Below are 115,343 nucleotides of genomic sequence, written 5' to 3'. Positions count from 1 at the left end.
ATTTGTTTTACGTTTCTTTTTACCATCATAATTACAAACAACAGTACCTGCACCTATGTTACTCCCCTGCCCTACCTGAGTATTTCCTATATAACTTAAATGCTTTATCTTAGTATTTATACCTATATCACTTGCTTTTGTTTCAACAAAATTACCTATGATTGCACGATCACCTATTGTTGTATTTTCACATTTGGCAAATGGACCAACCCTAACACCAGATCCTATTTTTACTCCAGGACCAAAAAAAACGTATGGGTAAACAATCGAATCCATACCAATTTGCGTATCAAGAGAGAAGAAAACAGTTTCTGGAGCAACAAGCGTTACTCCAGAGTTAGTGAAAAACTTTCTTTTTTCTTCTTGAAAGTAAAACTCGGCCGTTGCAAGGTCATTCCTATTATTTATGCCAGTTGCCTCCTCCTCATCAGCAATAACATAGCCGACATTTAAATTACTCTTTACTGCAATGGCAACGATATCGGTCAAGTAATATTCATGAGCTTGGTTATTACACTCTATTTTCTCCACCAATTCACGTAGATTCTTTTCACGTGCAACCATTATTCCGGCATTAGCAAGAAATTCCTCATCATTATTTCTACCATTTTGTGCTTCTACGATTTCTCTTAGGGAACCGTTCTCAATAATTAGTCTACCGTATCCTTTATTATTAGTTTTAAACCCAAGACAAACTAAAGCATTGCTCTCTCCTAAGCAGCTTATCATTTTAGTTATTGTGCTGCTTTTTATTAGTGGAGTATCCCCATACTGCACAACAACTATATCTGACAATTCTTTCAGGTTCCTCATTGCAATTTTGACTGCATCTCCCGTGCCGAGCGTTGACTCTTGTGTAATTAGTTTTATACCCTCAAAGCATTTCAGCCTTTGAGTTAAAGGCAAATCGACTACAATAACTATTTTTTCAGGATTCAGCTGCTTTGCATTGTAAATGACATGCTCAAGCATGGAGAAATTACCTATTTTGTGCAGAACCTTAGGCAAGCTTGAATTCATTCGTTCACTATGCCCAGCAGCAAGTACAACAAATGTATAAGATTTATTTGTCACTTATCTTAAAGACGAAAAATGAAAACCATAATGGTTGAGCCAACTAACTCTATTGTCGTAAAAGCTCCTTAGATCACTAATTTGATATTTCAGCATTGCTAGCCTTTCTATACCAATCCCAAATGCAAAGCCACTGTATTTAGTATGGTCTATTCCAACATTTTTAAAGACATTTGGATGCACCATACCACATCCAAGTACTTCAATCCATTTACTATCTTTATAGCTTATGTCCACTTCCGCAGAAGGTTCAGTAAAAGGGAAAAAACTATTACGAAAGCGTATTCTTAGACCCTTATCTCCGAAAAATTTACTAAGGAAGCAATGAATAGTAAATTTTAATTGGCCCATATTGACATTTTCATTAACATAAAGTCCTTCTATCTGATGAAACATAGGAGTGTGAGTTGCATCAAAGTCATTTCTGTATACCCTGCCTGCAGCCACTATTTTAATTGGAAAAGTTTTTGTCTTTTCCATAGTTCTAATCTGCACAGATGAGGTATGAGTGCGCAGCACCATTCTTTTATCATTTATTTTATTCCTTAAATAGAAGGTATCTTGCTCCTCTCGTGCAGGGTGGTGACTTGGAGTATTTAATGCATCAAATACGTGAAATTCATCTTCAATATCAGGACCATCAACTGCTTTAAAGCCCATATGCGCAAAAATGAGCTTCACTTCACTTATAACTTTACTGAGTGGATGAATCTTGCCAATTCTTTCTGGTCTGACAGGCAGTGTGATATCAACTGCTTCATTTTGCAGTTTTAACTTAACTTCTTTATCTTTCAGTTCATTTTCTTTGCTTGTTATAAGCTGGTCTATCTTATTGCGTAAAACATTAATCACTGCACCTAGGTCGCGTTTCTCTCCTGCATCATCTATATTCTTTAAGTCATCGAAATAAGCTTTTACTACACCCTTTCTCCCCAAGTATGACAACCTAACTTTTTCTAAATCCTTCAAAGAAGCAGCATTTTCAATCTCAGAAACTGCCTTATCTTCAAGTAAAGGTATTTCACTTATTAGCTCTTTATTCACCTTAAAAACGCTAGCTTAAACTTTCATTATAGTGCAATCTTTAATATCATCAATAAAACTATTTGGATAAAAAGTTGTCATCAGAGTAGCTGATCTCTATGATGGTATCATTAAAATTGCCCCTATCCGAGTGTTTCCTTCTTCTGTCATTCCAGTGCTCCGACACTGGAATCCAGCCTTTACTTAACAATAAAAACTTAGCATAACTTTCGTGCTCAAAAAATTCCTGAATTCCAGCATCAAGTGCTATCTCTATAGGACTCCTAACTAATCCAGAATATTAAAAAATTCACCAAGCAAAAAAAAAGGCAAAAGAATCCCCCAGTAGTGAGTTTTATAATGTAAATCGGCATTGTAATAATGTGCTAACGCTTATTTAAAGCGCGTTTTGGCTGAATGTAGAAAAAATAAAAAAGACATGCAGCCGCTATAATTTTATGTAATCTGCCAATATATACCTGAGTTTTTTACTGAATTTTGTTGTTAAATCTGCAGAGATTAAAAACAAGGATAAACACTCTTATTGTTATGATAAGAAGATTGATGAGATTTGTAAAGTAACTTTTTCTGCTCTTATTGAATCCAACACGCCGCTGTTATGCAAGGGTGCTATAATTATTAATTTATTGACTAATTATGTTTTTTATTTCACTCTACATTAAAAAATTTACTCATGCATAGTAGTAACATAGAAACTAAGAAAAAATATGAAATTGAGGGTTTACTTAAGTTTTTTAAGGATAGATCTAAAAAAATAAGTAAGGCATTTTCTAATGAAGTACTGGAGATTAACACCATTCGCTCAACAAGTGTTGTAAGTGATACACAAGAGTTTTCATTTAAGCTCAAGCTGCTAACAGAGGTAAACCCTAATACAATATTACCTCAAATAAAACATTTAATTGACTTTTTTAAAATCTGCCTTTCTCAGGAGAAAAACTTCACAGCCAATATAAAAGTACCAAAAGAAAGTGAAGAATTACACAACAACTACCATAAAGCTAATAAAACTGTAGAAGAATTCATAAGTAATGCTCCAATTCAAATCCTCCTGCAGGGCATAACGATAACGCTACAAACAAACGTTAAAAACATCAACCTCGATGGCTTACAACAAATCGAGATATTCTTGAATGAGCAGCTAAAACATGCAGAAAAAGCTAAAAATGAGGATACTACAAGAAATTTAGTGTCTCAAGAAATAGAGCGGGATATAGGTCAAACTAGGTCACACACGGATTATTTTAAGGCTAATAGAAAAAAGAAATCCAAAAAGCAGGCTAAAGAATTATTGCAAGAAGAAAAACAATCAATCATAAAACAAGCTCAACTTGATGCTAGAGTAGCTATGATAGATAATGTAGCTGAGCACAAGAGAAAAAAACTCGATGAAATATTCGTAGAAGTAGTAAGTGAATATAAAAATCAAGATTCAGAAATATTTCACAATATTTTCAACTCAATATTTAATATTGTTTACTTTCAAGATAAACAATTATATGAGATATTAGGACCAGATGAGATATCAGAAGTGCTAGAGGTACTCAAAAGGCCACAACCCCCTAATAATTCACTTTTAGGTAAAGAATATTTACAAAAGCAAGTATATAGAAAAAAAGAGCAGTTGATTAAATTAGTTTCAGGCCAACCTTCTCCACAGCCTAAAAATGTTTCTCATGAAATTTTACCAAGCAAAGCTGTAGACCCTTTACTGGAAATAAATAAACCCACCGATATTACTTTAAAATCATCATTAAAAACTGTATTTTCCTCGAAAGAAACTTATTTTTGTCTATTTTTAGTAGCAGCTTCTATATCAGCACTTTGCCTATGGCACTTGCCGCTGGGAAAAGTGTCAATTTTAAAGGAATTGGTGCCAACAGAAAAAAGGGAAAGTATCGGTCTAACATTAAACATAGGGTTACCAATATTAATTACACTGTGCGTTTTGAACCTGGCTTACTTTCTATATTCTGAATATTCTGTAGAATCTATTGAGCAGATAAGTAAAAAAGTTTGCGCACCTAACAAATAAGATCTTCCGTGATATAATTATTTATTTTATTGCATGTTTAAAGGAATTATCAAAGATATTGGCACTATAACTGATATCACTATCCACCCTAACTCTGATCAAATCTTCCATATTGAGACACAAAATTTATCCTCTATAAACAAAGGAGATTCAATATCCTGCTCCGGAGTGTGTTTAACTGTTGTCAACATAATGAGCAATGTATTCACAGTTCAAGTATCTCAAGAAACCATGAAGGTTTCTAACTTAAATACGTGGAAAACAGGAAAAAAAATAAACCTAGAACAAGCAATGAAACTGAGTGACAGAATTGACGGCCACTTGGTTCAGGGTCATGTGGATGACACGGCAGAAATTTTAACAATCAATCAAAATTTAGAATCTCATGAAATCAGGCTATCATGCCCACAAGAATTAATTAAATTTGTTGCAAAAAAAGGTTCTGTAACGCTAGATGGAGTTTCCCTTACAGTAAATTCAGTTGTCGATCAAGAATTCACTGTGAACATTATTCCCTACACATGGAAAAATACAACTTTTCAATATAACAAAACAGGTAATTACCTAAATTTAGAAGTTGATATGATTGCTCGGTACTTAGACCAGCTGATAAAATATCAACACAATTAATTTTACAACTTTGTTATTTACAACTATTATATCTTGAAAATCATATAGATACAAAATATGTTTTTCGATAGCCTAATTATCTTTATTATTGTCTTGTGTGTAATAATATCGATAACTAGAGGTTTTATAAAAGAGCTATGTGCATTAATGTTCTTGCTCTTATCAGTCTTTTTGACAGCTAGTTACTATGATTTTTTTATTATAAATTATAGTAAGTATTTTGACTCTAAAGTTACACAAAACATACTTTCTACAATCTCTGTATTTATCATACTTAATCTTACATTCATGACAATGAATAACTGGCTAATGTACATATTATCACCTATAAGGTTGGGATTAATGGATAGAGTTACTGGAATCTTTGTCGGAGCACTTAGAGGAATATTGCTTTCTTATGTACTATTTTTTGCTGTGCACTTATATTGCCACACAGTATACGGTAAACAAGAGGGAGAGTCTAAAGTAGAAGCAGAAGACATATTGCCCAATTGGATAATAAATTCACACTCTTATCAGGCTTTATTTGTGACAACAGAAGAAGTAATTAACATGTATATACCAGAGTCATTGATACTAAAAATAAAAGAGATTGGTGAGGAAATGGTTGATCAAGAAAAATCTCAAAACAATAAAGAAAAGTGAGTGTTCATTTTCTATAGCTAAATTAGCTTAGACAGCTGTTATCCACAGCAGTGCGCCATAGGTTACCAATTCCTATTACTAATCAAACAAAACTGCAAACATTGACGAATAAGTAAATCATCAAAAAAATTTAAATGTATAATTTTAGTTCATCAATGTAATACAACAAAACTTTTTTAGTGAATTCAAAATCTTCTAAGGTATTTCCTTCACATCTTGCTGTTATGCAGTTTTGCGTATTTGATACTCTAAGAAGCCACCAACCTTTATCATCAGTTACCTTAATTCCATCAAGCTCTGAAAATACAATGTTTTGCTGCTTTAGTGTCTCCTTTATTGATTCAATTATTTGAAATTTTTTCTCATCCTTCACTACAATTTTCACTTCATGAGTGATATATAACTTTGGTAAATCTTTAATCATCTCAGATAGGCTTTGGTTTTTCTTAAGTAAAATGTCAATGGCTTTAATAGCAGAATATAGTCCATCATCAAAACCTAGCTCAGAAAAGAAAAAATGTCCACTCAGTTCACCGGCAAACTTGGCCCCTTCTTCTACCATCTTTTTCTTAACTAGTGAGTGTCCAGTGGCACAGGTAATTATTTGCCCTCCTAATTTGCTAACGAAATCATGCACTTTCATACTCATTTTCACATTGGCAATAACTTTACTTTTTGGGTGTTCTGCCAATACTTCACGTGCAAAAATCATAAATAAGTGATCATTGGAAACAACACTACCTTCATTATCAATCAAGCGTACCCTATCACCATCACCATCAAGTGCAATACCAAGATCACATTTATCTTTCTTGACAATATCTATTAACTGAGCAAGATTTTTTTCTTCTATGGGATCTGGGTCATGCAGTGGAAACGTTCCATCGATAGAATTATTGGTTATGATGTGTATATGACTTGGTAAAACTTTTTCAATATACCTTACAATTGTTGGACTATTGCCAAAATCCCAGGCTATTTTTAGTTTTTGTGTAGTGTTATTCTTGAGCACATCTTTTAATATGTTAACGTACTCACTATATATATTCGTGTTAATTAAGCTTCCAATTTTCGTGCTGTTTTTAATTGTACTGCCTATAATTTCCTTCATTTCTTGATCTGAGTAAACTTTTTTACTACTGAAAAATTTAAAGCCGTTATATTCTCTGGGATTATGAGAAGCAGTGATCATAATCCCAAGATCTGCCTGCATTGTTGCAGCGTAGAGCATAGGTGAAGAACAGAGCCCAACTCGTATAACATTTGCGCCGGATAAAATTAAGCCTCTGATTAATTCTTTTTCTATGCTTGGTGAATCTATCCTGCTGTCATAGCCTACACAAACATTAGCTGCAATTTGACCGAATTTTCTACCTATTTCATACCCATCACTGATCTGCAGATCTCTGCCTACCACACCTCTAATATCGTATTTTCTTATAATAGTATGATCCATACTGCACTTCTTGGAGTGGTTAATATATAACATTCCCGTCAAATACTCAAGTTTATTTAACTGTAAAATTAGTTGATTTTTTAAGAAAATATGTTAATATTGTAATATAAGCCTCTAAAAATAGAAACTATGCCAAAAGAAAATTTATTTATAGCTGAAAATCAAGATTTAGATGTAGATGAGCAAAAGAAAAACGATATTTTAAGTTTCATTGAATCTTGCAACAATTTTCAGGATTTGATAAAAAAACTAGAGGAAGAAAATTTAATCTGGTATTTTATTGGCCCTTTACGCAAAGATGAGGACATTAAAGAACAGATAAATTTAAAGTGGAAAGAGGAGTTTCATAAGTTTGAGCAATTAATAAATGAAACACATAAAAAATTTGAAGAATCTCTACCAGGTGAAAATTTCTTAGTATATACAACAAAAGATAATGACTTTAAAATTAGGTTTGAAAATAAAGAAAAACCAATAGAGATTAGCGCCCTTTTAAGAGCCAGCGACGAAGATAAGGTTTATAACCTATCTTTAGGGAAAGATAGTCACATAACTGCAACCAAAAAAGGCAGCGAAAGGCACTATGATTTTACTGGTTCAAGCTCATGTGAGATGACCATTAATTGGCAAGCTAAGGATTCTAAAGGCAATAACATAAACTGTAGTATGACTGTGAAAATAGACTCTAGTGGCATAAAAAATGTAGTTGATGAATCAAAATTTGGAGGAATAACCGACCCAGAAGAGGTATTAAAATTAATTGAGCAGAATAAAGAAGTTTTTATCAACGGCAAAACTCTACATCAAGCTTTCACTGACATGGGCAAAAGTATGAACGAGCAGCAAACACCAGCAGAGGAAGCATTTACAAAAGATTCATCACAGTCACCTATACTAAGTAGTAGTGGATATTCTTCTCTTAGTACACCTTCTTCACACAGAAGTTCTTTGTCTACTAGTAGTGAATTTGATGGTGAAGATGAAGTATTTGAGAGTGACACGTTTAGCGATGTAGAAGAGAGCAAACAAGAAGGAGAGGAATTAAAAGATAGAGTAGCGGCATTAGAGAAAGAAAACACACATCTCAAGAGAAAAAATGCAGAGTTAAAAAGCCTTAATACAGGAATAACAGAAGAAGGTGATGAGGAACTAAGTAAATTAACCGAAGGAAAGCAAGATTTGGCAAAAGAAGTCACAAGACTTAAAGTTGAACTGGAAAAAAAGGTAAAGGAGTTAGCTGAAAAGGATAAAGACATAGAGCGATTAGCACAAAAAGTAACCGTACTAGAACAAAGTCAAAAAGATAAAAATGCTAGAATAACAGATTTAATTAATCAATTGAAAGACAAAGAAGATGAAGTTCAATCAGTAAATGGGATAAACAAAGAACTACAGAAAAAATTGGATCAAGTTGAGAGTGAACTAAGTAAGTTGAAAGAAGAAAACACAGAGCTGAGAAATGATATAAAGAAAACATTGGAAGAAGGTTCAAAAGATAATCATGAAAAGCAGTTGGTAGAACAATTGACGGAAGAAAAAGAGAAAAACAATACATTGGCTAAAGAGATGAACCAATTGTCTAAAGAATTAAATGAATTACAGAGAGAAAAGGAAGATTTAGAAAGGAAAATTCGACAACTTGAACCTGAAAGATCACTTGCAGATGAGATGAGTGAAGTAAATGCAAAAGTAGCTATCTCAACTCAAACTGAAGTTGAATATGAAAATAGAAGAATCCAGGCAAGTGATCACGAAACTACAGTTCCTAAAACACAAGACCAAGGTACACAAGCTAAAAATGCAGGAGTTGATGCATCATCTTCAACAGATCAAAAAGAGACCAAAGAAATGGAAATTCAAACTGACGTAAAAATGAGTGATTTCCGTAATGTATATGATGAAGAAGGCAAATATATTAGAACAGAATTATCAGATCCAAGCGCAGCCTCTGCTCAGGCTTCAGAAAAATCTACTCCTTCAAAAAGATGAGTTTTGCTTCAACTATAGCTAACCCAAACGAGACGTCATACCGCAATAATCACTAATTTTCTGTGCTTTCAAAAAAACACATCAAGTAAAATCATTTGAGAGTAAGTGGACATTGTTAGATGAATTAACCCTAACTTAAGAATCAGATATATACAATATTAGTATGTTTAATTAATAGTGAGGTTTAAAATGTCACCTAGTGAAAAAAACTCTTCAAACTTTGTTGAAACTAAGCAAGATGATCTTAAAATGATGCAAGATTCTTCATTAAATTCAGATATCATTCATGATCCCAAGAAGCTAAAGGACAGAATTATGGATCTGTTAAAAAGAGATATAGCATTCTCTAAAATGAAACAAGGAGATCAAGCTCTTGTAGTAGGTACAACAAGTGGATTATTTGCAGCAGTGTTACCACTTTTGGCAGTTGGTGCAACACTTGCTATACCAGGTGTTATAGTTGGTCTTACTCTATTTTTCGCTGCGAAAGTTGCTGTAAAAGCAGTTCAATCTGGATATAAAGGGCTCAAATGGTCAGCAGAAAAAACAGTTGAAGGAGCGAAGCATATTGGCGGAAAAATTAAGGATGGCTATGAGTATTCAGTAGATTCACTGAAGAGAGGTACTCATCTTATCAATGAAAAAACGAAAGAAAAAGCAAGTGATATACTCACTGCAACAGCAAATAAGTTATATCGTGCGGCTGGTAATGAAAATTATTCAGACAGAATAGATAATGAGCTTATCCCTGACTCGCCACAAAAGGAGAAGATTCAAGAAATAAAAGGAGATCTTAGAGCAATTTGCACTGACGGACAAAGTAATTCTATGCTAAGAAAGAGCATAATTTCTGAAATATCATTGAAAATAGGGGGAAAAATAGAAGCGAGAGAGAAGGAGGAACTCAGTTGCTTTGCGAGTGATGTTATGGAAAGTTCTGATTTGATTACGAGATGGAAAGAACAGAAAAAGTTTATTGATAACTTGGGTGCAGATGGTTTGCGTAACTTAGTTACAAAAAGACTATCGGATAAAGATAAATACTTTAGAGACAGTATTTTCTCTGAACATCACGATGAGATTAAGGAGGTTATTACGGAATGCAAACTTGATCAATTTGCAAAGATGCGCTGTAACAATATAAAGAATGTAGCAGGAGGAAAAGTAAGCGCTGACAGCAGCAAAGAGGAGTTGTTAAATTCTAGTAAGCATGAGGAAGAATTTACTCCATTTTGGCAAGGACATCATTTTGATGACAATTTTGTTGATGTTGCTTCACCTAAGCCACCAAGGAGCAGTTCAATGGGTTCTTTAAGCACTGACAGTACTGCTACAACTTCTAGCTTTGCCAGTTACCGTCATAATTCTGATAGTGGGTTCAATTCACCAAGTTCTTCTACTCCACAAAGACACAGTCCTTCTCAAGAAACAAGATTTGGTCTAGGAGTTACGGAAGAGCTCACTGAGAAGTTGGCAAAACGACGTGCGATTGTAGATCAACCAAACGTAGAATCTGTTCAACAAAAAGCTGAGCCTAGTAAAGGATAAACAAAATCGCTTATCATTCTAAAAGGATGTTACTCAATGAGTAACATCCTTTTTCCATTTGATCAAAACGTTCGCTTATTTAATATGAATTTTTCATTACTAGGCCAACTATTGAGTTTCTTTTGCCCTTTTTCTAGATTATGCAAGAAACTTAAAAAATAAAAGTTTTTATTCAATAATTTGTGTATAAGGGATATTATTTTACTGCTAGTGAAATAAACCAGAATGAAGTCTATTTTATTGACAAGGCCTTTATTAGATTCGTTGAGCACAAGAAGCACGCTAAAAAAATATGGATACAAAGTTTTTATAGAACCAGTATTCACAATAAAGTACTTAAATCCTGATATATCTACGTATGAATTTGACGTTGTGATATCTACAAGTAAAAACAGTGTAAAGGCTTTCAGTCAAATATGTAAAGAGTATGGCTTTCCAATTATTACGGTTGGTAATTCAACTATGCAGGCTGCAAAAAATTTGGGATTTTCCGATATAATCTCAGCAGACAGCAACGTTGATGGTCTGATATCATTCATAAAATCTCATTATTCAAATGCAATAAAGTTCTTATATATAAGGGGACAAGAAGTATCATGTGACCTAAAAAAAAGATTATCTGAAGAAGGTTTTAACGTAAGAGAAGTTGTACTCTATAAAACAATTACTAAAAGGAGTCTAACTAATAGGTGTAAAAATTTACTATTGGACGGTAAAATTGATAGCGTTGCTTTTTTTTCCTCACAAACTGCAAGGGTATTTTGTTCATTAGTTCTAAAAAGTGGGCTATCTCCTGTGATGAATAATACAGTTGCATATACCATGAGTAAAAACATTGCTGATAGTTTAAAGTTAATCAAGTGGAAAAAAATTATAACATCGAGGTTGCCTACAGGGGAGAGTTTAATTGATATAATTAATAAGGATTGTTGATGCTAAAGATTGCAACTTGGAATGTAAACTCCATACGTAAAAGAATTAACCAACTTTGTAGTTTTATAGTTGATAGTCAGATAGATATAGTTTTGCTGCAAGAGATAAAATGTACAGAAGAGCAATTTCCTTATGCAGAGATAGAAGAATTAGGATATGAATATGCTGTCTATGGACAGGTTGCAAGAAATGGTGTTTGTGTTTTATCTAAATATCCAATACTGGAGAAGTTTAAAATTGATATTGTAGAGAGTCATCAAGAAGCACGTTATATAGAGTGTGTGATAAAACACACCAATAATAAGGTAAGGGTAGGAAGTGTATACGTTCCAAACGGTCAAAGCCCAGACTCTCATACTTTTGAGTATAAACTCAAGTTTTTTGATAACCTATATGAAAGGATGGGCACTTTGTTGAAAAATGAAGAGTTAACTATTATAGCTGGCGATTATAATGTTGCACTGGATGAAATTGATGTTTTTGATTCAAATTTATTAAATGGCCAAGTGTGCTTTCATATAAAAGAGCGTGAGAAATTAAGAGCGATCTTGAATCTTGGTTTTAAAGATGCATTTAGAATATCTCACCTCAACTTACAACAATTCACTTGGTGGCATTATCAAGGTAATTCACTCAGAAACAATCAAGGAATGCGAATAGATCATATGCTGCTATCGCCACAAGCTGCAGATAAATTGGAAACATGTTACATAGATGATAGGTTGCGTAAACTAGAAAACCCATCTGATCATACTCCTGTTGTATGTGTTATAAAACAATAAAAGACCTCTTACATATTTGGTAAATCTGTTTGCTGTCCTGTACTTTTAGCTGGCTGATCTAAAGTAGGTTGTTTAAGGGTAGCAGGTGTTTCTTTTCGTGGACTGCAAACTCGCTCAGAAGTAAAATGCTGTTTATTCTCTCCGTCTCCCTGAGAAATTTGTTCAGGAATTTTTTTGATTTCGGTTTTTAAAATATCATCAATGCCATTGCGAATTTTTTCATTCAGTTTTTCTCTCTTTTCTGTATCATCTTTATCTTGTGAACTAGGATCATATAAAGTACCTTTTTTGTTATTTGAAAAAAGAACCTCAACTTCTCCCTTTACAGCAAATATTGTACCAATAACAGCAGCAACTATTGCAAGTGTAGTAGGACCAAAAATTAATATTGAAGCAATGGAAAAAAGAATAGAAAGAAAAACTTTACGTAAGAACTTTGTTACCATCTCTTCATCACTAAGTAGTGGTTCATCCTCTTCTTTTTTATCCCCACCTAAAAATGGTATTTTTTCTTTCACTCCATCCATAAAGGAGCCAGAAATATTTTTCGGGTCTATTTTTATTCCCAATGGTAACCCAACAAGTTTTATTAGTGAATCTTTAGCTTCTGTACCACGTATATCATCTAAGCATGCCTCTACTACTTGCTTTACTTTACTATCTTCCTCTCTAGCCAATTTTTTCTCTCTAACTTCTTTAAATATAGAAAGTAAAAACTGACAAAAATTCTCTTCACTGAGTGGTCTTATTTTTTCCGGATTGACATTATTAAGTAGTATGTCCTTATAAACTGATATGAAAGCATTAGTTATTCCTTGATTCTCTTTGGCCTTACCTTGTAGCACTTTCACAAAGTCATCATAAATTACCCTATGTTCCTCCTTGAGGACCATCTCATTTTTCTCCACCGCCTGAACAGGTGGCTTCGAAGGTTCCTGATTCTTTGATTGTGAAATTGGTATTCCTGTCATAACTGATCTATCCGTACTAACCTATGCTTTAATTATAGCATATTTTTCGCATTAATTCAAATTTCTTAGAACCTGTCTTGAAAGGGAAAAAAGAAAAGAATAAAGCAAGAAATAGAAAAGTAACAAATGATAAGGGAATGTAAAAAAATTGCTTCCATATATTTTAAATCTGATTATAATTACAGTTAGAGATATTTTAAGAGCTCAAAATCTATCTTTGTCTGCAGACTTTTTCTATTAAACAATCAAATTCATTAAAAATGTAGTGTGTCTTCTTCAGTGTATACACGTATACTTAATCTCTGTCGTATGTGCGCTGCACTTTTTTCTAATCTTTTTTTTACACAGGGGGATTTTATGTCCATAATTCCAGATATTTGACCTTTACTTTAGCTAAAAACCAATAGGCGCCTATTGCTAGCTAAAATAAAATTTATATAGAAAAATCACTATTTACTGAAAACGGGGCAAGAAAGCTGCTAATGTCACAGAATTTTAGGTAAACGTTGTTTGCTTAACGTGCTCTCCTTACTTCAAGAACTCTTTAATATGACTACTATTATACTTACGAAATTAACCACTCAAGGCATCCGTTCAGGGGTGTGGCAAAATAAGGTAAAAGTGAATTTACAACAATAAGGCAGTGCCCAGACACTGGAATCCAGCCTTTTGTAGTCTCATTGAAAGCGTTGCTTTTAATATCTATGATTAGGTTGCTTGTGAGCACCAGTGTCAAGCACTGGGATGACATTACTTTTGTTTCAATATTTACACATTAGCCATGCATCTGAACAGATACTACTTAAGTCCTTTCAAGACAGGTTCTTAGGGTCTACGGTATAATTAAGAAAAGCCCCAGTTGTCGCTAATTTTTATTTCTACTTCAAGTGGTATAGAAATTTCTACTGCATTTTCCATTATATCTTTCATAAGTTTTGCTGTTTCTTGCACTCTGCTCTCTTCCACTTCTACAAGTAATTCATCATGAACCTGGAGGATTATTTTACCTGACTTTAACTGATCAAAAAGCCGAATCATCGCGCGTTTTATTATATCAGCGGCAGTTCCCTGCAGTGGTGCATTTATTGCTGCCCTTTCTGCAAATTGTCTTAGATAAGGAATTTTATTGTTGATGTCTCTTACAAAACATCTTCTACCAAACAAAGTCTCTACATAACCATGATTTCTCGCGATAGATACTGCTTTTTCCATATAGACCTTTATTTCTGGGTAACAAGAAAAATAGTAATTAATGTATTCAGCAGCCTCTTGAAAGGTAATGCCAAGTCGCTTTGCAAGGCCAAATGGACTAATGCCATATATAATGCCAAAATTAATGGTTTTTGCTTTGCGTCTTAATTGCTCATCTATTTCTTGCACTCCAAAAACTTGTCTTGCAGTAATATCATGAATATCTTGCCTGTTTGCAAAAGCTTCTTTAAATGCAGTAACATTTGCAACGTGTGCCAGGATTTTTAATTCTATTTGTGAATAGTCAGCAGAAATTATCTTGCAACCTTTTGGCACAATAAACGCTTGCCTGATAAGACTACCTTCTTCGCTTCTGATAGGAATATTTTGTAAATTAGGATTGCTAGAGCTCAGCCTTCCAGTTGCAGTCACAGTGATTGAAAAGCTTGTATGTATCCTACCATCAAGCGGATCAACCTGTTTTATTAACGCGTCAGTATAGGTACCCTTTAATTTACTTAGATGTCGCCAACTTAAAATTTTACCTGCGATTTCTGTCCCCTCCTCTTCAAGTGCCTCTAGAACTTCAGAGTTGGTGCTATAAGACCCAGATTTTGACTTTTTCTTTTTACTTAGCTCCATTTTATTAAACAAAACATCACTTAATTGTTTTGGCGATGCAATGTTGAATTTTTCTCCTGCTAAATTATGTATATCGTTTTCAAGTACAGCAATTAGCTGCTCAAACTTATCAGACAATTCCTGTAGTTTTTGAATATTGAGTAGTATTCCATTTTTCTCCATATCAAATATTACTTTCATGAGAGGCTTGTCAAAGCGCTCGTAAATCGTAAAAAGTTTTTCCTGAAATAATCTTTGTGTCAGTTTCTCATGGATCGCTATTAAAGTTTTTGCCGAGAAAGTTTCTACATTTTCACTTAAATTGTGTGCAACTATATTTGGAATGCTGTGATCATGCTTCCCTGTATCAAGACTGTATGACATGATCATTAAGTCATCAATTGAATCTAGCACTTTCTCTATTGCAGGAAATGTCTCTCTGATCTTTCTAATATCATGTATTATTTTAAGCACCCCATTTGAAAATAAAGTTGAATTTATTATAGTGAGTGCATCTTGTAGACAGTTTTGATCTATGTAGAAAATATTATCTTCACTGCAAGATAAGGAGATTTTGTTTAACGCGTTGTTTTCAAAGTGGCAATGAATTGCAATTTTGCCTTCATATCTGCAATGCTCCAAAAATTTTTCTAATTCTTCACCGCTATATTCTGTTTTCTCTTTTGTGCTAGATCCACTATAAGAAAAAAGCTTTTCTACTTTTCCTATCAATGAATTAAATTCATATTTCTTCAAAAAGGATAACAATTTTTCCATATTTGGAGGATGGACTTCATATTTTACAACATCATGTTGAAGATCTACTTTTTTGCATAGTGACAAAAGTTCTCTTGAAATTAGTGCTTTTTCCTTATGCTCAGTAAGAATATTACGAACTCTTGTTTGCTCAATGTTATTGATGTTTTCTATAATGTTATCCAATGAATCAAATTCATCTAGTAATTTAGCTGCAGTCTTTGGCCCTATTCCTGGGACGCCTGGAATGTTATCAGACGCATCTCCAGTTAGAGAAAATAAATCAAGAAGCTTGTGTGAATTTACACCAAATTTTTCTATCACTTGTTTTTCATCTATGTATATATTTTTGATAGGATCAAATATTAAAATGTTGTAATTCAAAAGTTGAAATAAGTCTTTATCTGATGAGACTACTACTACTTTAAAGTCTTCGTGGTTGGCATATTTTGCAGCTAGTGTTGCAATTATGTCATCTGCTTCATAGCCTTCAATCTCTTCATAGCTGAAGTTAAAAGCTTCCACCGCTTCTCTCAGTATTGTAAATTGTGGAATTAGATCCTCAGGAGGCGTTACTCTGTTTGCTTTATACTCAGAATATAAATCGTGCCTAAAATTTTTTTTTCCAGAGTCAAGTGCTATAGTTAAGTAGTCCGAGTGGACAATGTATTTAAGAACCATATTCAGAAAACCATATACAGCACCTATTGGAATACCAGTTGTGGTAGTTAAATGATGCAAAACATAATAAGCTCTGAAAAGAAAACCGTAACCATCAATGATCGTGAAAGTCTTTTCTTTCATTTTAGATATTTGAGTGTGCCTTTGATAATCTATTATTTAGCTACAAAAATCAAGTTCTTGCTTCCTATAGCTAAAATGCTATAGTTACTATAAGAAGGCATATTACATAAGATAGTTAATTATTCTGCCACAATTTTGCTCTATCACACTTGCCATATTTAATATTCCAGCTTCATCGTAATAATTTCCAATTACTTGTAAAGCAAGTGGTAAGCCTTCATTGGAAAGTCCAACAGGAACAGAAATAGCAGGTAACCCTGCTAAGCTTGCCGGCACGGTAAACACATCATTGATGCACATAATTAGCGGGTCTGGCTTTTCATTTAAGCCAAAAGCCTCTGTTGGAGCAGATGGCACAAGTATGTAATCTATTTTTTCAAACGCTTTTATAAAATCATTTCTGATTAATGCCCTAATGCACTGTGCTTTTTCATAATACTCATTGTAATGACCTGAAGAAAGAGCATAAGAACCAATTAAAATTCTCCTTTTCACTTCTTTACCAAAACCTTCTGCTCTTGTTAGCGAATACATTTCTTCAAGGGTATCAGCATCAACCCTGAATCCGTAACGTACACCATCATAGCGAGCAAGGTTAGATGAAGTTTCAGCAGAACAAATTAGATAGTAAACCGGTATCGCATATTTAGTATGAGGCAGAGTAATGTCAACAACTTCAGCACCATTTTCTTTTAAATTGGAAGAAACTTTTTCCCAATGATGAACGATTTCTTCTGAAATTCCATCCATCTTATACTCTTTTGGTATACCAATGCGCTTACCCTTAATATCACCATTTATAAAACTGGAAAATTTAGGCACTGTCCTTTTGCTCGATGTTGAATCTTTTTCATCATAGCCACAAATTATTTCAAGCATTAATGCTGAATCAGAAACGGAACGAGTAATTACTCCTGCTTGATCGAGAGAACTTGCAAACGCAATCATACCAAAACGCGAACACCTTCCATAAGTTGGCTTTATTCCAACAACTCCACAATAAGCTGCTGGTTGGCGTACAGAACCACCAGTATCACTTCCTAGTGCTCCAGCACATAAAAACCCAGCAACTGATGCTGCAGATCCACCAGATGATCCACCAGGAACAACTTTTTCTCCGTCACTTTTTCTAATCCATACATTTTTAACAGGACCAAAATAGCTGTTTGTGTTCGCAGAACCCATAGCAAACTCATCCATGTTAAGTTTACCAAGCATGGCTGCTCCATTTTTTAAAAGCAAGTTAGATACCGTAGATTCATAAGTAGGGATGAAATTTTCCAGCATTTTTGAGCATGCTGTTGTTTTTATTCCTTTTGTACAGAATAAATCTTTAACACCAACTGGTATGCCCATAAGTGGTGAAATATTATCTTTTTGTTTCAAGAAGTATTCATCTGCTATTTTAGCAGCTTTTATCGCGATTTCTGGGGTTTTTGTTACAAATGCATTTAGTTGCTCATTTTCAACTGCATTAACATGCGTCTCTACAAGCTCAACAGCAGAAAAATCCCCCCGCCTTAGTCCATCATGCATCTCTGTAATAGTGAGCCTTCTCAATTCATTCATTAATATTCAATTTAGCAAGGTGTTAATTATAACAACAATAGGGCAGAAAATCTATATATTTATGATCGAAAACGGAAATACAACCGAGATCAATTCAGATTTCTGAAATGGATTGGTTAGTAGTACGTTTTAAATAGCCGGTTTGGCACACAATGCTAAGCCATAAGGGTTTAGCGTTTCTAAAATCAAATATCAACATCATGCACGTTAAGTGCATTGTTATTTATAAAGTCACGACGTGGTTCAACTATATCACCCATTAACACCGAAAATATACTATCTGCTTCTTCACAATCTTTTATTTCAACTTTTAACAGAGTTCTAGTTTCTGGATTGAGTGTAGTTTCCCAAAGCTGATCAGCATTCATTTCACCAAGGCCTTTAAATCTCTGCAGAGTTAAACCTTTTTTACCATAATCCATCACTATTTTTGCGAGTGCACTTGGAGACTTTATTTTTATTTCAGTTTCTTGCGACTGTAAAAATGAATCACCATTAAATAAGTCAATTATGTTATCAAGAGAACTCAATATATTCCGTATTTCTTTACTTTCAAGCATACTAAGCGAGAATACATATTTGTCTGCTAACCCTTGAAACAATTTAGCAATGTGAATTTCCTCATCTTTTACTTCTACTTCCCAATTATATTCACTATACATCAATTTTAAATATTTTAATATCTCATCAGCAGACAATAGAGCATTCTTTTTGCTTAAAATTAGCAATGATTCTAAGAGATCTTTTGGTATTTCCCTATCATAATTTTTGCTAATGTTTGAAATACTGAGGCACTTATTCAAAACGAAACGCAAATCTTTGCCTACACCATTTAATGTTAATCTTTTAATCGCTGAATTTACTATATACTCTTCAAAAGTTTCATCATCTTTGATATAAGTATCTTTAGCATTTTTTGTAACTTTATAGAGCGGTGGCTGCGCTATGTATAAATACCCTTTCTCAATTACTTCACGCATATGTCTAAAAAAGAAAGTTAGAATCAAAGTTCTTATATGCGAGCCATCAACGTCTGCGTCTGTCATAATGATAATTTTATGATACCTAGTTTTTTCAATATCGAAGTGCTCACTCCCTATTCCAGCCCCAATTGCCGTGATCAGAGAGCCAATTTCTGCAGATGAAAAAATACGATCCAGCCCTGCACGTTCTACGTTTAGAATTTTCCCTCTTAAAGCAAGTACCGCCTGTGTTTTACGATTACGTCCCTGCTTTGCAGTACCACCTGCGGAATTACCCTCTACTATAAACAATTCCGATAACTCAGGAACTTTTTCCTGACAATCGGCAAGCTTTCCCGGTAGAGTTGCAATATTAATATTGTTTTTATTTTTAACTAACTCTCGTGCTTTTCTTGCGGCTTCTCTTCCTTTTGCTGACCTAATCGCTCTTTCTACTATACTTGCTGCTAACTTGGGGTCAGTTTCAAGTATTGTACTCAACTTGTCAAAAACTATGCTCTCTACAACTGCCCGCGCTTCAGAACTGACCAATTTATCTTTTGTCTGTGAAGAAAATTTAGGATCAGGCATCTTGAGAGATAAAACACAAGTTAAGCCTTCTCTAACATCTTCTCCAGTCAAATTCACTTTTGCCTTCTTCAAAAAACCTTCATTGTTTGCATAGTTATTGATACATCTGGTTAGTGCAGATCTAAACCCTGCCAAATGCGTACCACCATCCCGTTGTCTTATATTATTTGTGAAGCATAGCATATTCTCATAGTAGGAATCATTCCACTCCATTGATATTTCTACACTGGTACCTAGATCTTTTACATTATCTCTAATGCTGGCAATTTTAGTAACATGTGTCTTATTCTTGTCTAAGTACCGTACAAAATTAGCTGTACCAAAATTATCTTCAGACTCTTTACTATCGTTAAAATGAGACTCTACATGTGGTTTATTACGGAGATCACGCAAAATTATCTCAATATTTGAGTTTAAAAATGCCAATTCTCTGATGCGACTCTCAAGAGTGGAGTAACTAAAATCAATACTACTAAAAGTCCCCGTTGATGGCATAAACGTTACTCTAGTTCCTCTTTTATTTGTGTTTTCATTAATTATCTTTAAAGATTCAATAGACTCACCATCTTCAAAGCGCATAAAATGTTCTTTTTTATTGCGCCAGATGGTTAATTCCAGCCAACTTGATAATGCATTCACAACTGAAATTCCAACACCATGTAATCCTCCGGAAACCTTATAGGTATTGCTGTCAAATTTACCTCCTGCATGCAATTGGGTCATTATTACTTCTGCTGCCGATATTCCTTCCTCTGGATGAATGTCTGTTGGAATGCCACGACCGTTGTCGGTTACAGAAACTGAACCATCTTCATTTATGCTAACTTCAATCTTACTACAATAACCAGCTAAAGACTCATCTATCGCATTATCAACAACCTCATACACCATATGGTGCAAGCCTGATCCATCATCAGTGTCACCAATATACATACCTGGACGCTTTCTTACAGCATCAAGACCTCTTAGGATTTTTATTGCGTCGGCGTTGTAGTTACTTTCCATGGAATTGCTTTATTTATAAATATTAATTAATATTACATTTGTATGTGCTGATTAGCAACATCTTTAAGTTGAGAGAAGGATCCTTGACATGTAGATAAAACATAACATATCACCTACACGAAGTGGTTTTACATGTTATTTCAATACATAAACTTAAGTTCAAATAATCATACAAAACTCTGCTTCATATTTTAAAATAAATGGCGACAATCAAATACAATTTACCTTCTCCTTTCAATTGGACTTTCTAGCTCAACACAGGATAAGTTGCTCATACACTCTTCTAATATTTCATTCTTTTTATCATTGTTTAATCTATTGCTGAACTCTTGACACCTTCTCTCAAGAGCTGAATGCGTAGTCATAATATACCTTACTGTTTCAGATGATAACTCTGGTAACTCGCTACGGATCCTTTCTTGTTCTGTTCCAGAGAAATTGGTGAAATTGGCTCTGGCCATTTCAGGGAATTTTTGTGTGATCGTTTCTTTTATCATTTCTCTAGCCTCTTCTCCATCGAGTGTAATAACCACTGATGGATGTAAGCCAGATAAAGACTCAAATAATTTATTGTATGTTCCACCTGCACAACTTTGACCTTGATTACCATAAGTTGTTGCAGCGTCTACAAGACCTTTTACAAACATATCCTTTCTATTTTTTATGCCTGCATCACTCAAAGGAATTCTTTGATTCTCTGTTCCTGTATTTCTATCATTGCAGGCTTTCCAACATAAAATAGCTGCTTGCTTTAATGTTAACTTACTATGATTGTCTTTAAAATTATCTCCTGTTCTATTGATAAATCTTAAGCATTCAAGTGCATGAGATTTATCGCCTTCTGTAAATTCATTTGATTGTTTGATGTACTCTTCAATGTCGGTTGTGTTGCCTCTATTTAGCTGTACATAGAATTCATCTTTGCTTAAATTCTCTTTATACTTTTCTATGAGTCTATCAACACTCAAGTTTATACTAGCAACTGCACTTGGGTCATGAGTAGTTTGTGCCATAAAAGGAATGGCTGCTAAATCTTGAAAGAAAATAGGCCTTTCTTCCTCTGGAATTTGTTGTATTAAATCGTTAAACTGCTGTATTTCTTCAATGAGTGATTTGTTTAGCAAACATAAGCACAATATAGGCAGTACCAAAAGCACACAGGAATTAATAATGTGTATAATTAAAAAAATGCTTAATGTTATTCTAATAACATTTTTTGGCCACGCTGATAATCTTTTTTCATTTTCCCTTGGTTTGAAAAAATAATTTACTAATGATAAATACAAAGAGAGCTGTACAAGAAGAAAAAATGAAGGAATCATACTTACTAATAAAACTATATTAATGAATCTTTTAATTTTATTAGTGTTGTTGTAAGCATTTTGCACTCTTTCTATTAAAGCCTGTGCTCTATTTCTATTTTGCTGTTGATTATTATTTTGACCTGCAAACATACCCTATTCTAACATTAACATATCATACTATAGAAAGAATGTAAATAAAGCAAGGAATTTAGAGCTGCTTTTATTTTTGTTTGATTGGGGATACCACTTCTATACTTTCCGCTCCATCTAAGGTACTATTTGGTTTTTCTACAGTAATCTTGGGAGTTACTTTATTCTCGATATCTGCTCCATATGAGCTAAGTACTTCAATGGCCTTTTCATTCCCACTATTGAGTGCAATATCCAAGGCATCCATTCCAGCTTTATTTTTGTGATTGATAAAATTCTTCAACCGATCTCTACCAAAGCTTTCTATATATTGTTTAATGATGAGTTCCACTACTTTTCCAGGACAATTATTAGCAGCAGGAAAAAGTATTGTGTTGTTATTATTATCTTTTTTCGTTATGTCTGCTTTGAGTTTATTTATCAAATACTCGATAACTTCTACTCTGCTATCATCCTTTGCTTCAGTGCATTGCCTAATAGCTAAAAATAAAGCTGTACGCCCATTATTATCAATATCTTCAATATTCTGTCCCTTGTCAACTAAGGCTTGTATTACACTTTTATTTCCATATAAAGTAGCAAGGTGAAAAGGTGTATGTCCTTCAGTGCTTTCTCTTTCATCAATTGACGCACCATTGCTAGCTAGCAATTCTATAAACTCTGGCGTGTTTGCAAAAATTGCAAGGTGCATTGGTGTTAAGTCATCTTTGCCATGATTTCCAGTTTTTGCGTTAACGTTTGCTCCGTTATTTATCAGCAATTTCGCTATTTCAAACTGCTTATACCCGATAGCAATATGTAGTGGTGTACGATTACGTTCATAATTATCATTGACATTTGCACCAAACTTTATTAGCAGCTCTGTAGCTTCAATATCACCCATCCGAATTGCAGAGTATAAGGAAGGAGATTCATCTTTTTCTATTTCCCCTGTCATACGAAATTAAGAACACAACAATTCATATATTATTAAGAATTATTATTAAGTTTTTATTAAAATAATATTAACAATAGCTAAGAAATTAAATTTTCATTAAAAATTAATCTCTATCAATGGTTATATAAGCAAATGTTTATATAACCATTCCAAAAGTGAAGAAGTGAAAAAAAGCTTTTCATGAGAAATTATAAATGATAAATTGTTAATAATGAATTATCGAGAATAAATTATGTGCTTTGGTTTACCTAACATAAACAGAGAAGGTTATTTATTTATAGTTGTTTCCTTTATCGTAACATGTATAGCATTCTCTATATCTTGGGGAGCTGGAATTACTTGCTTATTTCCAACGTTATTATGTACCTATTTTTTTCGTGATCCAGCAAGAGCTGTACCAAACAATAAGGACTTTATATTAAGTCCTGCTGATGGTGTAATTTCAAAGATAGAAGAAGTTAGTTACTCTTTATCAGAAGAGAATGAAGAAGAAAAGAAGTTTACGCTTGTTAGCATATTTCTAAGTGTTTTGAATGTCCACGTTAATCGTATACCAATATCTGGTACAATAAAGGAAATGAGTTATAAAAAAGGCAAGTTTGTTTCCGCAATAAGCAATAGGTCTAGTAATGAGAATGAAAAGCAGGTTATTGCGATTGAATATGAGAAGGGAAAAGAAATCATTGTAGAGCAAATAGCTGGATTTATTGCACGCCGTATTGTTTGTAATTTGAGGACATCTCAGAGTGTAAAAGCAGGTGAACGATTTGGAATTATAAGATTTGGTAGCAGAGTAAATATTTATATTCCCATTGGCATAGAAGTAAGAGTTTCAGAAGGGCAAACTGTTATTGGCGGTGAGACAGTTATAGCAGATTTTAATAAACAAGAGAAGCTTACTTTTGATGTTATATGAATAACGATGAAAGTAACAGTAAATTTTTACCTATTACCAAGTTATTCCCAAACTTTATAACTTTATTAGGTTTATGTGCTGGCCTTACTTCACTTAAATTCACATTTAATGAACAATGGGAATTTTCAGCAATTTTTATTATCATTGCAGCAATAATAGATGGAATGGACGGCAGGATAGCCAGAATTTTAAAATCAACCAGCGATTTTGGAGCACAACTCGATTCTTTTGCAGATTTTCTAAATTTTGGTTCAGCACCTGCTTTTCTTTTATACTTTTGGAAGTTAAATGAAATTAAAGTTGTAGGCTGGATCTTAGTAATGATATATGTAATCTGCATATCAATAAGACTTGCAAGATTCAATGTTTCGTTACATTCAGAACAATTATACTGGAAAAAATTTTTCTTTTCCGGTGTTCCAGCTCCTGTATGTGCTTTACTTGCTCTGTTACCAATAATTATTACCTTTCAATCTCATGAGAGTGAATACTTACTTCTTATAGAGCAATTTTTTAACGTAAAGAATACAGCTTGTTACTTTTTGGCCATTTCATTTTTTTCGATAAGTCATATTCCAACTTTCTCTGCAAAGTACATTTATGTTCCTAGAAGCCTATCCTATATATTTGTGTCGTTTTTTGGAGTATTGATCATACTGTTTATAAGCAAGCCCTGGATAACACTACCAATTTCAGGCGCATTGTATATACTTACTATTCCAATAAGCACTGGACTTTATATATACTACACATATAAAACTCATTAGCTATATAAAAGTAGTGAGCAGCATGATTGTAAAAGCAACTGATCTATTAAACTCTTTTTTATATATAAAGATATTCAACATACCATTTATAATTATTTGGGTAATTGCAACTGGGGTTTTTTGTACGATTCGATTCAAATTCATTAACTTTAGGTTGTTCAAATATGGGATACAAACATTATTCAACCTAGAGAGCCATAATAATAACGGCATAATCACCCACATTCAGGCATTTGCAACGGTAATTTCAGGAACAGTTGGTCTTGGAACAATATCAGGAGTTGCAATAGCTATTACAATAGGGGGGCCAAGTGCAGTTTTTTGGATGATAATTACCGGAGTACTTGGCATGTCAATAAAATTTGCTGAAGTAGTGCTTGCATTTACTCATCGCTCTGAAAACACAACTGGTGGGGCTTTTTATTATATGGAACATGGACTTGCAAAGATTGGATTTATGAAGACTGGCAAATTCCTTGCATTTATCTACGCAGTTATGCTGCTTGTTGCAATGATTCTAGGCGGCATACCATTTCAGGCAAATCAAATTGCAGCGTTGTCAAGTAACTTATTTGAATACAACACATCTGTTATTATCTCGCTATTTGTATTAATTGTAATACTGGGAGGAATAAAGCGAATTGCTTTAGTTGCAACAGGTTTAGGGCCGATCATGATAATGTTATATATAGGCATGTGTATATATTTAATCTGTGTAAACGGAAATAATCTACTGAATGCTCTATCTATAATATTTCAAGATATCTTTAACAAATCAGCTATAGGAGGTGGAGTATTGAGTGGATTAATAGCAGGGGTAAGAAGGTCAGTGTTTGCTAATGAAGCAGGTACTGGAACAGCAGCTATAGCACATTCGATTGTAAAAGAGAAAGACCCAGTTAAAGTTGGAAGTGTTGCAATGATTGCACCATTTGTAGACACAATATTAGTCTCATTTTTGACTGGTATTGTGATAATTATCACCGATATGCATATCACTAATACCGTAGGTGATATTACGTTAGTTAGCTCAGCATTTTCAACAGCCTTACCTTTATTTAGCAAGCTAGCTCTTCCGCTGATAATGTTTTCCTTTGCATTTTCCACAATCATAGCTTACTATTACTACTGTGAAGTTGCCCTAGTGTACTTATTTGGTAACAAAAAAGTACTGATATTGTTTCAGTTTTTTATAGTGGGTTCAGTGTATATAAGCTGTATATCAAAAAATATAGAATTTATATCTTATTTAGGTGATAGCCTGTTTATGTGCCTTATGATTCCAAATGCTGTTGCGATATATCTACTGAGAAGGGAAGTCTTAAATACAATAGATTCTTATTACAAAAGGTATTAAACATGATTTATAGAATGCTTTATATAGTGTTATTTTGCCTACCATTTAATGATGTATACGCTGCTTCAGTTTTTCATAAAAGTTATGACACTGCATTAAATGGAGTAAGCAACTTCATGAATGAAGTGTTGTTTTTCAAGATCTTTCACGTACCATTTATAATTCTTTTATTGGCCTTTGGTTATATATTTCTAACACTACGTTTTAGATTTCTCAACATAAGGATGTTTAAGCATGCGTTCGCTATTTTATGTGGAAAATATGACACAGATCATCATGATGGTCACATTACGCATTTTCAGGCATTTGTAACCGCGCTATCAAGCACAGTAGGTCTTGGAACTGTTGCTGGTGTTGCAATTGCAATTTCAATGGGAGGGCCAGGAGCGGTACCTTGGATGATGATCACAGGCTTTTTTGGTATGTCTGCAAAGTTTGCTGAAGTAACTTTAGCATTCAGACACAGAACAGAAGGCCAGGAGCAGTTATTCAGTGGTCCCTTTCAATATATAAGAAATGGACTAGAGGAATTTGGATTTAAGAAGCTTGGTATTGTAATAGCTGCAATATATGCAGTGTTTTTTGTATTGTCAGGTCTTGGTGGAAGTGTAGCATTTCAAACTAACCAAATGGTTTCAATATTATCTGGTTATTCAAATTGGATAGATGGTCATCCTTGGTTTCTCTCTTCCATAATTTCTACGTTACTTGCTCTGGTGATTATCGGTGGAATCAGGAGAATAGCTAAAGTCTCTTCTGCGCTGGTGCCTATTATGTCACTCATATATATTTTGAGTTGTTTCACGATTATTGCATTCAATATTCACAATTTTAGCAATACATTAAAAATATTGTTTTCCAGTATGATAGACTTCAATGCTGTTGGTGGTGGAGTAGTAGGAGCATTTGTCGCTGGGATTCAAAGGGCAATTTTTGCCAGTGAAGCAGGTGTTGGTTCTGCTGCAATTACTCACGCTGTAGCTAAAGATGAGGAGCCGGTTAGGACTGGTCTAGTTGCTATGATAGAACCATGCTTCGATACAATGTTAATTTGTTGTTTGACAGGAATAACAATAGTAATAACAGGCGCATACCAGACTGGCATTGGCGAGGGAATATTGATCACCCAAAAAGCATTTGAAACAGTTTCTTCTTGGTTTCCTATACTTTTAACCATCGCTGCGCCTTTGTTTGCGTTTTCCTCAGTAATTTCATTTGTATATTGTTGTGAAATGGGATGGCTGTATTTGTTTGGTGTAAAAAGTGTAGTAATATATCGTATAGCGGTGGTGGTAGTTGCATTTTTGTCAGGTTTGTCTAAAGATATAATGGCTATTGCTAATATTGGTGGGGCTTTATTCTCTTGTTTAGCACTCATCAATATGACAGCACTTATACTGTTTAGCAATCAGATTAATGATGAAGTTCAATGCTATCTAAAAAGACTGAGGAATAACAAGATCAACTAGATTTTTAGTATAATGGAGAAATATATAATTCTTATATTATCTTACGTAATCGGTTCAATACCGTTTAGCTTAATTATTGCAAAAATAAATGGTATAAATTTAAGAGAAGTAGGTTCAGGAAACATTGGTGCTACAAATGTTGCAAGAACAGGAAATAAGAGACTTGCTGTCCTCGCATTATTTTTAGACTCTTTGAAAGGATTTGTCGCGGTTTATACAGCACAACAATTTTGTGATAATAACGATTTTTATATATATGTATCTGCAATTTTAGCAGTTCTAGGGCATATGTTTCCTATTTGGCTAAGGTTCAATGGAGGAAAGGGAGTTGCAACAACTTTGGGAGTTTTGATAGCACTTAACATTTCTATAGCATTAGCATTTGTATTTGTCTGGCTAATAGTATTTTTTATCTTTCGGTACTCCTCTCTTGCTTCCTTGGCTGCTACTGCAGCAGCTGTTATAGCATCTTTCTTTTTTCAAAAGGAGTTATTCCTTATACTACTCACTGTAGCGATATTAATTTTCTTGAAGCATTACAAAAATATTGCAAATCTTCTGCAAGGCAGAGAACGTAAGTTTTTATGAGCTATGTCTCATTCCTTCTGCTACATTACTAGCGGATACTCCATGTGAGAGACGACTTGAGACCACTTCTTCTACTTCTTTTATTATTTCTTCCATGTTTTTTCCACTTTTTTTACATGCATCATCAAGTGCTAATTTTAGCTTACGTACATCATACTCTTCTAGCATCTTATTCATTTCTTCTTTCGTTATCTCTAATTTTTTCAATAAGATGTTCTCCATTACTCCCCTTTCATCACCTTTATACTGGCTACTCAGTCTGCTATACGCAATGCAACACTTCTTTTCTCGTGGCAAGGCTGACAGATTTTGCAATGTAGCATCTATTTGAGCTTCTATAGGGTTAACTTTCCTAGCCTTTTCAGCAGTTTCTGACCTAAATTTCTCGACTTCTTCTATTATTATTTCGTCAGCTATTCTCTTAGCTTCATTCAAAAATGAATCCTTAAGAGAAAAATCTATTCTAAGTAAATTTTGGTTTAAAAGCTTCAAAAAGACTTTTCCTTTGATGTTTTCGAGTTGATCGTCTAAACCATCCCCCTGTAGTTTATTTGTTATGTGCTGAGACAGCGCAAAGTGCTCTAATTTATTTAACTTTACAGAGCTGATATTTTTCATTAATGTCAGCACAATTTGTTCACTATACTGAGAAGTAAAACTTAGCAACCTTCTCATTAAAGGAACGCTTACTTCTGCAATAAAATCATCAACTATTTTTTGACTTTTATCATCTTCATAACTATTTTGGGCGTTACACCAAGCCTTAAGAATTTCTTTACTGTTTTTCTTATTTTTTAGCCTGTCTAACATAAACTTACGTGCTTCATTTTCTGCTTCTGTAAGGAGCATTTGTCTAGGTGGTGTAAATTTAATCTCTGGATCGGAATGAATACCCTCTAATGTACTTAACATTCTGTAGATAACACCAGTAAAACATGTGTTAGGAATTCGTTCTTTTCTAGAGAAAGTTTGACTATCCAGTAAATTTGCAATTAACGCGTCTTTTTTATTTTTTACAGCTTCTCTATCTCCATCATTGCAGGCTCTAAGAACTAACAGAAGAATTTGTCCACCAGTGAAGCCAGAGCTATGTTTCTCATTACCTTTGCAAAAATCTTGCAAAAACATTACTAATTTTCCCTTATTCTCATTACTAAATGGTTGACCATCAAGCATATGTAAGTAATTTATATATTCAATAAATTCTTCAAATTCCCTACTATTAATAGCGTCTTCTGTTACTGCATTATACTTGCGTATTAACTTACCAATATTATTACTAATATCGTCATTCAATTGATGGGGCAGTAAATGCTCATAAGTACCATCAAACTTATTTGTCATACTGCGAGTATTTTCTTTTATGCCTTCTAAAAAGAAACTTATAGCAGCTTTGAGTAACGTAAATGGATTAAAATCCTTTGGCCTTAATTCACTTTGTAATAGAATTAAAACCATTGCAAGTGGTATTGTTGCAAGTAACGAAACGAGTAGAAAAGTAATTGTAAAAGTTAGATATGTTACAGAAGCAAAAAATAAAAGGAAAGATGCTATCTTAATTTTATTTTTCTCAAAAAATATTTCCCAATATTCCTTTTTACTTATTTTTTCCTGCTTTGCAGCTTTTATGTCTTTATAAACGTAAAAAGTTTTTATTTCAGATCTAAAAAACAATGTGGCAAAAGATAAAAAGACATTGGCAGGATTAACTAAAATGCTTAAAGAAACAAAAGCTGCGAAGTAACTTGCTGTCTTTAATCTGTAAGAATCCTTTCCAGGAAATTGTATTTGGGAAACACCTATCATAGCCTACTCTCTATAATATTATGATATTGTAGTAATAACAAATAGCCTATAGATGTCAATGCTTAAGTATTTTACTGTCTACGCACTCATCGTATTCAATTTCAACTGTAGAGTGCGCAATTTCGAACCTATTTAATAGTATTTTTTTTATCTCATACAAAATATTAGTGTGTTGTCCATTTTGCTTTATCTTGGCATGCATAGTAAGTATAAAATAATTATCAGATAGTGACCATGCATGTATATGATGCACATCTATCACTTCAGGTAACTTAGATACAATCTCACTTTTTATCTCCTCAGCAGATACACTCTCAGGTGTACCTTCAAGGAGTATATGGCAAGAATTCTTGAGAATTTTATAGCCACTGTTTAAGATTATTACACTGACAAATACTGACAAAATAGGGTCCACTATTTGCCATCCGGTAAACATGATAATTATGGATGCAAGTATAGCAGCTACAGAACCTAAAATGTCTCCGATAACATGCAATACAGCACTTTTTATGTTTATATTACTTTCGCATTTACTATGTAATATAAAAAAGACTATAATGTTAGAGATCAGGCCAAGTGTGGCAATTATTAGCATTACTTTCCATTCAACATTGACCGGACAAATGAATCTCTTTATTGATTCAATTATAATGACCGCTGCAATGAAAAATAGAGTTAAACCATTAACAAATGCTGCAATTATCTGCAATCTGTGATACCCATATGACCTCTGTAAATCAGATTTCTTAGCTGAAAATTTGTGTGCTATCCAGCTTAAAACCAAGGCAAAAAGATCAGTGAGCATATGTCCTGCATCTGATAGTAGAGCAAGCGAATGTGAAATTACTCCACCTGCTATCTCCATAAGCATTGTTATTGCGACTATTATTATGGAATAAATTAAGCGCTTGGACTCTGCTATTGAGTGTTTGCCATTGTGCACTGCTGTCATATAAAATCTTTTTATGAGCAAAAAAACGTGGGTAACACTGGGCTCGAACCAGCGACCCCTTGCACGTCAAGCAAGTGCTCTACCAACTGAGCTAATTACCCATCGTAGCTTTAGTATAGTGCTTCAGTGAAATGGAAGTCAATTTGCTTTTAGACTTCTTGTTGAATGAAATTCCTTGACAAACCTTCCCACTTTCCTTATCATACCAATAAGAGTATTTATCCTTGTTTTTGGGCTCAACGACAAAATTCAGGTGTTTATTGGCAAATTACATAAAATTATAGTGGCTTTTTTTATTTTTCTACATTCAGCCAAATCGCGTTTGTTAGCACATTATCAATTTACATTATTAAAACTCGCTATATAGGGATTTTTTTGCCTTTTTTAAAATTGATAAATTTCTTAATATTTATAATTCCGCTACTTATTAACAGCTATGGAATTTTAGCTATATTCTCGATTTTTCATATTGAGTTAACTATCTATACTTTTTTATTAAGATATAAACTATACTAATATGAGAATTTACGTTTTCTTCAGATGAGTCACTTTATGCTTGATATTGTAAAGACTAATAAATTAGAGGTTAGAATTATGACAATCAATCAACAAATAAATAAAAATATAACTAAAGAAGAATACTTTAACAATAAGCATATCATAGAAGTTAAAGATTTAAATATTAAAGTAGAAGTTTATTCTCATAATTTAAGAGCAAGTAAAGTTGCTCACATTGAAAGTGAGATAAGAGAAACAGCTACTAATTTTAAAGATGCATTTAAGCTGGAGCCTGGTAGCTCAGAACAAACATTCAAAATTTATGTGTTTGATGATAAGGCTGATTACACTCACCTTGGTGGAACCGAACGTTTTGGTTCTTACCTTGGAGATGAAGGTGGTAAATGTTACTACAAAGGAGAAGCTGATGTTTTTGCTGAGATGTATGTCTATCAGCAAGGCGGCGTTCATAACCTTCAGCATGAATTTGCGCATGGTTTGACTTACTTGGCTACAGGAGGAAAATCTCTACCTACAGTATTAATGGAGGGAATTGCAGATTACTTTGAACATCATTCAGATCACAAGTTCAATGCTCAAGGGTCAAGTATCGATAAAACCGAAGCTGCAAATCTAGATTTAGATAAAATTTTAAGTTTAAAATATTCAAATAACAGCGAAGAAAATAGTTTGGTTTATAAGACAGGCCATGCGTTGATAATGTACTTACAGGAAAAAGATCCTAGTTTATTAAGAGACTACCTAGATGCTTTACGTCAAGGTAACTCAGATGAATCAAAAAGTTTCTTGAAAGACATAAAAGGACATGATGCTGACTTCAAAAGTTGGCTTGCTGAGAATGATACAGAAACTGCAATGGAACATCTCAACGCTTTGCAAGTTACAAAAGGAGATTTTATAGCAACTGGTCAAGAAATAGTGGGTGGAGAAATTAAAGATGTATCGTATTATAAAGCAAATATAGAAAAAATAGATGGAGAAAACGTTGGAAGTTTTTCTCCTGTAGAACATGTTGCATTTCATAATGTTGCTCGCGCTGTTAATAGGGCAACAAATGATAACCTCGATATATCAGAGGAATATCATTTCTTAAAGGTAATCAAAACTTCTGATGGACAGGTTAAGCTGACTTACTCTGATCAACAAGGTAATGAATATCAAAACAGTTTAGAGTATAAAAATCAGGCTTTAAGGACATTGTCAAATTACGATGAGAATCTAAAAAAAGTTTATGATAATGCATTAAAAGACCTGGATGAGCAGATTCGCAAGGAATCCGCTGAAGTACGTGAAAAATACCATAAGCAAGAGATTTCCTATGAAGAACTTTTGGAAAAATATAACTTCATTACTTCTTCCTCTCGATATGAAGAATTGAAAAAATCCTTACTTGATGAGATGATAGACACTGGTTCAAAACAATTAAAGGCAACTCAGAACATTGACGTAGAAAAGATGTTAGAAGAGATGGTTAATATCGATCCAAACCTAATCAGAGGTGCTCATATTAATCTACAAGAAGGTAAAGTTTTCTCTATCAAAGCTCTTGGTCACGGAGATATGGGTGCACTATCTATATATGATGGGAATACAAAGCTTGGAGAGTTGTCGAGCGAATCGGGCTTTTTTAAGCAAGTTGAAGGTCAAACTAAAGAAACTTTTGTTTTTGAGGACATATTGCACAACTTGAATACTCAATATGACGGTGGTGCTTATATGGCTATTACAAAAGAAAATGGTCATTATAAAGCTTCTCTGATAGATGGCAGAACAGTTGAACGTGATGAATACTTTGATGAAGCACATTTACATGAAAATGAATTGTTGCATCCTAGCACTGGACACATTCAAAAAGATTTAGATTCTCTGCTTCTTAGAGGGACCAAAATTCTAAATCATCAGGATTCAAAGCATGCTCAATATTCTGATGAGCAAAGAGAAAGCGGCGTAATCGTAGAAAAAGGAACATTATTGGATGATAAAGGGACTGATAGAACAGACGACGATGTATACGAAGCGGTTGTAAAGCAAGGAGGCGAAAATCTACATGCATTCAAAAATATGGGCTTCTATATCACTGAAGAGATGAAAAATGAAAGAGGTGAAGTTGTAAATGGGAGTAACTTATTCATTCATGATCACGGAAAAAATGTGCGCTATCAGTTACCTGAAGAAGTTACTCATCTAAAGTTAGTGCAAAAGGATGACGGATACAAATTGGTGCCAGCTGATGAACGTGGTAATGAATATAGGTATGATGCTCAAGGTAATACTATACCAGACGAATACAAATATATTGACCCAGTATTTGCACATGAATATGAAAAGAGAGATTATTCTCATAAACATATAAATGTGGGCCTTATAAACTTAGAAAAATATGCCCCTGGTAAACTTTTTACCATTAAACATGATCCAAATGATTACCATATACAAAGAAATTCCGGCGGTGAAATAGTTAGAATAAAAGATCAAACATATTTCACTAAAGTAAAACTATTTGATGGTGATGAAGAAATTGGAATGTTATCTAATAACTTCCATAACTTCAAAGGAAAAATATTCTTTTCTGCTGATTATAACTACAGTTATAACGATTTCCTATCATCTGTTTCTCCTCAAGTTGAAATTGAGGATATGGGAAATGGAAGTAAAAAAATAACTTTTGATCAAGGTGATGGCGATATCGGTGACACTAATAGAGGCTACACTGACTATCAGAGAATATTCACAAAAGAGAAACAAACCGAAAGTCCAAAAGGGCAAGTAAGTGAAACTAAGACAGAAGTTCATAGTACTACTAATGTTGTTGCTGAAGAGAGAAACGACAATAGTGAAATACAGTCTGATCAACCACAAATTCCAACAAGGGCAAAAAGGTCAGCTTCAGTGGAGGAGAAAGAGCAGGTAGTGTTGAAAGACACAATCTTGAAAATAGAAAAGAGCTATGATAGAGATGTAGAAGGAAAGCATAAGGCAAATGTAATCATAGATTATAATGATGTGAAAGCCTTGTATAATAGAGCAGAAGGAGCAGATAAGCAATCTGTGTTAGATTTTTGGAACAAACTGCATACATCGGATTATAAGATTGGTGCTTTGCCGGAAGACAAGTATTACTTTAAAGATGGCAAATTTCTAATTCACGATAGTGACACGAAAAAGCTTATAGTGTTACCTGAGGATAAGGTATCTATCAAAATAATGAAGGATGGTGATAGTTATAGTTTGGCTATATCAAATGGTAATGGCAAAGTAATAAGCAGCATTAGTAAAATAGATAATCCAAATTACGAATTGCTATCAGATTCAAGTCACTTCAGCTTAGAAACACAAGATAACTTTGAGTTATTAGATCAACATCATGAATATAATCTCTATCTAGAGAATGGTTTTGTGAAAATGTTCGACTGCGCAAGCGATCACGTTTATCACGATCATAACTCAGCCTATATATAATATACAAGGAGGGCCCTGCCCTCTTCTTGTCATTCAATTCGATGTTACCCCAGTTCTCTCTTCTGTCATCCCAGTGCTTGACACTGGGATCTAGTAAATTTACTTACTAGATATGAAAAGTTATTATACTTACAAGCAAGCACAATAAGGCTCTGTATATAGGTATAACGTCAAATCTAACTAAACGAATTTGGGAACATAAAAATAAAGTTATTTCTGGCTTTACATCAAAGTACAATGTGCAGAAATTAGTTTACTTTGAGATATTTCAAGATGTAGGTTCAGCTCTGAACAGAGAAAAACTTTTGAAAAGCTGGAAAAGAGAGTGGAAAATTGATTTAGTTGAAAGGGAAAAACCAAATTGGGCTGATTTATATGATGAAATTATAAAATAAAATGAGATCCCAGTGTCAAGCACTGGGATGACATCATCTGCTACATACTTGAATCACAAGAGAAGAATTCTGAAGCAAAAAGCTTCAAGGAAATCTTATGCAAAATCTAGTATTTACGGAATTTATATTATTTTCATGCACATTATGGTTTTTATAATTAACGGAGAGTGTGATATGGCGTTGAGTGATAATTTGAATGGTAAAACAGAACAACAGCTCATAGACGATGGTGACTTTATAAATGCTCTAGTAGGAAAGCTTAAAGCAGGAGCTGGTGATAATGGTGTTTACACTAAAACAACAGCAGAGAATACGTTTCTTAAAACTGCAGATCTTGCAACAAAAGTTGCAGCAAAACCTGTTGTTGAAGCTATATTCGATGCTAAAGATGGAAATGATAAAATCTCTGAAACAAAGGTAGGTGCTACTTTTGCTAAGAAAACTGATCTAGATAATAAAGCTAATATTGATGGTTCTAATGCAACTGAAGCTGGTGTGAATGCTATGTTAGGTAAACTAACAGACAAAGTTTTGAAAAATTCAGAACTTTCAGCAAAAGTTTCAGATAAAGCTGTTGTTGAAGCTATATTCGATGCTAAAGATGGAAATGATAAAATCTCTGAAACAAAGGTAGGTGCTACTTTTGCTAAGAAAACTGATCTAGATAATAAAGCTGATGCTAATGGTACAAATTTAGATGATGCTAAAGTTACTGCTATTTTAGAAAAGCTTACAGATAAAGTTGTGAAAACTTCAGAACTTTCAGCAAAAGCTGCAGACAAAGCCGTTGTTGAAGCTATATTCAATGCTCAAGACCTTACAGATCCTGCTAATCCTATAAATGTTGCTGAAACTAAAATAGGTGCTACTTTTGCTAAGAAAACTGATCTAGATAATAAAGCTGATGCTAATGGTACAAATTTAGATGATGCTAAAGTTACTGCTATTTTAGAAAAGCTTACAGATAAAGTTGTGAAAACTTCAGAACTTTCAGCAAAAGCTGCAGACAAAGCCGTTGTTGAAGCTATATTCAATGCTCAAGACCTTACAGATCCTGCTAATCCTATAAATGTTGCTGAAACTAAAATAGGTGCTACTTTTGCTAAGAAAACTGATCTAGATAATAAAGCTGATGCTAATGGTACAAATTTAGATGATGCTAAAGTTACTGCTATTTTAGAAAAGCTTACAGATAAAGTTGTGAAAACTTCAGAACTTTCAGCAAAAGCTGCAGACAAAGCCGTTGTTGAAGCTATATTCAATGCTCAAGACCTTACAGATCCTGCTAATCCTATAAATGTTGCTGAAACTAAAATAGGTGCTACTTTTGCTAAGAAAACTGATCTAGATAATAAAGCTGATGCTAATGGTACAAATTTAGATGATGCTAAAGTTACTGCTATTTTAGAAAAGCTTACAGATAAAGTTGTGAAAACTTCAGAACTTTCAGCAAAAGCTGCAGACAAAGCCGTTGTTGAAGCTATATTCAATGCTCAAGACCTTACAGATCCTGCTAATCCTATAAATGTTGCTGAAACTAAAATAGGTGCTACTTTTGCTAAGAAAACTGATCTAGATAATAAAGCTGATGCTAATGGTACAAATTTAGATGATGCTAAAGTTACTGCTATTTTAGAAAAGCTTACAGATAAAGTTGTGAAAACTTCAGAACTTTCAGCAAAAGCTGCAGACAAAGCCGTTGTTGAAGCTATATTCAATGCTCAAGACCTTACAGATCCTGCTAATCCTATAAATGTTGCTGAAACTAAAATAGGTGCTACTTTTGCTAAAATTGACGCTTCCAACCTTACAGATGCAAAAAATCAAAAAGCTTTTGCAGAAGCTATCCTTCCTGCTAAAGATGGCAAACAATCAATCTTAGTAAATAAACTTGGGAAAGCTTTAGACAGGGTTCAACATAATGCTGACGACAAAGTATATGGTGCTCAAGGTAGTGAAAAGATAGCAAAAGATTTCTTAGCTGATAAAGGATTAAAACCAACGCCTGAAGATGTAGCCACCGAGCTAGTAAAAAACCCAAGTTTTCAAGCTAGTGCCAAAATTGCAGTCAATGCTCAAGATGCAGGATTTCAAGAAGCTGTAAAGGCAGTAATGTCACAGCCATCTTTTGAAATTCCACAAGATACAAGTTCAGCACTTTCTTGGGATTGGTAATGTAAGTGCTAGTGAATGACATTTTGCGATGTCATTCACTGTTGTCATTCCAGTATCACATGCTGGAATGACATCCTTGTTTTATTGCAACTAATTTGCAGTGATTTTTGTTTTAATGTAAATGGAATATAGTCCTATTGCTGCTGCGTTTGAAACATTTAGACTATCAATTACGTTTGACATTGGAATTTTTAAAAGATAATCACAACTTTCTTTCACTAATCTCCGCATTCCTTTCTCTTCAGAACCAAAAATAATTACTCTTTTTTGCCCAAAATTCTTTATTTCATCTATATTTTCCTTTGCATTGCAATCAAACCCATAACACCAGTAGCCTATCTTTTTTAAAGACTCCATCGTTTTTACTATGTTTGTAACGTATATTAGAGGAACAATATCCAGTGCTCCACTTGCTGCTTTTGCGATAGATGCATTTTCGCTAGGTGAATGGTGATGTGGTAAAATCAGTGCATCAATGTTGAAACAAGCTGAGGTTCTTAAAATCGATCCTATATTGTGTGTATCAGTAATTTGATCTAAAATGACTATAGTAGAGCTGTTTTCAGCTATTTCTTCAATATTTAAGCTATGAAAAATAGGAGTAACTTTTAAAGCAATTCCTTGGTGATTTACACCTTTGGGTAAAACATCATTGAACATTTTGTTCTCTACCAGTCGAGGTTTAATGCCCTTACTATCTGCACATTGTTTAATTTCTTTCTCAAATTCTCTGTAGAAATTTTCTGTTACTAACAGTTCTATACACCGCCTATTTTTGTTTCTTAATGCTGAAATACAAGTGTGCTTTCCATATATCCAACAGTTTTCATTAGCTTTTGATGATTTCATCTCATTATTGAAAATCAGTTTTTTATAGAATAAGCAATATTTTACTGTGTTTATATATTGTTGTAAAATTATGCAGTTCAATTAATGAATTTATGTCAGATGATGAGTTAGATTGGCAAAAAAATGTTAAGCCAATAGAATGTGGAAAAGTTACTTTGAAAGTTGATCACAAAGTAAATATAATAAAATCTATGATTGATAAAGGTGCCTCTAGTTTACAAGAAAATTTTCTTAATACTGATAATGGTGATTCATCATTTTGTCTTGACTACAATACAAAATTAAAGATCGATAGGGGCAAATATTTTATAAGCGATAAACTCGATTTGCATGGCTATAGTATAGATAATGCTTATTGTCAATTGATAGATTTTATTATCAAAAATTATCAAGCAGGGAATAGGTGCTTATTGGTAATTACGGGGCATGGTAATAGTACAGATAAAATAGACACTATAAAGAATAGCTTAAATAAGTGGTTGAATGACACAAAAGTTCGAAATATGATCTTATACTATCAGCAAGCCATAAAAAAACATGGTGGCAAAGGAGCTTTTTATGTCTTATTAAGAAGAAATAAAGGTTAATTTTAGAGTACCTATTTAGGAGTACCTTTCTTAGAATTCACGTGTTGAAGAATGATTTCTGCTAAACCTTTACTAATTCCAGGTACGTTTTGAATTTCAGCTAGAGAAGCTTTGCTTATATTTTCTACCGAACCAAAATGAGACATGAGTGCCTTCTTTCTTTTACTGCCAACACCGGATATTTCACTTAATTGTGAAGCAAAAAACTGTTTATCGCGTTTTTTTCTGTGCGAAGTTATTGCAAAACGGTGAGCTTCATTACGCAGCAATTGTAAATAAAGCATGACCTTACTGTCACTTGCTAGAGTAAATTCTTCTCTGCTCGGCACATAAAATCTTTCATTTCCTGCATTACGATCATGACCTTTTGCCATACAAGCAAAAGGAACTTTTATATTCAATATTTCCAACACATTCTGCACTATGGAAACATGTCCTGGACCGCCATCAATCAGTAAAAAATCAGGGATTATATCTTTTATATTGCCAGAGAAACGTCTAGTCAGCACTTCTCTCATCATTTTATAATCATCACCTGAAATTTCTTCTTTTATAGTAAATTTTTTGTATTCACTTTTTAAAAAACCTTCCTGCCCTGCAACAATCATCACACCAACTTGTTGATTTCCAGATATATGGCTATTATCATAAACCTCGATACGCTTTGGAATATTTGGTAACGAGAAGATCTTGCTAAGCTCTTCGAGCTTTTCTAGGTTATTTCTATAATCAGTAAGCTTCTGCTCTAAGCTATGCTGAGAATTATTGTAAATAAAATTCAACAAATCACGTTCTTTACTATTTTTCGCATGCAAAACTTTTATTGATTTTTGAGTAAGAGCATACAGTGCTTGTTCTATAATTTCCTTATCCACAATAGAATATGGAACGTAAATTTGCGCTGGTGGTGTGTTAACTGGATTATACAAATTGACCAAAAAGGTGGATAAAATTTCATCATTTGAATGATCACTACAATTCTCAATGAAGTAAGGAATGCTTCCATAGTTACCTTTATCTCTGAAAGATAGTACACCAATGCATGCTAAGTCTGCCTCACGTACAACGCTAAAGAAATCTGCATCTTCTTCAAAAGAAAAATCCATTGGCTGCATTTGAATTTGCTGAAGAAATTTCAATCGATCTCTATAGACAGCAGCAAGCTCGTAGTTCATCTCCCTACTGCACTTTTCCATTGTAGAAAATAGCTGTCTTTGCACTTCTTTATTCCTTCCTAGCAGAGTATCTTGTGCTTGTTTTACTGATTTGCAGTAATCATCTTTTGTAATTTTATCTACGCATGGTGCTGAACAGCGCTTAACTTGATACTCAAGACATGGTCTTTTTGTTGAAGAGAAATATTGATCTGAACATACTCTTAAGAGAAAAGCTTTTTGCAATGATAATATAGTGTTCTTAAGAGCAGCAGCAGATGGAAAAGGGCCGTAGTAATGAAACTCATTCTTCTTAAACTTACCTCTATATTTCGCTATTCTTGGATAATCATGCTTAGAAATTATTATATAAGGATAAGATTTTCCATCCCTAAGCAAAATATTATAAGATGGTTTTAACGATTTTATTAACTGTGCTTCAAGAAGCAATGCTTCGATTTCATTCTCAGTGATGAATATTTCAACCTTAATAACCTGTGAGATCATTACTCTGATTCGTTCAGAAAGGTTTTCGAATTGAAGGTAGTCGGATAATCTCGACTTCAAGTTTTTTGCTTTACCAATGTATAAAACCTTATTCTTATCTCCAACCATCTTATAAACGCCACAGGATTGTGGAGATGATTTGATTTGTTCCTTATATTGCCTGAGTATTTATCAATTGTTTAACCTGTATAAGGTTAAACTCTGCTACTAAATGAAAGGTAGAAACAACATTTGCAAGCAAAGATAACCTGTTTATTCTAAGCTCATTAGAATCACAGTTAATCTTTACACTGTCCATAAATTGATTGATAAATGGAGCAAAACGAGCAAGTGCATCAAGCGCTGTATTAAAGTAGTTATTTTCTATCGCTTGTTTTATGTTTTTACAAGCAGCTATAGCACAATTTGATAGCGCAATCTCCTCATCTTCAATCAAAAACTTCTTACTGTAAGATGCATTATAAGTAGTGCCATCACTTTTTCTCACTTTGCTCATCATGTTACTGGCTCTTTTATAAGTGCTTAGAACCTGTTCACCTTCTTTTGTACTAAGATAACGATCCAATATCACAGTTTGCTTTTCCGCTTTCAGCAGATCATTAATATCGACTTTATATAGTATTGAATCTACAACATCTTGCCTCATATTTCTATTTTTTAAAATAACCTTGAACCTTTCTAAGCAGAATTTAAATACTAGTTCTGAAATTTGTTTTTCACTTGGCTTATCAACTGGAGTTATATTTTTATTCAATAGAAGTCTTGAACATAAAGATACTGACTTATCTATCAGCAATCTAATTGGAATATGCAAATTATTTTCAAGTATTGTTCTAATTATACCAATTGTCATTCTCCGCAAACCAAACTGATCATACGAACCAGAGATTTTCTCACCTGCTGCAATTAAACCAACCAAACTATCCATCTTGTCTGCAATAGCTACAGCAATCGCAGTAGGAGATTTAGGACATTCTTGCTCCGATCCAATTGGCTTATAGTGCTCAGTTATAGCTTCTACTACTTCTTTATCTTCTTGAAAATAAGAAGCGTAGTATCCACTCATTACTCCTTGCAATCCCGGAAATTCTTTCACTATCAACGTTGCAAGATCTGCCTTTGCTAAATATGCAGCACGTTCAACTTTAATTAATGAAGCATGTGGAATAAATATCGCTATATACTTTGAAAGAGCGATAATACGCTTCACTTTTTCTTCTACGCTACCGAGCGAAGCATGAAATGAAATAGAGCTCAATTTTTTGACATAGTAATCTAGGTTTTCCTTCTTGTCTTGAGATATCAAAAACTGGGCATCAGCAAGACGTGCTTCTAATATTCTTTCATGGCCTTTGACAACTTCATTATTGTTAACATTTACAACAGTAACAAAATGTGAAATTTTCTGTCCATCACTTAAAGCAAGATACTTTTGCTGCGCATTAATTATACTAAGTATTACTTCCTTCGGTAATTCTGATGATTTTACTTTACCAAATAATACTATTGGCCACTCTATAAGCCCTGCCAATTCATTAAGTAAATAATCATTTTTTTCAAGTTGTAAGTTCTGCTCTTTTGTAAACTTATTAATCTGATCTAGTATAAATTGCTTTCTTTTGTCCAACTGGAGAATGACATTATTTTTTTCTAACAATTCAAAATAGTCTTTGGGTGTTTTAACAGTAAGTGCTGCATCACCCGAAAGAAACCTATGACCATACGTTACGTTGCATGCTGCAACCCCTGCAAAAGATACAGGTATTATTTCGTCATTAAAAATACATAGAATATTTTTAATTGGCCTAACCCATCTCTCTTTTCTTTCACCCCATCTCATGCTCTTTGGCCAAGAAAAGTTTTTTAGCATTTCCTCTAGTTGATTTTTGAGAAACCCGTTGATGTTAAATAAGCAGCTTTCTCTCTTAATGAAGTAAAAATCTTCATCGTTTACTTTGCGAATGAGTAAATCTTCTTCAACTTTGCGATTTTTTCTCAAAAAACCTTCGATAGCACTTTTCGGTGCATTAACTCTTGGTCCTTTAATCTCATTGTTAGAATCTTTTAGCTCCAAAGCACTTATGCCATCAATAAAAAGAGCAATGCGACGTGCAGTCACATAAACTTCTATAGATGCAAATTTCACATTATTTTTACTAAAAGCATTAGTGATATAGCTCTTAACCTGAGCTGCAGATGAATTCTGCATTCTTGATGGAATTTCTTCTGAAAGACATTCAAACAATAATTGTGACAACATATTCTACTTTGCTCTATATAATTCACAGCATTTTTTTGTTAACTCTCTCACTCTACCAATATAGGCTGTACGTTCATTCACACCAAGCACACCTCTTGCATCAAGTAGATTAAGTAGATGGCTCGTTTTAATACATTGGTCATAAGCTGCTATCGGCAATTCTTTTTCAACAAGGAATTTACACAGTTTTTCTGTATCCTCAAACTGCTGTTGTACTACTTTAGTATCATAATAATCAAGTGCCAGGTAAGAAAACTCTCGCTCTCTTTGTTTAAAAATATCTCCATAAGTTGCACCGCCACCGTTCCACATTATGTCGTAAACATTATCTACACCCTGTATGCACATTGCTAAACGCTCTAACCCATATGCTACTTCACCAGGAATTATTCTGCAGTCAATACCTCCCACTTGCTGTATATAAGTAAGTTGTGTTACTTCCATTCCGTTGCATGTAACCTCCCAACCAAGACCGGATGCACCAACACTTGGGTTTTCCCAATCATCTTCAATAAACTTAATATCATATTCTTTTGTCGATACACCAAGAGCTTTTAAGCTATTTAAGTAAACATCTTGCAAATTGCTGCCAGATGGTTTTATTATAACTTGGTATTGATGATGCTGATATAAGCGATTAGGGTTGTCGCCATAGCGTCCGTCTGCAGGTCTGATTACTGGTTGTAGATACGCAATTTTTGTTGATTTTTCGTCGATCGCTGACATGATTGTTGCGGGATGTAGTGTTCCAGCTCCAACTTCAGACGTATATGGATGAAGTATAGTACATCCTTCATCTGCCCAAAAATCTTGTAATCCCTTTATTATATCCTGTAGATTCACGCAGACTGTATATCTTTTAAACTGAATACATAAGCAAATAAGTACTATTCTATACTTATTTTTTTAATAGTGCCATGAAAATAGTCACTCAAGGCTATTGAACTTTCTTTTACATACTCAAATATGCTTTTGTTTAAAACAATCGCATCATGCATAGTCAGATCGCAGAATATAAATGCAGTCAAGTACAATAAAATCACTGCATAAAACACATGAAAAATCCCTTCAAATGTGATTGATATTGCATTGTTATAACTAAGCTGTATCGTACTTATCGGCCATGGTTTTATTACTTCTACAATATTAAAAAATAAATAAGGTATTATAAAGAAAAAGAACAAATGCATAAGATCATTAAACCAAAATGGACATTGAAGTATTGCTTTACATATACTTAGATAGAATTTACTTACAGTATAATAAATTGATATTATTGCCGGCATCGAAAGCGCAACAGTCAGCACCTGTCCTGATGCTATTTGTATTACTATATTCTCATCACTGCTGGCTGAAGGATCTTGAATGTGAAAAATGGATATTGCAACTAATTGCAACACTAACATAACTATTGCTAGCTTGGTAAAAATGGCAGCTACAACTATGCCTGTATTCGGCATTTTATATAGTATAAAATCACCTCCGTATGTAAGCATTAATATAATGTCGGTAATAAATAATATTAGAAAAGAAGACCAATAATGCTGCCAACCCGGTAAATACCCTACTCCTAAAAAAGAGCTTACTATTTTGGCAGGAAAAACCTTGCCTAGCACCTTACCCAAAAATTGAAAAAAAATCCCCATGTCCTAACTAACACTTGACTTATATTTTTCACAATACTGAATTGTAATGGACTTATCAATACACTTCTTGCATAGAAAAAAGGCAAATAGTTAAAAACGATCTAAACCGTTGCCCCTTTATATTAGTAGCCTCCTTTTTTGTCATCCCAGTGCTCCGACACTGGGATCCAGCCTTTCTTACCAATAAAAACTTAGAATAAGTCTCCTTTGTGCTCAAAAAATTCCTGGATTCCAGTGTCAGCTACTTGAATGACATCTTCAATCTCCGTATAGCTATGCGTCACGCGCTGGCCTGAAGCTTTAACTATAAGTATTAAAAAATTTACCAGGCAAAAAAAAGGCAAAAGAATCCCCCAGTAGTGAGTTTTATAATGTAAATTGGCATTGTAATAATGTGCTAACGCTTAAAATAAGCGTGTTTTGGCTGAATGTAGAAAAAATAAAAAAGACATGCAGCCGCTATAATTTTATGTAATCTGCCAATATATACCTGAGTTTTTTACTGAATTTTTGTTGTTAAATCTGCAGAGATTAAAAACAAGGATAAATACTCTTATTGATATGATAAGGAAAGTGGGAAGGTTTGTCAAGTCACTTCGGCCAGCTACCTATTTAGATGTTCCACACTGCTAAGACTTTTTGCAACATCAAGTGCAGCATAGGTAAATATTGCACTTGCACCTGCACGTTTAAAACCAATTAAAGACTCATAAATCACTCTGTCATAATCCAGCCATCCATTATTTGCTGCAGCTTTTATCATTGCATATTCGCCGCTTACTTGGTAAGCAAAAATCGGAAAATTAAACTTTTCACTTGCTGTTTTTATTACATCCAAGTATGGCATACCTGGCTTTATCATTATAAAATCTGCGCCTTCATCTATATCCATTTCGATTTCGCAGATTGCTTCTCGTGCATTTCTATAATCCATTTGATAACCACTTTTGTCGATGAAATTTGATGACGCACACGAACCGACAACTTGCCTGAATGGCGCATAGAAGCTAGAACAATACTTTACTGCATAGGACAATATTGACACATTCTGAAAGTCATTATCATCCAACGCTTTCCTTATTTTTCCTATCCTACCATCCATCATATCAGAAGGAGCAACTATATCGCATCCTGCTTTTGCTAAAACAAGCGCTTGCTTACATAATGCTGACACAGTCTCGTCATTTTCTACATCTATCCTACTGCTTTTTAAAATGCCATCATGACCGTGAGTAGTGTATGGATCTAGTGCAATGTCTGCAATAACGCCAATATCAAGTATCTTCGATTTTACAGCACGAATCGCTTTGCAGATTAAATTATCAGGATTATACGCTTCCTCGGCGTTTTCAGATTTTAGTTTACTATCAACTACAGGAAAAATTGCAACAGCATTAATCCCCGAGTCCTTAGCTTTCTGAATTATAGAAATTAATCCATCTATTGAATAACATTTGATATCAGGTAAGCCAGAAATTGGCTCAATTGTTTCTTCCCCGTCATGAACAAATAAGGGAAAAATCAAATCATTTACTGATAAAGTGCTTTCACTTGTTAAATTGCGCACCCACTTGCCTGAGCGCCTACGCCTTAACCTTGTATTTGGAAAATTAAACATTGGATCCAGGCAAATTCCCAGTAAAAAGCAACACTCCTGAAATGAGTATTACCCAAAGTACCGATATTGGCAAAAATACTTTCCAACCAAGACGCATTAATTGATCATAACGATAACGAGGTATTGTAGCTCTAATCCAAACAAATATAAACAAAAGTACAACTATCTTCAAAACAAACCAGATTAAACTAGGAATTTTATACAGCAAACTAAGCTCTAATGGAGGATACCACCCTCCTAGAAAGAATATTGTCATCATAGCACTTGCTAAAATCATATTTGCATATTCTCCCAAGAAAAAGAGAGCAAAAGGCATTGATGAATACTCGACGTTATACCCAGAGACGAGCTCTGCTTCAGCTTCTGGTAAGTCAAATGGGTGACGATTAGTTTCGGCAAGCAAAGAAATAAAAAATATTATTCCTATAGGCATTAGTAATAAATCAATCCAAAATGGCATATTATGTTTCGCTACCACCATCTCTCCAAGATTTAATGTGCCAGTTGTAATAACAACTATAGCAACTATTAGACCTATTGAAACTTCATATGAAATCATTTGAGCAGCTGACCTTATAGCGCCAAGAAATGCATAATTAGAATTACTAGACCAGCCTGCAATAATAATGCCATATATTCCCAAAGAGGATATAGCTAGCACATAAAGCACTCCAACATTAATATTTGCTATTACCTTAGGGATTATTACCTGCTGTCCATTTTCTGTAATTATTTCAGCTCCAAATGGTATAACTGCCCAGGAAATTAATGCTAAAATAAAGGTGAGCATTGGAGCCATAATGAACAGTATGGTGCTCGCTCTAAATGGTATTATCGGCTCCTTAATCAGGAGCTTAATAGCATCTGCAAATGGCTGCAATAGCCCAAAAGGTCCAACTACACTCGGGCCGTGCCTTAGTTGAATTGCACCAATAACTTTACGCTCAAAGTACACTAAATATGCTACTGAAAGCAAAAGTGGAATAAGAAGAAAAAGAATATCAAATATCAAGTACATGCAACCCTAAATCAAAAAAATAGTTCATAATTGTGGCAATAAAAAATACAGCAAATGCTCTAGACACAAAAGACAATGTCCCTATTGAAATCAATAGGACAACACTTTTCTGTACAGCATTTAGCTTAATAGAATAGTAAAATGATATGCATATGAATGACACTAGTGACATCATAATTAAGATCATTGTGAGAGGCAAATAATTCCCTCTTCCCTCGGTAACTATAATAAATGTTATTGCCATCCATACATATCCTTCCGTAAATAGTACAATAATATCATTGATAAAATCAACTAGCTTATAAACGAACTGTTTTTCTAATCTATTTTGTTCTTTACACAAAAATATAGAGTTTAATTTTCGTTGAAAATATACCAGAGTTATTAGTAATAATGGTGTTAGAATAAATAAAATATTAAGTAGAGTGTTCATAAAAATCCTTAGTACAATCTGCCATTATTTTTGAAGCACGACCTATTGAGTCTGTCATATAAAAATTACACTCCTTTAAAGTAAAAGGCGTATTACTTAAATTTATTTTACCATTGCTGATTGGTACCCATGTATTTTTTACCACTTGATCAACACTTCTAAACTGTGGACCGATAGTATCTAATTTTTTTCTCACATCAAATAAACTATCATATAACAAGGAAAGGCTCAAATATTGGGATAAATTTTTAATAATCAACCAATCTTCCTTTGCTTCACCAGGAGGAAAAACAGCTAAATTTGTTCTCTGTACTCGCCCTTCAGTATTTACATAAGTTGCATATTTTTCTGTGTATGCAGCTCCAGGTAGAATGACATCTGCTATATGTGCTCCCCTATCACCATGGTGGCCTTGATAAATTACAAATGTATTTTCTAATTTTGATGTATCAATTTCATCTGCACCAAGAAGATAAACAACTTCCACCTCGCCACTTTCTGCTTGCTTTAGTATTTGACTAATATCTTTTCCATCTTTTTTAGGAACAAATCCAATATCGAGTCCACCAACTCTTGCTGCAGCTTTATGCAGCATATTAAAGCCATTCCAGTTGTCTCTGACCATGTTAAATTTTTCTGCAATTTTGCCAGCTAGAATTAGAATTGATTCAGAATCATCTCTTATTAATGCATCTTGACCAATGATCAGCATAGGGTTTTGGGCGGCTACCAGCAGCTCACAGAATTTATGACTTCCATTTGCTATTTCACTCAAAATATCAGGATTATCGCCCAATTTCTCAACATGATACAAATATTCAATGTTAGGACCAATGCTTGCAATAGGAAAATTGCCTTGTAAATATCTCTTTCTCAATCTTGCATTAATGATTGGTGCTTCTATCCTTGGATTCGTATTGATTAGCAAGCATAAATCTGCACTTTCTATACCCTGAATAGTGGTATTGAACACATAAGATCCACGATTACTTGATATAAGATTTACACCATCTTGCCTGCAGTCTATATTCCCCGAACCAAGCTTCTGCATCACTTCTTTGAGTAGAAGCATAGACTCACAATCTGCTAAATCACCTGCAATTGCAGCTATTTTATTTGATTTTGTATTCTTTAATTTCTTTGCAGCAATAGTTAATGCTTCATTCCAATCAACTGGGGCTAATTTACCATCTTTTTTTACATAAGGTTGATCAAGACGCTGAACTTTTAGTCCATCATAGGCAAAGCGGGTTTTATCTGATATCCATTCTTCATTTACCTCTTCGCTCAGTCTTGGTAATATTCGCATAACTTCCAGGCCACGATAATCAACTCTAATGCTACTTCCTACAGCATCTAGCACATCTATAGTCTCACAATGTGATAGCTCCCATGGACGCGCTGTAAAGGAGTAAGGTTTTGAAGTTAAAGCTCCCACCGGGCAAAGATCTATAATATTCCCAGATAATTCAGAGCTAATATGCCTTTTTATGTAAGTACTAATCTCTATATTTTCTCCCCTTCCAATTCCTCCAAGTTCATTTGTACCTGCAACATCAGACAAAAATCTAACACACCGAGTGCAATGAATACACCTGTTCATTGCAGTTTCAATCAGCGGACCAAAATGTTTTTTTGGCACAGCCCTCTTATATTCATCAAGTCTGCTGATCCCTTTACCATAAGCCATCGTGATATCTTGCAAATCGCATTCACCACCTTGATCACAAATTGGGCAATCAAGCGGGTGGTTTATTAGCAAAAACTCAAGTACACCTTCACGCGCCTTTTTTACCTTGGGAGTATCCGTGTGAATAACCATACCCTCTGCAACTGGCATTGCACAAGAAGCTACTGGTTTTGGAGGGCCACCCTCAACTTCAACCAAACACATTCTGCAGTTACCAGCAATTGCTAAACGCTCATGATAACAAAACCGCGGAACTTCAACGCCCACAACTTCACAAGCTTGAATTATAGTGAGCCCATGCTCTACTTCACATTCCTTAAAATTAATAGTAACTTTAACCACAACTACTATACAGCTTCCCACTTTATAGGATTGCCGCTTACCTCATCTTCAACTAGATTGCCGTTATCGTATTGAGCAGACATATAGTTCATACGTGAATCACGGTCTATATATCTAACCGGCTTTACCGGTTTATCCTTATACATTTTTTGTTCTGCTTTCTTACGCTGAGTAGGGTTATTTTTACTAGCTGTTTTCGCTTTTCCGCCTGCTGCCATATAAACTCCTAAAAACTTCCTATTTTATTCTAACATTTAAGTATATACCGTCAATACCAAATAGCTTTAAAGTTTTAATAGTCCATCATTACAATCATCATTTGAACAAAATACTTTCTCTTGATGCTGCTCAAGTGTGTAACTTTAGAATCCCCAAAAAAGAAAATGTAAGTTACTTTGATGATATCATTTTCTACGTCTTATAAATAGACATTCATGTAGCCGTAAATTAAGCTATAAACTCAATACAAAGATCCTTAATTATTAATCTCATAGTACTTCTCAACCAACTTATTTAGCAACCTTACACCAAAACCTACTGCCCCTCTTGGAGAAATATCAGTGCCTTTTTCGTGCCAAGCAGTGCCTGCAATGTCTAAATGTGCCCAACAAGTGTCGTTTACAAAACGCTGTAGAAACTGTGCAGCCATTATACTATCTCCACCAGAACCTGCAGGAGCTATATTTTGCACATCAGCAATCGGCGAATCAATAATTTTGTTATAAGTTTCATTCATAGGAAAGCGCCATAATTTCTCATTTACTTCATTTCCTGAATCAATCAGATGATTCGCTAATTCATCGTTATTTGAAAAAAGACCAGCATATTCATTATTTCCCAGTGCAACCACTATAGCACCAGTTAAAGTTGCGAGGTCGATCATAAATTTCGGTGCAAATCTATCTTGTGTATACCATAAAGCATCCGCAAGTATTAGTCTTCCCTCTGCATCGGTATTTAATATTTCTATTGTTTGTCCAGACATTGAAGTGACTACATCGCTCGGTCTTTGAGCATTACCATCCACTGCATTTTCTGCAAGTGCAACCACACCAATTGCATTTACTTTTGCTTTTCGCCCAGCTAGAGTACGCATCACTCCAACTACAGTAGCAGAACCTGCCATGTCATATTTCATTGATTCCATACCGCGTGAGGGTTTAAGTGACACTCCACCAGTGTCAAACGTTATACCCTTGCCTATAAAAGCTATTGGTTTTTGTTCTTGAGAAGCCCCATTCCATTTTATCACCACTAACTTTGGCTCTTTACTACTTCCTTGTGCTACTCCAAGCAGGGCTCCCATTTTTTTCTCTTCCATTTGCTTTTTATCAAGCACTTCAACCTCAAGACCAAGTTTAGTAAGTTCAGCTTTTATACGATTAGCGTAAGACTCTGGATATAAAATATTAGGTGGCTCAGTAGTAAAAGCACGTGCAAGAAAAATACCTTCACCTTCGTGTTTTAAACGCTCAAATGATTTTTCAATGCTACTTAACTGTTCATCTTTTACTAATAATGTAATTTCCTCTACTTCTGTAATTTTTTCATCCTTTTTAGTTTTGTACTTATTAAACTTGAAACTGCGCAGAAATGCTCCATATGCAACATTTGCTGTACTGCCCTCGATTGAAATAGCTGCTCGCTTGATTCTTAATCTGCTTAGCTCACAATATATTTTACCACCAATATTTAATCCTTTGCTTTCATCCCATTCATCCCTCATTCCAAGACCAGCAACTATAATATTTTTTCCCTCTGATGAAGTAACGGAGAAAAATTCACCAAAACCTCCATTAAAACCACTAAATTTCTTGATGTTATCTATAGCTTGCTTATCTTGTAGAACATTAGTTATGAGCTTATCACCCTCAAACAAACCTACCACTAGCGTCTCAAAATCGGGTAAAGCTTTAGAAATTGTTATCTTCATCGTTGACATCTCCGTTGCAAATAATTGTAAGCTGCACATAAAACATAGTAAAAACATTAGTAAGATATTTTTCATATACATTTTAAGTACAATAGCGCTTAAGACTACTATGAACTCCCCTGATATGCAAGGGCTTTATCTTTTATCAGAAAATTTGTTATGCCCACCTAGGGTTATATTAAATGTGTAGGTCTTCATGGCCTGATTGTTATAAGTAAATGGTGCTATCAGAAGGCTTGCAAATCCACTCTCAATAAGATTACCAAGAAGAAGATCATCACAGTTATCGCAATTATGATCAGCAAAAAACATTTGTGTTGTGAATTCTGGAAAATCTGGATGTTGGACCAAAAAGTTGATGTGTGGAGCCCTATCACCAATTTTACCTGGTACTATTGTAATAAAATTATAATAGCCAAGGTTATTTACTACAAATCTTCCTGATCCAGCAAAATTTGGATCAAGCTCCACATTTTCATCATAATAGCCCATGCCAAGTGAGTCTGCGTGCCATATAGAAACCACAGCATTTTGTATCGGTAAGCAATTTACATCAGTAACTCTACCCACTACATTTATTAATTCTCCTGCTGCATTATTTGGAGAGCCAGGTTTTCTTCTTAAATTATTTGAAGAGTTAAAGCTTTTTGGCCTTGTTTCAAGATCATAAATCCCTGGAGTTTCAATACAATTAAGCAAAATAGGATCAGCCGCAAATAATGACAAATCGAATATAAATTGTACTAAAAACGCTAATAAGATATTTTTTACATTCATTTTGTTTATAGTGCTTTTGTTAGAATTATAGCAACCTTTTTCTTTTATTAAAGACAAGACTTTCTTTGAATCCTCCTTAGAATCACAACTATCCTTTCAGTGTATGAGTTTTAGGTTTTAGTACTGCATACACAACTGCACGGACTTCCAATTTAGAAATTGCAAATCAATCCAAACACGCAAGTGTAATGTTACCGCCACATGCTGTAGTGTTGACACTTACAACCTTTTCTGTAGAAAAACGTTGCAGATAATTAGGACCACCAGCTTTTGGTCCGGTACCCGATAGTCCTCTGCCACCAAATGGTTGTATTCCAACTGCTGCACCTATTTGATTGCGATTGATGTATACATTTCCAACTGATATTTTCTTGCTTATTAAATCGATCTGACTTTGTACACGGCTTTGCAAAGAAAACGTAAGTCCATATCCTGTATTGTTTATATCACTTATAACTTCATTTAACTGCAACTTATTAAAACGTATGATATGTAAAATAGGTCCAAACACTTCTTGCTTTAATTGCGAAATTTTTTGTATCTCATAAACATATGGAGGAAAGAAATAACCGTTATGAGAATTTGTACCCATAGGGACCTTGGAAAGAAGGTTTGAATCTTTGTCCCTTGACATTTTCTCCGTATGTTTAGTCAGCATATCAATAGATACTTTGTCAATTATTGGCCCAATATCCGTGCTCAGTTGTATTGGATCACCAATCTTTAATTCTTGAGTCGCATCGCATATCATTTTTATCTGTTTTTCTGCTATATCTTCTTGAATAAATAGCACTCTAAGCGCGGAGCAGCGTTGACCGCTACTCCGAAATGCAGAAAGCAAAACATCCGTAGTCACTTGCTCTAAAAGAGCAGAGCTATCAACAATCATAGCATTTAATCCACCAGTTTCAGCGATAAGTGGCACAATAGGACCATCTCTGCTAGCAAGCATTCGATTGATTATTTGAGCAGTTTGTGTTGAACCAGTAAAAGCTACACCGGAAATTCTATTATCTGGCACTAATATTTTACCTAAATATCGACCATCTCCTGGAACAAGATGCAATACATTCTTTGGTATCCCAGCTTCATGTAGTATCTTAATGGCTTCATAGGCAATAATTGGTGTTTGCTCTGCCGGTTTTGCCAGCACTGCATTACCTGCTGCAAGTGCAGCTGAAACCTGTCCAATGAAGATAGCGAGTGGAAAATTCCACGGTGATATGCATAAGAAAACTCCTCTGCCTTCAAAAAAGATGTAGTTATCTTCACCTGTTGGACCTGGCAATTTTTTCCAGTCATTCAGTTCATTTTTTGCTATCATTGCATAATAGCGCAAAAAGTCGATTGCCTCTCTTACTTCTGCTATTGCATCGGATAAAATTTTTCCTGCTTCTACAATCAGAATATAAATTAACTCTTTCATCCTTTCCTCAAGCAAATCTGCAGCTTTTTCAAGGCATTTAGCGCGCTCTCCTGCTGAAACATTCTGCCACTTAGTAAAAGCACTATGTGCTATTTCAAGAGCATTTAAAGCCTGAGCACTTGTTGCACTTGACACTTCTCCAATTACATTTTCCAAATGTGCAGGATTCACTACTTCGGTAAATTCCGCACTGTCAAGAAACGACTCTCCATCAATTATTGGGCCAACTTGCCATTTCTTTTCACTAAATTCCCTTACATCATTTGCAAATTGTGAAACTGCAATTGAATCGCTAATATCCATTCCCAAGGAGTTTTTTCTTTCCTCTCCAAAAATATCTCGTGGCAACGGAATGCTTGGATGAGGCTCATATTCTAAGCTTTTTACTTTCTCTAATGGATCTGAGACTAATTCTTCAATTTTAATGTCAGAATCATTTACTTGATTGACAAACGAGCTATTAGCTCCATTTTCAAGAAGGCGCCTAATAAGGTATGGCAATAAATCACTATGTTTACCAACTGGTGCATATATACGACAATTGATGCTTGTTGCAAGTTCTGAATTTGCATAATCATACAAACTTTTACCCATTCCATGTAAGCACTGAAACTCAAATCCAGGATGATTTTTATCGGCAAGCTCTATTATAGTAGCAAAAGTATAAGCATTATGAGTTCCAAAACATGGATAAAAGTGATTCTCTTTGCTTAAAAGTTTCTGCGCACAGGCAAGGTAGCATACATCTGTGTGGCTTTTTCTAGTAAACACCGGATAACCAATTAACCCTAATTCTTGTGTGCGCTTGATTTCTGAGTCCCAATATGCTCCTTTTACAAGCCTCACCATAATTTTATGCTTTGATCGAATGGCAACATCTTCAACAAAATCAAGAACAGATAAAGCACGTTTTTGATACGCTTGCACAGCCAAGCCAAGCCCCTCCCACTTAGAAAGTGAATCATCAAGACGCAATTGCTCAAATAAAACTAATGACATCTCAAGTCTTTCTGATTCTTCTGCATCTATACAAAGTGAAATGTTATATTTCTTCGCTTCATGACACAGTTCCAGCAACTTAGCTCTCAGCTCTTCAGCTATATTACCAAATTGGCTAAATTCATAACGTGAGTGCAGTGAAGACAATTTGATTGAAACCCCCTGAGATTTAAAGCAATCATTTATGTCAGCAGATTCACCTATGGCTTTTATTGCATGCATGTATAAATTAAAATACTCTTCCGCATCCTCAACTGTGCAAGCAGATTCACCAAGCATATCAAAAGAGCATAAATACTTACTGTAGTCATCTGATTTCACACTTTCCAATGCTTTTTCTATAGTTTCTCCAACAATAAAATGCTTGCCAAGAATGGATATTGCTTGTTTCACCGCTTTGCGGATTATTGGCTCTCCTAAATTTTTCAATAACCTGGAAATTATGTGATAGAATTTTGAATCCTCTTCATTGTTTCTTAATATACTGCTTCCTATAATTAAACTCCATGTAGAAGCATTAACAAACAATGAAGAGGAACGCCTCAAGTGTTTATTCCATTCTTGGTTGGCAATTTTATCTTTTATCAATTCATCTATTGTGTAATCGTCTGGTATTCTAAGTAATGATTCAGCAAGACACATTAGCGCTACTCCTTCGTCGTTAGAAAGTGAGTACTGTTGTATAAAAGAATCTATAATGCCTAATTTACTACCTCTAATCTTTTCGACAATTTGTTTTGCAATATTGTAAACTATGTTTTTTGAATCAGCCGAAAGTTCTGATTTTTCTACAAGATAACGTACGTGACTTTTTTCATCAGCACGATAAAATGCCTGCAATCGTTTTCGCAATGCGTTAGGTTCTTGTATAGAACTGATCATAATTATCTACAAAACACCCTTTATCATATGTAAGGTAAGATTATATCATAACTTTGCATCGAATAAATTATTATTTAAATAAAGAGCCAGAATCGATTCAAAAAACCTAGTCAATGACTGTGATAGCTCAAAAGGACTGCGCAAGTATATAGCTCAACACTCCACCACTCATCAAGTACTTAACCTCAGTTGCAGTTTGTACACAGCACTTGAGTTGAATGGATTGCTCTGAATCATCCTTTCTTTTAATGATACATTCTAGATTTCCATTTGGTACTACTTCACCTTTCATGCTCACTATCTCACTACCATCAAATATCTTTCTCGTTACTCCATCCTGAAATGCAAGTGGAAGAACACCCATACCGACCAAATTGGACCTATGTATGCGTTCAAAACTTTCTGCAATCACAGCTTTAATTCCCAGTAATGCAGTACCCTTTGCTGCCCAATCCCTACTTGAACCTGTACCATATTCTTTTCCTGCAATGACAACTAATGGAACAGCTTCTCTTTTATATTGCATTGCTGCATCAAAAATTGACATAGTTTCTTGAGAAGGAATATGTTTTGTATAGCCACCCTCAGCGCTCACCATTTTATTTCTTATTCTGATATTAGCAAAGGTTCCACGCATCATTACGTTGTGGTTACCGCGGCGAGATCCATATGAATTGAAATCTTGCGGTTCAATTCCAAGACCTTTTAAATATATGCCTGCAGGACTATTTGAGGCAATATTTCCAGCAGGAGAAATATGGTCGGTAGTGACGCTATCGCCAAACATCGCTAGTATTTGCGCATTCTTTATATCAATTATGTTGCTTTTATTGTTCTTAGTCGATAAATTATCAAAATAGGGAGGGTTTTGTATATAAGTGCTTTTCGCGTCCCAATCATAGATTTCACTTTTCTCACACTTTATCTTTTGCCAATGCTCATCACCAGAAAAAACATCCTTATACTTTTGTATGAACATTTCACGCGTCACAACACTTTTAACACAACTCTCAACTTCACTATCTGTTGGCCATATATCTTTGAGATAAACATCACTTCCATTCTTATCTTTGCATATAGGATCTTTTGTCAGGTCAATTTGTACAGTACCTGCAAGTGCATACACAACAACAAGTGGCGGAGATGCCAAGTAATTCGCTTTGACTAAAGGATGGATTCTTCCTTCAAAGTTACGATTACCGGATAAAACTGCTGCAACAGTCAAGTTTTTATCCTTAATATCACTTTCTATATCTTCATTAAGCGGACCGGAGTTTCCAATACAAGTTGTACAGCCATACCCAACCAAATTAAAACCCAAAGCATTTAGATCTTCCTGTAACTCTGACTTTTCTAAATATTCTGTTACAACTTGTGACCCTGGAGCAAGAGAAGTTTTAACCCAAGGCTTTGATTTTAAGCCAAGGGTTACTGCATTACGCGCTACAAGTCCAGCAGCAATCATTACACTTGGGTTTGAAGTATTAGTGCAGCTTGTTATTGCTGCAATAACTACACTCCCATCTTGGAGTTTATCGCTTTCCTCTGACTCATTAACTGGAAATGATTTAGAAAAAGATTCTGCCACTTGCGAAAGACAAACCTTATCTTGCGGTCTTTTTGGACCGGCTATTACTGGCTCTACGCTGGATAAATCAAGCTCCAGTGTGTCAAAGAACGCCAATTCGTCATTACTACGCCACAGCCCTTGTTCTTTTGCATAAACTTCAACCAATTTAACCAACTCTTTTGGCCTTCCGGTTAAGTTTAAATAATCTAGTGTCTTCTGATCAATTGGAAAGAATCCACAAGTTGCACCATACTCTGGAGCCATATTAGCTATGGTTGCTCTATCTGCCAAAGATAAACAATCTAAGCCATCACCATGAAATTCCACAAATCTGCCAACAACGCCCTTTGTTCTCAGGATATTAGTAATCGTTAGCACTAGATCAGTTGCTGTTACTCCCTCTGAAAGTCTTCCTATTAATTTAAATCCTACTACTTCTGGAATTACCATACTAATTGGTTGACCAAGCATCACAGACTCAGCTTCTATTCCACCAACACCCCAACCAAGAACCGATAAACCATTTACCATAGTAGTGTGACTATCTGTACCGACCAAGGTATCTGGATATAGAACTCCACTATCATTACATACAACTTGCACTAAATATTCAAGATTCACTTGGTGGCAAATTCCAGTACCTGGTGGCACTACTCTAAAATTTATGAAGGATGACTCTCCCCATTTTAAGAATTGATATCTCTCCAAATTTCTTTTTACTTCCAGTGCAACGTTTTTACCAAATGCAGAAGTGCTTCCGTAACTATCTACTTGAACAGAGTGATCGATCACAAGATCAACAGGTACAGATGGATTTATTTTGCTTGGGTTACCTCCATTTTTCTTCACATAATTACGCATTGAAGCTAAGTCAACGACAGCAGGAACTCCTGTGAAATCCTGCATCAAAACCCTTGCTGGCTTGTAGCTAATTTCGTGATTAATGTGTTTCTTGACACAATTTGCTAATATCTTTATGTCATCTAATTTAACGCTTACTCCATCTTCGTTGCGCAATAAATTTTCAAGCAATACCTTGAGTGAACAAGGCAATTTGGTTAAATTTACTCCTAAGAATTTACCAGCGTTACTTAGGTTAAAGTAGTTATATAACCTTCCATCAATATTTAAAGTCGTCTTTGCATTTAAAGAATTGTTCATCCTGTATTAGTTAAGATTGGAATTACTAGCGCTACTTTTTTGTTGTTGACTTTGCTGCTGATACATAGTTTCAAAATCTATAGGATCTAGCATAAGTGGAGGAAACCCACCACTACTTGTAGTTCTTGCAATTATTTCTCTTGCAAAAGGGAAAAGAAAAGTAGGTCCACCAATAAATAAAGCTTGTCTCACCTCTTCTTCTCTTAGCTCTGTAAAGTTTTCTATTGAAAAAATACCGCAATACTTTACCTCGCAAATGAAAGCTATATCATCTTTTACATCTTCATCTTTTACCGTTGCTTTGGCTTCTATATGCAAAGTAATTTCATGAAAAGGTTTTTCTTCACTTATTCCTTTTTTATTTTCTGTTCCTTCTAATTTTGCTGAATTAATATTAACCATTACATTAATATCGGGAGCTTTACTAGAAGAAAGGAATGGCGAATTTGGATTCTCAAACGAAAAATCTTTGACATATTGACCATGAATTTTCATTTTATGTTGTAACATTTCTTAAGTCTCCTTTAATTAAGTTGAGATGTTTAATACTTTCTTATATAATATATCTATTTACAAACGAATAGTAAACCTAACTATAGGTTAATATGAAAAACATATTTTTATCAATAATTAATAATATTTAGATACTTTATATATCAAAAGGAGCAAGTTACCATGATAGAGCTTGTAATATATGCTTTACTAGCGGCGTTTATTTTTTCACGCTTATATAACTCTTTAGGAAGATCAGCCAGTCTCAATCTAAAAAAGCTAACAGGTGTATTGGATGTAAGTCAAAGTAAAGAGGATGTGGCAGAAAATATCGAAGATTATACTTATAGCAATGACAAAAGTTCAATAGAAGCTACTTATGAACAAATATTACAAAAAAACAGAGAGTTCTCTATTTCCAATTTTATAGAAGGTTCAAGCATAGCTTTTGAATTAATAATAAAATATTTTAACCAAGGAAATTTACCTCAATTAAAACCCCTTCTGGACAAAGACTTGTATAACAGTTTTGTGGATAAGATTAAACATCGTAAAGAGATACATGAGTCTATAATTGTTTCTATCGTTTCACAAAAAATCTTAGAAATAAAGTTAGTGAAAAATGTAGCATTTATTGCAGTATATTTCCTTTCAGAGCAAATTAACTTTGTTAAGAATAATGAAGGGGACGTCATATCAGGTAGTATGTCTACTATTAACAAAGTTGAGGATGTATGGCAATTCAAAAAAAATATTAATTCATCAGACCCAACTTGGATGCTTGTTTCTATTAACTATAAGAAGGCAAGTACTGATAAAAATTTAACAACAAATGACAAATAAGATTAATTACACTGATGGAAAGTAGGTTGCGAGAAATAGTACTTGATACTGAAACTACTGGTCTTGATACTGGATCTGGCCATCGAATTATCGAGATAGGATGTGTAGAACTAATTAATCGTGTTCCAACAGGTAAAACATTTCATCGATATCTTAATCCAGAAAGAGATGTACCTTACCACTCATTTAAGATTCATGGTATTAGTGAGGAGTTTTTAGAGGATAAACCACTATTTTCAGATGTTGCATTTGAATTTCTCGACTTCATATCTAATGACATTTTGGTGATTCATAATGCTGAATTCGATGTTAAGTTCCTTAATATGGAGTTAGGCAAGTTAAATGCTGGGTTAATTTCCTCAGATAGAGTGCTAGATACATTGCCGCTTGCAAGAAAAAAGTTTGTAGGATCACCTGCTTCTTTAAATGCATTATGTAAACGTTTTGACATATCGCTGGAAGGTAGAGAGTTGCACGGAGCATTAGTTGATGCTCAATTGCTTGCAAAGGTCTACGTTGAGCTTACAGGAGGATTGCAAACCTTTTTGTTTAATAGTAAATGTGATCAGGACAATAGCTCTACGTTTATTCAGCATAAAGTGCGAAATTTAGCTCGCAGAGAACATTCACCAAGCAGCGAAGAAATTGATGAGCATAAGAAATTGTTAGATAAAATTAACAATCCACTTTGGAAGGAATATGTTGAATCAATCAGCTAATCAAGATATGATTTAATTTTATTGGAAACGCTTTAATGGTAAAATTCATAAGGTTATTGTCTGGTTTATTAATAATAGTAGCAGCTGTCTTCTTAGGTTATTGTTATTTTACCAAGCAAGGCATATTTGTTTCACAAAATACAGAAATTAAAATAGGTGGGGATTTTTCTTTGATTAATCAAGACGGACAAACAGTACGCAGTAGTGATTTTAAAAATAAGTATATGATGATTTTTTTCGGATTTTCCTCATGCAAAAGAATTTGCCCTATGAACCTCGGAATAATTTCAGAAACACTTGCAAAGTTAGATAAGAAAACTGACAATAAGATACAAACATTTTTTATCACAGTTGATCCTGAGCGCGATAACATAGAAAGGCTTAAAGAATTTCAGCAGCAATTTGACCATAGAATACAAATGCTAACTGGTGAAAGACAAAAAATAGATGAAGTAGTTGCAAAGTATAAAGTATATGCAAACAAAGTAGGTGGAGAAGAGGAAATTAACCATTCTTCAATAATATACCTTATCGGCCCTGAAGGAAAATATGTCACACACTTTGTAGCTGATTTAAATTCAGATGAAAGTCAACCTGATAAGATTCTGGCTGAGATAAAAAAATATGTAAGCTGAACTAAAGAGCTTAGCTTACTTTAAATTTATGCTAACAGCTATTTTGATTAAACTAAGTCGTTTTTTTAATTTTTTCTAGGATCAACTCAGCAGCTTTTTGTTCAGCAATTTTCTTACTAGAAGCGCATGCAGAAACTTTGCCATAATTCTCTATGCAAACTGATATAGTAAACTCAGGATTGTGTGCTGGTCCAGTTTGTTTTACAAGTTCATACTCTGGTAAAGGTAATTTGTTTTTCTGAGTCCACTCTTGCAGTGAAGTTTTAGGATCTTGAGGAGGATCGAGGATGTCTTTAGCTAGCTTTTCCCAATGTCGGATAATAAATTTTTCAACACTCTCAAGTCCACCGTCAATATAAATTGCACCTATTAGTGCCTCAAGCGAATTTTCTAAATTTTTTAAGTTACATTTCCCTCCGTTGCAACGTTCACTATTATTCATGATAATAAAGTTACCTAACTCTATTTCTTTAGCAACATTAGCAATGGTACTACCACAAACTAAATCCGTTTTTCTTTTTGCCAATGCTCCTTCTTTTTCTTCAGGAAACATTTTAAACAGCATAGCAGATACAACCATGTTCAAAATACTATCGCCCAAAAACTCTAGCCTTTCGTAGCTTACGATCTGGTCTTCGCTATTCCTTTTATTTACGCTTGGATGGGTTAATGCCTCTTCTAATATTGCATGATCTGTAAATTGATAATTAATAACTTTAGATATTATATCGTTCAAAACTTTCATGTTCATCATTCAAAAGAAAAACGCTTTCTACCACCTTTATACCAGAGAATTAGTTTTATTTTATTAAAATAATACCACCACTTCCAAAATTAATGTATACAACCCACCGCTTCAGTAACGTTACTAAATCCATCCCTTCTTACTAGTTCCGCAAGTTCCAGGTTGATTTTGTTCACAACTTGATGCCCCTGGTATACAAGAGCAGTGTACAGTTGTACTAAAGAGGCTCCTGCCTTTATTTTTTCATATGCGTCAACACCACTTGAAATTCCTCCACATCCTATCAATAGAATTCTGCTTTTGGTAAGCTTGTACATGTCACTCAATAACTCGGTTGAAAGTTGAAATAATGGCCTGCCGCTCAACCCACCACTCTCATTATAGTAAGAATCTCGACTTATCGTAGTGTTGCTCACTATTAAGCCGTCAATTTTATATTTTAGTACAAGCTCAGCAACATTTTCTTTTGTTTGCTGATCTATATCTGGAGAAATTTTTAATATTATCGGTATGGATTCAGAGCTATCGATTGACCTTCGGGTTAGAGTGATAGATTCCAACAACTTGGATAATTCTTGTTTGTTGTGTAAATCACGCAAGTTAGGTGTATTTGGGGATGAGATGTTCAGTACTATATAATTGCTCTTTCCATATACTATCTTTATTAAGTCAACATAATCGCTGATTTGGTCCTTTGATGTACTGTTTCTTCCTATATTTATACCAAAAATACAATCACCAAGTTTAGTTTTACTTATCTGTTTAAGAAAATAGTCTACTCCTTTATTATTAAATCCCAATCTATTAATTATTCCTTCATCTTTAATTAATCGAAAAATTCTCGGTTTTTTGTTTCCATATTGGGGATGTTTAGTTACAGTACCAGCCTCAATAAATCCAAAACCAAATGAGAGCATCGGCTTTACAACTTCCGCATTTTTATCAAAACCTGCAGCAAGACCTACAGGACTCCTAATTTTATTACCAAAAAAGTTTACATTTAAAGACTTAGGTAGTTCTATAGGTTTCCTACAGGGCATCTTTTTTAACGCCGTTATTACCAAGGAGTGAGCGATTTCAGGTGGTAGCAAAAACAGTAAATTACGTAATATCATTTTGTAAAACACTTTGCTCATTTTTAGTTTATTTTTTACCATACAACAAGAATAACTTAGAAAGCTTGAGGTTTATCAAAATAGTAAGTATATAGTTTCTATGAGTAGTAAAAACTAATTTTTCTGAAGGGAAACCAGAACTTGATCAGTATTTTTATCTACTAATTCGAGGTAGCCAAATTTGTTAATTTGAGATTTTATTAGTATAGGAATCTTATTTCGATTTAAATAAAATCCCTGTTTTGATTGTTTATTAATCCGCAACCTTACATCCCCATTTTTCCAAGCAAGCATCTTATTTATTCCAGATTTTTCTTTACAATTATCTTCATTTACAAATCCTAAGTATTCATCTTCTGAAGAAGATATTGCAATCTTGCATATTCTATATCCTAACCAATTCCCTAGATATGGATCAGTATCGTCTTTTTCGTGAAGCTTGAACTCTCCTTTGACATATTCCCATGGAGCTTTTGCATCACCTACCTTTTTTAGAAAGAGTACATCCTGATCAAAGTTTATAATGGTTCTTGTATGAAATGTTGTTAAGCTTGCGTCCCATAATAGTTGTTCTGTGATGCTAAAATGCTCTTTATCCTTTCGCATATTTTGAAATGATACGATTATCACATCTGCTCCAACTTCTTTTCCATAGTTAATATATTGACTAGCACGACCATGTTTGGCTGTGAATGATGACTTACCTATTAATAGGAAGTCATTAAACAGTGCATTATATATACTCTGCGCACTGTAAGCTGTATCAACGTAAACCGGCTGTTTATTAGATGAAGGGTACTTTTTTGGTGAAAGATGAGTATAAGAGCTCTTTAATAAAGAGTGGAAAGTGCAACTGGTAAGCAAGAAGGGCAAACCAATGAATAATAAAACTTTCGTTAGTCTCTTCAGCATTTTACTGATTATATTTTGAATATGTTATCTTATTTTTTTAAATATTTTATTAAAAGCCATACATCTTGCTAAAACCTGAGAAGAAAAAACGATCTAATTGAAGTAAGAGGCCGGGACCGGAATTGAACCGGTATAAAAGGATTTGCAGTCCTCCGCATAAGCCATTCTGCCACCCAGCCGTTTTTTATGCGTAGATATTCATTATATCTTTTAGCATAGATAAAGCTTCTTCTCTTTTGCGTTGAAAAGTATTACGCCCAATTATTGAACCATTACCACCACCTTGCTTAATTTCTTTTGCCTCATTACATATATCATTCACTGACTTTGACTCACCACCAGAAAAAACTACTATTCTTTTCCCTGCAAAGCAAGACTTTTTAATATATTCAATTCTTTTGAATAATGATTCAACATTTTCTATTTTTTCTTTTTCCAAGTGGTTAGTTGGAAGTTTTACTTTTATTATGTTTGCACCAAGCAAAGCCGCTATATGCGCAGCATAAGCAATGACATCAACTGCTGTTTCACCTTCTTTTGAAATCCCTTCACCACGTGGATAAGACCATAGCACTACGGCAAGGCCGCAAGACTTAGCCTCAGCTATAATTTCGCAAGCTTCTTCCATCATATCGAAGCACTTAGCAGAACCAGGATATATAGTAAACCCAACAGCTACGCAACCCAAACGCAGCGCATCTTTTATAGAAGCAGTTATTGCTTGATCAGAAGTTAAGTTTTTCGAGTGCAAGGAGTTAGCACTATTAAGCTTCAAAATAAGTGGTAGCATTCCAGCATAAGTTGAAGCACCAGCTTCGATCATACCAAGCGGAGCAGCATATGCGCTTACTCCCGAATCAACTGCAAGCTGAAAATGATAATGCGGATCGTAAGCATCAGGATTAACTTCAAAACTTTTTATTGGCCCATGCTCAAATCCTTGATCTACAGGAAGAATTACTAACTTGCCAGTTCCACTAAGTTTTCCATGCATAAGAATACGAGCAAGATTTGCTTTTACCCCAGGATTTTCACTTTCGTAATAACTTAGGATTTGTTTTACTTCTTCACTCATTAACATCTTCAAATTTACTCAAAGTGTAGCAAAAACTATAGTTGAAGCAAAGACCTTTTTATGCTCTTGTTCCTACGCCTATATTTAAAGGTGTAACTTTAGGATCAGTAGTATGCTGTTGTGGTTTTTCTTGAACTAAATCTTCAAAATACATTTTAACAATAGGAAGAACGAGCGGCATAAGTACTAATTTGTAGTCATACCATGCAAATTTTTCTTTATAACTAAATTCCGCATCTTCTTCATATAAACACTGGATACAGTATTCACCATATAGTTCAAAAGCTTTTATAAAAGTTCTAAGTAAAGCAATAAGTAATAAATCTAATACTAAATTAGCCATAAGCACCATTCCATATTGAACAGGCCAGCCATTTTGTGCAATTTCCGATACTAAACTGCACACAGCAAACGCTGCTGCTATACATAGCACATAATTATCAGCAGCAATAAGTAGATTGTATCTTCTATTTAACCTATCTAGATTTTCTTCTTGTGAGCCTCTTTGTTTACTTGCTGCATAGATAATACTACAAAAGGATATAATAAATAACCATGGCCAAATTCCGATGCTGAATGCATAAAATTTATAAGCAATATTTTGCACTTTGCCACTGTTAGCAAGTTGTGATAAGCAATATTTGACTTGAGGCGACGGACCAAGTACCACATTTGCTAATATAAAAAATAAACATGCTCTATTCACAGCTTTCTCTCTACGCAATAGAATCTCATTGATTCTCCTTTGTTTTTCCTGCACTTCTCGCTGTAATGTTATAGATATGCCAGCTGCTTTTAAGTCGTTAAGATATTTCTCTAGCTTATCTTTATCTGCACTAAGTTTTTTAAACTTTTCTTCAGCTATTTTTTTCTCTTTCTCTCCTACTACTTTATCAGGGTGACATTTTAATGAAGCTCTTCTAAAGCGCCGCTCAACTAACTTAAGTACATCATCAAACTCCTGGCTTATTACTTCTTCTGCTTTTATTCCCAGCCTTAAAAATAAGTTCTGTAAATCTTGATTACTGTAATATTGATTTCTGGTTAAACTTGCCACTATAGCCTCATTAAAAAATAATGACTATACTACAAATTTAATACTCAAGCAAGAATTTAAACTATATCAAAAGCAATTCCGTGTTTACCAATATAAATCCTTAATTTCTTTCCTTTGATTAATCGACGATTCAGTATTTCTTCAGCCAAATGACTTTTTATCTCTTTTTCAATCAGCCTCTCTATTGGGCGTGCTCCCATTTCTTTGCTATAACCTGTTTGCGCAAGATAAGACTTTACTTCTTCTTCCACTGAGCAGCTTATACCCTTTTGCACAAGTTGTTTTTTCAATTCCTGAATAAATTTATCTACAATGTGCAAAATGACATCCGTATCCAAATCAGAAAAGGAAATGACTGCATCAAGACGATTACGAAATTCAGGGCTAAAAACCCGTTCCATTGCTTTTTCGCTGTCACTAATGTTAAAGTTTTTATACCCAAAGCCAATAGAACTTTTGTTACGTTCAAATGCCCCTGCATTGGTTGTCATAATTAAAATCGTATTGGAAAAATTAACCTTACGTCCGTAAGTGTCTGTAACACATCCATAATCCATGATTTGTAGTAATATATTATAAATATCACTATGAGCTTTCTCAATTTCATCAAGAAGTACTACGCTATATTGATTATTAGATACGGATTCTGTAAGCAATCCACCTTGGTCGTAACCCACATATCCAGGAGGGGAACCAATCATTCTAGATATTGTGTGAGGTTCCATATACTCAGACATATCAAACCTAATAAGGTTCATACCCATATTTTGTGCTAGTTGCTTCGCAAGCTCAGTCTTACCTACACCAGTTGGCCCTGCAAAAAGATACTTTGCCAAGGGTTTATTGCAACTTCTCAGACCAGATTTAGCAATTTTAATAGAATTAACGAGAAACTCTATCGCTTGCTCTTGACCAAAAATGGCCCTATTGAGATTTTCTTTCAAAGATTTTACTCTTTGCATATCATCAAGACCGCAAGGTAAGTTTGTAATCCTAGCGATAGTACTCTTAATGTCTCCACTGTTTATAATTTTTCGCCTGTTTTTTTGTAACTTACAATATGCCCCTGCTTCATCTATAACATCAACTGCTTTATCAGGTAATATTCGCCCAGTAATATACTTGTGTGAAAGCTCAGCTGCAGATTTAATGGCATGTTTCGTGTAATATACTCCATGATACCTTTCATAGTAATGCTTTATACCATCTAGTATCTTTACTGTATCATTAATAGAAGACTCTTTTACATTAATTTTTTGAAACCTCCTTGCTAATGCTTTATCCTTTTCAAAGCTATTGCTATATTCTCTATATGTAGTTGCACCTATACAACGCAACGTACCTCTTGCAAGTGCAGGTTTGAGCAGATTGCCAGCATCAAGAAAGCTGCCACTTGTTGAACCCGCTCCAATAATAGTGTGTATTTCATCAATGAAAAGAATAGCGCCAGGTTTTGCCTCAATTACTTTTATTATAGATTTTATTCTCTCTTCGAAGTCACCTCTATAGCGTGTTCCTGCAAGAAGTGATCCTAAATCCAAAGCATAAATTATGCTGGATCTCAGTGCACTCGGAACACTACCTTCAATAATTTTCAATACCAAGCCTTCAACTATTGTTGTTTTACCAACACCTGGTTCTCCGACATATAAAGGGTTATTTTTTCTGCGTCTTAGTAAGATTTCTATAGTGCGATTTAATTCACAATCACGACCAATGACATAATCTATTTTTTTGCTTCTTGCATAATCATTTAAATTTCTACAATAATTTTGTAGAACTTCTTCATCTTTTAATGATTCACCTTTATTTGCTACAGTAGAGATATCGTTATTCTTATCAAGTTTTATCTTGCGATTAGTTACATATTCTTCTATATCACCTGAATATTTTATATTGGATATATTATAAATCAAATTAGAATCCTTTGCATTCTGTTTGCTTAATAGCTCTTCAATGTATAAATCTTGCTCAGACAGAATCTCTAATAGAATACTTGCTCCATTTATTTCTTTTCTTCCCAGACGATGAGCCCGTATCATGGCTTTATGTATTATGCGTTGAAATAGCACATCAGGCTCAACTTTATTGACAGTTAATTCGGAATTGTCTTGTAAAAAACCTTTTGTATTATTACCATGATCATTTCTTAATATAATATTATCTATATTTATGATTTCATCAGCTCTGATGTTACATCTTGATAAAACATAATTTACATCCACATCTTTGGTTAATGCTAGCAACAAATGTTCCACTTTTGCATATTTAAGCTTACAATCAGAAGCAATCTGTAACGCTCTATTTAAACTTGCCTCTAAATTTTTAGAAATCATCTATTCTCTTTAAAAGTGTAAATTTATATATAATTAGTAGCACACAATTATTAAAAAAACTGAAATCTAGCAGCTCGTTGTAGCCAAATTGAATTACGCTACAGATTATAGTCCACACAGCCTCACATTATAACGTTGTGATAATCTCAAAACGTTATAAGCAGCAGAATTAAGATTATCAAATTGTAGGTAAATCTAATTTGGACTAGCTATATATTCTTTCTACCATCCTCCAATCACTTCGCTTTGCAGCAAGTTTACTGGAGCTTTTAAAGAATAGAAGAATAGTTAAGTACATTAATACGCTTGTTCTAGTACTCTGCTTTTCTTCTTAAATACATTGATCTTTTTTCTATCGTATTTAGCCTTTAACGTACTTGGCCTTTTAAAGATCTTTTTGCTGTTACGTTTTTGAGATTGCATACTACAATCAAAATTTGGCTCTCCTTCTTTATCTGCTAGTGCAGGCAGTCTTCTCTTATCTTGAGGTGTAACAAAAGATAATGCAAATCCTTCAGCTCCCGCACGTGCAGTTCTACCTATACGATGAACATAATCAGCTTGCGATTGTGGCACATCATAATTGATAACATGTTGAATGTGGGGAATATCAAGGCCGCGAGAAGCAACATCAGTTGCAACCATGATTTGATTACGGCCACGACGAAAAGAATTAATGACTCTTTCGCGCTTGTGCTGCCTTAAATCACCATGCATTGCTAAAGCGCTATAGTCATCTTTGTGCAATCTATTAGCTAGCTGATCTGCTCCTTGCTTTGTTTTAACAAAGATAATGATTGATCCTTCACGCTGACATAGCTGTGTAACAAGCTTGTCATATTTTTCCGATTCTGATGCATAAACAACTTCTTGCTTAATTTTTACAGAAGTTGTAGCCTGGCAATCAACAGAAACACGCTCTGGTTGATTAAGATATTTTTCAGTAAGTTTTACTATTTCTCCAGGAAGAGTTGCAGAAAACATAAGAGTTTGCCTTATTTTAGGCAAATGCTTCATAATTTCTTCAATCTGAATTCCAAAGCCCATATCAAACATACGATCCGTCTCATCAAGCACAAGAATACTAACATTCCGAGTAACTAAAGTTTTACGCTCAATATGGTCTATAATACGACCAGGAGTACCTATTATTATTTGTGGTTTTTTCTGAAGCTGATTTAGCTGCCTAAAAATAGGCTCACCTCCAATCAACAAAGCAACTCTTAGTACAGAATTTTGAGATAAGAGTTTTCTTATCTCATTTGTTACCTGATGAGCAAGCTCTCTGGTTGGCACGATGACTAAAGCTGAACCAATGCTTGGCTCATTCAGCAATTTAGCAACCAGTGGAATAGCAAATGCCAAAGTCTTTCCAGTTCCCGTTTGAGCAGACCCAAGAATATCCTTGCCCTGGAGAGCTAGAGGAATCGCTTGCATTTGAATCGGGGTTGGAACACAAAGATTATTTTTACTTAGAGCTTGCCTAAGCAAAATTGGAAGCCCCATTTCATGAAAATTACTCACAATACATTACCCTATTAAAAAGCTTCACGATAGACTAATCTTCCAATCTTAAATTTATTGCAGACTTTTTATCTTCTCCGTTCCTACCACGCTCCTCTTTAAGCTCATAACTTACTCTTTCCCCTTTCATTCCTCTCTTTCTATCCTCTCCTCGAAGTGCATCAGGTCTTATTCCTGAACGTTCTAATGCACTAATATGTACAAAAACTTCCTCACCTCCATCTTCTGGCTTGATGAAACCATAGCCTTTTTCAACATTAAACCATTTTATATTACCAAATTCCATGTGGATAACTCCTAAACTACTAACTAATATTATTAATGTGATGAAAAACTTTGAAATTGCGATTTAGAATGCCTTAAGCTTAGTTATTGCGACTAAACTTCTATACTCCATAGTCTATTCTTAACATTACATAGTAATGATACACAATTATTGTACTTGATGCAACTAAATTCTTAACCACTAAGTGAACCTGCAACTGTCATTTCACTAACTTTAATCGTTGGTGAATTAAATTGGCCACAGAAAGTTAGATCATTTGCAACGACCAAATTGCTAAACATATCTTTCAAATTGCCAGCAACAGTAATCTCGTGTATTGGGTAAGTTATTTTACCATTTTCTATAAAAAAGCCGCACGCACCTTGACTATAATCGCCATTGATTAAATTAACACCAAAACCAAATAAATCAGTTACATATACTCCCTCTCTTACTTCCTCAATTAATTCATTAAATGACCTATTACCATTTTTGAAATAGAAGTTACTAGCTGAAGGAATAATTGCAGCATTACTTGTACGAGTTGCATTTGCGGTCGTTTCCAAGTTTAATTTCTTAGCCGAATATAGATCTAAAATCCATTTTTGTAGCACTCCATTTTTTACAAATTCATTTCTCCTGCTCATCATTCCTTCCCCATCAAATGGTCTTGATGCTATACCTCTTGGTAACAATGGATCATCGATAATGTTAATCCTATCATTAAAAATTTGAGTATTTAAACTACTTTTCAAAAAAGAGCTATTATTCACAATATTGCTTCCATTGATGGCAGAAGCAAAACTTTTCACCAACTCTTTTGCTGCTCTTCTTTCAAAAAGAACTGGAAACTTACCAGTTTTGATTGCACATGAATTTAATTGATCTATTGCTCTTTTTGCTGCTTCTTTCCCTATTAACTCTGGCGATTTCAAATCATTAAAGTTGCATGTTACATCGTAATCATAGCCTATCTTCATTTCACCCTTTTCTCCAGCAACGACAGAAACCTGATTAATAAAAGTTGATTTACTAAATGAACCAACAAAACCAGAAACGGTTGATAATACTGTATTTACTGAAGTATGTGAGGATGAAGCTCCTTCGGAATTAATAATATTTTTATGTGCAAGAGCTGAATTTTCTGCAGCTTCAGCAATTTCTTTTAGTTTATCAATTGTTACAATATTATTATCTGAGATATTTAAATCTGCAGAAAAGATATAACTACTATCATCTATAGCAAAACTAATATAAGGATCTTCCTGAGCATTCTTTGCCATTTCCACCACTTGTCTCACCGCACCACTCAGATTATTCAAATCGTTTGTAGAAATATACGCAGCTTTATTCTTACCTGCTATAGCTCTAATTCCTACAGTACAGTTTTTAGATTGTGATATTTGTTCAATTTTTGATAGACGCTGAGAAACCGAGGTCTTATTAGTTTCATATATTGTAACTTCTGCGTCTTGATTCTGCTTTTTTATTAGTTTAGTGATATCTGCTGCAATATTTAATATATTCATTTTTTATTCCTTGAGTTTCTATAAAGATTCTGCACCACCTATAACTTCAATCAAATCAGTTGTAATTGCTGCTTGACGAGAACGATTATAAAGTAATGCTAGTTTATTTAGCATTTCTTTTGTATTTCTGTTTGCTGATTCCATAGCAACCATCCTAGCACTATTTTCACTTGCTGCACTTTCAAGTAAAGCAGAATAAAGAGCAGCTGTAACATAATCTTGAGTCAAAGATTTTAAAATAAACTCAATATTTTGTGGTTCATACTCATAGCTGTAATCTGTTAGAGGACTAACTACAGAATTATCAATTAATAATGAGTCTTTACTCCATGGTTTTATTGTTTCTAATATTGGCTTTTGCATGAAGGTATTATAGAATTTACTGTAAAAAACCTTAACTTTATTGTATTTACTTAGATCTATATCACTAACCAAGGCTTCCACACGCTTTAGTGTGATTCCCTTACTATTTTCAACCTTCAAGATATTTTTAGAATTAAATCTATTTTTGCCTGTCTCAAAAGCTTTCTTACCAAAAAAAACAATGTCTACTTTCTTATCATTTGCAATTAATTTGTTTATATGCTCCTGACTGAATTTAACAACAGAGGAGTTAAAGCTGCCACATAAACCACGATCAGATGCAATAATAAATACTAGGAAAGAATCTTCATTATTGATATTTAGAATTCTTGCTAGTAACTCTTGATCCGCTGATAGCGCTAGTGAAGAAATAATGCTATGCAGCTTAGATATATGCAATTTTGAATTTGATAATTTCTTTTGGCTTTGTAATAATTTTGCTGCAGAAACCATTTGCATTATTTTCGTGGTTTTCTGCACAGACTTAATATTTTTAATTCTTAAGGATAATTCCTTTAAGCTCTTCATTTTGTATATAATTCTAATTTATTAAAATATATAACTGGTAATGTCTAAAAACAAGTTTTTTTGACATTGGAGTCAAACCTAACTCAACAACCATCACCTACAAGGTGAAGGGTTAAATTTCAATCAATTTGAAATTGATCATTGTCATGAAGTGGCTCGCCTTCCTGGGTAGATATGTACTCTTGTATAACCTCGTCTGTGATTGTACCAGAACTTACGGCTAAATATCCACGTGCCCAAAGGTGCCTGCCCCAAAAGTGCTTTCTTAGACTTGCAAAATCTTGCATCAGCAACCTTGAACTTGTTCCTTTCAAAAGTTGTACAATTTTACTAACACTTTGCTGTGGTTTATATGATATAAACATATGAATATGATCTACTGCAACTTTGCCTGAGATAATTTGGATCTCATTTTCCATAGTAACCTGCCTTAGCAGCTCCCTAACTCTAACACCAATTTGGCCTATTAGCACCCTTTTGCGATATTTGGGAATCCATACCAAGTGTACTTTCATATCGTACTTAGAGTGTGCATTATACCCATAACGTCGCATACGCGACTATTATAACTTGTCCTTCGCCTCAAGGCGAGACAATCCCCGAAGGGGGACACTAAGAAACTCACAGATTTACTGTTTTGAGATATATTAAAGCAATCTCGATGTAAAAGTATCACACCTTATGGAGTCTTATAATATAAGGTAAATACAATTAAGACTATTGCAACTTGAGCACTTATAATCCCATTGCTTTAGCTCTTTATTACAATCAGCACATTTCCAACCTGGATCAGGCACAGCTTCTGAGTCCATCCTGTTTAACCAATAAATTGCTTGATCATACTCTTGCAACATAATCTTGAGCTGTACCATAACAAGGTAGATTGATATGTAATTAGCTTTTTTCATAGCAATATCTAAATGCTGACTTGCAAGATCATATTTCCCTAAGCTAATTGAAGACAAAGCAAGCAAGCAATAACTAAAATAATAATCAGGGCGTAAGTTATATAGTCTTTCAGCGCCTTTATTATTTAACTTGATATACATTCTAGCTGATTGAGGAGTAGGATTTACTCTATACTCTTCCTCTAATACTGTGGAAGCTTTTCTGATTTTTTCAAGCTTGATATATAATTCTGCCTTTAAATAATTGATGGGCTGAAAAGTTGCATAATAACTTTGTGCTTTAGCTAAATAATCTATAGCTTTGTAAAAACTTCCTTTACTTTCGTATTGCTTTGCTAAAGCGCAATAAAAAACCGCTAACATCTTTTTACGATCAAAGGGAAGAAAAATATTGAATTTGATAGCTTCCTTTAACTTTGAAATTGCATTTATCCAATCTTCTTGCAATATACAATGCTCTATTTGAAAGGGAATAGACAAAATTTTATCATTAATTGAACTAGAGCAATATTCTATAAATTTTTGAAAGACTAACCTTTCTTGCTTTAGGTGAATAATCAGTTTATTTATCAGAAGTAGAGCTAAGTTGCGATTTTTACTTGCAATACTCGTTAAATTATGGCTGAAAAAGCTGTAATTTCCCGTTTGACCTGAATTAAAGAGCTTTACTAAAGATAATTTATCACTTTCTTCATTTAGATTTTTAATTAGCTTATTGGTGTTCTCTATATTACCTAAGTCTAAGCTAAAGAAAGCTTCAAAGAGAAGCAATTCTTCCCTACTTCTTCTTCTATTTTTTATGTTAGCAAATGTTGATGAAATAGAAGAACAAAAACGTGCAACTGCAATCAATAAAAATAATAAGACTGCGCAAGCAAGAATAACGAAATATAGATCAATACTTATAGTGTAATTGCCTAATTCCAATTTTATTACTTCACCACTTACCTTGACCCATATGCCAAATAAAAAAGAAAAAGCAAAAATTATAAAATAAATCATGAGATGTATTGTAATAAGTGACGATATATTATTGAAGTATTCTTGAAAGCTACAATAAAATCATTCAATTTATTAAGCCATGGTTTGAATTCTGGGTATGTTAAGTCACTTATTGCGGTGGCTATGCTCTGCCAATCATTATCGCTTATTAATTCTTCAATTTCCGCAAGCTTTAACCTGAGTGGATCACTACGATCATCTATCTTTATCCAATTTGAAATGATTTTTTTAAACAAGTTACTTTTATTGTAGTTAATAACAGTCATGTTCTTCTCAAAAGACAATTTCAACCCGCGTAAAGTATCTACCTCTTTCAAATTTTCCAATTCATTTACTGCATTTTCTATCTCTGGATCGTCAAGCTCTGATATCAAAGGCTTTATTGAATTTATATGATTATCAAACTTGGCTTCTCGCAATAACGAATTCTTCATCTTAATCACAAGTAGAAGCAACTTTGCGAGGCTCTTATGCCTTAAACTACCATCACCCTGCTCACATTGAGTGTGAAGATTTCTCTTTAAGTCAAATATCCTTTTTTCTACCCTAGATTGATTAATTTCAAGCAACATTCTAAGTTCATCTACCTTTTCCGTTAAAACACTTATACTGTCTTCACTTTCTTGCTGATTTATTTTAAAAAATATTATGTTATTCATTGTAATATAGCTGGCAAATAACAATACAATTAAGAACCAACCTATGCATTTTTTTCGAGTATCATTCATAACGTAATATCTCCGCTGGGTCTTGTGCAGCTGACTGCAATGCAGGAGGAATTGTTGCTAAAAATGACAAGAACAATGCAAGTGCAGAAATGTTCACTACATCTTGAGAAACTAATATCACTGGCAAACTTGAAAAAAAGTATATCATAGGATCAAATAGCTTGATGTTGGTAATGTTTTCTAAAAACACTCTAATATTTTCAATATTGAGAGAAAAAACAACCCCTGTAATAGAGCCAAGACAAGTTCCTGTAAAACCAATTAACAGCCCACAAGCACAAAATATGCGCATAATGCTTCCGCTTGTTGCACCAAATGTACGCATAATTGCAATTGCAGATTTCTTTTCTTGCACTATCATCATCAAACTTGAAACAATATTGAATGCTGCTACAACTATAATTAAAGTGAGAATTAAAAACATCACATTTCTTTCAGTCTTTAAAGCATTAACATAATGGCTTTGCTGAGATTGCCAACTTTCAGCTCTCATTCCTGTTTCTTTTGCTATAGCGTTTGCTAGCTTATTAGCCATAGCAATATCATCTACAAACACTTCTATATTTCTCACATTATCTTTATAATTAAAAAAAGCTTGAGCTGACTTTATGGGCATATACATTAAGGTATTGTCGTACTCAAACATACCCATATCAAATATTGCTACAACTTTATATTCTTTCATTTTTGGTATTTCACCAGACAGTGCGTCAAATCCTTCAGGTGATATAAGCATAATGTTATCACCATAATCAATATTCAAAGCTTCTGCTAATCTTGCCCCTATTATGATACCTTCATCGAATTTTTCCACGTTACCCATAATTACATTATTCTTAACGGTAGTATTATTAAGTAAGTCTTTAGTTGACACACCACGGACTACGCTACCCACAATTCCACCATTTGATGCAACGATCACTTGATCATTGGTCATAGAAGTAGCTTTTAATACACCTGGGATTTTCTCAATAGATTTTAACACTGCGTGGTAATCTGAATTTATGCTTCTATCAAAGTAAACATTAATATGACCATTAATGCCAAGTACAGAGTCGAGCAGCTTTGCTCTGAACCCATTCATTACAGACATTACTACTATTAGCGTTGCAACTCCAAGAGCAATACCAATAATAGAAAACAAGGCCATTATAGAGCAAAATCTAGAATTCTTTGCTCGCAAATAGCGAATAGCCATAGTAAATTCAAAGGCAATAGACATTATACTAAGATTTAAATATCATACTTTTTATGCTTCATATAACTGTAATTTTTCCTTTACCTCAAATTAGGTTGTCTAAATTTAGCAAGCTTATAGAATATATTCAATATTCTATATTAAGACCTTCCATATATATCGTCCAATCTTACTATATCATTATCAGATAAAAACTTTCCTACCTGAAACTCAACTATCTCAAGAGGAAATCTTGTACTTTTATTCTCAATTTTATGAAACACCTTCCTTGGAATCTCTACTACATGATTTTTTGTTATAGCATATGTTTTGTCATCTAAACTCACGCATCCAACCCCTGATAGTATTATATGGTACTCATCTCTATAGTGGTGAAATTGCTTAGAAGTGCGGCTCAGTGGATTTATAAAAAGGTATTTTATAAGAAAATCCTTGCCCATTAAAACTACACTATAAAATCCCCATGGCTTAATCTCTTTCCTTATTGGCTTTACTTCCTTAACTTTATTAATGAACAACATTAGGCTCTTACTTGGCCGTTTATAAACTCTACCTAGTAAATTTTTTGCATCATTTTCTGTCATCAAAACTGGCTCTCTTCCTTTGGTTACAGCTTGAAACGACTCAAAATTCTTATTAAACCTCTTACTTAACTCTAAAACTGAACCCCAAGTGCCAACATCCATCCAATCGAAATTGGCTTCTATCATTACAATATTTTCTGCTTTTTCTATCACTAGGTGATCAATAGATGTATCACCCATTCCTGCACAATTTTGCTGTTCTAAATACAGAAATCTCTCTCGTGATACAAAATGCTTCATACTTTCACAACATAAATTATAGAGAGTCGGAGCAATTTTTTTTATCTCATCTATATAGCGTTTTGCTCTAAACACAAATATTCCAGAGTTCCAATAATGATCGTTACTTACCTTACGCTCGGGTTTTTCTGTAAAATCTTTTACTATATGACATTTTTCTTTCTGACCATATACTGCATTTATATAGCCGTATTCAGAATTGAATTCATGAGGCTTTACCCCAAAAGTGACTATAGAGTCAGTTTCAGAGGCTAGCTTAGACGCTTTCTCAATAGAAACATAAAAACTATTCAAATCACCTATAAAATGGTCTGAAGGCAGAACTAAGATTGTCTCGTTCCTATCGCAGAGAAGCACAGCAATTAGTGTTGCTGCCGCTGTCCCAATTTTAACTGGTTCAAAAACTACTTTACATTCCTGTAATGAATGTAATTCCTGCATCAATAATGACTCATATTGTATATTTGTGGTAATGATGGGTGGCATATAATCGCCTTTTAGCCTCAACAAAGTGTTGTGAAACATAGTATTCTGACTAAATATTTTCTGAAATTGCTTTGGCTTAGATAGAGGCCAAAGTCTGCTGCCACTACCACCACATAGTATTACAGGGCGCATATAGTTAAGAAATTTAATTAAATAATTAATATCTTATACTGAGGGCAAAATGCACGCAAGTTTTTGTTGTAAAATGATTAAATAGAGGGTGGGTATCAATTTAAAGTAATGGCTAATGAGGGTGTGTAGCGCCTTGCCCTTTCTGTGAATTCCTCTCATTTTGTAATTTCTCAACATAAATATTGCCGCTCTTTTTATTTCTAAACCCAGCTATTTCTTCATTAACTTTGTTTTGCGACTTTTCCTTTAAGCTTTCTCCAACACCTGGTTTTCTAGGTTTATCTATACTTTCACTATTTTTGCTCAACCCCTTCTCTAAGTTTTTTTCAATATCTGATTTTCTAGCGTTAAGCTCTTTCCATGTACCAGCTATGCTAAGTGGCTTATGATCCTTCTGCTTCGGCTTTGGCCTTTCCCCATTTGTAACAACATTAAAGTCGCTTTTTACTTCTTTCCAACATTCTTTCAATTGGTGTTTCCACATAGTAAGATAAGCATCACCATACTTTTTCTCATTTGCTACAAACAATAAAATTGGAGCCTTAAGTATGGTAGCTCCCATATTCACTAAATTTTTTACTGCCATTGCAGGGGTGAACAAAAGATAGCCAAAAGATTTTGCAACTCGATTTTTTCTAGCTATCAAATTCTCTCCTAATTTCATAGGAATGAAAGTCAGCAGCCTAGCACAAATCTTAGCTAAACCCGCAGCAAAAACAATAGGAACAGATATCAGACTTTTATCTAGCTCTAGACTACCATTTTGATCTCTAATTTCTGAAAAATTAGTGCTTAATTTTTTATAATTACTAGTGTATAGTAATTCTCCATTTCTTCCCTTTTCATCAATAACTCCCTGAACTTTACCCTCTCCATTTTTTACCTTTTTCATTAGCACAGAAGAGTGAGTTAATTCAAACCGACCATTAAGATCATTAGTTCTTTTAGCTTCAAAAATTGGAATATGTTTTTCAAGATCGATTTTTGAAAACTCAAATGGTTTATAGTAGCCATCATAATGCTTAACATCCTTGTTTTTTTCCCGATTAACTAAAAAGTCAATGGTAAAATAGAATCTATCATCCGTTTCCTTGACAAGAGCTAATTCAAAAATTTTCTTGCCATACAAAAGTTTATATGTCTTACCATTACTATCTACTTCTACAACTTTCCCAGATTTTACAATCTTATCGTAATTCTTTGGATATTTGCATTTTCTTCCATCTGTATATGTCATTACCTTTCTAAGATCCTTGACATAAATTTGAGATTCAGATGAAGCAAATAAACCTTTTGCTTTAAGTGTAAAATCTGTTACTGCTTTTTTTAACACTCCGAATATATTGTCAAACCAAAATCGCTATAGTTCAATAATAAAATTAGTAAGCTAATAATATATTAACACAGAACTAACAATTTTACAAGAAAATATGCCTATAAAAGAAAAAAGTCGTAAAAGCAAGGACTATATAAGTAATGCTTGATAAGTATTTCATGCATATAATTGTCAAAATCCTTAGAGGTACGCTTTCTATATAATCTTCACACACTACCTGCATTCCAAGAACTGCATGCCAAAAAATGCAAAACACCAGTATAACAAAAAACAAAAGCTCTAGGGGATGATTAATAGCCTGAAATAATTTTTCATTAAAAGACAAAGGGCTATCAACATAAAATGTGCAAGAAAATGAGTAAATAAACCAAGGAAATAAAAATAACAAAATCACCGCAGAAACACGCTGGATCCACCAATGATATACTGAATTTACAGATTGACTCATATAAACATAAATAAAAAAGCCATAGTAGAAAGAAATAGCATTATTGTTAGTAACATAGCACTTTTTGAAATACTAGCAATTTCTAAATTAAGCCCAGCATCCCACAATAAATGCCGAATACCATTAAGAAAATGATACATAAAGCTTACAAAACATAAGATATAAGCTAATTTAGCAACAGGAGTGAACAATAATGCATTTAAGCACCTTACTATAAGTAACTTAGAGGAGTAAACATATAATATAAAATACCAAGAAAGTATGATTAATAAAAGAAATAGCAAGATACCAGTCAATCTATGCATAATAGAGAAAAAACTAGTAACTTGCACTTTATATATTTGTAAATATGGAGAAAGAGGCCTATTACTCATAAAATTTCATTATCGAGAAATTAAAAAATAAAGTAGAACTAAAGACAGCAGTATAGTACATAATAACACTATTATTTGAAATGGTGAATTACGTACAAAGCCTAAGGAGGTAATCCAGCTGCAGATTCCCCTACTGCTACCTTGTTACGACTTCACCCCAGTCACTGATCCCACTTTAAATAACTCCTTCCTTGCGGTTAGGCCATTAGCTTCGAGTGAAACCAATTCCCATGGCGTGACGGGCAGTGTGTACAAGACCCGAGAACGTATTCACCGTGGCATGCTGATCCACGATTACTAGCGATTCCAACTTCATGTACTCGAGTTGCAGAGTACAATCCGAACTGAGATGTCTTTTAGGGATTAGCTTGGGCTTGCGCACCTTGCAACCCATTGTAGACACCATTGTAGCACGTGTGTAGCCCACTCCATAAAGGCCATGATGACTTGACATCATCCCCACCTTCCTCCAGCTTATCACTGGCAGTTTCCTTAAAGTGCTCAGCATTACCTGATGGCAACTAAGGATGAGGGTTGCGCTCGTTGCGGGACTTAACCCAACATCTCACGACACGAGCTGACGACAGCCATGCAACACCTGTGTGAAATCCGGCCGAACCGACCCTATCCCTTCGAATAGGTATGATTTCCATGTCAAGAAGTGGTAAGGTTTTTCGCGTTGCATCGAATTAAACCACATGCTCCACCGCTTGTGCGGGTCCCCGTCAATTCCTTTGAGTTTTAATCTTGCGACCGTAGTCCCCAGGCGGAATGTTTAACGCGTTAGCTATAATACAGAAAGTAAACTTCCCATATTTAACATTCATCGTTTACAGCGTGGACTACCAGGGTATCTAATCCTGTTTGCTCCCCACGCCTTCGCGCCTCAGCGTCAGATTTGAACCAGATAGACGCCTTCGCCACTGGTGTTCCTCCTAATATTTACGAATTTTACCTCTACATCAGGAATTCCTCTATCCTCTTTCAATCTCTAGATTAATAGTTTTAAAAGCAATTCCAAGGTTAAGCCTCGGGATTTCACTTTTAACTTATTAACCAGCCTACGCGCCCTTTACGCCCAATAATTCCGAATAACGCTAGCCCTCTCCGTATTACCGCGGCTGCTGGCACGGAGTTAGCCAGGACTTCTTCTGTGAGTACCGTCATTATCTCCCTCACTAAAAGAGCTTTACAACCCAAAGGCCTTCTTCACTCATGCGGCATGGCTGGATCAGGCTTTCGCCCATTGTCCAATATTCCCCACTGCTGCCTCCCGTAGGAGTCTGGACCGTATCTCAGTTCCAGTGTGGCTGATCATCCTCTCAGATCAGCTATAGATCATTGCCTTGGTAGGCTATTACTCCACCAACTAGCTAATCTAATATAGGCTCATCTAATAGCAATAAATTTTTCCCCCGTAGGGCGTATACGGTATTAGTTGCCGTTTCCAACAATTATTCCGTACTACTAGGTAGATTCCTATACATTACTCACCCGTCTGCCACTAAGTTATACCATAGCAAGCTACAATATAACTCCGTTCGACTTGCATGTGTTAGGCCTGCCGCCAGCGTTCATTCTGAGCCAGGATCAAACTCTCAAATTTAGACTTCAACCTATAAAAGGTTGAGGGTACATCGGATAAATCCGACAAAAATAATTTAGCTTAATACTGCTGTCTTTATTTCTACTTTAGAAATATTTTAATCTCCAACTATTCAAACAACTTTGAGAACATTATTATATGATATAATCACTATGTCAATATGTTTTTGCAAATCAAAAGCATTAATGTATAAATATATAACTATTTGGAATATTATCATGAAAAAATATATCTTTCTGCTTGCACTCGCACCAATGTTAGTTGGCATCACATTATACTTATTGCGCAACATTGATAACACAAAACAATCTATAACTGCAGGTGACAAATTTTACGAAGTATTATTCTTAAAAAAAGATAGTAAGCCGCTGCTAGAAGAAATAGATTCAAATTGGGGATATTTAGCAAATTTTGAACACGCATTCAATCATATCTCAGATTCAATGCCAACAGACACAGCATCTATTATTTATAATGATTTGGCAGATGATAAAGATGCTCCTAATGTTTTGCGTGAATTAGCACAATACTTAGAGGTAATGAGCTTACTTCACTCCAACGGTGAAAAAATAAATAAAGATAAAATTGATAATTTAGAATCAAGTGCAGTATATCCTTATTCAAGCCAAGAAGCTATCGCTGTAGTAAAGATACATAATAACGACATTAAAGGTGCAATTGAAATATTGCATTCATTATTAAATGATAGAGAATGTCCTACTCTAATCAAGGCCAATGCACAAGAATTACTTCTGGTATACGAAAACTAAAAACTTGCTTGCATAACAATTTGGCAGCGCATCCGATTAAATAAAGAGCTTTACTTGACAAACCTTCCTATTTTATTATGGCACTAAAAGTATTTATGACTCAAAATTTGTTTTTGACCTGCAGAATCAATCACAAAATCCAGTAAAAACTTAGGTAATTATTGGTAGATTACGTAAAATTATAGCGGTTTTTTAATTTTTTCTATACTCAGCCAAGTCACGCTTGTTAGAACACTATTACAGCACTACTTACAGTAATATAGAGTCAAAACTTTACTACTCAGAGGTTCTTTTACCTTTTTTATTTAGTAAGACTTCTCTATATTTATAGTTTATCAAAGAATAAACTTTACTAGTAGAATATCATTCTAGTACTGGAATGACAAAAAGAGAATAAAATCGCAATAGCTACGTATCAAGCACCGTTGTATTTTCTCTATGTTTTAGATTACCTTGTTTACCCCCCCCCTTTACCATTCAGCTACGCAGATAGTTACCACAAACCGCAAAGATGTTTAAAAGAAATCTAATTTTTATCAACTCATACATTTCATTACCAACTTCACAATAAGGTTCTGCTGTTGGATAAAAACAATCAAAAAAGAAATAATCCTTTAGTATTTCTTTGCTGCATCCAGAATTATAGTAAGTATCAAGCCCTCCTTTAAACCCCAGTTGCGGATTAATCAATACAGTAAAATCTAGAAATAGAGGGCTTTTTAGGCTTCATAGAATATGAAACTAATGTGGAAAAGATGTGCACCAAGAAATTTATTGGAGACCTGTGTCTTGAATGCTCAAGATCAAGTCTGTTTTTGAGGTAACCAAAAACTGTTTCAATAATCGACCTTTTTCTTAAAAAAATCTTTTCTTCAAGAAGCATTAATGTGTTTTTCATACCTTTTTTTACTTTGGTAACGAGTTTTATTCCTCTATCGAAGAGTTTTGCAAAGAGCTCTTTCTTTATATAGCCCTTATCACCAAACAAAAGACCAGTCAGTTTTTCAGTTAATTTTGGTACTGGTTTTCTGTCGTCAACGTTACCTTTAGTCATTGTAACTCCTTGAATTTCACCTTTTTCATTAATTACCATATGCAATTTAAAACCCAAAAACCAGCCATATGTAGTCTTTCCAAGCTTTGCCAATCCTTTGAAAACTTTGTTTCTTGAGATTTTTTTTGGATGGCAAACAGCGATAGAAGTTGCATCTATGTACGAAATTCCGGTCATTTTTGAGTGCTCACAAAGCCACTTTAACAAGAGCACTAAATACCATAAAACCCTAGATTTTAGCCTAATAAATCTACTATATGTTGGCAAATTTTGAAACTCAGATCCATGTAGTGCTTTCAAATAATATGTATAGAAAGATTTAAAGTCCTCACATCTAGATTGTTGATAAAGTAAAATTATAGTAAGAATTTCAGAATGCGTAATCCCTGGCGTTCTGGTAGGTTTTTTACTGTTTGGCAGGAGTTTTTCTGCGAAATTTTTGTTTATAGCCTTGCAAAAATCGTCTACAAAGCAAAATAATTCTGTTACATTTTTATTCATGGGTAACCTCTCTATTTTTTGATAATATGTTTCCGGAGTTTAGTGTGCCGTAGAGACACAAGGAATGTTCAAGTAAGAGCAAACTAAGTGCAAAAGCTACGCAATAGATGGGGGTGGGCCCCTCGGAGCCGGCTTACAAGAGCAGGCTTCAAACAACCATAAGCTGCTTTGGTAAAAAGCTAAGGTAGTGAGCGTTATGGAAAAGGCGCAAATATGCGTCATGTGTAAAATAGAGAGATGAATGAAAATGAACCACTGATAAAGTGTCGAAAGGAATTGGATGATGTCAAAACCAGGGGTTAGACTTAACCTGGGATAAATCTATCGGGAGCTTGTTTACTGGATAGATGGCGTCCGGCATAGAGGTGGCATGAATCTATTTTGGGCTATTGCGTGGAACTGCGGGAACCTGTCGTTTCGATGATAAGGGAGAAATCCAAGGAGCTGATCTCTGAGGATGAGAGTACCGATGCGGAAAACAGGGGCGGATCAGCTCGTAGTAGTGAAGAAGTTTCTGTAATGGAAATGGAGCGAAGGAGCTGAGTTATTTAGTTTTAGTTATTTATCAACCGAAAGGGAGGAGTTAATGAATAAAACAAAGTCTTGTGATATACCAAAGAAACTTATTTGGAGAGCTTATAAACAAGTATCGAAAAATAGAGGTGCTGCTGGTGTAGATGGGGTTTCGATAACAAAGTTTGAGGAAAATCTAAAAGATAATCTATACAAACTATGGAATCGTATGTCATCCGGAAGTTATTTTCCAGAGCCTGTAAAAGCTGTAGCAATACCGAAAGATATGGGAGGAGGACAAAGAATTTTATGTGTTCCTTCAGTATCAGATAGGATAGCGCAAACAGCAGCAACAATGTATCTCGAACCGTTAGTGGAGCCAAAATTCCATGAGGATTCATATGGTTATAGATCGAATAAATCAGCATTGGATGCGGTAGATACAGCGCGTAAGAGATGCTGGAAGTACGATTGGGTGGTAGACCTTGATATATCAGGGTTCTTCGACAATCTGGATCACGAATTAGTTTTGCAAGCTATCAAGAAACACACAGACTGCAAATGGGTCATACTATATGTTGAAAGGTGGATGAAATCCCCTATACAACTTGCAGATGGCAGTAAAGTAGTTAGGGATAAAGGAGTTCCGCAAGGAGGTTCAGTTAGCCCAATCATCTCTAATATATTCATGCATCATGTGTTTGATATATGGATGAAAAAGAACTATCCGACGGTACCATTTGAGAGATATGTGGACGATGCGATAGTGCACTGCAGAACAGAGAAACAGACAGGATTTGTGAAAGTAATGATCGAAGAGAGATTGGCTGAGTATAGGTTGAAATTACATCCTAAAAAGACACAGATAGTGTACTGTAAGGATGACAATAGGAGAGATGAATTTCCTAAACAAAGTTTTGATTTTCTGGGTTACACATTCAGACCCAGGTTAGCAAGAAATAAAATAGGGAAGCATTTTGTTTCATTTCTCCCAGCAATTAGCAACAAGGCCAAGAAAAAGATTACTACAACCATAAGATCATGGAAAATGCTACGAAATACGCATATAACATTAGAGGAGATATCAGGAAAAGTAAATCCAATAGTCAGAGGCTGGTATCAGTACTATGGCAAATTTTACAGAACTGAGGTCTACAAATCTCTAAAGAATGTAGAGCGGCATCTAGAAAAGTGGGTCAAAAGGAAATATAAGAGACTCAGGAGTCACGGAAGACTAGCAAGACAATTTCTAGGAAAGGTGAGAGATAGGTCTCCAAATATTTTCTATCATTGGACACTAGGTTTAGGGTCAAAAAGGCTAAATAATGGGAGCTGTATAAGCTGAGAGGTTTATGTACAGTTCTGCGAGAGACTGGTAGGGGAAGTTCCACTGGTCTACTCTCCCCCTATTTTCCTGGCTTTTTCACTGACTTCTAATCCCCAACTGGGGTTTTAAATATCAACAAGAGTATGTTTATACTTTTTCCAAATCACCTCCCCCAAACTGGTCTGTGATGTTTGATAGGTATACATCTCGATCATTTAACCCTTTGCTCTTATATTTACCAAGCATACTTTTCATTTTAGAGTTAAGATCGAATGCTTTTATTTCAAGATCTGCACCTTTCTTCATATAATCTAAATCATTATCTAATTTTGTATTGAAACTCTGTGTAAGCTTTGCCAGCCAGCTCTCTTGCTTTTCGTCTTTATTAAAGCTAGTATCAAAACAACCTCAGTCACATTTTCAACAATCACATGCTTTACACCATATTCATTTAGAACCAAATGCATTACATATTTCACTAACCGCTTTATTTCAATACTTTTTCTGCTTTAACATTGGTATAAGCAGTGGCACCCATAATATTATTTCCGTCGATTATAATGAAAAATAAATCTCCTTTACCTACGTCTGGATGATGTTTAATTACTGCGCTTAGCTGATTAACTAAACGAAATTTATTGAGGAAATAAGAAAAAATAGGGTTAAGAATTTCAGATGCTGTTGCATATAAAATCGCATAGTTATGACCTTGCTGTTCATAGTATCGATCAAAAAATGAGCATCTCCATGATGGCTTAAATTCTTCTAAACCTAAATACTTTGCTACATATTCAACAACAGCAAGGCCATTACTAAAAGATCCTCCTTAATAAAAATGGGCATTAAGTTCACGTTTCTTACAAAGGATAAGTTATTTAAAATTTCAATAATTGCATCATCATCAGATAAACTATCACCCAGAACACAAAAATTTTTACACTCTGAATTAGAGTTATTATTTTTATTTGCCATAACATTCAACACCTAATCATACTGCTCTATGAAGCCTATAAAAAAAGAAAAATAGGGTAAAATTATAGAACTTTGGCTGAATTTTACCTATTTTTTGAGCAGCCCTTCTGCCTTAAAAGAAACCCCTAAGTTTTTTAGCACGGCTTGGATGTTTCAACTTACGTAGTGCTTTCGCCTCTATTTGCCTAATTCTCTCACGTGTAACATTAAAAATTTTTCCTACCTCTTCTAAGGTATGCTCCTTTCCATCTTTACCAAGGCCAAAGCGCATCCTTAGAATTCTTTCTTCTTTTGGTGTTAAAGTTGCAAGAACATTGGTCGTAATGCCACGCAAGTCGGCAAGTATTGCAGCATCCTCTGGTTTAGAAACTCGCTTATCTTCTATACAATCACCGAAGGTACTACTATCATCCTTTCCTGTTGGAGCTTCAAGACTTACCGGATCTCTTGCTATCTTCATAACTTTGCGTATTCTTTCTATCGGCATCGCCAATTCTATACTCAATTCCTCTAATGTAGGCTCTCTACCCATTCCATGAGTCATCTTTCTTAATGCTTTGTTGATTTTACTGATAATTTCCACCATATGTACTGGTATTCTAACTACTTTAGACTGTTCAGGTATTGCCCTAGTGATTGATTGTTTTACCCACCAAGTACCATAAGTCGAAAATTTATACCCACGTTTGTAATCAAACTTATCCACAGCCTTCATAAGACCAATATTACCTTCTTGTATCAAATCAAGCAGATCAAGGCCTCTTTTTGAATACTTTTTAGCAATCGAAACCACCAGCCTTAAATTAGCCTTAATCATTTCTTGCTTTGCTTGAGAGACTTCTTGTTCATGTTCCTGTATTCTCTTGATTAGCTTCTTAAACTCCTGAACTTTATCTCCTTGTACATAACTCTTAATATTGCTTAAAGCACTAGCTATATACTCATAGCTATCGTTTATAAACCTTAAGAATTTATTTTTTAATTCACCTGTAAAAAGAGATTGATTTTCATTAATCTTGAGAAGACTTATTTCACTAAACTCGTGCTCTAAAAGCACATCATCATAAACATTATAAAAACTTTCTCTATCAATATCGTACTTTCTAGCTTCAGTAATAAGATTAGCTTCTTTAAACGTGATTAGTCTATTTATTTCGTAAAGTTTTTGTGTAATTCTGTTAATAGCAGCATCACTAAACTGAATTTGTAATGCTACAGACCATATTTGATTATATAAATTTTCTAGCTCATTAGAGAAATCTTTAGAACTTTTTTTCAATACCAATGCTTCATTTGTTAAAGCAATGATCTCATCCAATGCCGTGATAACCTTTGGCAATAAATCACTTTCCATTTCAAGAACAGAAATATTTAAGTTAGCTGAACTTATGTCTTCACTCTCATTTCCCTTTTCATCATCACCTTTTTCCTCATCATTAACACAATCTCTAACATCTTCAGCTTCACTTTCTTCTTTGTCCACCATGTTGAAATCAGAGTTATAAATTGCATCCAGATTTATAATTTCTCTCAGCAAAAAAGTTCCACCACTTAAATCATCACGCCATGTTTTGATCATGTTGAATGCCACTGATGTTTCAATTATTGCACGTAACATGTTATGCTTTTCAGATTCAATTTTTTTTGCTATCTTAATTTCATCTGCTCGTGACAAAAGCTTTACGGAGCTCATATCTTGTAAATAAATCCTTACTGGATCATCATTTTGCACTAAAATTGTAGTAGTATTCAACGATGTCTCATCATCATCAAGCTTATTACCACCATCATTAGAAGGAGCTTCTTCCTCATCTTCACTACTTTCCAGTATGTTAATTCCAGAGTCTTGCAATAAAGCTATAGTATCATCTATAAAATCAGGTGAAAAATTTTCATCTGACAACTTATCATTTATATCATCAAAAGTGATAAAACCACCCTTTCTCATACTTTTAGCTACAAGATCTTTGATGATTTTTTTCCTATCTTCCGTATCATTAATAGTTGACATCATTACCTTTACAGTTTATAATTTTATTTCTTATTTATCAAATAAACTTACAATTAGCAAGCTTATAGTTTTATTCTTAATTTATAGTTACTTGCTACTTCATATAGTCTAAGATACTGTCAATTTATTCACACTCTTCTTAATCAACTAATCTCTCCATTCTTACCGCTATGGACAATCCAACTGAAAATGTTGCAATTCCAACCACTATAGCAGTAAGCATTAAGACGTGAGGTATAGGATTGGTATATAAGTGAAAATTTGAAGTCAATATAGGAGGTAAAGAACTTTTTATATACCCTAAAGATATGTAAAATAACAAAACAGATGCTTGTAAGACACTTAATCCCATCATTTTTTTGATTAAGTTTTTATCATTTACAATGATATAGAAAGCTAGCACCATTAATATAGTAATGCCTACATAATTATATAGAGTCATTGTTTTTTCTTACGAGCAAAATTTATATATATGATTAACATGGAAGAAGAGACGGTAAGTAATACACCCAGCTCCACTAAGAAAATACCCAATTTTTGACCTGTTCTACTATCAGCTGATAATATACTATAGGATAAAAAATTTTGGCCAAATAAAACTGTTATAATACCAGCTCCTCCATAGGTTAAAATACCTAGTACGTTAGTAAATTTGATCATAGAGTAAGGTATTGCTTTTAAAGTTGTAGGTATATCAAATAACATAGAATATAATATTATCCCAGAAGCAATAATTATTCCCGCCTGAAAACCTCCACCTGGAGTATAGTCACCATGAAACTGTATGTATAAACCAAACAAAATGATAAAAGGTATCATCAAAAATGTTACTGCACTTAATACCGGATCTTTAATCACTTTCTTTCTCTTCTAATATTAACATTATACAAAGTGCAGCAGTAAAAACTACTATAGTTTCTCCAAATGTGTCATAGCCACGAAAGCTTGCTAAAACAGCTGTCACTATATTAGGAATACCAATAGCTTTTTCAGTATTTTCTACATAATAAGGAGCAACGTGCAAGTGAACTGGAGCATTATGACTGCCAAAATCTGGTAATTGAATCATAAAGTATGATAAACATGCAGTCAAAAATAACATAAAAAAAAGTGTTGTGGGGCTATGAGATAAATTTGCTTTGTAATTCTTTACCAAAGAGAGTGCTGCAAACGTAAAGACTGTGCTCAATCCTGCACCAACAGAAGCTTCAGTAATTGCAACATCTGGAGCATTCATAATCAAGTACATAAGTGAAATAAGTGAACTAAATACACACATTAGAACAGCACTTACAACCAAATGTTTCGAAAGAACTATAAAAACTGTAACCATGAGTAACAGCAAAAGTAATATTAGATTCAGTATTTCTAGCATCTTAACCTTCTTTAATAGTCTTTACTTTTATAATAAGTACGCGCTAAAATATAACTGTTAGTTGAATTGGCTATCCATATTATAAAAATCAATAGTATAACTTTAATAGTATTGATTGAAAATTCATTCTGCCAAGCAAAACCAATCAACAACAACATTGCGCCACTAGAATCTGCAATACCTGCAGCATGTAGTCTAATATAGAAATCAGGAAATACTACTACTCCTAAGCTTGAAATGACTATTAAACAAATACCTAAAAATATGAGAATGGATGCTACCATAAATTATCAAAACAACATTAACCTCATTAGCGCTATAGTTGATATAAAGCTGATGCTAGCATATAGCAATGCTATATCAATTAAAAAAAAATCATTCAGAATAATCGATATTGCTGTTATGAGTAAAACTACTTGTGTTGATAAACTATTGAATGCTAAAACCTTATTGTACACATCACTTGACCTAAACACTATACAACATAACATTACACTCATACAGAATAAAAGCGCATAGATAGCAATACTAATCATTTATAAGCTATTACAACTTCTGCAGATTTCTAAATCGGTACTTCTTCACCACTATCTTGATCATCTATTTCATCATCTTGACCTTCTTGACTTATATCCAGACTTGTGTTAAGTTGATGATCAGAAAAATTTAACAAATTTGCTAGCTTACTTGGACTACTACTATAAGCATTATCTGTATTTCCTTTCATGTGCTCCTTGCACCTTTTCACCAAAAGGTTAAACAATTCATGAGTATTCACCTTCTTTTCTGCTATTTCATATAAAGAAACTATCGTATCCTTATGATCTTTAAACTTAACCATTTCAACGGGATCGCTTGCCCCTGTACTCAAATCATGTGTTCTTTGACTTGCTAGCAGAACCAATTTAAAACGGTTGTGTACCTGTTCTACACACTTTTCTACAATAGACTCAACCATAAAATACTACCTTGATAAGCTTTATACTATATCACAAAAAATAAGATGTCAACTTCGGATCTATTGAGATCCAATTCTACATTCTACTTTTTCTGCTTTAGCTTTTACTGATTGATTTTCTGTTATTGTAATTGTTATTTCATGATCAAGCTTTTTCAAAAAACCTAACAGTCTCTCTAAAGAAAAACCACTTGTCTTACCACTTTTAATTTGTGACACCTTTGGTTGATCAATACCAAGTTTCTCGGCCGCACAAGCTTGAGTCCAAGTATTTTTTCCTATAATTTTACTTATTATTCCAAGCAATTTTTTTTTTATTGCTTCACTATCCAGATTGTTTAATGATATTATTTCCATAATTTTTACTCTCACATACTAACTAGCTTTATTAAATATTATATCATAATATTTAATATACCAATATATTAATACTATATAATTTGTCAATAACTATAATGATATACTGATACTCAAAATTTTAAATTGACTGTAATTTTTATCAAAATACTAGTAATTTCAAACTATTATTTTGTAAAAAACTCACTATTAAAGAAAATAAGTTAAAATTGCAAAGTTTAAAATACAGAAATAATCATTTTACAAACTCGTTTTAGAGACTGTACATAATCTCAAGAAAGGAATAAAGCAGGAGATAGAGTATGTAAATTATGAAAACAGAGCAAGATGAGTAGGAGAAAAACTGAGTAAAGTTCTGTAGAAAGAAACAAAATCAAGAAGATTTAGGATGTTTTTACATAGTGTTACAGGTCCTAAAAGTGGCCTTCAGTGAATCAACAATGTTTTCAAAATGGCAAGATTATTTTAATAAATGAAGTAAAAAACATAGCGGAAGTAAAGAAAGTGTTTTGAAACATATATAAAAAAGTAGTTGCAAAGAAACAAATAAAAGGATGTAACTGTCGAGATCTTTACCGTATTGTCAAAAGGTAAATCTCTAATACTCTTATAGATAAGTGTAGACAATTGTGATAAGCAAAATTCAATACTAGCTTACAAATCGTCTTCTTGCTTCCACCACTTTGCTTCTAAAAAGATTATGAATAGACCCTTATATCCGAAATTTATACCTCTATATTTTAATATAGGATTCATTTCAATTTTTAAAGTTTCTATTTAATGAGAATGCTATATCATATTCGTAATTTAATTTAAATATTTGTTGCTTCTGAAATACTATTTGGTTAGTAAATAAAATCATGTCTAATACAGAAAAAATGAAAAAAGATGTTGCTATAATTATGGGAAGCGAGTCGGATTATGGCACTATGGTGCATGCTATTAACCTATTAAAAGAATTGGAAATTTCACATGATGTATTTATAATATCCGCACACAGAACACCAGAGAGACTCTTTAATTTTGCTAAGTCTGCTCAAGAAAAAGGCTTTAAGGTTATTATAGCTGGTGCAGGAGGAGCAGCTCATTTGCCTGGTATGACTGCGTCGCTTACTTATTTACCTGTTATCGGTGTTCCTGTACAAAGCAAACAATTAAATGGACTAGATAGTCTATTATCTATAGTACAGATGCCAAAGGGTGTTCCAGTTGCAACAATGTCTATAGGGGAGAGTGGAGGATGCAATGCTGCTATTACTGCTGCATCTATATTATCAATTTCTAACAATGAAATTGCAGATAGATTAAAAAAATGGAGAGAGGAACAAACTGAAGCAGTAAAAGAGAAACCAAAATTATAATGGCAATAGTTCTTTTAGATGCAAAAACCATAAATCGTATAGCAGCAGGAGAAGTAATAGAAAGACCTGCAAGTGTGGTAAAGGAATTAGTGGAAAATGCAATAGATGCAAAAAGCTCAGAAATAGAAATTAAAATAGAGAGTGGTGGACGTAATCTTATTACTGCAATAGATGATGGAAGTGGAATGCGAAAGGACGACCTAGAATTTGCATTTATGCGCCATGCCACTTCAAAATTGAGTGACAGCGAATTGATAGAAATCAAATATCTTGGCTTTAGAGGGGAGGCTTTGCCTTCAATTGCAGCAGTAAGCAGGATAAAGTTATCATCTAAGGCAAATGGAACAGATACAGCATGGTCTATAAGCTATGAGGGAGGAGAAAAAATAGGAAAGGTTATGCCTTATTCTTTATCAAGAGGCACACATATTGAAGTAAGAGACTTATTTTTTGCTACTCCCAATAGATTAAAATTCTTAAAAACTGAAAGGGCAGAAACACAAAGCATTGTTGATATCGTAAACAACTTAGCAATGATTAATTATGGAATTGGGTTTACTCTTACCTCGGATAACAAGAAGCTTTTAAAATATGCTAAGCAGGAATCGTTATTTAGCAGGGTATGTGAAATAGAAGGAGAATTTTACGAAAACTCTCTTGAAATTCTTGAAGAAGAAGACAGCATTAGGCTTACAGGACACATCTGCAAACCAACTGTCAATCGTGGCAATTCAACTCAAATCTATACATTTGTTAATGGTAGACCAATTAAAGACAATCTACTTATTGGCGCAATCCGTTATGCGTATCATGATCTTATTCCAAGCAATAGATATCCCTTTGCAGCGTTGCACTTAGAGATACCGTATGATCAAGTAGATGTAAATGTTCATCCGAATAAATCAGAGGTAAGGTTTCAGAACAAGAGGCTAATATATGAAATAGTGAGAAGAGGGCTAATAAAAGTGCTATCAAAGAGAATAGATCTTGCAGAAACTGTAGTAACCCAGACTGAGATAACAAGGAATCATCTATCATCAGATCCTTTTTGTGGGTCTAATCTTCAAAATAAATTTTATGGAGGAAGGTCAGATCCTTTTGAAAATCAGCTAATGAGACAATTTGCTTCTCCAAGTGTAGAATTATCAGAACGATCAGAATTGTTTAACTATACAGGAATGCAAAAGTCTCAACCACAAACAGAAGCTATAGTACTAGAAGAGAAACAAACTGATTTGATCGAAAGTGATCCTCTTGGATTTGCATGCTGTCAAGTCCATAATACTTACATTATTGCCGAGGCAAAAGAGAAACTCATTATAGTTGATCAACACGCAGCCCATGAAAGGTTAGTGTACGAGTGCTTAAAGGAGAAATCAAGTATAAAAAGACAAAAACTTCTTTTGCCTGAAATGGTTGAAATCAAAAGTCAAGCCGGTATGGAAATGATAGAAGTTTATAAGGATAAGCTTTTCGAAATGGGCTTTGATATCGAAATTAAATCAGAAAATGCGATCATAGTAAAAGAAATACCTGCAATCTTAGGGGCAATAGATGTGAAGGAAATGCTAATTGATATAGTGGATAGATTAATAGAAACAGAAGATACTCTACCTATAGAGGATAAAATAAATAAAATACTAGCTACAATTGCTTGTCATGGATCAATTAGAGCAGGTAGAAAGATGAAATTAGAGGAGATGAATGAGTTGTTGAGGCAAATAGAAAAAACACCATATTCTGGACAATGCAATCACGGAAGACCAACCTATATAGAAATGAAATTAAGCGATATTGAAAAGTTATTTGAGCGAAGGTAAGAAATTGTCACAAATGTGTATAGATTATACAACCCTAGTTTCGTCATCTCAAAACTCAGATACACAATTGTTCGAACATTGCAATTTGCAGGTAATTTGCATAGTAGATAATGTCATTCCATCACTTGACAATGATTTATTATGCAGCTACTTGATTAAAATTAAGTTTACTAAATCCCAGGTATTGTCTTTTTATGTTAATAATTAATATACAACTAAAGATACTTATCAAAAACGACAATAAAGAATTCAAAAAAAGCTAGAAATTCTGTAGAATTGACCATAACATATAGAAAAAAAGGAAGTGTATGATCACATCCTTCACTCTGATCATTAATTTGTAAACAAAATAGTTTTGCATTTTTCGATAAGATTAAGTAATATCAGCGTATTAGTTATACAATTAATAATTTTTATGGATGAGCGTAATCCTTGGAATCTTGGAAAGAAACCGTCAGGTCCAAGTAATGAAGATATTTTAAGTAAAGCTGTGTCTGATATAAGATGCTTTTTTAATGGCTTAACCAGAAATAGAGGGAAAAAACCTTATTTCATCATTTTCATTATTTTGTTGTTTTATTTTTGTACTGGTTTCTATATTGTCCATCCGAGTGAGGAAGGTATAGAACTTACTTTTGGCAAATATTCCAATACAGAAACATCTGGTTTGCGTTATCACTTTCCCTACCCTATTGGTAAGGTTTTTAAAGTAAATGTTAAAGAAGTAAATCGTGAAGAAATTGGGATAAGCAGCTCTTATGGGCGAGATACAGATCGTGGTGAAGGAGTGATGCTTACCGGAGATGAGAACATAGTCAACGTTAACTTTGAGGTCCAATGGAGAGTCAGGGATGCTAAAGATTATTTATTCAAAGTGCGGGATTATAAACCTGGTTTTAGCGTTAAAAATGCTGCTGAAAGTGCTATGAGAGAAATAATAGGTAAGAATACGATCTCTTTTGCACTCGAAGGTCAAGGCAGAGCTGAAATTTCCAGAGATACTATAATTTTATTGCAACAGATTCTTGATGGATATCAAATGGGTATAGAGATTTTATCCGTTCAAATGAAAAAAATTGATCCACCAGAAAAGGTGATTAGCTCATTTAGGGATGTACAAAGTGCTCGCGCAGATAAGGAGCGTACCATAAACGAAGCATACGCTTACAGTAATGATATTATACCTCGTGCAAAAGGTGAAGCAATAAAGATAAAATTAGATGCAGAAGCATACGAGAATGAAATAATAAATGAAGCAAAAGGTAATGCAAATCGCTTTTTATCTCTTTACGAAGAATATAGACAAAATCCTTCTCTTGTTAAGAATCGTATTTATCTTGAAACTATGGAAAATATTTTCAGCAAGGTAGATAAGTTTGTTATAACAGACGATCTGAAAGGTATGTTCTCTTATTTACCCCTTACAAATCTAGGAAAATAGTCATGAGTAGTAATATTAAAATTGTTTTTGCTTTTGTATTTGTTGCGTTATTGATTGCATTATCTAATTCAATCTTCGTTGTTCAAGAAACAAAACAAGCGATAGTTATACAACTTGGTAAAGTCGTAAAAGATGTTAGGGACAGTGGTTTATATTTTAAGCTACCATTTATAAATAACGTAGAATTTCTTGATAAGAGAATTTTAGATCTAAGTCCTGATAAAACTCCAAGGGAAGTGATAACTGCAGATCAAAAGCGTATTATAGTAGATGCTTATGCAAAATATAAAATAATAGATCCTATCACTTTTTATCAAACTGTGAAAAATGAATCAGGGCTAGTTAGAAGATTATATCCTGTCATAGAAGCTCACATAAGGGAGAATATAGGAAGATTTTCATTAATTAGTTTATTGAATGAAAAGAGATCAGAAGTTATGCAATTAATTCAACGTGGAGTTTATTCTGAAGCTGGAAAATTTGGCATAGAAATAATAGATGTAAGAATTAAGAGAGCAGATCTACCAGAAGAAAATAGTTCTGCAATATTTCGCCGCATGCAAACTGAAAGGGAAAAGGAAGCAAAAGAAATTAGAGCAGAAGGAGAACAAGCTGGACAAGAAATTAGATCAAAAGCTGATAAATTAAAAAGGGGAATTGTCTCTAGTGCAGTAAAAGAATCACATGAAATAAGAGGCCGTGGTTATGCTGAAGCAACCAGAATCTATAATGAGGCATTCAAGGTTGATGAAGAGTTTTTTAACTTTTATCGCTCTATGAAAGCTTACAGTAAATCATTTGCTGAGGGTAATACTAAATTTGTGCTTTCACCAAATAATAATTTCTTAGATATTTTGAACAAGGGATGGAAATAGTTTATGAAAAGTAAAGCATTTATTTTATCTATATTTGCATATTTTTTAATTTCATTTTCTTCATATGCTAATCTGTTTGCAAAAACAGTTGCAGATCCTGTATGTAGTTGTAATAAAGGGCTTGCTGATATAGTGGAAGAACTTATTCCCGCAGTTGTAAATATTTCAAGTGAGCAAATAGTTAAGCAAGAAAATAACAGTAGAACTAAAATTCCCTTTACGCCAAGAAATAATTTCTTTGATGACTTTAGAGAATTTTTCGAGCATTTTGATCAATTTTTTGATAGAGCTCCTAGCATTAATAGAGAAGTGACGTTACTTGGGTCTGGATTTATTATAGATAAAAGTGGAACCATAGTAACCAACTATCACGTTATTAAAAATGCCCAAGATATTACAGTTACTATGAACGATAATACTTATTTCAAAGCAGAAGTTTTAGGCTATGATGCAAAAACTGATCTTGCTGTACTTAAGATTAATTCTGATAAAGATCTTCCTTTTGTTGAATTTGGTAATTCTGATAAAACAAGAGTTGGTGATACAGTTATTGCAATAGGCAACCCTTTTGGTTTGGGTGGCTCTGTAAGTACAGGAATTGTGTCTGCAAGATCTAGAGACATTAGTATTGGTACTATGAATGAATTTATTCAAACTGATGCTGCAATTAATAGAGGTAACTCAGGGGGACCACTATTTCATCTAAATGGAAAAGTTATAGGTATTAATACTGCTATTTATTCCCCATCTGAGTCTGGCGGTAACGTGGGTATAGGCTTTGCTATACCATCTAATCTAGCTATTTCAATTATTGACACATTAAAAAGTGGTAAAAAAATAAAACATGGTTGGCTTGGCGTGCAAGTTCAGCCTATAACAAAAGAATTTGCTGAATCCTTGAGTTTAAAAGATATCAAAGGTGCATTAGTTGCAAGCGTAGTAAAGGGCAGTCCTGCAGAGAAAGGAGGAATCAAAGTAGGTGATATACTATTAGAGTTTGACGGCAAAAAAATTGATAGAATGACGCAATTACCTCATATGGTTTCACGAACTGAGCCCGGAAAGAAAGTACAGGTTAAGCTACTTAGAAAAGGTAAAGAAGTCAATATCAAGGTTGCAATCGAGGAATCTACAAATGATGATTCAGGTAATAATCAAGAAGAAAATAAATCAACATCTAGTTATATAAGTGGTTTAACCGTTTCAAATTTGCCAAAAGAACTAAAAAATAATGCACCCACAAAGGGTGTAGTAGTTACTAGTGTAGATAGTAGTAGTAATTCTACACTACGTGTTATTAAGAAAGGTGATATAATTATCCAACTAGATGGAATCGATATTGAAAATACTAATGATTTTCAAAAACAAATTGATTCAGCAGTAAAAAAAGACGGCAAAGATTCAGTAATGTTGCTTATTTACCGCAACGGCAATCAATTTTTTACCTCAATCAAATTGAAGAAGTAGCTATTTATCTAGCTGGTCATGAAAAAATTGCTTGACAAATTTAACTAGCTTCTTTATCCTGAGGGTAAGGGTGTTTCTGTAGATTAATAAAATTTATCCCTATACTGAAAACGTTTCCAACGAGATTATGGAAGAACTAGATTTCAGTATCAAGCACTGGAACATCATCATCTATAAGATGAAATAGCTGGAGTGGTAAGAAATTCGATAATATAAAGCATTTTTATGCTCAGTTGTAAAAAAATAACTTTCTTTCACAAATTAGTTTATAACTAAATTAGTATAAAGCATAATCATATTTACTTATCATCATTATTAATCAATAATTAATACCCATAAATTAACTATATCTAATCGCAAAGGGAGGTGGAGATGCGTTTTAAACTAGAAAAAGAAGATATTCCACAAAACGATTGTAATAATAGAACTGGTCGTAGGGTACCTGCACAAATAAGATTAAATAACAAAACAACATTTAGCCTGCCTAGTGTATCTTACATTATCATCGACAACAATATTGGCCTGAGTTTTCAAATTTGGGATTTGAAGCATGACGTGGCAAGTATACTAAACGACTTATCTGAATGGCCACAATTAAAGCTAGAAAGCGTAAGAAATGATTACAAATTCGCTTTAGTTACTACCTCTGATCAACCTTATTATTATTACTATGATGGCAAAAATACTATGATAGATACTATTGATCGTATACCTCATGGTTACACAAATGGTTTACATGTTAAGGCATATAATCGTGAAAGCTGTAGTATTTATTATGAACTGCTAGAAAACAGGAAGGTTTTAATAGATCCAAAAGACATAATTAGTAGCAAAAATGTCAGTCTTATTTTGGAAGATCTTAAAAGTTCACCTGATAAAAGACTCAAAATAGAAATAGGAGACTATTTGTTTAAAGAATCAAGAAATATATACAAATTATATAGGAGCGCTCAGGTATATAATTTAACTGGTGGAAAAGTTGGCATATTGAATGATATCCTTTCAGCATTTACTCGTATAAGCAATACATTCGAGTTATTCCCTTTTCATGAAATGGAGAGCTTGAAAGCACAAGATACCTATTTCGCAGTAAAAAAGTTAGGCAATAGTTATGTTGGTTGCATATCGTATGAAAATAGCACATGCAAAAATTTTTATAATTTTAACCCTAATTCTTTTGGGTATGAGCACGACAATAGATCAGGTCCATATCCTTATTATTATAACTTAGAAAATTTTGATAACTTTTTGGAGGTTGATGTGAATATTCAAGAACATATAAATTTAGAAGCAGAAATTGAACTTTTAAAAGGCAGAATTGAAAGATTAGAACATACTGGTGTACAAGGTCCTAAAGGTGAGCCAGGTGAAAGGGGACAAAAAGGTGATAGAGGCTTCGATGGAGCGCCTGGTCCTCAAGGTCCTCCAGGACAAAAGGGCGAACTAGGTTATACCGGTGCACCCGGTGAACCGGGGTTCAACGGCAACCAAGGTTCCAGAGGTGATAAGGGTGACCGAGGTTTTCCTGGTCCAGAAGGTTCTGTAGGTAGCACTGGAGCACGTGGTCCTAAAGGTGAACCAGGCCATTTGGGTCCAAAAGGCAACAAGGGAGAATCTGGTTCTCAGGGTAAGCCAGGTATAGATGGAACAAAAGGTATAAAGGGTGATAGAGGTGTGCGAGGTGAAAGTGGAACGAGTGGGCCAAGGGGTTGGAAAGGTGAGCCTGGTTCTCAAGGTCTAAAAGGTGAGAGAGGAGATACTGGTTCTAAAGGTGATAAAGGAGATACCGGAACAGATGGATTGCCAGGTGCACAAGGTCCTAAGGGAGAGCCAGGCATAAAAGGTGAGCCAGGTATAAATGGAACAAAGGGAGATATAGGTCCTAAAGGATTAGACGGAGCTATGGGAATAAAAGGTGATATGGGTGAGAAAGGAAAGATAGGTTCTAAAGGTCCCAAAGGAGATACTGGTTCTAAAGGTGATAAAGGTAGAGATGCAAGTCCTGAAGAAGTTGCACAAAAATTAATTAATAATGGCACTATTGCTAATCAGGTGCTTGAATATCGTGACCAAGGCGGAGATTTAGTATTAGAGAAGCAAGTTGCAGGAAGAATTATTAGTAATCAAGATATTCAAACAGGCATAGCCATTGCATTAGCTGATAACAGAATGGAAGAGCTAGCAGATGTGTTACTAAGTGATGCTAATCATACATTAGTAGAAAACCTTGCAAATAATACCGAGCTAACACAAAGCATTGCAGAAGAACTAAGGAAAAATCCAGGAAAAGTCCGAGGTCCAAAGGGAGAAAAAGGAGATATCGGTCCTCAAGGCATAAAAGGTGAGCCAGGTATAGATGGAACAAAGGGAGATATAGGTCCTAAAGGATTAGACGGAGCTATGGGAATAAAAGGTGATATGGGTGAGAAAGGAGAGATAGGTTCTAAAGGTGACAAAGGAGAACCAGGTGCAAATGGATTGCAAGGTCCAGAAGGTCCTAGAGGTGAGCCAGGTCTAAGAGGCTTCAATGGTACGCAAGGTCTTACAGGTAACAAGGGTGAGCCGGGTATAGACGGATTAAAAGGAGATATAGGACCTCAAGGTATAAAAGGTGAGCCAGGTCTAAGAGGCTTCAATGGTACGCAAGGTCTTACAGGTAACAAGGGTGAGCCGGGTATAGACGGATTAAAAGGAGATATAGGACCTCAAGGCATAAAAGGTGAGCCAGGTATAAATGGAACAAAGGGAGATATAGGTCCTAAAGGATTAGACGGAGCTATGGGAATAAAAGGTGATATGGGTGAGAAAGGAGAGATAGGTTCTAAAGGTGACAAAGGAGAGCCAGGTGCGAATGGGTTGCAAGGACCTAAGGGAGAGATAGGTGTGCAAGGACCTAAAGGTCAGGTTGGTAGATCTGGTCTTAAAGGTATGCCAGGTCCAAAAGGAGATACCGGAGCTCCAGGTGCGAATGGATTGCCAGGTTCCAAGGGAGAAGATGGAATAGGTGCTACATTAGCTGATCAGTTTTTACGTGAGATAAGAAAAGCAAAAAATGAAACTCTGGATGCTAAAAAAGCAGCAGAGGCAGCTCAAAATGCTTCAGAAGGTTTTGCCAAACAAGCTAAAGATACGGAAGATAAGGTTAAAATACTACACAATCAAACAGTGAATCTTACAGGAGAAGCTGAAGATTCTGCTGATCAAGCACTTCAATCCGCAGAAAATGCGGAAGCATTGCATAGTAGCGTAAGAGATATGTTTTGTACAACAAATCCTGCAGATCAAGTTTGTAGTGCACGCAGAAGAAGGAGGGAAATTAAAAAATCATCAGTGACAAGCGGAGCAAGCAGACCAACTTCATTTATATCTCAAGTAATAAATTTCTTTTACCCTGCAGTAGGACAGGACGAATATAAAGTAAAAAATGAAATACAGGAAGTGGCAAAAATAATAGATGCAGCAGATATTGTAACAAAATTTGAAGAAGTATTAGGAGCAACAGCTGTGAAATGTGGCATTTCAAAGAAAAGTCTAAATTTTGATCCAGTGGAACTGCAGTCAACCATTATCAATAAGTCATTACTTAATGATGAAAATCATAATGAGTTGTTGAAGTTCTTGTGTGTAACTGCGAAAAAATCATTACCTGATTACAAACAAACTAGTAAATGTTTGGCTACTTTCAAAGATCATATGGAAAAAAGATTAAATGAGCAGCAAAGAGCTTTCGTTAATACTGAAAAAATAGTGGCAGATAATGAGCAGCCAAGGAGTTTTATGAGTTATGTCTCTCCTCCTAGTAGCCTAAGTGCCATTAATCAGCAAGTTGTTGGTTATTTAAGGTAATATCATGGAAAAACATATATTTAAAATAGAGGATAAAAATCCGCTCTATAAAAAATTGATTAAACTTCCTGCTGAATATTATATATTAAACAAAAATAGTAAGGTTATCCATTCACATATTGGTCCAATTAAAGTAGAGAATATTAATGGTTTAAAGTTAAGGAAGCAGGGAGATAAAATATCTTTATATGAAGGAAACTTACCCCTGCAAGCAGAAAGATCTGATGAAAGTGGAAACTCTATTAAAGAGGATCTTATTGTAGAACAAGAAGCTATAATAAGTACAAATAGAAACTATATTATAGAAAAGCTTGAATCAAAACCTATCTTGATTTCGCTTTACAACATAAAAGATAGTCCTGACTTTGGCCTCAAATTGTCTGGTAGAGATATAACTGGAGTACTCAATTTTATCAATTTTAACGATGAAAATGACCCAGTACTACAAAAAATTCAAGAAGAAAAAGGTGGACTTTATTTTACAATAGAAGGTGATTATATCTATATATCAGATGAAGAAGGAAAATGTCTTCCAGTATGTAAAGATGGTAGTTGCTATAAGTATCAATACACAAAAAATGAACATGATATATTAGAAATTAGTGAGATATCAACAATAATAAAAAACTTAACTAAAACTGAGCAATGCAGTGCACCAGCTAAGGCAGGGCAGAATTTTACTTTGCAAAAGGGAAAAGAATTATCGGATAATATCTATCAAGCAGATATCATGTTAAACGGTAAGCTTGTAGCTACTTTACCAAAAATAGGTTACTGCATGCTTGATGACCAATTGGTCATACATAATCACGTTACAGAAGAAGAGATAAAAATTCCTAGAGACTTTCATTATCTTAAAGTAGTCAAGTACAGTAGTAATGATGATTGTCAATTAACGTTTTGTAATTTCTTAGGTAATGAGTTTTTTGAACATAAAAAGTACGATTCTCAATACTCAAATGTTCCAAATAAATATCAATATATAAGTTTAAACTGTATGAAAAAGGAATATAAACCAAATTTCTGCAAGTTACTTAACGATAAACCATCTTTTTTTATTGCAAAAGGAACTACTAATCAAGATTCTTCAGGCCACTGCCCAGCTGATGTATTTGAATTAACAAAAAGTGGAAAAGGTAAGAAAATGGCTACATTAATTGATCAATTTGGCGTTTTTAATAAAGAGGGTAAGTTTCAATATTGTGATTACCATACAAAAGCAGATTACGATGTTTATGATTCTTATAAAATTAATAAAGAGTACAAAACAACAGATGAATTTCTCTTCAATGATGACATAGTTCTTTATACTATTCCAGAGCTATTTTAATCGCATACAAGGTATATTATAATTGTTTTTAAAATTGAATTGAGTAAACTTTCAAGCAGTGTAAAAATGTATTCTTTTTAGTTTAGATTCGCTACCATTTTGCCGCTCGTTAGTACCGCAGTGGTTTTGTAATAGAACACAAGCTGCAAAAACTTAAGGAAAAAATGGTCAGTTCTTGACACTGGCATCTAGTTCTTTCTATCAAAAATGCTGTAAAGTGTTCACCAATTTAGTTGGATCCCAGTACTGGGATGACATTATGAAGACCTAGCAGTTTATGATGGTGTCATTCCAGCGCGTGGCGCTGGAATCTAGTTCTTATTACCTGAGTCTTCTGGGTCCCAGTACTCGGATGACAAGAAAAGGGAGTATTGGTTTCAGCATTAGCCGTGCATCTGGATCCCAGTATCAAGTACTGGGATGACAAGAGAAAGAGGACACTGGGATGAAATTATGAAGGCCGGGATAAACACTATGAGGACTGGAATGACATTATGAAGACCTCTAGCAGTTTATGACGGTTGACCTTACCCAGAAAAAGTAGACAGAAAGTTAAGACGTTTTTGAAGTAAAATAAAACGTTTTTTCAAAGAGGTGTGGTATGACAAAAAGAAAAGAATATACAGCAGAATTCAAAATTGAAGCTATAAGACTAGTAAAAGAAACAGGTCAATCATCAGCAAAAATAGCAAGAGATTTGGGTATTAGCGGTAAGCAGATGGGTAAAAACATACAATGATAGAATGTCTGGAGTAGATGCGTTTCCAGGAAAGGGGAAAGTAGCTCATTGTGACAAAGAAAAGTTTGATTTAAAGAAAGAGCTGGCAAGAGTAACGAGGGAAAGAGACATTTTAAAAAAAGCCCTGGGATATTTTGCAAACCAAAAAGAGTAAAATATTCTTTTATAAAAGAACATGAAAACTGCTATAAAATACGGGAATTATGCAGATTTTTGAACGTATCTGCTTGTGGTTATTATAAATGGATTACTAAGGAAAAAAACAACAAAAAATCAATAAGAGAAGAGCTCATACAAGATATTCAGAAGGTATATCGATCATCACAATGCAGATACGGAGCTCCTAAAATTCACGCTGAATTAAAGGCTTTAGGTAAAAATTATAACATCAAAACAGTGCAAAATATTATGCAGAAAAATGGCATTCAAGCTAAGCTTAGACGAAAGTTTAAAAGTAAAAAACCACAAATAGACAATAGAGTTATAACTCCTAACATATTAAATCAGAATTTCATCGCTGATCAACCTAACAAGATATGGGTAACTGATATTACGTACATAAAAACTAATGAAGGATGGTTATATTTGGCAGCAATAATAGATTTATATTCACGCATGGTGATTGGGTGGTCAATGAGTAATGCAGTAAATAGGCAATTAGTTATAGATGCGTTATTCATGGCTATTGGTAGGCGCAAATCTCCTAAAAATCTACTATTTCATAGCGATCAAGGATCGCAATACACCTCTAAAAATTATCAATTTTTACTAAGTACAAAAAATATTACTTCTAGTATGAGTCACAAAGGTTGTTGTTATGATAATGCTGTTTCAGAGAGCTTTTTTAGTTCACTTAAGAGAGAGTTACTCATTGATACTTCACAACACTCTGCACAACAAGCTAAAACCGCAATATTTGAATATATAGAAATTTTTTATAATAAACAGCGTAGACATTCTACTATTAACTATTGCATTCCTGAGCTTTTTGATTCATCATTCTCATAGCAAAAACGTCTTAACTTTCTGTCTACTTTTTCTGGGTAAGGTCAGGTGTCATTCCAGTGTGGAATACAGCTTTTTGTAACTTCATTGAAAATATCGTATAGCTATTTGTTCACAATTAATTCTTCTGGATCCCAGTACTCGGATGATAAGAAAAGAAACACTGGTTTCAATATTTGGATGCATCTGAACAGATACAGATGGCTAAAATATTGAAGAAAGCATACGCGTCAAGTTAAGAGCAACTAGCCTTCTTTGACTTGTTAAGAAAGGTCTTTTTTTCCCCAGATTCTATTATCACATGCTGAAATGACATCGAAGGACGCTCTTGCTTCTTCATGTAATTATGCAAAAAGTCCTTTGAATTTTTGCAGCTTGAAAAATCTTTATAAAATTTACTTTCTTTAAATGCTTTAATCTTCTCTTCATTATTTAATGAGCCATATTTAGAGAAATATTCATCTGTAATATAAATATATAAACTAATCAACTCAGGAAAAGTGTAATCAGTTTTGTTGGAAGACTTTAAACACGTAATTGGCAATTTATGTATATCTTTATCAGCTTTTTTAGAATCAATACATTTATCATTCTTTCTTAATGTTGTATGCTGCTTAAAAAAGCCTTCATATTCCTCAAAATCTTCAAATATTTCTTTTTTTTGATAATCTTTCCTTCTACCGCTTTGCTCTATTTTTTCTATTTTTGTTGCAAGTTGCACTGGCTGTTTTATCGTTTTATCTCCCTCTCGATTAAAGTACATTGTATAAGGAGTAATTGAATTTACGATTTTATATGTCTTCCAGTGGCAGCCAAAAATCTTTAGTACCAATTTGATTATCGGAGCAAGAAAAATTTTTAATTTTGCTATGAATCCAAAATAATAAAGAGAAGCTTGTTTAAGTGAACTTGCAGCATTGCTAACGATGCATCTTAAATGTATATCCTTATACTTAAAATTTTTATGAACCTCTGCAGCCACATGTCCACCTAGGCAGTCTCCAAACAATATAATATCATCTGGTTTTATACCTTTTTCCAACAAGTTAGTTACAACTGCTATACCAGACTTAACTCTGTTGCTACGTATCAATGAGGTGTTTTTACTTAAACCAAGTCCAGGATAATTAAAGAGATGTACAGTAATTCCTTGCTCTGTAGCCCAATTCCAATTTTGGGAATAATCTTTACTAGGACTTAATGCTCTATTCCCACCAATAAAGTATATCAGATGTTTTTCACCTTGATTATTGTTTTGATTTTTACCAAGAAGCGTAATTGTCTCTATTTTCATCCCGTTTTGAGTTTTTATAAATTCTCTCTCAGTTTGCTCTCTTATTTCTTTCATATTTTAACTCTCACTATAATTATACAACAAAATCTTAAAAAAATCAACAAACCTTAATTTTATGAACAATATAAACCTTCTCAAATTCATTGAATTATGCTTTCAAACGGTAGTGCCGGGGTGTGAGTATAATGATTATCAATATATAAAAGTCATAGCAGACAGGCCTGAAGCAGCAAGCGCTGGCGAAGCAAGAAGAATAATATTCAATATGCCGCCGCGTTCAATGAAGTCCATTTGTGTAAGTGTTGCATGGCCTGCATGGATACTCGGTAATCAGCCAACTGCAAGAATAATAGTTGCAAGTTACTCTCGGCTGCTTAGCGAAAAGCACTCACTCGATACCAGGTGCATAATGCAATCTGATTGGTACAGAGAGCTATTTCCGAAAGTAGAATTATCCAAAGATCAAAACACTAAATATAAATTTCAAACAGTGCAAAGAGGATGTCGAATTGCAACATCAGTTGGGGGAACATTAACCGGTGAAGGTGGAGATTTCATTATCGTGGATGATCCACTAAGTCCCGCACAAGCTTTGAGCGAAACATTTAGAAAGCGTGCTGCAAACTGGTTTGATCAGGCTTTAGTAACCAGGCTCAACGACAGAAAAAAAGGAGTTATCGTTCTTGTGATGCACAGACTCCATTTAGCATCGAACAAAATGAATCTGTCAAACCAGGAAGAAACTCATCAATTTAAGTTTCTAGTAGTTTTAAGTATAGTTGTGAAGGAAGCGCCTCATGCAGTTATAACCGGAATCTTCACTGGTGCCATAAGTGCCCGTCGTTTAGCATGGTTTTGGAGGAACGGTCAAATCATTGATGGAGTCCTTAGACTACCTCGGTTAGGAGATTGTATTATATCAACCGTCCCAAGCTGAAGCGTTTCCCTGCTATAAATTATATGAAGGAGTTACCATGAAAAAAACAAAAAGTAAATTAGAAATAATGAACCCTAACGCAGCAGGAATAGATGTTGGTTCGGCTATACATTATGTGTGTGTACCAGAAGGAAGTGATGAACAGCATATACAAAAATTTAGCTGCTTTACAGAGGACCTTCATAACATAGCAAAATGGCTAAAAAAGTGTGAAGTTACTACAGTAGCCATGGAGTCAACCGGAGTGTACTGGATTCCTTTGTTTCAAGTACTTGAATCATATGGACTTGAAGTAAAACTTGCAAATGCAAGACATGTAAAAAATGTACCTGGAAGAAAGTCAGATGTCCAGGACTGCCAATGGCTTCAACAACTACACAGTTATGGGTTAATCGAAGGATCATTTAGGCCAGATAATCAAATGTGTGTATTGCGTAGTTATGTGCGGCAACGTAAAAACTTAATTGAAAATGCTGCTACACATATTAATCGTATGCAAAAGGCGTTGGTACAAATGAATATTCATTTACATAAAGTAATAAGCGATATCACTGGCGTCACAGGAATGCAAATTATTAAAGCAATAGTAGAAGGTGAAAAGAATCCCGAGAAGCTAGCTGAATTCAGAAGTGTGAATATGAAGAACGACAAAGCTACTATAGCAAAAGCATTAACAGGCGATTATAGAGAAGAACATTTATTTGTACTGAAACAAGAATATACAGCATATACTTTTTTTCAAGAGCAAATAACTGAATGTGATAAAAGCATAGAAAATTACTATAAAACATTTGAAACAAAGTCCGATGAGAGTAGAGAGTTAGGTAAGGAAAAAAACAAGTCTAGAAGAGGCAGACCAAACTTCACCTTGCGTGAGAAATTGTATAGGATAACCGGAATAGATTTTACTAAAATTCCTGGATTTGATATACTAACTGTACAAACTATTATTTCAGAAGTTGGCATTAACCATAATAAGTGGCAATCAGAAAAGCACTTTACTTCATGGTTAGTACTTAGCCCTGCTAACAAGATCACAGGAGAAAAAGTATTTGGGACAAAAACTCGTAAAGTCATTAATCGCGCTACAAATGCCCTGCGAATGGCTGCTTATGCTGTGGGAAATAGCACAAGTGCATTAGGTGCATATTGTAGGAGATTAAAAAGACGGCTAGGAGCAATAAAAGCAATTACTGCCACAGCAAGAAAATTAGCATGTATTTTTTACCAAATGTTGAAGTATGGACAAGAGTATGTGGAAAAAGGAATGAGTTATTATGAAACACGCTACAAAGAGAAAATTGTGAAAAATTTGATCAAGAAAGCGCAGGAGTTTGGCTACACACTAGTTCAACAAGAAGAGTTGATTAATGGAGTTTCTTAGGAGCAGATTTAACTGCTCACCTCCTCTGTAAACCAAGAAACATATGGCACCATGTCTGTTTACCAATAATAGCTGAAGATAAGGAGATTATTTATTCAGTTAATAATCATATTCCAGAGCATGAACAGGAAATATACTCAAGAAAAGAAGGTCAATTGTTGTATTCCCTAACTGAAGGAAAAGAAGAAATTGAGATGATAAAAGCTGAACTTGGGAGTTATGGTTTTGCTGCTCAATACCAACAAAATCCTCTGCCACTTTCAAGTGGTATAATTAAACGAGAGTGGTTGAAGCGCTATAAAAATTTTCCTGATAGCCTCTTGCATGTAACACAAAGTTGGGATACTGCAATTTCAACAAACAATACAAGTGACTTTAGTGTCTGCACTACCTGGACAAAAGTAGATAATACATTCTATTTACTCGATGTATATCGCGCAAAACTTGAATATCCAAAACTTAAAGAGAAAGTTCTGTCGCTGGCTGCAAGGTGGAAGCCACACGCAATTTTAATCGAAGCAAAAGCAAGCGGTCAGCAATTGGTTCAGGAGCTCAGGAAAAACAGTGATTTACCTATTATTCAAATAGTACCACATGATGACAAATTAACTCGATTTCACCGAATTGTCCCAATTATAGAATCTTGTAAGTTAAAAATATGATATAAAGGAGATAAGAGGGAAGATAACTCCACTCACTATAGGAATGGAGTTATCACGGGCGTGTGCGACCGCTAGAATAATGGCTATACAACCGTGCTCATCAAGGTACACTAGCCCTATCTCTCGATACGTTTGAATAGTTGTGTGGGACATACATATGCACCCGTTTACAATCTTAAATTAACTAAAACTAATCGAGGTTATTATGATTACATCTTATCAAAATTTTATTGGCATTGATATCGGAAAATTTAAAAATGTTGCTGCAGTTCACAACCAAAAGAACACTATCAAGTTTGATAATAATGCTGCTGGTTGGCAACAATTGTTTCAAAATTTTTCAAATATTCTACCTAATTCTTTTGTAACTTTGGAAAATACAGGAAAATATGAGCTTGGCTTAGCACACTTTCTGGTTGATAAGAATGTTGCTGTACATCGAGCTAATACTCGCAAAGTAAAAAGCTTTACCTTATCTCATGGAATTTTAGCAAAGTCTGATCAATCAGATGCAAGAGCCCTTGCTCAATATGGATTTGAGCGTTATAGTACTCTATCTCTATTTGTGCCTATGTCAAAAGAACAAACAGCCTTAGCTGCACTTTGTCAACGTCGTGATGACCTTACACAAATAAGAGCTCAAGAGAAATGTAGACTGAAAGCACCTGAAAACGACTATATAAAAGAAAGTTGCCAAAAAACTATTGACTTTTTTAACAGTCAAATAGATGAGCTTAATGATGCCATACAAAAAATTATCGATGAGAATCCAGAGTTAAAAAAGCGCCAAAAAATCATAAGAACAGTACCAGGAATAGGTAAAAAGTTATCACAAGATTTTGTATGCTTGATGCCAGAACTTGGCTACTTAAGCAGGCAAGAAGTTGCTAGTCTTGCTGGAGTTGCCCCGCATCCAAAAGAAAGTGGTAAAGCTATTGGTTATCGCAGAATAAGTGGTGGCAGAAGGAACGTTCGTGAAAAGCTTTTTACATCTGCGATGGCTGCTTCAAGGACTAAATCTGCACTTGGTGCTTTTTATTCTGCTCTCATTGGTAGAGGTAAAAAGAAGATGGTAGTCATAACAGCTCTAATGCGCAAAATTATAGTGATTGCTAATGCAAGGCTTAAAGAAGCAATTAACGCAAATTTTTAAAATCTGCATAAGAAAATAGGTTAATGAATATGCGCGCCACACAAATTTAAAGCACATATTCATTAATCATAAGATCTAAGCAGTGGTAGTTGTTTGATATAAATTTCTTTCTGTAATGAACTAGGGTTTTTATTGCCAAAAATACGTTTTTCAATTGAATAAGAATACAAAACTATAAATAAGAGTTGTAATAAGACTAAATTCAAAAAATTTTAAAAAACATAGTTGATGAGCGGGTTTTTCTCCCTAACCAAGCAGTATGGCTTAGCGACTTTGAGTATGAGATTTTAATGTTTCCAGAAATCCGTCACGACGATCAAGTAGACAGTACCGTGCAATATCTTCAGTGGGTGAGAAATAATATTGCTAGAGTGGTAGCTATACGTTCATTGTAGCTTGAAAAGGTTCCTCGGAATTGTGTATAATTTTTTTAACTGAGCTTATTTAACTTATCCATTTTCTGAATGATATTTTAGGGTTTATTGAAATAAATACTACGCAAAAATTCTATCTCTGGGTGCTTAGATGAATATCTTTATATTAGACGAAAATCCTGTAACTGCAGCACAAATGTTATGCGATAAGCACATAGTAAAAATGCCGCTAGAAACTGCTCAATTGCTTAGCAGTGTTTTTTCAATAGCATTAAAAGAGCCAAATCCTTTAGTCAGCATTACAAACCAGAATATAGAAGTTCCATATAAACTTACTCACAAAAACCATCCTTGTTCTTTATGGGCTAGACAATCAAAAGGAAACTTTGATTGGTTAATAAAACATGGAAAAGAATTGTGTATAGAATATAGCTTGCGATACAAAAGAACGCATAAATCCGAAGAAGTTATAGATTGGTGCGATAATAACAAGGATTTGCTAATATTTCGATCAGCTGATATACAAGCTTTTACACAAGCGTTACCTGATCGATATAAATGTAGTAACCCAATAGAAGCATATAGAGAATATTACCTAAAAGAAAAGATGAGATTTGCTAAGTGGGAAAAAGGTAGAGAAGCACCAGATTGGTTGCTAGACAAAATGCTATAGGTTATAAAATTATCCAAACCGATCATAAAAAAGGTAGAATTGAAGTTGCAAAAGCAATGCTGGCTGATAATGTTGATGTTTATCAAGTTTATTGATCTTTCTATTTGTGAGATTAAAGAATTCAGTAAACTGTTATTCCCAGTATATGGTAGGCTACTTGCACTATAGAGTGTCATGTACACATCTGTACTAACAAGCAGAGGTAAATCTAAGTCAGTTTAGATATAACATTTACTTTAAAAAACTTTATTTTACGCTGATATTCTAGCGCTTTTCTGTGGTATTTTGTTGGGGTATAATTTGCAAAACTATCTTCCTTATAGGTTAAAAAATTACACTGCTTTATATGTAACTCTATCCACTCTGCATAATCCTGATGATCAGTTGCAATAAATATTTCACCTGTGACAAGTATTTTTTTTGCTAATAAATTTAAAAATTCCGTATTAATTAACCGTCTTTTGTTGTGACTTCTTTTTGGCCATGGATCTGGAAAGAGAATAAAGAATTTTTCAACACTGTGGTCAGGAAAATTGACAATTAATTCTCTTGCATCTTCTGTCCATATTAAAATATTTTTTATGCTGTGTGCTTCTATGCTTTTTAGCAAGGAAGAGACCCCCTTTAAATAAGGCTCACATCCTATAAATAATAGATCAGATTCATTGAATGCCTGATGGAGCATATTTTCACCATTACCGAAACCTATTTCTACCCGTATTCTTTTTTGTAAGTCTACGATCTTTTTTATAGATTCCTTGCTGTTTTTAATAGAATACTTCTCCAGAACATTCAACTTCAACCTAGATCTTCTGGAAAATGACCTAATCCAATTATTATTCCTAGATAACATATCTTACATAACTTAATCTTTTATAGCTTAAACAATTCTCGAAATGAATTAATGAGAATTTACTTGTCACTAATTATTAATATTATATAATATATGAGTTCTAATGAAGTTAAAATTAAAAGGTATGGAAAGTACAGTTGCTATCAAGAGGCTATCATCAAATAGGTTCATAGAAGAGATATTTCAAGATCAATTTGATAATCAAGACAATGACTTTTGTGAAGATTCTTTTGCTAACAAAATCAAAGAAGGAGATGTGGTAGAAGGTATAATCACAAGAAGAAATTCTAATGATATTGTGGTTGATGTTGGTCTAAAGTCAGACGGAAGAATTCTGATTAAGGAGCTCAGTTGTAATGATGATATCACTGTTGGCTCGAAAATTAGAGTTTATGTTGAAAGAATTGAAGATTACCATGGTAATGTTGTTCTTAGTCGTGAGAAAGCAATCAGAGACGAAAAATGGAATAAATTGGAAGAAAGCGCAGTTACAAAAGATGAAGTAACAGGAATCATTAAACGCTCAATTAAATGCGGTTTTATTGTTGATCTTGGTGATGGAATAAGTGCGTTTTTACCGCTGAGTCATGTGGATTTGAAGCAAATAAAAGATGCTAATCACCTTATTGAAACTGAACAAAAATTCATCGTGCTTAAAATGGATAAGAAGCAGGGAAATATTGTAGTATCAAGAAAGCTGGTATTAGAGAAATTGCATGCTGGTGAAAAAATTAAGTTTTTAGAATCTTTAAATGAAGGTGATGTAGTAGAAGGCAAAATAAAAAGCATCACTCACTACGGTGCATTTGTTGGCATTCATGAATCAGATACAGTGGGAGTTATAGATGGACTGCTACATATTACAGATATCTCTTGGAGTAATGTAAGTCATCCATCTGCAATTTTTTCTTGTGGTCAGCATATAAAAACTAAAATTATAAAAATAGATAGAGAAAATGGAAAAATCTCCCTTGGTGTAAAACAATTAGGAGATAATCCTTGGCAAGATCTAGAGTTAAAATGTCCAATTAACAGCTTACACAAAGGATGTGTAACGGGTATAAAAGATTGTGGATTCATTGTTGAGATTAAACCTGGGATTGCGGGTTTGGTACACTCATCAGAAATCACTTGGAGCAAGAATAATTTACCAATCAGTAGTTTTGTAACAATAGGACAAGAAGTGGATGTAAAAATTCTCGGTATTGACATTATTAAAAATAAGATGAGTTTAAGCACAAAAAGGTGCGTAGAGAATCCTTGGCAAGTATTTATTGATAAATATCCTCTTGGTTCTATTGTTTCTGGTAAAGTTAAAAGCAACAATGGTTCACAAATATCTGTGACTTTTGATGATTCTGAGATATCTGAGGACGTAGAAGGAACAATTTATATGCAAAATCTAAGTTGGTCGAAAAACAATTCAGATGAAATAAAAAAGTATAATGTAGGTGATGAAATAGAAGCAAAAGTGATAAGGGCTAACGTAGATCGAACAAGAATTTATCTTGGAGTAAAGCAAATAGAGTATGATCCTCTTGAAGAACTGATAGAGAAAGTTAAAGTAGGGGATAAAATGCAGGTTACTGTAAATAAGAGAGAGGAAAATGGTCTAATCGTTGAAATTGAGAACAATGTAACCCTTTTAGTAGATCAAGAGCATTTACCAGAAAATAAAAAGTTTTCTATATCAGAAAAAATACAAGTGGAAGTAGTAGGTGTTGAAAAATATAATATCATATTATCTGCCAAATAACTTCTTGTACTTCATATAAATGGCAACGAAATCTGATATAATAGCAAGAGTGGCAAAAAAACACCTTTTGTTAGATAAGGTCATTATAGCAGCCGTAGTTGATAGTTTTTTTCGAGTGTTTTCAAACACGTTGAAATATCATAATAGAGTTGAAATCAGGGGGTTTGGTTCTTTTTCAATTAGAAGCTATAACTTGAAAGAAGCAAGTAATTTGATGTCACAGAAGGTTGGAAAACATCAATACTTTAAAACTTATTTTCGTAGCAGTAAAAAGTTATCCCTCTTGATAAATGAATGAAAATCTATATTGTAAATTTGAAAGTTGTACAATATAGCATCATATGCAAGTAGTAGAAATAGTTATACATAATAACACATATAAAATATCTTGCGAAAGTAAAAAGAAGGACCATTTATTACAACTTGCTAATAGCTTCAACAAGCTAGTTAGCTCCATATCTCAAAGAACTGGAGGTAAGGGCTCAGATGCATTAAATTTCTTACTTGCAGCATTGACTCTCGAAGACAAAATTTTAGAATTAACAAAGCGATTAGACGAAATAAATCAAGAATGCAAAAAGTATAGGGAGGAAAAAAGAGTAGAATATGCTGAAGTATTAGATAGGGTAAACAAGATTATTGGGTGCATAAGTGATTAAAGCAAGCAATCAAATCGACTACCTCACTACTCAAATCAGGGGGGAGAAGTTTCTTACGAGTTATGTAACAATATAATTCGCAATCATCAAGATCAACTATTTTTTCGTATTCAATTAGTTCACTTAAGGAAAATTTATCAAGATATTTCAATGCAAAATGCCCTAAAAGTATATCAGTTTCTTTACAACCCCTATGCCAACTCCTATACATCAGTTTTCTTCTTAATAAGGAGATATCTATCATTGTCATTAAACTTTTTTTTAATTTAAAGACTAAACTAAATACTTGTCAAGCAAGGCGCATTTTAATATACTCAACGTTTGATTAAGATTTAAAACATAGGTGGAATTAATTTCTCATCAACTTAGTGCTGGAATATATTATTTTTTATCGTTTTCTTTAATAATTTCTATCATAGTATTCGTGCATGAATGTGGGCATTA

The 115,343-nt window shown here is 34.1% G+C and carries 92 protein-coding genes, 2 tRNA genes, 1 rRNA gene and 4 pseudogenes (2 of these 99 running past the window's edge); 40 read left to right on the top strand and 59 right to left on the bottom strand.

Features of this window, described 5'->3' with window-relative positions; all coding sequences use genetic code 11:
* Both BVG17_RS05460 and pheS read right to left on the bottom strand, forming a co-directional pair.
* Positions 1-1,074 carry the 5' portion of an NTP transferase domain-containing protein gene (locus tag BVG17_RS05460; protein WP_063631030.1) on the bottom strand. The gene continues 162 nt to the left of window position 1, outside the view, so only the first 1,074 of its 1,236 coding nucleotides appear in the window; it begins with the start codon at positions 1,072-1,074; its stop codon lies off the left edge, out of view.
* The gene (pheS, locus tag BVG17_RS05455; RefSeq protein WP_007302505.1) at positions 1,075-2,118 is read right to left on the bottom strand and encodes a phenylalanine--tRNA ligase subunit alpha; all 1,044 of its coding nucleotides are present in this window, start codon (positions 2,116-2,118) and stop codon (positions 1,075-1,077) included.
* Positions 2,119-2,791: 673 nt separating this feature from the next.
* Here pheS and BVG17_RS05450 point away from each other — a divergent pair.
* The 3 genes from BVG17_RS05450 to BVG17_RS05440 are packed head-to-tail and all read left to right on the top strand — an operon-like array spanning position 2,792 to position 5,428.
* Positions 2,792-4,153 carry a hypothetical protein gene (locus BVG17_RS05450; protein ID WP_063631028.1) on the top strand — a complete coding sequence of 454 codons (1,362 nt, stop codon included), beginning with the start codon at positions 2,792-2,794 and terminating at the stop codon, positions 4,151-4,153.
* 33 nt (positions 4,154-4,186) lie between these two features.
* Positions 4,187-4,783 carry a riboflavin synthase gene (locus BVG17_RS05445; protein WP_063631027.1) on the top strand — a complete coding sequence of 199 codons (597 nt, stop codon included), beginning with the start codon at positions 4,187-4,189 and terminating at the stop codon, positions 4,781-4,783.
* A gap of 57 nt (positions 4,784-4,840) precedes the next feature.
* Positions 4,841-5,428: a CvpA family protein gene (locus BVG17_RS05440; RefSeq protein WP_063631026.1), complete on the top strand. Its 588-nt coding sequence runs from the start codon at positions 4,841-4,843 to the stop codon at positions 5,426-5,428.
* Positions 5,429-5,558: 130 nt separating this feature from the next.
* Here the strand turns inward: BVG17_RS05440 and BVG17_RS05435 are convergent, their stop codons facing one another.
* On the bottom strand, positions 5,559-6,884 hold the full coding sequence (locus tag BVG17_RS05435; RefSeq protein ID WP_172793468.1) for a phosphomannomutase/phosphoglucomutase: 1,326 nt from the start codon (positions 6,882-6,884) through the stop codon (positions 5,559-5,561).
* A 129-nt stretch (positions 6,885-7,013) separates the two neighbouring features.
* On the opposite strand from BVG17_RS05435, the gene BVG17_RS05430 reads away from it, so the two are divergent.
* From BVG17_RS05430 to BVG17_RS05415, 4 genes are all read left to right on the top strand, one after another.
* Entirely contained in the window at positions 7,014-8,873 is a 1,860-nt protein-coding gene (locus BVG17_RS05430; protein ID WP_063631024.1) for a coiled-coil domain-containing protein, read from the top strand.
* A 189-nt stretch (positions 8,874-9,062) separates the two neighbouring features.
* Positions 9,063-10,421, top strand: coding sequence for an actin-bundling T4SS effector WalE1 family protein (locus BVG17_RS05425; protein WP_063631023.1), 1,359 nt, complete (start codon positions 9,063-9,065; stop codon positions 10,419-10,421).
* Between the two features lie 225 nt (positions 10,422-10,646).
* Entirely contained in the window at positions 10,647-11,354 is a 708-nt protein-coding gene (locus BVG17_RS05420) for a uroporphyrinogen-III synthase (RefSeq protein ID WP_063631022.1), read from the top strand.
* Positions 11,354-12,136, top strand: coding sequence for an exodeoxyribonuclease III (locus BVG17_RS05415; protein ID WP_017532452.1), 783 nt, complete (start codon positions 11,354-11,356; stop codon positions 12,134-12,136). The genes BVG17_RS05420 and BVG17_RS05415 overlap by 1 nt, the downstream gene beginning before the upstream one ends.
* 8 nt (positions 12,137-12,144) lie before the next feature.
* On the opposite strand, the gene BVG17_RS05410 is transcribed toward BVG17_RS05415, so the two are convergent.
* From BVG17_RS05410 to BVG17_RS05380, 6 genes are all read right to left on the bottom strand, one after another.
* On the bottom strand, positions 12,145-13,029 hold the full coding sequence (locus tag BVG17_RS05410; RefSeq protein ID WP_410543221.1) for a hypothetical protein: 885 nt from the start codon (positions 13,027-13,029) through the stop codon (positions 12,145-12,147).
* 921 nt (positions 13,030-13,950) lie between these two features.
* Positions 13,951-16,479: a DNA polymerase I gene (gene polA / locus BVG17_RS05400; protein WP_063631021.1), complete on the bottom strand. Its 2,529-nt coding sequence runs from the start codon at positions 16,477-16,479 to the stop codon at positions 13,951-13,953.
* 102 nt (positions 16,480-16,581) lie between these two features.
* A complete protein-coding gene (gene gatA / locus BVG17_RS05395; protein WP_063631020.1) occupies positions 16,582-18,048 on the bottom strand; it encodes an Asp-tRNA(Asn)/Glu-tRNA(Gln) amidotransferase subunit GatA in 1,467 nt (488 codons plus the stop codon).
* Between the two features lie 185 nt (positions 18,049-18,233).
* A complete protein-coding gene (gene gyrB, locus BVG17_RS05390) occupies positions 18,234-20,606 on the bottom strand; it encodes a DNA topoisomerase (ATP-hydrolyzing) subunit B (protein ID WP_052264704.1) in 2,373 nt (790 codons plus the stop codon).
* A 221-nt stretch (positions 20,607-20,827) separates the two neighbouring features.
* Entirely contained in the window at positions 20,828-22,060 is a 1,233-nt protein-coding gene (locus tag BVG17_RS05385) for a hypothetical protein (RefSeq protein WP_019236892.1), read from the bottom strand.
* 70 nt (positions 22,061-22,130) lie between these two features.
* Positions 22,131-22,997 carry an ankyrin repeat domain-containing protein gene (locus tag BVG17_RS05380; protein WP_019236893.1) on the bottom strand — a complete coding sequence of 289 codons (867 nt, stop codon included), beginning with the start codon at positions 22,995-22,997 and terminating at the stop codon, positions 22,131-22,133.
* A gap of 232 nt (positions 22,998-23,229) precedes the next feature.
* Between BVG17_RS05380 and BVG17_RS05375 the strand changes: the two genes are divergently transcribed.
* From BVG17_RS05375 to plsY, 5 genes are read left to right on the top strand one after another with little or no spacing between them, the layout of a single operon-like run.
* Positions 23,230-23,913: a phosphatidylserine decarboxylase gene (locus BVG17_RS05375; protein WP_063631019.1), complete on the top strand. Its 684-nt coding sequence runs from the start codon at positions 23,230-23,232 to the stop codon at positions 23,911-23,913.
* Positions 23,910-24,680, top strand: a complete 771-nt coding sequence (locus BVG17_RS05370; protein WP_063631018.1) for a CDP-alcohol phosphatidyltransferase family protein — start codon at positions 23,910-23,912, stop codon at positions 24,678-24,680. The genes BVG17_RS05375 and BVG17_RS05370 overlap by 4 nt, the downstream gene beginning before the upstream one ends.
* Before the next feature lie 22 nt (positions 24,681-24,702).
* Positions 24,703-26,037 (top strand): alanine/glycine:cation symporter family protein, encoded by a 1,335-nt coding sequence (locus BVG17_RS05365; protein ID WP_010404445.1) that lies wholly within the window; start codon positions 24,703-24,705, stop codon positions 26,035-26,037.
* 2 nt (positions 26,038-26,039) lie between these two features.
* A complete protein-coding gene (locus tag BVG17_RS05360) occupies positions 26,040-27,506 on the top strand; it encodes an alanine/glycine:cation symporter family protein (RefSeq protein ID WP_063631017.1) in 1,467 nt (488 codons plus the stop codon).
* Positions 27,507-27,518: 12 nt separating this feature from the next.
* A complete protein-coding gene (gene plsY, locus BVG17_RS05355) occupies positions 27,519-28,094 on the top strand; it encodes a glycerol-3-phosphate 1-O-acyltransferase PlsY (protein ID WP_052264701.1) in 576 nt (191 codons plus the stop codon).
* Here the strand turns inward: plsY and BVG17_RS05350 are convergent.
* The 3 genes from BVG17_RS05350 to BVG17_RS05340 all read right to left on the bottom strand — a co-directional run bounded on the left by BVG17_RS05350 (position 28,089) and on the right by BVG17_RS05340 (position 30,953).
* The gene (locus BVG17_RS05350) at positions 28,089-29,900 is read right to left on the bottom strand and encodes a hypothetical protein (protein ID WP_063631016.1); all 1,812 of its coding nucleotides are present in this window, start codon (positions 29,898-29,900) and stop codon (positions 28,089-28,091) included. The two genes, plsY and BVG17_RS05350, sit on opposite strands and share 6 nt — an antisense overlap.
* 55 nt (positions 29,901-29,955) lie before the next feature.
* On the bottom strand, positions 29,956-30,852 hold the full coding sequence (locus BVG17_RS05345; RefSeq protein WP_007302486.1) for a cation diffusion facilitator family transporter: 897 nt from the start codon (positions 30,850-30,852) through the stop codon (positions 29,956-29,958).
* A gap of 28 nt (positions 30,853-30,880) precedes the next feature.
* A tRNA-Val gene (locus BVG17_RS05340) sits at positions 30,881-30,953 on the bottom strand.
* A gap of 451 nt (positions 30,954-31,404) precedes the next feature.
* Between BVG17_RS05340 and BVG17_RS05335 the strand changes: the two genes are divergently transcribed.
* The 3 genes from BVG17_RS05335 (at position 31,405) to BVG17_RS05325 (ending at position 37,400) form a co-directional block, all read left to right on the top strand.
* Positions 31,405-34,830, top strand: a complete 3,426-nt coding sequence (locus tag BVG17_RS05335) for a peptidase M2 (protein ID WP_172793465.1) — start codon at positions 31,405-31,407, stop codon at positions 34,828-34,830.
* Between the two features lie 122 nt (positions 34,831-34,952).
* Positions 34,953-35,225: a GIY-YIG nuclease family protein gene (locus BVG17_RS05330; protein WP_063630957.1), complete on the top strand. Its 273-nt coding sequence runs from the start codon at positions 34,953-34,955 to the stop codon at positions 35,223-35,225.
* Between the two features lie 174 nt (positions 35,226-35,399).
* The gene (locus tag BVG17_RS05325) at positions 35,400-37,400 is read left to right on the top strand and encodes a hypothetical protein (protein ID WP_143688859.1); all 2,001 of its coding nucleotides are present in this window, start codon (positions 35,400-35,402) and stop codon (positions 37,398-37,400) included.
* A gap of 90 nt (positions 37,401-37,490) precedes the next feature.
* Here BVG17_RS05325 and rlmB read toward each other — a convergent pair whose 3' ends face one another.
* Positions 37,491-38,249 carry a 23S rRNA (guanosine(2251)-2'-O)-methyltransferase RlmB gene (gene rlmB, locus BVG17_RS05320; RefSeq protein ID WP_063630952.1) on the bottom strand — a complete coding sequence of 253 codons (759 nt, stop codon included), beginning with the start codon at positions 38,247-38,249 and terminating at the stop codon, positions 37,491-37,493.
* A gap of 92 nt (positions 38,250-38,341) precedes the next feature.
* Here rlmB and BVG17_RS05315 point away from each other — a divergent pair, with 92 nt between their 5' ends.
* Positions 38,342-38,836 (top strand): Smr/MutS family protein, encoded by a 495-nt coding sequence (locus tag BVG17_RS05315; protein WP_063630951.1) that lies wholly within the window; start codon positions 38,342-38,344, stop codon positions 38,834-38,836.
* An 11-nt stretch (positions 38,837-38,847) separates the two neighbouring features.
* Here the strand turns inward: BVG17_RS05315 and uvrC are convergent, their stop codons facing one another.
* The 13 genes from uvrC to secB form a co-directional block, all read right to left on the bottom strand.
* Positions 38,848-40,665: an excinuclease ABC subunit UvrC gene (gene uvrC, locus BVG17_RS05310; RefSeq protein ID WP_063630950.1), complete on the bottom strand. Its 1,818-nt coding sequence runs from the start codon at positions 40,663-40,665 to the stop codon at positions 38,848-38,850.
* Positions 40,649-42,757, bottom strand: coding sequence for a glycine--tRNA ligase subunit beta (glyS, locus tag BVG17_RS05305; protein WP_063630949.1), 2,109 nt, complete (start codon positions 42,755-42,757; stop codon positions 40,649-40,651). The genes uvrC and glyS overlap by 17 nt, the downstream gene beginning before the upstream one ends.
* A gap of 3 nt (positions 42,758-42,760) precedes the next feature.
* Positions 42,761-43,600, bottom strand: coding sequence for a glycine--tRNA ligase subunit alpha (locus BVG17_RS05300; RefSeq protein ID WP_063630948.1), 840 nt, complete (start codon positions 43,598-43,600; stop codon positions 42,761-42,763).
* 44 nt (positions 43,601-43,644) lie between these two features.
* Positions 43,645-44,403, bottom strand: coding sequence for a hypothetical protein (locus BVG17_RS05295; RefSeq protein ID WP_006015763.1), 759 nt, complete (start codon positions 44,401-44,403; stop codon positions 43,645-43,647).
* Between the two features lie 604 nt (positions 44,404-45,007).
* Positions 45,008-46,021: a porphobilinogen synthase gene (gene hemB / locus BVG17_RS05290; RefSeq protein WP_063630947.1), complete on the bottom strand. Its 1,014-nt coding sequence runs from the start codon at positions 46,019-46,021 to the stop codon at positions 45,008-45,010.
* Complete coding sequence (gene nuoH / locus BVG17_RS05285) at positions 46,014-47,039, bottom strand: NADH-quinone oxidoreductase subunit NuoH (RefSeq protein WP_063630946.1); 1,026 nt, start codon at positions 47,037-47,039, stop codon at positions 46,014-46,016. Before nuoH ends, hemB begins: the two co-directional genes overlap by 8 nt.
* A gap of 416 nt (positions 47,040-47,455) precedes the next feature.
* Positions 47,456-49,504, bottom strand: a complete 2,049-nt coding sequence (nuoG, locus tag BVG17_RS05275; RefSeq protein ID WP_063630956.1) for an NADH-quinone oxidoreductase subunit NuoG — start codon at positions 49,502-49,504, stop codon at positions 47,456-47,458.
* 5 nt (positions 49,505-49,509) lie between these two features.
* Complete coding sequence (locus BVG17_RS05270; protein ID WP_006279675.1) at positions 49,510-49,722, bottom strand: hypothetical protein; 213 nt, start codon at positions 49,720-49,722, stop codon at positions 49,510-49,512.
* A 257-nt stretch (positions 49,723-49,979) separates the two neighbouring features.
* On the bottom strand, positions 49,980-51,476 hold the full coding sequence (locus BVG17_RS05265) for a leucyl aminopeptidase (RefSeq protein WP_063630955.1): 1,497 nt from the start codon (positions 51,474-51,476) through the stop codon (positions 49,980-49,982).
* A 96-nt stretch (positions 51,477-51,572) separates the two neighbouring features.
* Entirely contained in the window at positions 51,573-52,214 is a 642-nt protein-coding gene (locus tag BVG17_RS05260; protein WP_063630954.1) for a protocatechuate 3,4-dioxygenase, read from the bottom strand.
* Positions 52,215-52,380: 166 nt separating this feature from the next.
* The gene (putA, locus tag BVG17_RS05255; RefSeq protein ID WP_063630944.1) at positions 52,381-55,521 is read right to left on the bottom strand and encodes a bifunctional proline dehydrogenase/L-glutamate gamma-semialdehyde dehydrogenase PutA; all 3,141 of its coding nucleotides are present in this window, start codon (positions 55,519-55,521) and stop codon (positions 52,381-52,383) included.
* A 127-nt stretch (positions 55,522-55,648) separates the two neighbouring features.
* Positions 55,649-58,252 (bottom strand): aconitate hydratase AcnA, encoded by a 2,604-nt coding sequence (acnA, locus tag BVG17_RS05250; protein ID WP_063630943.1) that lies wholly within the window; start codon positions 58,250-58,252, stop codon positions 55,649-55,651.
* A 6-nt stretch (positions 58,253-58,258) separates the two neighbouring features.
* On the bottom strand, positions 58,259-58,762 hold the full coding sequence (gene secB, locus BVG17_RS05245; protein ID WP_063630942.1) for a protein-export chaperone SecB: 504 nt from the start codon (positions 58,760-58,762) through the stop codon (positions 58,259-58,261).
* 165 nt (positions 58,763-58,927) lie between these two features.
* Between secB and BVG17_RS05240 the strand changes: the two genes are divergently transcribed.
* Genes BVG17_RS05240 through BVG17_RS05230 form a run of 3 tightly spaced genes read left to right on the top strand, consistent with a single transcriptional unit; the run spans position 58,928 to position 60,941 of the window.
* Positions 58,928-59,587, top strand: coding sequence for a Tim44/TimA family putative adaptor protein (locus tag BVG17_RS05240; protein ID WP_063630941.1), 660 nt, complete (start codon positions 58,928-58,930; stop codon positions 59,585-59,587).
* Between the two features lie 14 nt (positions 59,588-59,601).
* The gene (dnaQ, locus tag BVG17_RS05235; protein ID WP_063630940.1) at positions 59,602-60,306 is read left to right on the top strand and encodes a DNA polymerase III subunit epsilon; all 705 of its coding nucleotides are present in this window, start codon (positions 59,602-59,604) and stop codon (positions 60,304-60,306) included.
* Positions 60,307-60,341: 35 nt separating this feature from the next.
* Positions 60,342-60,941, top strand: coding sequence for an SCO family protein (locus tag BVG17_RS05230; protein ID WP_017532416.1), 600 nt, complete (start codon positions 60,342-60,344; stop codon positions 60,939-60,941).
* A gap of 52 nt (positions 60,942-60,993) precedes the next feature.
* On the opposite strand, the gene rnc is transcribed toward BVG17_RS05230, so the two are convergent.
* From rnc to BVG17_RS05130, 20 genes are all read right to left on the bottom strand, one after another.
* A complete protein-coding gene (rnc, locus tag BVG17_RS05225; RefSeq protein ID WP_063630939.1) occupies positions 60,994-61,686 on the bottom strand; it encodes a ribonuclease III in 693 nt (230 codons plus the stop codon).
* Between the two features lie 89 nt (positions 61,687-61,775).
* Positions 61,776-62,843: a quinone-dependent dihydroorotate dehydrogenase gene (locus BVG17_RS05220; protein WP_063630938.1), complete on the bottom strand. Its 1,068-nt coding sequence runs from the start codon at positions 62,841-62,843 to the stop codon at positions 61,776-61,778.
* Positions 62,844-62,915: 72 nt separating this feature from the next.
* The gene (locus BVG17_RS05215; protein WP_063630937.1) at positions 62,916-63,713 is read right to left on the bottom strand and encodes a hypothetical protein; all 798 of its coding nucleotides are present in this window, start codon (positions 63,711-63,713) and stop codon (positions 62,916-62,918) included.
* A gap of 107 nt (positions 63,714-63,820) precedes the next feature.
* Positions 63,821-63,892: transfer RNA gene (locus BVG17_RS05210), tRNA-Cys, on the bottom strand.
* A 5-nt stretch (positions 63,893-63,897) separates the two neighbouring features.
* Positions 63,898-64,788 (bottom strand): class I fructose-bisphosphate aldolase, encoded by an 891-nt coding sequence (locus BVG17_RS05205; RefSeq protein WP_063630953.1) that lies wholly within the window; start codon positions 64,786-64,788, stop codon positions 63,898-63,900.
* Between the two features lie 58 nt (positions 64,789-64,846).
* The gene (locus BVG17_RS05200) at positions 64,847-65,845 is read right to left on the bottom strand and encodes a hypothetical protein (RefSeq protein ID WP_063630936.1); all 999 of its coding nucleotides are present in this window, start codon (positions 65,843-65,845) and stop codon (positions 64,847-64,849) included.
* A gap of 56 nt (positions 65,846-65,901) precedes the next feature.
* Positions 65,902-68,181, bottom strand: coding sequence for an AAA family ATPase (locus BVG17_RS05195; protein WP_063630935.1), 2,280 nt, complete (start codon positions 68,179-68,181; stop codon positions 65,902-65,904).
* 297 nt (positions 68,182-68,478) lie between these two features.
* Positions 68,479-69,705 carry a DEAD/DEAH box helicase gene (locus BVG17_RS05190; RefSeq protein ID WP_026092688.1) on the bottom strand — a complete coding sequence of 409 codons (1,227 nt, stop codon included), beginning with the start codon at positions 69,703-69,705 and terminating at the stop codon, positions 68,479-68,481.
* A gap of 34 nt (positions 69,706-69,739) precedes the next feature.
* Positions 69,740-69,991, bottom strand: coding sequence for a cold-shock protein (locus tag BVG17_RS05185; protein ID WP_017532410.1), 252 nt, complete (start codon positions 69,989-69,991; stop codon positions 69,740-69,742).
* Between the two features lie 173 nt (positions 69,992-70,164).
* Positions 70,165-71,499 (bottom strand): TldD/PmbA family protein, encoded by a 1,335-nt coding sequence (locus tag BVG17_RS05180; protein ID WP_063630934.1) that lies wholly within the window; start codon positions 71,497-71,499, stop codon positions 70,165-70,167.
* Between the two features lie 18 nt (positions 71,500-71,517).
* Positions 71,518-72,390, bottom strand: a complete 873-nt coding sequence (gene atpG, locus BVG17_RS05175; protein WP_063630933.1) for an ATP synthase F1 subunit gamma — start codon at positions 72,388-72,390, stop codon at positions 71,518-71,520.
* A 119-nt stretch (positions 72,391-72,509) separates the two neighbouring features.
* Complete coding sequence (gene tnpA / locus BVG17_RS05170) at positions 72,510-72,944, bottom strand: IS200/IS605 family transposase (RefSeq protein ID WP_143688839.1); 435 nt, start codon at positions 72,942-72,944, stop codon at positions 72,510-72,512.
* Positions 72,945-73,079: 135 nt separating this feature from the next.
* The gene (locus tag BVG17_RS05165) at positions 73,080-74,300 is read right to left on the bottom strand and encodes a tetratricopeptide repeat protein (RefSeq protein WP_063630932.1); all 1,221 of its coding nucleotides are present in this window, start codon (positions 74,298-74,300) and stop codon (positions 73,080-73,082) included.
* Positions 74,297-75,028: a hypothetical protein gene (locus BVG17_RS05160; protein WP_063630931.1), complete on the bottom strand. Its 732-nt coding sequence runs from the start codon at positions 75,026-75,028 to the stop codon at positions 74,297-74,299. Before BVG17_RS05160 ends, BVG17_RS05165 begins: the two co-directional genes overlap by 4 nt.
* The gene (locus tag BVG17_RS05155) at positions 75,021-76,250 is read right to left on the bottom strand and encodes a lipoprotein-releasing ABC transporter permease subunit (protein WP_063630930.1); all 1,230 of its coding nucleotides are present in this window, start codon (positions 76,248-76,250) and stop codon (positions 75,021-75,023) included. Before BVG17_RS05155 ends, BVG17_RS05160 begins: the two co-directional genes overlap by 8 nt.
* A 116-nt stretch (positions 76,251-76,366) precedes the next feature.
* Positions 76,367-77,668 carry a sugar phosphate nucleotidyltransferase gene (locus tag BVG17_RS05150; RefSeq protein WP_063630929.1) on the bottom strand — a complete coding sequence of 434 codons (1,302 nt, stop codon included), beginning with the start codon at positions 77,666-77,668 and terminating at the stop codon, positions 76,367-76,369.
* 112 nt (positions 77,669-77,780) lie between these two features.
* Positions 77,781-79,010, bottom strand: a complete 1,230-nt coding sequence (locus tag BVG17_RS05145; protein ID WP_063630928.1) for a hypothetical protein — start codon at positions 79,008-79,010, stop codon at positions 77,781-77,783.
* Positions 79,011-79,086: 76 nt separating this feature from the next.
* Positions 79,087-79,452 (bottom strand): succinate dehydrogenase, hydrophobic membrane anchor protein, encoded by a 366-nt coding sequence (sdhD, locus tag BVG17_RS05140; protein ID WP_084241000.1) that lies wholly within the window; start codon positions 79,450-79,452, stop codon positions 79,087-79,089.
* The gene (gene sdhC / locus BVG17_RS05135; protein WP_017532402.1) at positions 79,449-79,826 is read right to left on the bottom strand and encodes a succinate dehydrogenase, cytochrome b556 subunit; all 378 of its coding nucleotides are present in this window, start codon (positions 79,824-79,826) and stop codon (positions 79,449-79,451) included. The genes sdhD and sdhC overlap by 4 nt, the downstream gene beginning before the upstream one ends.
* A 102-nt stretch (positions 79,827-79,928) precedes the next feature.
* Positions 79,929-81,432 (bottom strand): 16S ribosomal RNA (locus tag BVG17_RS05130).
* A gap of 152 nt (positions 81,433-81,584) precedes the next feature.
* On the opposite strand from BVG17_RS05130, the gene BVG17_RS05125 reads away from it, so the two are divergent.
* A complete protein-coding gene (locus BVG17_RS05125; RefSeq protein WP_063630927.1) occupies positions 81,585-82,202 on the top strand; it encodes a hypothetical protein in 618 nt (205 codons plus the stop codon).
* 682 nt (positions 82,203-82,884) lie between these two features.
* Here BVG17_RS05125 and BVG17_RS05115 read toward each other — a convergent pair.
* Positions 82,885-83,757 (bottom strand): IS982 family transposase, encoded by an 873-nt coding sequence (locus tag BVG17_RS05115; RefSeq protein ID WP_143688848.1) that lies wholly within the window; start codon positions 83,755-83,757, stop codon positions 82,885-82,887.
* Positions 83,758-84,177: 420 nt separating this feature from the next.
* Between BVG17_RS05115 and BVG17_RS09990 the strand changes: the two genes are divergently transcribed.
* Together BVG17_RS09990 and ltrA are read left to right on the top strand one after the other, a co-directional pair.
* Entirely contained in the window at positions 84,178-84,300 is a 123-nt protein-coding gene (locus BVG17_RS09990; RefSeq protein WP_255446080.1) for a hypothetical protein, read from the top strand.
* A 43-nt stretch (positions 84,301-84,343) separates the two neighbouring features.
* Positions 84,344-85,615, top strand: coding sequence for a group II intron reverse transcriptase/maturase (gene ltrA / locus BVG17_RS05110; RefSeq protein ID WP_143688811.1), 1,272 nt, complete (start codon positions 84,344-84,346; stop codon positions 85,613-85,615).
* A gap of 129 nt (positions 85,616-85,744) precedes the next feature.
* Here the strand turns inward: ltrA and BVG17_RS05105 are convergent, their stop codons facing one another.
* The 9 genes from BVG17_RS05105 to BVG17_RS05060 all read right to left on the bottom strand — a co-directional run bounded on the left by BVG17_RS05105 (position 85,745) and on the right by BVG17_RS05060 (position 91,270).
* Positions 85,745-85,903, bottom strand: a complete 159-nt coding sequence (locus BVG17_RS05105; RefSeq protein WP_063630925.1) for a hypothetical protein — start codon at positions 85,901-85,903, stop codon at positions 85,745-85,747.
* 778 nt (positions 85,904-86,681) lie between these two features.
* Positions 86,682-88,580 (bottom strand): RNA polymerase sigma factor RpoD, encoded by a 1,899-nt coding sequence (gene rpoD, locus BVG17_RS05095; protein WP_063630923.1) that lies wholly within the window; start codon positions 88,578-88,580, stop codon positions 86,682-86,684.
* A 139-nt stretch (positions 88,581-88,719) separates the two neighbouring features.
* Positions 88,720-89,022 carry a cation:proton antiporter subunit C gene (locus BVG17_RS05090; RefSeq protein ID WP_026092627.1) on the bottom strand — a complete coding sequence of 101 codons (303 nt, stop codon included), beginning with the start codon at positions 89,020-89,022 and terminating at the stop codon, positions 88,720-88,722.
* Positions 89,019-89,438: a Na(+)/H(+) antiporter subunit B gene (locus tag BVG17_RS05085; RefSeq protein ID WP_017532012.1), complete on the bottom strand. Its 420-nt coding sequence runs from the start codon at positions 89,436-89,438 to the stop codon at positions 89,019-89,021. Before BVG17_RS05085 ends, BVG17_RS05090 begins: the two co-directional genes overlap by 4 nt.
* Positions 89,431-89,955, bottom strand: a complete 525-nt coding sequence (locus BVG17_RS05080) for a DUF4040 domain-containing protein (protein WP_017532011.1) — start codon at positions 89,953-89,955, stop codon at positions 89,431-89,433. Before BVG17_RS05080 ends, BVG17_RS05085 begins: the two co-directional genes overlap by 8 nt.
* Before the next feature lie 11 nt (positions 89,956-89,966).
* Positions 89,967-90,239: a monovalent cation/H(+) antiporter subunit G gene (locus BVG17_RS05075; protein WP_063630922.1), complete on the bottom strand. Its 273-nt coding sequence runs from the start codon at positions 90,237-90,239 to the stop codon at positions 89,967-89,969.
* Between the two features lie 6 nt (positions 90,240-90,245).
* A complete protein-coding gene (locus tag BVG17_RS05070) occupies positions 90,246-90,491 on the bottom strand; it encodes a monovalent cation/H+ antiporter complex subunit F (RefSeq protein WP_017532009.1) in 246 nt (81 codons plus the stop codon).
* Between the two features lie 29 nt (positions 90,492-90,520).
* Positions 90,521-90,913, bottom strand: a complete 393-nt coding sequence (gene rpoZ, locus BVG17_RS05065; RefSeq protein WP_063630921.1) for a DNA-directed RNA polymerase subunit omega — start codon at positions 90,911-90,913, stop codon at positions 90,521-90,523.
* 60 nt (positions 90,914-90,973) lie between these two features.
* Positions 90,974-91,270: a helix-turn-helix domain-containing protein gene (locus tag BVG17_RS05060; protein WP_017532007.1), complete on the bottom strand. Its 297-nt coding sequence runs from the start codon at positions 91,268-91,270 to the stop codon at positions 90,974-90,976.
* 860 nt (positions 91,271-92,130) lie between these two features.
* Between BVG17_RS05060 and purE the strand changes: the two genes are divergently transcribed.
* The 8 genes and pseudogenes from purE to BVG17_RS05010 all read left to right on the top strand — a co-directional run bounded on the left by purE (position 92,131) and on the right by BVG17_RS05010 (position 105,157).
* Positions 92,131-92,631 (top strand): 5-(carboxyamino)imidazole ribonucleotide mutase, encoded by a 501-nt coding sequence (gene purE / locus BVG17_RS05055; RefSeq protein WP_017532006.1) that lies wholly within the window; start codon positions 92,131-92,133, stop codon positions 92,629-92,631.
* A complete protein-coding gene (gene mutL, locus BVG17_RS05050) occupies positions 92,631-94,451 on the top strand; it encodes a DNA mismatch repair endonuclease MutL (RefSeq protein WP_063630920.1) in 1,821 nt (606 codons plus the stop codon). Before purE ends, mutL begins: the two co-directional genes overlap by 1 nt.
* A gap of 415 nt (positions 94,452-94,866) precedes the next feature.
* Positions 94,867-95,892 (top strand): FtsH protease activity modulator HflK, encoded by a 1,026-nt coding sequence (gene hflK, locus BVG17_RS05040; protein ID WP_063630919.1) that lies wholly within the window; start codon positions 94,867-94,869, stop codon positions 95,890-95,892.
* A gap of 2 nt (positions 95,893-95,894) precedes the next feature.
* Positions 95,895-96,767, top strand: a complete 873-nt coding sequence (hflC, locus tag BVG17_RS05035; RefSeq protein ID WP_007302430.1) for a protease modulator HflC — start codon at positions 95,895-95,897, stop codon at positions 96,765-96,767.
* A 3-nt stretch (positions 96,768-96,770) separates the two neighbouring features.
* Positions 96,771-98,234, top strand: a complete 1,464-nt coding sequence (locus tag BVG17_RS05030; RefSeq protein ID WP_063630918.1) for a DegQ family serine endoprotease — start codon at positions 96,771-96,773, stop codon at positions 98,232-98,234.
* Positions 98,235-98,606: 372 nt separating this feature from the next.
* Positions 98,607-102,080: a collagen-like domain-containing protein gene (locus BVG17_RS05025; protein ID WP_143688858.1), complete on the top strand. Its 3,474-nt coding sequence runs from the start codon at positions 98,607-98,609 to the stop codon at positions 102,078-102,080.
* Positions 102,081-102,084: 4 nt separating this feature from the next.
* Complete coding sequence (locus BVG17_RS05020; protein ID WP_143688857.1) at positions 102,085-103,410, top strand: hypothetical protein; 1,326 nt, start codon at positions 102,085-102,087, stop codon at positions 103,408-103,410.
* 601 nt (positions 103,411-104,011) lie between these two features.
* Positions 104,012-105,157, top strand: a pseudogene (locus tag BVG17_RS05010) (IS3 family transposase).
* A gap of 232 nt (positions 105,158-105,389) precedes the next feature.
* On the opposite strand, the gene BVG17_RS05005 reads toward BVG17_RS05010, so the two are convergent.
* Positions 105,390-106,502: an alpha/beta hydrolase family protein gene (locus BVG17_RS05005; RefSeq protein ID WP_143688856.1), complete on the bottom strand. Its 1,113-nt coding sequence runs from the start codon at positions 106,500-106,502 to the stop codon at positions 105,390-105,392.
* 61 nt (positions 106,503-106,563) lie between these two features.
* On the opposite strand from BVG17_RS05005, the pseudogene BVG17_RS05000 reads away from it, so the two are divergent.
* The 6 genes and pseudogenes from BVG17_RS05000 to BVG17_RS04975 form a co-directional block, all read left to right on the top strand.
* Positions 106,564-107,154, top strand: a pseudogene (locus BVG17_RS05000) (phage terminase large subunit); the annotation flags it as partial.
* A 268-nt stretch (positions 107,155-107,422) separates the two neighbouring features.
* The gene (locus BVG17_RS04995) at positions 107,423-108,769 is read left to right on the top strand and encodes an IS110 family RNA-guided transposase (protein WP_143688718.1); all 1,347 of its coding nucleotides are present in this window, start codon (positions 107,423-107,425) and stop codon (positions 108,767-108,769) included.
* Between the two features lie 5 nt (positions 108,770-108,774).
* Positions 108,775-109,422, top strand: a pseudogene (locus tag BVG17_RS04990) (phage terminase large subunit family protein); the annotation flags it as partial.
* 214 nt (positions 109,423-109,636) lie between these two features.
* Positions 109,637-110,584 (top strand): IS110 family RNA-guided transposase, encoded by a 948-nt coding sequence (locus BVG17_RS04985; RefSeq protein WP_063630491.1) that lies wholly within the window; start codon positions 109,637-109,639, stop codon positions 110,582-110,584.
* Between the two features lie 230 nt (positions 110,585-110,814).
* Positions 110,815-110,979: pseudogene (locus BVG17_RS10370) on the top strand (phage terminase large subunit); the annotation flags it as partial.
* A 130-nt stretch (positions 110,980-111,109) separates the two neighbouring features.
* Positions 111,110-111,631, top strand: coding sequence for a pyrimidine dimer DNA glycosylase/endonuclease V (locus tag BVG17_RS04975; RefSeq protein WP_006013204.1), 522 nt, complete (start codon positions 111,110-111,112; stop codon positions 111,629-111,631).
* A 208-nt stretch (positions 111,632-111,839) separates the two neighbouring features.
* Here BVG17_RS04975 and trmB read toward each other — a convergent pair whose 3' ends face one another.
* Entirely contained in the window at positions 111,840-112,484 is a 645-nt protein-coding gene (gene trmB, locus BVG17_RS04970; RefSeq protein WP_063631013.1) for a tRNA (guanosine(46)-N7)-methyltransferase TrmB, read from the bottom strand.
* Between the two features lie 103 nt (positions 112,485-112,587).
* Between trmB and BVG17_RS04965 the strand changes: the two genes are divergently transcribed.
* From BVG17_RS04965 to BVG17_RS04955, 3 genes are read left to right on the top strand one after another with little or no spacing between them, the layout of a single operon-like run.
* The gene (locus BVG17_RS04965; protein ID WP_063631012.1) at positions 112,588-114,240 is read left to right on the top strand and encodes a 30S ribosomal protein S1; all 1,653 of its coding nucleotides are present in this window, start codon (positions 112,588-112,590) and stop codon (positions 114,238-114,240) included.
* Positions 114,241-114,259: 19 nt separating this feature from the next.
* Entirely contained in the window at positions 114,260-114,538 is a 279-nt protein-coding gene (locus BVG17_RS04960) for an HU family DNA-binding protein (protein WP_063631011.1), read from the top strand.
* A gap of 43 nt (positions 114,539-114,581) precedes the next feature.
* A complete protein-coding gene (locus BVG17_RS04955) occupies positions 114,582-114,899 on the top strand; it encodes a cell division protein ZapA (RefSeq protein ID WP_010404232.1) in 318 nt (105 codons plus the stop codon).
* On the opposite strand, the gene BVG17_RS04950 is transcribed toward BVG17_RS04955, so the two are convergent.
* Positions 114,877-115,143, bottom strand: a complete 267-nt coding sequence (locus BVG17_RS04950; protein ID WP_010404229.1) for a succinate dehydrogenase assembly factor 2 — start codon at positions 115,141-115,143, stop codon at positions 114,877-114,879. The genes BVG17_RS04955 and BVG17_RS04950 overlap by 23 nt on opposite strands.
* A 99-nt stretch (positions 115,144-115,242) precedes the next feature.
* Here BVG17_RS04950 and rseP point away from each other — a divergent pair, with 99 nt between their 5' ends.
* Positions 115,243-115,343, top strand: partial view of an RIP metalloprotease RseP gene (gene rseP, locus BVG17_RS04945; RefSeq protein WP_007302416.1) — the beginning only. Its footprint extends 1,015 nt past the window's final position; 101 of the gene's 1,116 nt are visible here — the first part of the coding sequence; it begins with the start codon at positions 115,243-115,245; its stop codon lies off the right edge, out of view.

The sequence above is a fragment of the Wolbachia endosymbiont of Laodelphax striatellus genome (assembly GCF_007115015.1).
Classification (GTDB): Bacteria; Pseudomonadota; Alphaproteobacteria; order Rickettsiales; family Anaplasmataceae; genus Wolbachia.
Note: the sequence above shows the minus strand (reverse complement) of the source record. Positions and strands in the feature narration are given on the sequence as shown.

What these genes read in the sequence shown, in the direction of transcription:
- BVG17_RS05450 (WP_063631028.1), top strand. Translation starts at nt 2,792, where the DNA reads ATGCATAGTAGTAACATAGAAACTAAGAAAAAATATGAAATTGAGGGT.
- BVG17_RS05445 (WP_063631027.1), top strand. Translation starts at nt 4,187, where the DNA reads ATGTTTAAAGGAATTATCAAAGATATTGGCACTATAACTGATATCACT.
- BVG17_RS05440 (WP_063631026.1), top strand. Translation starts at nt 4,841, where the DNA reads ATGTTTTTCGATAGCCTAATTATCTTTATTATTGTCTTGTGTGTAATA.
- BVG17_RS05435 (WP_172793468.1), bottom strand. Translation starts at nt 6,884, where the DNA reads ATGGATCATACTATTATAAGAAAATACGATATTAGAGGTGTGGTAGGC.
- BVG17_RS05430 (WP_063631024.1), top strand. Translation starts at nt 7,014, where the DNA reads ATGCCAAAAGAAAATTTATTTATAGCTGAAAATCAAGATTTAGATGTA.
- BVG17_RS05425 (WP_063631023.1), top strand. Translation starts at nt 9,063, where the DNA reads ATGTCACCTAGTGAAAAAAACTCTTCAAACTTTGTTGAAACTAAGCAA.
- BVG17_RS05420 (WP_063631022.1), top strand. Translation starts at nt 10,647, where the DNA reads ATGAAGTCTATTTTATTGACAAGGCCTTTATTAGATTCGTTGAGCACA.
- BVG17_RS05415 (WP_017532452.1), top strand. Translation starts at nt 11,354, where the DNA reads ATGCTAAAGATTGCAACTTGGAATGTAAACTCCATACGTAAAAGAATT.
- BVG17_RS05410 (WP_410543221.1), bottom strand. Translation starts at nt 13,029, where the DNA reads ATGGTCCTCAAGGAGGAACATAGGGTAATTTATGATGACTTTGTGAAA.
- polA (WP_063631021.1), bottom strand. Translation starts at nt 16,479, where the DNA reads ATGAAAGAAAAGACTTTCACGATCATTGATGGTTACGGTTTTCTTTTC.
- gatA (WP_063631020.1), bottom strand. Translation starts at nt 18,048, where the DNA reads ATGAATGAATTGAGAAGGCTCACTATTACAGAGATGCATGATGGACTA.
- gyrB (WP_052264704.1), bottom strand. Translation starts at nt 20,606, where the DNA reads ATGGAAAGTAACTACAACGCCGACGCAATAAAAATCCTAAGAGGTCTT.
- BVG17_RS05385 (WP_019236892.1), bottom strand. Translation starts at nt 22,060, where the DNA reads ATGTTTGCAGGTCAAAATAATAATCAACAGCAAAATAGAAATAGAGCA.
- BVG17_RS05380 (WP_019236893.1), bottom strand. Translation starts at nt 22,997, where the DNA reads ATGACAGGGGAAATAGAAAAAGATGAATCTCCTTCCTTATACTCTGCA.
- BVG17_RS05375 (WP_063631019.1), top strand. Translation starts at nt 23,230, where the DNA reads ATGTGCTTTGGTTTACCTAACATAAACAGAGAAGGTTATTTATTTATA.
- BVG17_RS05370 (WP_063631018.1), top strand. Translation starts at nt 23,910, where the DNA reads ATGAATAACGATGAAAGTAACAGTAAATTTTTACCTATTACCAAGTTA.
- BVG17_RS05365 (WP_010404445.1), top strand. Translation starts at nt 24,703, where the DNA reads ATGATTGTAAAAGCAACTGATCTATTAAACTCTTTTTTATATATAAAG.
- BVG17_RS05360 (WP_063631017.1), top strand. Translation starts at nt 26,040, where the DNA reads ATGATTTATAGAATGCTTTATATAGTGTTATTTTGCCTACCATTTAAT.
- plsY (WP_052264701.1), top strand. Translation starts at nt 27,519, where the DNA reads ATGGAGAAATATATAATTCTTATATTATCTTACGTAATCGGTTCAATA.
- BVG17_RS05350 (WP_063631016.1), bottom strand. Translation starts at nt 29,900, where the DNA reads ATGATAGGTGTTTCCCAAATACAATTTCCTGGAAAGGATTCTTACAGA.
- BVG17_RS05345 (WP_007302486.1), bottom strand. Translation starts at nt 30,852, where the DNA reads ATGACAGCAGTGCACAATGGCAAACACTCAATAGCAGAGTCCAAGCGC.
- BVG17_RS05335 (WP_172793465.1), top strand. Translation starts at nt 31,405, where the DNA reads ATGCTTGATATTGTAAAGACTAATAAATTAGAGGTTAGAATTATGACA.
- BVG17_RS05325 (WP_143688859.1), top strand. Translation starts at nt 35,400, where the DNA reads ATGGCGTTGAGTGATAATTTGAATGGTAAAACAGAACAACAGCTCATA.
- rlmB (WP_063630952.1), bottom strand. Translation starts at nt 38,249, where the DNA reads ATGAAATCATCAAAAGCTAATGAAAACTGTTGGATATATGGAAAGCAC.
- BVG17_RS05315 (WP_063630951.1), top strand. Translation starts at nt 38,342, where the DNA reads ATGTCAGATGATGAGTTAGATTGGCAAAAAAATGTTAAGCCAATAGAA.
- glyS (WP_063630949.1), bottom strand. Translation starts at nt 42,757, where the DNA reads ATGTTGTCACAATTATTGTTTGAATGTCTTTCAGAAGAAATTCCATCA.
- BVG17_RS05295 (WP_006015763.1), bottom strand. Translation starts at nt 44,403, where the DNA reads ATGGGGATTTTTTTTCAATTTTTGGGTAAGGTGCTAGGCAAGGTTTTT.
- hemB (WP_063630947.1), bottom strand. Translation starts at nt 46,021, where the DNA reads ATGTTTAATTTTCCAAATACAAGGTTAAGGCGTAGGCGCTCAGGCAAG.
- nuoH (WP_063630946.1), bottom strand. Translation starts at nt 47,039, where the DNA reads ATGTACTTGATATTTGATATTCTTTTTCTTCTTATTCCACTTTTGCTT.
- BVG17_RS05270 (WP_006279675.1), bottom strand. Translation starts at nt 49,722, where the DNA reads ATGGCAGCAGGCGGAAAAGCGAAAACAGCTAGTAAAAATAACCCTACT.
- BVG17_RS05265 (WP_063630955.1), bottom strand. Translation starts at nt 51,476, where the DNA reads ATGTGCAGCTTACAATTATTTGCAACGGAGATGTCAACGATGAAGATA.
- BVG17_RS05260 (WP_063630954.1), bottom strand. Translation starts at nt 52,214, where the DNA reads ATGAATGTAAAAAATATCTTATTAGCGTTTTTAGTACAATTTATATTC.
- putA (WP_063630944.1), bottom strand. Translation starts at nt 55,521, where the DNA reads ATGATCAGTTCTATACAAGAACCTAACGCATTGCGAAAACGATTGCAG.
- acnA (WP_063630943.1), bottom strand. Translation starts at nt 58,252, where the DNA reads ATGAACAATTCTTTAAATGCAAAGACGACTTTAAATATTGATGGAAGG.
- secB (WP_063630942.1), bottom strand. Translation starts at nt 58,762, where the DNA reads ATGTTACAACATAAAATGAAAATTCATGGTCAATATGTCAAAGATTTT.
- BVG17_RS05240 (WP_063630941.1), top strand. Translation starts at nt 58,928, where the DNA reads ATGATAGAGCTTGTAATATATGCTTTACTAGCGGCGTTTATTTTTTCA.
- dnaQ (WP_063630940.1), top strand. Translation starts at nt 59,602, where the DNA reads ATGGAAAGTAGGTTGCGAGAAATAGTACTTGATACTGAAACTACTGGT.
- BVG17_RS05230 (WP_017532416.1), top strand. Translation starts at nt 60,342, where the DNA reads ATGGTAAAATTCATAAGGTTATTGTCTGGTTTATTAATAATAGTAGCA.
- rnc (WP_063630939.1), bottom strand. Translation starts at nt 61,686, where the DNA reads ATGAAAGTTTTGAACGATATAATATCTAAAGTTATTAATTATCAATTT.
- BVG17_RS05220 (WP_063630938.1), bottom strand. Translation starts at nt 62,843, where the DNA reads ATGGTAAAAAATAAACTAAAAATGAGCAAAGTGTTTTACAAAATGATA.
- BVG17_RS05215 (WP_063630937.1), bottom strand. Translation starts at nt 63,713, where the DNA reads ATGCTGAAGAGACTAACGAAAGTTTTATTATTCATTGGTTTGCCCTTC.
- BVG17_RS05205 (WP_063630953.1), bottom strand. Translation starts at nt 64,788, where the DNA reads ATGAGTGAAGAAGTAAAACAAATCCTAAGTTATTACGAAAGTGAAAAT.
- BVG17_RS05195 (WP_063630935.1), bottom strand. Translation starts at nt 68,181, where the DNA reads ATGATTTCTAAAAATTTAGAGGCAAGTTTAAATAGAGCGTTACAGATT.
- BVG17_RS05185 (WP_017532410.1), bottom strand. Translation starts at nt 69,991, where the DNA reads ATGGAATTTGGTAATATAAAATGGTTTAATGTTGAAAAAGGCTATGGT.
- BVG17_RS05180 (WP_063630934.1), bottom strand. Translation starts at nt 71,499, where the DNA reads ATGAATATATTAAATATTGCAGCAGATATCACTAAACTAATAAAAAAG.
- atpG (WP_063630933.1), bottom strand. Translation starts at nt 72,390, where the DNA reads ATGAAGAGCTTAAAGGAATTATCCTTAAGAATTAAAAATATTAAGTCT.
- tnpA (WP_143688839.1), bottom strand. Translation starts at nt 72,944, where the DNA reads ATGCGACGTTATGGGTATAATGCACACTCTAAGTACGATATGAAAGTA.
- BVG17_RS05165 (WP_063630932.1), bottom strand. Translation starts at nt 74,300, where the DNA reads ATGATTTATTTTATAATTTTTGCTTTTTCTTTTTTATTTGGCATATGG.
- BVG17_RS05160 (WP_063630931.1), bottom strand. Translation starts at nt 75,028, where the DNA reads ATGAATGATACTCGAAAAAAATGCATAGGTTGGTTCTTAATTGTATTG.
- BVG17_RS05155 (WP_063630930.1), bottom strand. Translation starts at nt 76,250, where the DNA reads ATGTCTATTGCCTTTGAATTTACTATGGCTATTCGCTATTTGCGAGCA.
- BVG17_RS05150 (WP_063630929.1), bottom strand. Translation starts at nt 77,668, where the DNA reads ATGCGCCCTGTAATACTATGTGGTGGTAGTGGCAGCAGACTTTGGCCT.
- sdhD (WP_084241000.1), bottom strand. Translation starts at nt 79,452, where the DNA reads ATGAGTCAATCTGTAAATTCAGTATATCATTGGTGGATCCAGCGTGTT.
- sdhC (WP_017532402.1), bottom strand. Translation starts at nt 79,826, where the DNA reads ATGAGTAATAGGCCTCTTTCTCCATATTTACAAATATATAAAGTGCAA.
- BVG17_RS05125 (WP_063630927.1), top strand. Translation starts at nt 81,585, where the DNA reads ATGTCAATATGTTTTTGCAAATCAAAAGCATTAATGTATAAATATATA.
- BVG17_RS05115 (WP_143688848.1), bottom strand. Translation starts at nt 83,757, where the DNA reads ATGAATAAAAATGTAACAGAATTATTTTGCTTTGTAGACGATTTTTGC.
- BVG17_RS09990 (WP_255446080.1), top strand. Translation starts at nt 84,178, where the DNA reads ATGATAAGGGAGAAATCCAAGGAGCTGATCTCTGAGGATGAGAGTACC.
- ltrA (WP_143688811.1), top strand. Translation starts at nt 84,344, where the DNA reads ATGAATAAAACAAAGTCTTGTGATATACCAAAGAAACTTATTTGGAGA.
- BVG17_RS05105 (WP_063630925.1), bottom strand. Translation starts at nt 85,903, where the DNA reads ATGAAGAAAGGTGCAGATCTTGAAATAAAAGCATTCGATCTTAACTCT.
- rpoD (WP_063630923.1), bottom strand. Translation starts at nt 88,580, where the DNA reads ATGTCAACTATTAATGATACGGAAGATAGGAAAAAAATCATCAAAGAT.
- BVG17_RS05090 (WP_026092627.1), bottom strand. Translation starts at nt 89,022, where the DNA reads ATGACTCTATATAATTATGTAGGCATTACTATATTAATGGTGCTAGCT.
- BVG17_RS05080 (WP_017532011.1), bottom strand. Translation starts at nt 89,955, where the DNA reads ATGCTAGAAATACTGAATCTAATATTACTTTTGCTGTTACTCATGGTT.
- BVG17_RS05075 (WP_063630922.1), bottom strand. Translation starts at nt 90,239, where the DNA reads ATGGTAGCATCCATTCTCATATTTTTAGGTATTTGTTTAATAGTCATT.
- BVG17_RS05070 (WP_017532009.1), bottom strand. Translation starts at nt 90,491, where the DNA reads ATGATTAGTATTGCTATCTATGCGCTTTTATTCTGTATGAGTGTAATG.
- rpoZ (WP_063630921.1), bottom strand. Translation starts at nt 90,913, where the DNA reads ATGGTTGAGTCTATTGTAGAAAAGTGTGTAGAACAGGTACACAACCGT.
- BVG17_RS05060 (WP_017532007.1), bottom strand. Translation starts at nt 91,270, where the DNA reads ATGGAAATAATATCATTAAACAATCTGGATAGTGAAGCAATAAAAAAA.
- purE (WP_017532006.1), top strand. Translation starts at nt 92,131, where the DNA reads ATGTCTAATACAGAAAAAATGAAAAAAGATGTTGCTATAATTATGGGA.
- mutL (WP_063630920.1), top strand. Translation starts at nt 92,631, where the DNA reads ATGGCAATAGTTCTTTTAGATGCAAAAACCATAAATCGTATAGCAGCA.
- hflK (WP_063630919.1), top strand. Translation starts at nt 94,867, where the DNA reads ATGGATGAGCGTAATCCTTGGAATCTTGGAAAGAAACCGTCAGGTCCA.
- hflC (WP_007302430.1), top strand. Translation starts at nt 95,895, where the DNA reads ATGAGTAGTAATATTAAAATTGTTTTTGCTTTTGTATTTGTTGCGTTA.
- BVG17_RS05030 (WP_063630918.1), top strand. Translation starts at nt 96,771, where the DNA reads ATGAAAAGTAAAGCATTTATTTTATCTATATTTGCATATTTTTTAATT.
- BVG17_RS05025 (WP_143688858.1), top strand. Translation starts at nt 98,607, where the DNA reads ATGCGTTTTAAACTAGAAAAAGAAGATATTCCACAAAACGATTGTAAT.
- BVG17_RS05020 (WP_143688857.1), top strand. Translation starts at nt 102,085, where the DNA reads ATGGAAAAACATATATTTAAAATAGAGGATAAAAATCCGCTCTATAAA.
- BVG17_RS05005 (WP_143688856.1), bottom strand. Translation starts at nt 106,502, where the DNA reads ATGAAAGAAATAAGAGAGCAAACTGAGAGAGAATTTATAAAAACTCAA.
- BVG17_RS04995 (WP_143688718.1), top strand. Translation starts at nt 107,423, where the DNA reads ATGAAAAAAACAAAAAGTAAATTAGAAATAATGAACCCTAACGCAGCA.
- BVG17_RS04985 (WP_063630491.1), top strand. Translation starts at nt 109,637, where the DNA reads ATGATTACATCTTATCAAAATTTTATTGGCATTGATATCGGAAAATTT.
- BVG17_RS04975 (WP_006013204.1), top strand. Translation starts at nt 111,110, where the DNA reads ATGAATATCTTTATATTAGACGAAAATCCTGTAACTGCAGCACAAATG.
- trmB (WP_063631013.1), bottom strand. Translation starts at nt 112,484, where the DNA reads ATGTTATCTAGGAATAATAATTGGATTAGGTCATTTTCCAGAAGATCT.
- BVG17_RS04965 (WP_063631012.1), top strand. Translation starts at nt 112,588, where the DNA reads ATGAAGTTAAAATTAAAAGGTATGGAAAGTACAGTTGCTATCAAGAGG.
- BVG17_RS04960 (WP_063631011.1), top strand. Translation starts at nt 114,260, where the DNA reads ATGGCAACGAAATCTGATATAATAGCAAGAGTGGCAAAAAAACACCTT.
- BVG17_RS04955 (WP_010404232.1), top strand. Translation starts at nt 114,582, where the DNA reads ATGCAAGTAGTAGAAATAGTTATACATAATAACACATATAAAATATCT.
- BVG17_RS04950 (WP_010404229.1), bottom strand. Translation starts at nt 115,143, where the DNA reads ATGATAGATATCTCCTTATTAAGAAGAAAACTGATGTATAGGAGTTGG.